The following is a 115,343-nucleotide window of genomic DNA, read 5'->3' as shown; positions in this document are numbered from 1 at the left end:
GGCGTCGAGGTCGCGGGTGTAGAGGCGGCTGTAATAGGCTTCGATATCGGGGGTCGTGCGCCCGCCCAGGAGCATAAACACGGGCTGGTTCGTCACCTTGCCTTTGATATCCCAAAGGGCAATGTCGATGGCGCTGATGGCCGCGATAACGGTGCCTTTCCGACCGAATGCGACCGTGGAGCGGTACATTTTTTCGAAAAGGTATTCGGTATTCAAAGGGTTTTCGCCCAGCAGGATCGGCGTCAGTTTGCTATCGATCACGGCCTTGGTTACATCCGGGCTCAGGCCTGCATTGCCGTAGCCGATATGCCCCTCGTCGGTTTCGACCTCCACTACCAGCCAACTGAAAAACCGGAAGGCCGCCTGAGAATCGCTTTGAAAATGAATAGGGCTGAGCGGGGTTGCGAACACGGTGTTGGTCGTTAGCACCGGACCTGTCCACCTGTATAGTTTTGCAGTTACTCTTTTGATCTTCATTGAAATACATTTAAAAAACAATATCATATCTTTCGAATCACCACTTGAAATGGAGCAGCGAAACACCCTGGCGCGGAAGCTGCATTTCGATGGTGGCATTGCCGTTTTTGGGTTCCATCCATTGCGGCGAAGTGAACAATGCGAGCTGTCCGGCCTTTTCGAGCCGACGGATTTGTTCGGCAGTCGGCTGTTTAGGCGAGCCCATGGCTTTCCAGACCTCGTAGGAATTGCTGTTCTCCTTGTCGATACGGTAATGGTAAAGCATCATTTTCTGCCGCGGCAACCCTTGTACCGACACTTTTACGGTCGCATCCGGCGACGGCACATTGTCGTCGTGGTAGTTCCATACCATCACCGCCGCCGAGTTGGCGCTTTTGGAAGCGATACCATTGATATCCGCCTCTTTGCGGACGCTCTCGTCCCGTACCCGTTTGAAATCGTAAGCGAGGTTCTGCTTCACCTCCACGCGGTTGCCTTCCATCATGCCAAACATCCTGAATACGTTCAGCACCGGCTTGTCGACACCATTGGTAGCCAGGTCGCGAAACCCGCGGAACCAGGCCTGGTCCTCAAACTCGAACGACCAGCTCACCGCACCCAGCAAATTCACGCTCCGCGCCTCGGCCAGTTCGTACTTGCGGGCAAATGAAGCCGCCGTGTAGCTCGAATACATGGTGCCGTTGCGGTAGGCATTCTGCGGGCTCACATCCTCGGAGCAGGCCGCACACCCCTCCGGGTCGGATTCGCCGATGATGATCGGCAGCTTTTTGAGCGCCGGGTACGAGGCCACGATCTCGAAACCTTTATCCAGGTCGCGTAGCTGTGTACCCATATTCATCTGCACATGCCCGTCCACGATTTTAGGCGCACCTTTGGCATGGTAAGTAATGAAGTCGATCGGCGAACCGGTTTTACCGGTGACGTAGTTCTTGCCGCTGGTCACGTGGTCGAGGAACTTCCGCATGAACGCCTCCGACTTCTCCCAAGCCGGGCCGGTCACTTCCGGGCCGCCTATTTTGGCGGTGGGCAATGCCCGTTTCACCGCGTCGGCCGTGTAGTCGTACAATTTGATGTATTCATCCACAGTGCCTTTCCAGTAGCTGATATTGGGTTCGTTCCAAAGCTCCCAGTACCAGCTTTCGACTTCTTTCTTGCCGTAGCGCTCCACCGAATGCTTCACCCATTGATACACCAGCTCCGCCCATTTGTTGTAGTCGTTGGGCGGGTAGGCCCAGCCGAGGTAAATGTCGTTGTAATTATCGCCCGGTTTCCAGTGGTGGCGGTAAGGTTCGGGTTTGGAAGACAATGCCTGGGGCATAAAGCCGATCTGGGCAATGGGTTTCATGCCCCTTTCTATGTAGGTATCGAAGATTTTATCGACGATCTTCCAGTCGTACACCGGTTTGCCCTGCGCGTCTTCGGTGTAGGCATTGGTGGAGCCCCATTTGAGGGCCGCCTCGCCGTCGCCGGTCACCAGCAGGCTGTGCGCCCGCACGTACACCGGGACTTTACTGAGCTGCGAAATTTCCGTGAGCAGCTTTTTCCCGTCCTTCATATAGGTATAGTTCGGCTCGTCGTAGCCAAAAAATGCCCAGATCGGCTGCATTGGGGCTTTTACCTTGCTCAGGTTGACCTCGATACTAACGGGTTGCTGCTGACTAAAAACAGGCGTGGCCAATGCCGCGCCCAGGGCGGCGGCATGGAGCAGGGCAAGCTTGGTTTTCTTGAAAAACATGTGACTCTGGTTAAGCTTAAAAAATTAATATCCGGGATTCTGTTTGAGTTGACTGTTCCTGCTGATCTGCTGGGTGGGTATCGGAAAAAGGTTATGCTTGTCAGCGGCGGCCGTAACGCCATTCGCCTGTGCGGTAACGATCAGGCGGTTATGCCGGATCAGGTCCCAGCGGTAATGTCCCTCGCCCACAAACTCCTGCGCCCGTTCTTTGAGCACCGCATTGCGGAGTTCCTCTTTCGACAACCCTTTCAAATCGGGGTACAGGGTTGCCGGCTGCTCGAATGCGGTTCCAACGGCCCTGGCACGTCGCCTTACCTGATTGAGCGCCTCCAGGGCCGCGGGTGTAGGGCCTTCCGTTTCGTTGGTGGCCTCGGCATAGGTGAGCAGCATATCGGCGTACCGGATCAGCGGGTAGTTTACGCCTTCTTTAAGGTAGCCGGTGGCGAAATCTATCCGGTGGAACTTGGTCAAAAATGGAGCGTACATGGTAACGGTATCCCTCACCAGCTCTTTAACGCCGTTTTTGTAATAATAGGGCATCTTGTGCCGCACCGATTGCCATTTGCGGTAGGTGTCGGGCGTTTCGGTGAAAAACGGTTTCCGCACCTGGAAAATGACCAGGTCTTTCAGGGTATGGAACTGCACATTCACGCCATTGATCGTCTGCGCGGGCGGACCGAAGAGATAGATCATCCGTGTCTGGTACAGCTGCGAGGTATTGTTGGCATTACCCCCGTGCTGAATGGAGAAAATATGCTCCTTGCCGTTCTGGAAATCGGGGTTATTGATGTTTTCATAATCCTCGAAAAGGCCGAATACGCCCGCGTCCATTACCTTTTTTGCTTCCGCCGCCGCTTCTTTCCATTTCCGCTGCTGCAAATACACTTTCGAAAGCAAGGCCGTGGCCGACATAGTCGTGGCCCTGCCGGCGGTGAGGTCGGTCCTGTTGAGCGGGCTGAGCAGTTCTACCGATGCATTGAGATCGCTTACAATCTGTGCGTACACCTCGTCCTCCGGACTCCTGGGCTTGTCGACCTCGCTCAGATCGGTGGTAGCCTTTACATGCAGGGGCACGCCCCCGAATATGCGTACGAGGTTGAAGTAAAAGAATGCACGCAGGAACTTTGCTTCGCCCAGCACCTTGTCTTTCCCCTGGAATTCAGCCACTTCCATCTTATCGATGAGCGTATTGGCCCGGTTGATCACCTGGTAAAAATAATCCCATGCCGTCACCAGTTCGACGGCGTCGGGCGTCCATGAATAGGTATTCCACTCGTTCTGAATGCCAGAACGATCGCCCGAGCCATTGGCCGAACCGCCTCCGATGAGCGTGAATGCGGTAACATCGCCCAAGGTAACCCATTGCCCGTCGCGGTAGTTGTCGTTCCAGAGGTAGTTATAAACCCCGTTCAATGCGAGTTGCGCCTGGTCGAGGGTTTTGTAAAAATCATCGGTGGCGACCTGGCTGTACACTTTTTCCTGAAGAGCGTTTTCGCAGCCGCTACCTACCGGCAGGGCCAATGCCATGACAGCAACGGCCAAGGCCTTGTATTTCGTTGTTTTAATAGATCGGATCATATCAATTCAATGTTAAAACCCAAGCTTGATTTCCACCCGGTAGGTCCGCGACGATGGGTAACCGAACCGGTCCATTCCCTTGGTGGTATTGCTGCTGCCGAAAGAATTCACTTCCGGATCATACCCGGAGTATTCCGTGATCAGGGCCAGGTTATCGACGCCGATGCCGATCCTCGCATTCTTGACAAAGCTTGCAAAACCGGGGATTTTATAGCTCAGCGACACATTCTGGATGCGCAAAAACGAGCCGTCCTCGACCAGGAAAGAGCTCACGCGCTGCGGGTGCGAGGCGCTCGCGGCGGGAATGGCGGCGGCGGGATTTTCCGGCGTCCAGCGGTCGAGGCGCCTGGCCGATACGCCGATGCCATCCAGCACATATTGCTGCGCGGCCAGGTTGAGCACCTTGTTGCCCTGCATTCCGTACACGAACACATGCACGCTGAGCGGGCCGAACGACAGGTCGTTGGTGAGGCCGTAACTGAATTTGGGAAGCGGGCTGCCAAGGAACACGTCGTCCAGTTCGGTATCGTAGGTGCCGTCTCCGTTCACGTCCTTGTACCGGATATCGCCCGGCTTGGCCGCGGGCATGGTACCCACCTGCTGAATCTCTTCTTTCGAGCGCCAGATACCATCATACACCGAGCCATAAAACTCGCCGACGCTATGACCCGGTTGGAGCCGTACCGTGTTTTTCGCGTGCGGGTTCACATTAGCCCCTCCCACCCAGCCCGAATACAGGTACTCGGCACCTCCGAGCGACAGGATTTCGTTCCGGTTAAAAGAGATGTTGAAATTTGTGGTCCAGTTGAGCTTGCCGCTGGTATTCACGCTATTGATACCGAACTCCCAGCCTTTGTTCAGCATCGCACCCGTGTTTTTCAGTACGCTGCCGTAGCCGGTTTGCGAAGGGATCGGCACGTCGAGCAGCAGGTCGGTGGTCTTCTTGTGATAATAATCCACCGTGAAACTAAGCCGGCCATTCAGTATCGCGGCATCCAGCCCAACGTTGAATTCGCCGGTCTTCTCCCAGCTCAGATCGGGGTTCGCGATGTTGGAAGGGAACGCGATCGGCACGCGGGCACCCCCGAAAATGTACGAACTGCGCGTCCCGAAGGAAGTGCCGAGCAAAGAAAGCGACCGGACCGAGGCCGTGAACAGGTATTTGTCCTTCAGGGAGTAGTTCAACCGCCCCAGGTACGAAATGAGCGTCCATTCATTCATATTGCTGCCCGGCGCCTGCGGACTGCTCCCCAGGCCAAGGTTATAATATTCGAAAATATCACTTGGGAAGCCGAACGACGACGCGTCGACCGTTTCGTTTTTCTCTTTCTGGTAGGTAAAACCGGCCAGGATTTTCAGGTTATGGATGTCGTTGAAAGTTTTGGAATAGGTCAGCGTGTTCGCATTGGTAAAATTGAGGTTCCGGACTCCGATCTGCCGGGCCTTGCCATTTGCCCCGGCGGCGGCTTCGGAGCCGATCGGGAAATACTGGTGAAACTTCCAGTCGCGGATGTCTGCACCGAAGCGGATATTCAGGTCGAGGCCGGGGATGATGCTGTAATCGGCATAAATATTGCCCAGGATGCGCATGGTATTACTGAGCTGCCGGTACTTTTCGGTCATGGTCAGCGGGTTCTCGAGCCCTCCGCCCATCGGGAAATTCCGCAGGTTGGCAGGCTGACCGGACTCGTCGCGGGCGGGTATGGTCGGCGGGGCTTCGTACACGGCGTCCACCACGTTGGAAATGCCTTCATAACCTTTGGTGTCGGTAGGCACCACGTTCTCGTCGGTCAACGTAAATAGCAGACTCTGCCCCACGCGCAGTTTTTTGCTGATATCCGCATCGATATTGATGGTTGTTCCGTACCGCCTGAAATTCGAGCCGGGAATGATGCCGTCCTGCAAGGTGACATTTTCCGCCAGCATATACCGGACACTCTGGCCGCCGCCGGAAAACGACAGCTTGAAATTCTGCCTGGGCGCGGAATTGTAAATTTCACTCTGCCAGTCGGTGCCTTGGCCGAACCCGGCGATCTGGTCGGGTGTGTACACCTGCGACTGCCCGAGCAACGCCGCCCGCTCGTTCACCTGGGTGGCCCATTGGGTGGCATTCATGAAGTCGAGCTTTTTGCGGATAGTCTGCAAGCCGAACGCATATTCGAAATCCACCCGCTGCTGGCCGGTCTTGCCTCTTCGGGTGGTGATCAGCACCACGCCGTTGGCCGCGCGGGAACCGTAAATGGCGGAAGCGGAAGCGTCTTTCAGGATTTGGACCGACTCGATATCGGACGGATCGATGGAGTTCATCGGGTTGGCATTCCCGCCAAACGAACCCGCGTCGCTGCTGGCGCCCGTTTGAAAGCCATTGCTGATGGGCACGCCGTCGATCACGTACAAAGGCGAACCGCTCGCCGAAAGCGAAGCCGTGCCGCGTACCTGCACGGAAATGCCGCCGCCCGGTGCGTGGGAGTTGGTATTCACCTGCACACCTGCGATTTTCCCCTGCAACGCCTTGTCGGGCGTGTTGATCGAGCCCTGTTCGATGTCTTTGCCGGCGATGGTCGCGATAGCACCTGTGAGGTCCTTTTTCTGAACGGTACCGTAGCCTACGACCACCACTTCGCTGAGCTGCTCGGCATTGGGCACCAGCTGCACGTCGATCGTCGTCTGGCTGCGCACTGCTATTTCCTGCTGGACATAGCCAATGAAAGAGAACACAAGCACCTGGTTTTCAGAAAGGTTATTCAACTCAAACCGGCCATCCGCATCGGATGTCGTCCCTATGGAAGTACCTTTCACCACGATATTGACACCCACCAGCGGCTGGCTTTTTTCGTCCGTAATTCTGCCCTTAACAAGCTTGTCGACAAACAAGATTCGGCGAGGCTCGGGCCGGGACCCGTTCCTGCCGACGGCCACCGTGCTGATCAGGAGGCAGGCCGCGATCCAAAAGGAAAAGCGCAGCCGTTTACCCCCGGAAGGGTATGGTAAAGCATTTCTCATGATTTTGTTAAAGCTAAGGTGCAGGCAGTATCATACCTGGTCCTCGACTACCGGAAAGTCGGGACAAAGCATGCTCCGCCAGGTTAAACACTGTTCGGAATAAAATTCTGAAAAACAATACATTCCTGATAACCCTATGGCGTAGGGGCAGGCAACGTTGCCGACAAGCCGGCGGACAAACACAGGCAATAGTCCCTACCGCTTTCCGCGGGGAAAGCGCATCGATATAGTGTGCGGATCAGGCACCGGGCTGAACGATGGTGCTTATACGAAAATATCCAGATATTTCACTTCGTCCGAAACCGGCATGATACCGTGCTTTTGAAGGCAATTGAAATACATGCTGTCGCCTGCCTTTAAAAGGTATTCGGCATCGCCCAGCGTCATTTTCATTTCTCCTTCGATCACATAAATGAATTCCTCGCCTTCATGCGAGAGCTCATGCTGCTTGACCTCGCCTTTTTTTGCGACGAAAAGCATCGGCTGCATTTTTTTCTGATGGTACTCAGTTCCGAACGGATAGATAAAATAGCCCTTATCCGTCTTCGTCAGATTTTGTTCCGCCGTAAGTCTCGCCGTGAAAATGGCGTTGAGCCACTCCTCCGTTTCCAGCAAACTGGAAATATTGGTCCCCAGCACCTGCGCGATTTTCACCAATGCGGCAACCGACGGGACGGTCTTGTTATTCTCGATTTTGGAGATCATGCTTTTGGACAAATCGCTTCCATCGGCTACCTCCTGCAATGTTCTTTTCTGGCTCGTTCTTAATATCCTGATCCGGTCTCCGATATTAAGCGTATTCCCTTCGGCTGTCAGCATAATTTCAACCCTGTTTACTTATTTGGCACTTTGTTTCATATCATTCAACAAGGTTGAATGCAAATATAGATGGAAAATACGACTACGCAAGGAAAACTCTAAATATTTTATGTTTTTGTGCAATTCCCACTGCTGCTATCGCATTACCTGGAACATCCGGCAAACTTACGGAACGTTAAAAGAAAGTCAAGCAAGCTGGCGGCACCGGCGAATGCTGCCTCCCGTCTTTGAAAGTGACGTGTTAATTACGAAGGGCTGTTGATCGGGAACCGGGCCAAAGCGCGGGGGCCGACCGTCGCCCGGGATCGAAAGGCGCTGGAACGGCATTTGAATGCGGAACGGCAAGGTGTTTACACCAGGCAAACGGACAAATAACGTATGGAGCGACATCAGATATTCATGGGCACGAGCGGGTTGGTTTTACCGTATAAAAACCGGCAGGCTTATCCGGCGGCCTTCGAAGGGCGGAGCAGGCTCGGCGTTTACGGCGCATTGTTTAATTCAATAGAGATCAATTCGATTTTTTATAAGCTTCCCAAACCCTCGACGGTAGCGCAATGGAGTGCGTCCGTCGGTGACGAATTCCGGTTTACATTTAAGCTCTGGAAGCAAATCACGCACAACAAAGGGCTGGATTTTGAAAGGACCGACATCGAAAAGTTTTTCGGGACAATAGCCGGGGCCGGGGATAAAAAAGGATGCGTTCTGGTCCAATTTCCAGCTTCTATCAAAGTTTCATCATTTGAAAAACTCGAACGGATGCTTTCCTGCATTCAGGACTATAATAAAGGCCAATGGCCTTTGGCGCTGGAATTCCGAAGCGATTCCTGGTATACGGCCCCGGTTTATCAGCTATTGAATGTGTATGGTGCGACCATGGTTTATCACGACAAAGCCGGAAGCAATTCGCCGCAACCGGAGCTTGACGCCGGCCACATCTACCTCCGCTTTCACGGGCCGGACGGAAATTACAAAGGCAGCTACGACCAGGGCCTGCTTTACGAATATGCCGGCTATATTGCCGAATGGGCCGGTGCCGGTAAAATTGTGTATGTCTATTTCAACAACACCATGGGCAATGCCGTAGATAACCTCAGGACACTGGATAAATTTCTGAAAGACGACTACCCGGCCCTTTAAAAGGCACAATTAACCCTGGTATATGCCAGCGCCGGGCATATACCGGGGTTGTTAAGTTACACCAGTCCTTGTGCCAGCATCGCATCGGCCACCCGCACAAAGCCTCCGATATTGGCCCCTTGCAGGTAGCTCATGCGCCCGTCCGGCCTACGCCCGTAGCGCAGGCATGTCGAATGGATGTTTAACATTATCTCCTGTAATTTCTGATCTACCTCCTGCCGCGACCATGACAAGCGCAGCGAATTTTGTGACATTTCAAGACCTGAAACCGCCACGCCACCCGCATTCGCCGCCTTTCCGGGAGCGTACAGGATATCGTTGTTTTCGAATACCTCGATTGCTTCGGGTGTGCAAGGCATGTTCGCGCCCTCCGCCACGCATATGCAACCGTTTTTGATCAGCAGGCGCGCATCGTCAACGTTCAATTCGTTTTGTGTAGCGTTCGGCAGGGCAATGTCGCACGGGACCTCCCACGGTGTTTTTCCGGCAATAAATTCACACCCGAACTTATCGGCATATGCATTGATCCGGCCGCGTTCTTCATTTTTCAAATGCATGATGTAGGCAAACTTCTCCGCGTCGATGCCTTTCTCATCGTAGATATAACCCGATGAGTCGGAGAGCGTCACCACCTTCGCGCCCAGCTCGATACACTTTTCGAGCGTGTATTGCGCCACATTACCGGACCCTGAAATGACCACCCGCTTCCCTTTTATGCTGTCGTGCCGCTGGCCCAGCATTTGCTCCACAAAATAGACGACCCCGTAGCCCGTCGCTTCCGGACGGATCAGGCTTCCGCCGTAGCTTGCGCCTTTGCCCGTCAACACGCCGGTAAATTCGTTTTTGAGCCGTTTGTATTGACCAAACAAAAAACCGATTTCCCGGGCCCCTACCCCGATATCTCCCGCCGGCACGTCGTTGTCCGAGCTGATGTGACGAAACAGTTCCGTCATGAAACTCTGGCAAAAAAACATCACTTCCCGATCCGAACGCCCCTTCGGGTCGAAATCGGCACCTCCCTTGCCACCGCCCATCGGTAGCTGGGTCAGGCTGTTTTTAAAAATCTGCTCGAATGCAAGGAATTTCAACGTGCTCAGGTTCACGGAGGGATGAAAACGGAGTCCTCCCTTGTAAGGACCAATGGCGCTGTTCATTTGAACCCGGTAACCGCGGTTGATCTCCACTTCACCCCGGTCGTTCATCCAGGGCACCCTGAAAATAATGACGCGCTCCGGCTCCGCGATCCGTTCAAGGATTTTGGCTTTCTGATAATGCGGTTTATCGTGAATAAAGGGGATAATTGTTTCGGCAACCTCGTGGACGGCTTGATGGAATTCTTTTTCGCCCGGATTCCGATCGATGATCCGGGTCATGAAGGATTGTACTGATGTCACTGTTAAAGTGGTTAGTAATCTGGAATTTGACTTTTCTTTATTGTACCATCGGCTAATATAGTTTATAACGACCGAAAAATGGTCATATCCATCGCCGGGGTTGTGCCCGTATAACATCATATCGCCCCACGCATGTGCCGATGACAACGCGGTATGATTTCAGCGACACCACGCTCCGGCGTAATGTCTCAACCCTCAAATCGGGCCATCCAAGCTGCACCGCCTGTAATTTGTGCTACCGATCTGATTTTGCAAACGAACAGAACAGGGCCTGAAAGCGCTCGAAACACGCATCCAGGCCCTGAAACCTACAATTGAATACTTAGCAGTGAATACTTAACGCTTAAAGACCGGCAACTCAACGCCCTGCTACCCTGACCGTCGCAGTCGTTCCGTCCTCGTACCGGACCGTCAGCACGTTTAACCCCTTAACCAATGCGGGAAGTGAGAGGATTGCCGATTGAAGGCGCCCCGTTTCGAACAGTTTCCGGCCGCTTGCATCGAATGCCCAAACGGATCTGACCTTTTGCCAGCCGGTAATCTTCACTTGTACCGGTCCCTCCGACGGATTCGGGTAGGCAACGATCATTTCGTTCCGGTCCGTCAGGGTATTCCGGATACCGCTGTACGCGAAGGTTCCGTCCCGGTCTACCATTTTCAACCGATAAAAGTTTTCGCCCGCAGCCGGTTGCCGGTCGTCATAAAAATAGGTTTGTGTTGCGGCGCTCTCGCCGTTTGCCTGCACGGCGCCCAGCTTCGACCAGTTTTTCCCATCCACACTGTGCTGGACTTCGAAATAGTCGCTGTTGGTTTCGGATGACGTCTTCCAGGTCAGATGCACATTATTCTCTGTTTTCGAAAGCAAAAACGAAATCAGCGTTACAGGCATAGGGTCTTCCGCCGAAATGACAAAATTGTTATCCAGATAGCCGACATCCGCGGTCGTACGGGCATTCTCGCGCGAAATACCGTTGCAATCCGCGGTAAAACCGATAGCTCCGTCGACCCGGCCATCACCGGCACCGTCGCCCGACACTACCGCCGCGCCTTCACGAATGGCGAAGTACCCCGTCGGCATTTCGCTGGTTACAGATCCGGCCGGGTTTGACCCTAAAACCAGTTTATAGGTTCCCGCCTGCATATCGGAAAACAGGAAAGTACCTGCCGCATCCACGGGCGCCACCGCCAGTACCGGGTTGCCCGGGGCTGCTGTGACGAGGCTTACATACAGGCCCAAAGCCGTCCCGTTCGCCGCCGGCCCTCCGACGCCGTCGGCGATCCCGGTCGAATCGTCATAGATTGTACCGCCGATGTCCATCAGGCAGCCGGTAACTGTCAGCACCGCATCCCGCTGTTCGGCAATGCAGACATTGTCCGGATGCGTCACCAATACCCGGTAAGTCGCGCCGTTTTTAGCGAGGGGCACCCCGGTCAGCGTCAGCGACGCAGTTGTGGCCCCGCTGTAAATGCCTCCGTCGGTAATGTCGGTAAAACCCGAGCCGGTGTTTTCCTGCCATCGATAGCGGATCGTTCCTGAAACATCCGTTGCGCCGGCATCCGAATAATTCGGCACGGAGCCCGTGTAAGCGGCCGTAGAAGTCGCATTTGCCGATACCGTGAAAGTTGCGCTCCCGCCACTTTCGGTGGATTGATCGCCCGGTGCCGCGCTGATAAGCATCCGTGTCGCATTTTTCACGTTTTGAGAGCTGCCGGCATACCCTCCCTGACCGGTTACCCTCCCGTTTTCATCCACCTGAACCGGCGAAATGCCCAGGATTCCGTCCCCGTCGGGATCGGTCCCTCCGGCTTCCACCGCGTCGGGACAGCCGTCGTTATCGCTGTCGGTATCAAAATTGTTGGCGATTCCATCGCCGTCGAAATCGCCGCAGTTTGTATTGGTCAACGTAATGTCGTCAATAGAAAAATCGTTGCCGCCGGCCTGGGTGGACGTATTTACAAGCGTTGCTCTGAATGCTCCGCTGCTTGGCGCGGTGAAGTCGACACTCAGACTTCTCCATAAGGCATCGCTGATGCGCCCGGTGGCCGCCGAGGCAATAAGCACATTGTCGGAAATCCGTCTGATTTCGATTCTCAGGTTATAGGCACCTCCGGTCCCCTGGTTCCAGCCCCCCTTGTGCCACATCTGGTAGCGATATCCGTTCGCCGCGGTCAGCGTGATGTCCTCCCTGAAAAAAGTTCCGACGCTTGTACTACCATTTACAAGTAAAAAACAGTCGGTGTCCGAGCCGTCCGTATGCCCCGGATACTCCCAGATTGCCGCGGGATGGTTTAAAATTGCCCCTTGCCGGTTTGTTACTGTGTATTTCCCCGCAGCATTGTTGCCGTTTGTGCCGGGGCCGTATGAGTAGCCGGTGCCTGGCGGCGTCTCTAAATCCCTGTAAAAAGGACTGGCGTCGGGAGAAACCCCGAACGTGCCTTTAAATTCGCTGCTAAACAATGTCTCACAGCCCTCGTCCGAATCGAGTATGCCGTCGTTGTCGTCGTCGACGTCGCAGTCGTTCCCTACGCCGTCATTGTCGGAATCCACAAATGAAGGGTCCAGCGGATCGCAGGAATCCATCATCATGCCGGCAACCGGCCGCGGCATTTTGTGCGATGAGGTAAATGCCAGTGAGCAAATCAGAAATGCACCACAAATCAGCCTGAAACTAGGTAATATTCTTCCCATAGAAATAATGTTTGATAAATACAATGAATGAAGTGGGCGCCGGATGAAATGAAACCCCATGTTTGTTACGGGATTTCATTTTCAACTTTTGCACATACAGGATAGTCGGGGAGGGTTTACAGGGCCTGAAATCATCCCCCCGGCAAAACCGGGAGATGATCAAATCGTTTACGTTATGAAATCACTATCGTAGTCCTTCTGGTATGGTCTACTACCTCAAAATCCAAGTATATAATACCGGATCGGAGACAAGACAAAAGTAAGGCGCCGGCCCTGTCGGCTTTTTAGAAATAATTTAAACGTTGATTAAAAAATGTTGTTTATTCTATTTAAAAAATTTAGTATCGCACCGAAGTAATACTATCGAAGCCTTTCCTTAAAAGTGTCGACGCAGACCTCCGGTCCCTATTTTTTTCCTGATTTAAATGAATATTCAGATCATTATCGCCGAAGATCACCCGCTCGTACTGGCGGGAATTCAGTTTTTATTGATGGAACATAAGCCCGAGGCGACCGTGACCTGTACAACCGACTTTTTCAAGACGATCGCCATACTCGAAAAGCGCAGATTTGACCTGCTGATCATGGACATCAACCTTCCCGGCGGCGACAAAGTAAGCATGATCCATTCGGTCAGGTTAAAGCAGCCGGATATCCCGATACTGGTCTGTTCGAGCTACGACGAGCAGCTATATGCATTACCGTTCCTCAAAGCCGGTGCGAATGGTTATATCTCCAAAACGGCGATCAACAGCGACTTTATCACGGCCGTAAACCAGGTGCTGAGCGGTCGTACCTACACGAGCCCCGAGGTAACGCAGCACGCTTTCCGCCAGCTGTTCAATGCGAGGGACGATCAGGAATCGCTCATCGAAAAGCTTTCGGAGCGGGAACTGGAAGTCGCCCAGCTGCTGGTAAAGGGGGCATCGACCAAGTCGATTAGCCAGCATCTGAACCTTTCGCCTTCGTCCATAAGCATCTACAAGGCTAAAATTTTTGAAAAACTGGGCGTTGGGAATGTAATCGAGCTGACTACCTATTTTCAGCTAAACAGATAGCCCCCAGTATACGGCATCTGATTGTTCCCGAAATGCCTTTCGAGCACGACCGAATGAAATCCAGCCCCATCGTTCCGCTTATCTTGTGTATCGTCTGGCTGCTGTCGTCGACGCACAGCTACGGACAGCAAAAGCCGCCGGGTTACTGGTTCCGGCAATTCACAGACGAGAGCGGCCTCCCGCAGAATAGCGTCAAAGCCATCATGCAGGACCGGAACGGCTTCGTCTGGCTGACGACCGAAGCGGGCCTGACGCGCTTCGACGGCCACCGTTTTATGACTTTTGAAAAATCGGTCATTCCTATTTCCACCAACCGCATCCGTGGTTTCGTGCCGGCATTGGGGGATACCGCACGAAGGCGCTACGAATTTTACGCCTTATCGGAAAAAAACGAGTATATAGGTATCCGCCGCGACGGGCTGGTTTCGGTGGACCCGACATTTTATACCCGCTACCAGCGGTACAATCCGTTCTCCCGGAACGAAACGAGACACAACAGCATACTGGCCAGTCTGCCGGCGCAATACCATATCGACCCGGCCAGCGAGCACTATTTCGCCATCGCAAATGACGGGAGCCATTTCGTCTGGATAAAAGACCAGGTGATTTGTTTTCGAAAAGGCAAGCGCGTTTTTACTTCGAAAGGGCATTTCCGGCATCTTATTCTGGTCGACTCCCATCCTTATGGCATCGATGATCAGGGGAACTTACTGGCGCTCGGCAACATCCCGCGCAAGGCGGCTCTCAGCGGGGATATTCTGGCCAACCGCCGTTACGTCGCAAATAGGAACCACCACCGCCTTTTCTGGAACAATACTTCCCATCAGGCATTTTTATATCTGGATCGCGCGCTCTATCTCCTGAAACCTTCGGAGTCGGGCAACCTGACCACCCAGTTGCTATTGGAAGGTTTCGATTTCGACAACCTGGATATCATTGCCACATTCTTCGATGCGCAGAGCGGCTGCCTGTTTCTGGGGAGTCGGACGAAAGGGTTATTGCTGTTTAAAAAAGAGGATTTCCACACGCACAAGTTGCAGGCGGCTAATGCCGACAACGTATATTATGCCCAGGTAGCGGGGCGTGGCTCTGTTCTGACTGCCCAGGGTTATCTTTTTTCCATGGGCGCCGGCGCTTCCGGGCCGGTAATCACCCGGGTTTCTCCTTTTCTCGAAAAGATCAGCAGCAAATTCTGCATGGCCCGTTGCCCCGACGGCACCTTCTGGGTCCAGTTTGGATTCGATGTTTACAAAATGGACGCGGCCGGGCGAAAAGTACTCGCCCATATTACGCTGCCCGAAAAAGCCCAGTCGCTCTTTCTGGAACCCGGCGGCAGGCTATGGGTCGGATGTGAAACCAACGGGATATATTCGATCGAAGAGAAAAATGATAAGCACACGGCACGGCTGATGTTCAGGCTCGGCGTGAAGGCTGTTACGATTTTAGGGCAGGAAAATAGTAAAACCCTGTTTTTAGCTACCGAGAATGCCCTTTACAGACTGAATTCCGGCACCGGCGCGCTCCGGCAAGTCAAACCCTTTGAAAACATCACAGTCCGAAGCTGTTATACCACACCGGACGGAACCTGGATCACCTCCTACGGCAATGGTTTTTTCCTTTTAAAGGGAAACCGGGTAGTCAGGTTTCCGCTGGACAGCGACCGCTTCCTGGCCACGGCCCATTGCATTGTCGGGGACCGAAAGGGTTTCTTTTGGATAACCACCAACCGCGGACTTTTTCAGGTTGCCAAAAAACAACTGCTGGATTACGCAGCCGACAACGGCAATCCGGTGTATTATCTTTTTTACGATAAAAGCAATGGATTCACAACCAATGAGTTCAACGGCGGATGCCAGCCCTGCGCGTCGACATTGGCGGACGGCACCGTATCGCTTCCTTCGATGGACGGCCTGGTATGGTACAAACCCGAGGAGATCAAGCCGGAGCTTCCCGACAAGGGTATATTCATCAATTCCGTCCGGGAAGACAACGAGGAACTCGACGTCGCGGACACGCTGGAGGTATCCCGCGATTTCGAACAGTTGCGTGTAGCGATCGCGACACCTTATTTCGGTAATGTCCGAAATGTCCAGATTCAATATTCGCTTACCGGAGAAGGACGTCCGGAGCATTGGGTACCGGTCAATGCGGATCTGGTGATAGCCGTTTCGAATGTCCCCTATGGCGAATACCTGCTGAAAATCAAAAAAAAGAACGGGTTCGGATTAAATGATTTCAGTTACAAAACCGTGCATTTGCGTGTTCCGCGCGCCTGGTATGAGACCTGGTGGTTCCGCTCTCTGGTGCTGGCCATGATGGCGGGATTATTCTTCGTATCTGTAAAATGGAGAACTGCCCACCTGGCCAAAAAGGAACGCGAGGCCAGCCTGATACGCCATTACCGGGTGATCAGCCAAATTACGGCGGCCGTAAACCACGATATTCAGACACCGCTGTACTACATCGATTACGCACTCAAGCTATTTAATGATTACCTGCACAAGCAGGGGCCCGTCGATCCGCTTATGCTCCGGCTGAGCGACGAAACACTCAACACTTCTCAACGATTGAATGCCCGGACTAAAAACATCCTGGATTATATCAAGCTGCAAAGCAAGTCGGCGGCCGCACGTACTGACATGGCCACAGTTGATGTTTATGAGCTGGTTTCGACTGTTTCCGACCTGTTTGCCGCGATCGCAGCTTACAGGGAAGTGCTGATCCAAAGTACCGTTGCTCCCGGCTTCACCGTGCACAGCGACCGCAACCTGCTTTCCATCGTCATACACAATCTGGTCGATAATGCCCTGAAAGTCTGTCAATCCGAAATAAGCGTGTCCTCCGTTGCAGAAAACGGGCAAAAGCAAATCCTTATCGGGAATGACGGAAAGGCGCTTCCGGAAGAATTAGCCGGTTGGCTCAACAGGAATTACAGGTCATACGAAGAATGGGTGTACGCCTCCCGGCATCCCGGCCGGAAAGGCATTGGCCTGGTGATCGTCAAGGACTTGTGTGTCTTGCTTGGCATCGGCATTACGGCGACCTCGCCGCGCGAAAACTGCACGCTGATCCGCCTGACTTTTGGCAGCGATGACCAGGCAAGTGCTCCCAGTAAGCGGTAGCCTGGCCTAGGCGGCGTCTTCTCTCGTCGCATACGTGCTATGCGCGCCGCGTTTCGAACCCATCGGCCTCTTCCGCTCAAAGGGCAATATGCATTTAAAAAACATTTGTAATGAGTCTAAATAAACTATCTTTGCGGGAATTTTAATTATCCCCATATCGATGCTACCTCGAATTATACTTGTTTTTACATTGTCCCTCTGCGCCTTATCCGGACAGAACCTCTTTGCCCAGACGGAAAAAGGGACCGTGAAAGGAACCGTTAAAAACTCATTTAACCAGCCGGTCCCGTCGGCCCATGTACTTATCAAAGGAAGCGGCAAAGGCGTTCATACCGATGAAAACGGGGCGTTCGCCATTGCCGATATCGCGCCGGGCGCGGCAACCCTTCGCATATCGTCCCTGGGCTTCGCGTCACAGGAGCAAAAAATCCGTATCGACGCCGGGGCAACCACCGTTGTGGAAGTTAAACTGGAAGAAAATACCTCGCAACTCGACGAAGTGATCGTCTCGGCCAGCCGCAGGGTAGAATCGCTCGCGGAAACGCCCTCTTCGGTCACCGTAATCAGCCCGAAAGAGATCGATGCGCTGTCAACTATCAGTCCCAATATTGCGAACATCGTGGGGTACGCGGTTCCCGGGTTGGGCTCCTCCACCAATCAGACCGGGAATTACGGCCAGACCCTTCGCGGCAGAAACCTGCTCGTGCTGATCGACGGCATTCCGCAATCCACACCGCTTCGGGCAGGTGGCCGCGATATCCGCTCCATCGACCCTTCGGTGATCGAGCGCGTAGAGGTAATCAAAGGCGCGACGGCCATATACGGCAACGGGGCCGATGGCGGGTTGATCAACTACATTACCAAGGTTCCCAGAGGTGCCCGCAAAATCGGCGGCTATTCGCAGGCAGGCCTGACCGGCAATACCAAAGGCGACAGCACGATCGGTTACCGGTTCTCCCAGCAGCTTTTCGGCAAGCTCAATAAATTCGATTACGTCGTCAGCGGCATGTACGAGAAAACCGGGGTTTACCGCGATGCCGAAGGACAGGTGATTTCGCCGGAATATGGCCTGGGCGAAACCAAAATATACAATGCTTTTACAAAAATGGGGTATGATTTTACCGAAAGCCAAAGGCTTGAACTAATGTACAATTATTACAGTTCGAACCAGCATTCCGCCTTCGTTCTGAAAAACGGGGTATTTGGAAAAAGCCCCGCCATCGGGGTCCTGGGAAAGCGGGTGGGGATCGATGAGGGGACGAGACATAACCATAACCTCAATCTCCAGTATACCAACAAGGAGATCGTCGGCCGGACAAGCCTGACGGCCAATGTCTACTTGCAGGACTTCTGGACGGTATATTCCAATTCCGCTTCGTTTTACGGCAGCGGGCAATCCGAAATCGTGTCCAACAAAAAGGGTTTAAGGGTTAATTTGAATACCCCGTTGCAGTTTTCCAGCAAAATTTCGGGAGACATTACCTACGGTTTCGACCTGCTGAACGATCAAACCGCTCAGAGCCTTGTCGACGGACGGGTGTGGGTCCCCAACATCGATATGCGCAACCTGGCGCCTTACGCACAGATTTCGACGCAGTGGTTTAACCACCTGAATGTGAAGGCCGGGGCAAGGGCCGAAAACATAAGGATTCAAATCGATGACTACAATACGCTGGCTACGGGACCCGACGGTGCGGGCAGTATCGCCGTGAAAGGCGGGATCCTCGACTACAATGCCCTTGTGTTCAATGCCGGTGCCCGGTACTCCAAATTCCGCTATTTTAACCCGTTTGTAAGCTATTCGCAGTCCTTCTCCATTTTTGATCTGGGCAGGGTACTCCGCGCCGCCCGGGAAAGCACGATATCCAAGCTGGAAACGAAGCCTATTATCGTCGACAATTACGAAGGCGGTTTCAGCAGCCAGTTGGGCAAGCTCAGCTTTACCGCCGCCTACTATTACAGCACGTCGAAACTCGGCTCCAATCTCCTGGAAGTCGACGGCGTGTATATCGCCGAGCGGATGCCCGAGCGTGTTTGGGGATACGAGATACAGATGGATTACCGTGTGTATGGCGGGCTGACCGTCGGCGGGAACTACGCGTATGTGGAAGGGAAAGGAGATAAGGACCAGGACGGAAATTTCAGCGGACCGAAAGACACCTATCTGAACTCCAACCGGATCACGCCTCCCAAGATCACAGCGTATGCGAAATTTAATCACAAAGGTCTGAATGTTGACCTCAACTGGATGTACGTGGGAAGCCGCGACCGGTTCAAACCCAACGAAAAGGGCGTTTATGCGCTTGGAGAGGCCCCTATTGAGTCGTTCAACCTCTGGAACCTCGCAGCCGCCTATAAAGTCACCCGGCAGTTCAGACTAAGCCTGGGCATCGAAAACCTGCTCAACACGGCCTACTACCCCACCATCGCACAGTTTTACGGCAACGATGCCAATTACACACGCGGGAACGGACGCCGGTTTAACCTGGTTCTCGGTTACGCGTTTTAAGTCGTCCTTTCTGTTTGGCAGCACCCCGCATTCCGGCAAGCATTCAGCCGGAATGCGGGGTTTTTTAGTGCCCGTACGGCAAGCCCCAGGCCGATTGGCCCCGTGCCGGGTAGCTATATCGGCTACAAATGCTTCGCTTCGAATGCGCTGGCAACAACTGCGACCGAGTAGAAATCCCGCTCTCCGGACTTCGTTTGGGCAAGCCAAACCTTATCGCAGCTCGAATGAACAAGCCCACACCCGTCCCCGCGGATGAGCCGCTTTTAGGCGATCTGTGGTACCGCAGGCCGCCCCTCACCGACACCTCCTACGTCACGGTATATCTGATATGCGCATTGCGCAACAATCTTCTCAGAAAACTGAAAATAAATACGCGCCTGGATAACTCCTCCGACATTGCTGGGGCACTTACCGGCACGTACACTTACAATCCTAAACCGGTGGACGGCATTCCCTGCGTTTTTCAGGAAAAAATGTATTTCATGCCGATCCCGCAGCGCGAGATAGAAAAAAAACAGAACCTGAAACAAAATAGTGGCCGGTAGCCCAAATCTGCCGTTACCGCATTAGCCTATCCCATATGAAACCTATACTTCAGCATATTCTTGCCGTTATCGTCTTCCTCTCGGTCGCTTTTGTAAAACCGTCCATCGGGCAGGCGCCTAATCCCGGATTCGCGCCGAAGACAGGCGACCGTATCATTTTGCTCGGTAATACATTCGCCGACCGGATGCGCCATTATGGCTATTTCGAAACATTACTTCAAAAAAATTTCCCCGGCAGCCAGCTCACGCTTCGGAATATGGGTTGGAGTGCGGACGAGGTCGGTTTACAGCCCCGGCCGCTGAACTTCCCGGGTTTCGGAGAAAAAACAAAGCGGCTTACTGAAGGGCAGAAAGAAGTAAAATTTCAAGGCTTCACGCACGAAGGCGAGCGGATCGTTATGCCGGTCGCGCTGAATTTCGCGGGATTGAACCAGGACCTGTACGATCAGAAAGCCGACATTATTTTCCTGTGTTTTGGAATGAATGAGGCATTTAAAGGGGTAGCGGGCTTGCCCCAATTCGAAAAAGACCTCGATGTATTTATCCAAAACCTGCAAAAGCATCGGTATAACGGCCGCTCCGCGCCTACCCTGGTGCTGGTGTCCCCGATCGCGCACGAGGAAATGGGCGAACATTTCCCCGATCCGGCGGAGCACAATAAAAACCTGGAATTGTATACCCGCGCAATGCAAAAAACAGCTTCGGAAAAAGGGCTCTACTTTATAGACCTTTTTACGCCTTCCCTCACCAAAATGAAGCAGAAAGGCCAGCCTCGGCTGACGATCAACGGCATTCACCTCACAGGCGCAGGCTATAAACGGGCCGCCGAATGGATGGCGCAATCGCTGGGTTTCGGAAAACTGCCGGATATGACCACGGAGAACAGCAAAAAGCTGCTGGCAGTCATCAAGATGAAGGACGACCATTTCTTCTACCGCTGGCGTGCGGTAAACGGCGAATATATTTACGGCCGCAGAAGAGAGCCTTTTGGCGTAATCGCGTTTCCGCCGGAGCTCCGAAAACTAAACCAGATGACGGCCTCGCTCGACTCGGTGATCTGGGAAATGGCGAAAAGCGACGATGCCGCAGCATATAAAAAGGCCGTCGAAATTGTGGACAGACGCGGAAAACCGGTTGACCCGATGCTCATACCGGATATCCCGATGACAGGCCGGCAAGGCGAGGCCGCCAAAGCCGTCGCGCATGCGCATCACGACAAAATGTGGCCGGCGACAACCGACAAATTCAAACTGCCCGAAGGTTATCAGATCAACCTGTTCGCTTCGGAAAAGGATTTCCCGATCGAAAAACCCGTGGCGATGAACTTCGACGCGCGCGGAAGGCTGTGGGTGGCGACCATGCCGACCTACCCGCAGTACTTTCCCGGAATTCCGGTTCACGATAAAATCGTGATCCTGGAAGACACCGATGCCGACGGAAAGGCCGACAAACATACCGTCTTTGCCGACGACCTCTACCTTCCGCTGGGCTTCGAATTCGGCGACGGCGGTGTGTATGTTTCCCAGGAGCCGGATATTTTGTTTTTAAAAGACACCGACGGGGACGACAAAGCCGACCTGCGCGAAGTGGTCCTAACCGGTTTCGGGTCCGAAGACAGCCATCACGCCACGCATGCGTTTACATTCGGACAGGACGGCGCATTGTATTTCAATGAGGGAACGTTCCTGAATTCGCAGGTGGAAACCCCTTACGGCCCCATACGGTCGTATGCCGGCGCGACCTACCGCTACGAGCCGCGCACGGCTAAGCTGACCCATTACATTTCATACCCTTACTATAATCCCTGGGGAAGTGTTTTCGATAAATGGGGCACGCACCTGATCGGCGATGCGTCCGACGGTTCGAATTATTTTGCCCCGCCGATGACCGGTAATGTGACCTACCCCGACAAGCACCCGCGCATCGAAACGTTTACGGAAACACGGGTAAGGCCAACTGCGGGTATCGAGATTGTTTCGAGCAGACAATTTCCCGACGAAGTACAGGGTAATTTTCTGGTCAATAACAATATCGGCTTCCAGGGTACCAAACAACACCGGATCGTCCCCCGTGGCTCGGGCATCGGCAGCAAGGAAGTGGAGGCCATCCTGCAATCGGAAGACCCCAATTTCAGGCCGATCGACATTGAATTCGGCCCCGATGGCGGGCTGTATATTGTCGACTGGTACAACCCGCTGATCTCGCACGGTGAAAATCCGCCGCGCGATCCCGCCCGCGACAAATCCCACGGCCGCGTATGGCGGATCACTTACAAAAACAGGCCGGTGCTGAAAGTAACCGACGTGTCCGGGCAAACCGTACCCCAGCTGCTTGAAAACCTGAAAGCCTACGAAGACCGTTTCAGGTACCGCTCGCGTGCGCAAATCCGCGAAAAGAAGGCGACGGAGGTCTCGCCGGAACTGAGAAAATGGGTAGCCGCACTGGATAAAAACGATCCGCAATACGAGCATAACCTGCTGGAAGGGCTGTGGCTCTTTCAGGATTTCGATGTGGTGGAACCCCATCTTTTGCACACGCTCCTGAATGCGAAAGAGCCGCAGGCACGCGCAGCGGCCACCAAAATACTGTTACACTGGCGCGACCGCATTCCAGGTTCGCTGGAACTGATGCGCGCCCGGCTGAACGACGAATCGCCGCGCGTGCGGATCGAGGCGATGGTCGCATTGAGTTTTTTCGATTCGGAACGGGCCGTAACCGCCGCTACGGATATTTTCAAATACCCGAGCGACTATTATATGGACTACGCGATGCACGAGACGTTCCGCTTCCTGAAACCGGTCTGGCTGGCTGGCATGAAGCAGGGTAAGCGCTTCGGAAGCAACCCGAAACAAGTCCATGGCTATCTGTTGAAACTGGCCAATGCGGAGGAGCTCTCCTCATTGCCACAAACTCCGGAAGTGCTGACGGCCACGCTTACAAGGCCCGACATCGACGCTGCTCTAAAAACCGAGGCCTTGAATCGTCTTGCCAAAAATCAGAAAACCGGAAAAGTGAAGGTATTGCTGGATGCTATTTACGGGGAAGAAAAAAACAGAAAACCCAACCAGCAAAGCCCTGCCCAGCAGGAGCTTATTAAGCTTCTGCTCGCTTCGGAGCCGTCGGAATTAAAACAAAACAGAACCGAACTGACCCGGTTTGTCACGACCGACACCAGCCAGGTGATGCAGGCGACCGGCTTCGCGGCGTTAATTTCGGCGGGCGAACCGGAGCAATCCCTGCAAAAGGCCATTCAGGACAAAACAGCTGCCTATTTAACAGGAATCTCGATGTTGCCGGATGCCGGTCTTAAAGCTTCCTTTTTTCAGAAAGTAAAAGAACTGGCCCCACGCACGCCAGCGGCGGCCTATCCTTTACTCATGAAAATGACCATTGAAAGCGAGGCTAAAACGCAGCCGACGAAGGATTGGGTAGCATCATTGAAAGATACACCCGAGTCCATTCAGAATTCGGAGGCGTTTGCGATGGCGATCAGGACAATGAAAAGCATGGTTAATGCCGTGCCGGAAAAAGACAGAAAGGAAGTGCTTTCCGCATTGGAAAATTTGGGAACAATCGAAATAAAGCTGGTTGCGGTGGAAGCAAAAATGGCTTTCGACAAAAAGACGCTCACGGTTCCGGCGGGAAGAGCCGTAACCCTGGTATTCGAAAATCCGGACCTGATGCCACATAACGTAGTCATCGTCCGGCCTGGCACCGTCGAAAAAGTAGGTGAGGCGGCCGATGCCATGGCGAGTTTGAAGGACGGATTTGAGAAGAACTTTGTGCCTTCGACAGCGGACGTATTGTTTGCAACCCCGCTGGTGAATGCAGGCAAAAGCTTCCGGCTGGATTTTAAGGCCCCCGCGCAGCCCGGCGAATATCCATTCATCTGCTCGTTCCCGGGACATTGGCGTGTCATGCAGGGAATACTCACTGTAACCGATCCCAAAATACCTTGAAATGCCACGATTAGCACCTTATTTGCTCGCAGCGGGAATGCTTCTGCCGGGCCTCCTGCCGGGCACGGCAAGCGTCGCGCAAAGCTATATGCGGCTTTACCCCGGAGCCATCCCCAATTCCATTGCCGGGCCCGACCGGGAAACATCGACAGCCAATGAAACGGTCGATTCGCTCACCTCGCACGTTTCCATTCCCGGCCTGACGATTTTTCTGCCCCGCTAAACACCCGCCAACGGGACGGCCGTCATCATTTGCCCCGGTGGCGGCTATGGCATGCTGTTGACGAAGCGCGAAGGGAGCGACGTGGCACGCGCATTCAACAGATTGGGCGTGACTGCATTTGTCCTGAAATACCGCCTGCCCGACGCCCGCATTATGGATTCCCCCAGCCTCGGACCGATCCAGGATGCGCAGCAGGCGATCAAAACCGTAAGGGAACGTGCGAAGGAGTTCGGTGTCCGTCCCGACCGCATTGGTATAATGGGCTTTTCGGCGGGAGGCCATCTTGCTTCCACCGCCGGAACGCATTTCGAAACACGCTATATCGACGAAACCGGAAAAACCAGTCTACGGCCCGATTTTATGATCCTGATAAACCCCGTAATCAGCTTCAACGACAGCACCGGGCATATCGGCTCGCGCGACAATCTGCTTGGGAAAAACTCGAGCCCGGAAACCATCCGCTTATTTTCAAACGAACTTCGGGTTACCTGGGCCACGCCTCCCGCGTTTCTTGTACATTCCGGCGCAGACATAGTCGTTCCGGCTTCGAACAGCATCGGTTTTTACAATGCCCTGAAGAAAAATGGCGTAGATGGCGCGCTGCATATCTATTCCAAAGGCGAACATGGCTTCCTCTCCTACCCGCCGTTCGATATATGGTTCAGGGACGTTGTCGAATGGATGCGGGTGGAAGGGCTTTTCACAAACAAGAAATGAAGGTTATAACTGTATGCCGCTACCCGGTCACCTGCCGGATCACACGCAGCCAGTTTAGTCCGAGTATCTTCTTGATCCGCTGATCGCTGTACCCCAGCTTCTGCATGGCGATGGTAATCTGCGGATAATCGCTGATATCCCTGATTTCACGGGGCAGTTCTGGGCCGCCGTCGAGATCGGAACCCAGCGCGATATGGTCCTCGCCAACCAGGTTTACCCCATAGTCGATTACCCGGGCGAGCTGGTCGACATGCATCCAGTATTCGTCCGGAATGGTTTCATTGTAAGTGAATGGAAGCTCGCGCGCAAACTCCCGGTCCACATCCTCGATGGTCTGGGTGGTAACCTGAGTGCTAAGGATCCGTGGTATTTTAGGCTGGGGATTCGGTTGCACCTTGATCGGGTTTTTCGGTTTCTGCCATGCCCAGTACTTCGGATTGTTGAAGAGGCTTCCAAAATGGACGCCGATAACGCCGCCTTTCGAGGCAATCGCTTTGGCGGCTTCGTCGGTAATGCACCGCGGATGGTCCACTATCTTATAAAAACCACCGTGACTATAAATCACCGGATGGCGGCTCGCGGCCACCGACTGGATGATGGCGTCGTTGGACGCATGCGCGACGTTGATTACCATGCCGAGATTATTCATTTCCCTGATCACCGCCCGGCCGTGGTCGTTAATGCCGCCCCAGGTGTAGACGTCGTTACAAGCATCGATAAACGCGTTGGTGGTACTGTGGGCAGTCAGCTGCATGGATCGAAGGCCGAGCTTGTACAGCGCCCGCAGCAGGTCCAGGTCGCCGTAAAGATCATAGCCGCCTTCCAGGTCCAAAAAAGCCGCCATTTTGCCTTTTTTACTGATACGTTCGATATCGGAGGCCGTCAGCGCCAGCTCGATCATCGAGTTATTCTTCCTGATCTGGTCCAATGCAAGGTTTATCACGCGAAAAGTATTCTTGGTTTCGAACCTTCCGGGATAATAATTTTCAGGCGTATAAACCGAGAAGAACATCGCGTCCAACCCGCCTTCTTTGGCCCTGGGGAGATCGACCGTCCCGTCCGGGTAACGCTGGCCGATATCGGTTTTCAGCACCAGCTCGCGGCTCATCACATGGGTATGACCGTCCATTACAAATGCCTCGCGATGCAGATCGGGCATCGGCCCGGAAGAAGGAAGTCTATTTTCCGCAACCGGGGCGGATAATGCGGGATTAATCCGGAGAATATTACCTGTTACCGGCAAAAGTGCCAGGCTCTTGATGGCGTTTCGGCGTTTCATGCGCGCTGAATTAATGATTGAATGATTTGAATGATTGAATGAGCCCATTCACCCATACACTATTCCGCAAACCCCCGCATATATGGCACGTTGGGTGGTCTTTCGCCGGTACTGAATTGCGCAGTCCGTGTGGAGCGGTAGGTCATATTCATGTAGGGCGTCTCGATCCGGCGTCCGATGGCGGAGTAACGGCCGTTCTCCCAGTTCGATTCCATATTATAGGCTACAATCCCGGTGGAAAGGAGCAGTCGCTCGGCGTTGAATGGCTCCCTTCCGGTTACCATCATCTCGGTGATCCAATGCGGCTGCGAGTTGGAGGCGTGATACTGCGAAAACGGGCCCGGCCAGCCAAGCATGGAAATAACCACCGGCTCCCCGCGCCCTTCGATTTCTCCGGCATAGGTCCACCCGACACCCTGGCCCGAAAATACCGCCGCTTTGGTGCCGTCGTTGTACTCTACAATGCAGACGTTGGGTTTGGCGATCTCCTGAAAATGCCCTGGTTTCAATTCAAAATTAACACGTATGGATTCAAGCAGCCTGGCCGCCCAGGGATTACGTTCGGTCCATTTCCAGGTTTCGGACCCGCGGATACATTGCACAGCCTTGACGCCCGTCTCACCGCCCCGCCGACGCTCCACAAACGCTTGCAGCACATCGACGCAGTGAAAAAGGGCACCCTCGTCGGCAGCGCCTCCCACCACGACCGACGTCTGGACGGGCGTATCGATATCGAGCTCGATCTCGGGCTTGCGGAAGTAGGTCGGTATGGAAGAGCCGCCGGTCAGGGGAAAATCCAGCTCGCGGGACTTATCAAACATCCATTTGGCTTCATCCCAGCTAATGGAAAGGTGCTTGTCGTTAAAAATAGGTACCGAGCGCTTGCTTTGCTCGAAAACCTTGATTACCTGCTGGTAAATCCACCAGCGCGGCAGCATCCATTGCCCTTTGAGATTGGTAGGGTATTCGCCATGCTCCCCGACTATGACGACGCCGTCCACGGCAAGTTCTTTCCCTCCGAGCGAAACCGCCTCACCGACAGTCCTGAAAATCGGGATGTTCCTGGCCTTGCAGATTTTCTGTCCGAGCAAACTGGTTTCAAACTGATGAATGTAAACGGACACCACATCCACCCGCGAAGGAGTGTGCGCGCCCTGCCACCAATAGCCGTCGAGCAGTTTGGTGATGATCCAGTCGGCATGCGACCGGGTAGCGCCCCAATAAGTAACGAGACAGGCAATGCGCGGCCTTTGTTGCGCGGTTTGCGGGACAGCGCCGGTTGCGCTGCCCGCCAAAGCGGCCAGGCCGGCCATCCCGGTCATTCCGAGCATTTCACGGCGTGTCAGGAACGCGCCCGAATCCCCGGCTCGGGCCGCTGGACGTGGACCCGCCGCCCTTTTTGCTCCTTCGGTTTGTTGCTTTACGTTCATTTTGAAGCTCAGTGATTAGGAATAGTTCGTTGCGCCGCCGGATAATTCCTCCGGCTGTTTTCGGTTGTTTTAACTCCTATTAGTAAGCATAGGAGTTTTGCCAGATACTTGCCTTGCATTTGTTTTTTGCAATTAAATCTAAAGAGCTCCAATCCCTGCGCATCATTGTTCACTGCTTGTCCCTCTGAACCCTCGTCCTGAAATCGTCGGTGCCATGGCGTACGACGCGGCATTGTAATTGGCGGCGTTCAATACGGTTTGTCCTTGCGTAGAATGGCCGAGAAAAACTGCCTGATGTCTTCAACCAGCAAATCGGGGACTTCCATGGCCGGAAAATGGCATCCGCTGTCATAAAAAGACCATCTGTCGGGTTCGCCCATCAGCGAAGCCAGTTTTTTCAACAGGGTTTCATCTTCTTTTTTACCAAAACAGGCGATTGCCGAGGGGACTTTCGGACCTGCCCATTGATTGGCTTCCTGTGCATTGCCGCCGCCCCAGTCGAATGCCATGCTCATATTTTCGGAGAGGATTGCTGCGCTGGATGCTCCCAGTTGGTTGAACCAGTATAACGATACATTCGTCAGCATTTGGTCCATACCGATGGCGTCTTCCGGCAGCTCTTTGGCCTCGTCGGTCCATTCTTTATATTTTTCAGCCATCCACGCCAGTTGTCCCACCGGGCTGTCCGACAAGGCGGTTCCGATCGTTTGCGGCCTGGTCGCCTGTATTTCCAAATAGGCCGTTCCGTCTTTTTGATACCGCTTCATCCGTTCCAGTCCGAGATTTTCCTCGTCGGTGAAAGATGAACGGTCGGAGGGGAACATGCCTAGCCCGGCGACCGCGAAAAAATCCGAATTGATATGGGTACCTATTAATCTATGCGCAGCGATTCCCGACATGATGCCCGCTACACCGGCGCCCATGTCGCCTCCGTGTACGGCGAATCGCTCGTAGCCCAGCCTGTCCATCAGGGTCGCGAATGTGGCGGCAATTCTGAACATATTATACCCTTTCTCCTTAACGGGCACCGAAAACCCAAAGCCCGGAATGGAAGGGATAACCAGGTCGAACGCCACCTGGCCGGATTCCTGCGGGTTAGAAAGCGGCCCGATAACCCGGGTGAAATCCGCAAACGATCCCGGCCAGCCGTGAATCAGCATCAGCGGGACTGCATTTGCCCTGGGCGATCGGATATGCAGAAAGTGGATGTCCTGCCCATCAATCCCCGTAATAAAATGCGGATATCGGTTTAGGTCCGCCTCCTGTTTTTTCCAGTCGAACTGATTGAGCCAATAGTCGGCGGTATTCTTCAGATAACCGACCGGAACGCCCTTTTCCCATCCGCTTTGCGTTGGGTTCCAGCGGGCATTGGCAAGCCTTTGTCTGAGATAATCGATATCACTGTCGGGAATTTCAATCCGGAATGGTCGCATGGTTATCAAATGTTTGAATGTGAACATTACAAAATTCGGTACCATGCCTCCGGCGGGCGATAACAATTGTTAATAAATGCTACCTCCTGTTCCTGATCCTGCTCAAAGAAACGGAAGTAACTCCGAGGAAAGATGCAATATAATGCTGGGGTACCCTTTGAAGGATCTCCGGGCGCTGTTCGAGCAACTCCCTGTACCTTTCCTCGGGGCTGTTTTTGATCCTTGAAAGAAACAGCTTTTCGACGTACAGCAAGCGTTGGAGGGTTTGCTCTTCCAGCGCCTCCCGGATCAATGGCGAAGCCTCCATGATCCCGAAATAATCCTTTTTGGTGAGTGTGTGCACGACGCAGGGTTCAAGGCTCTCGATCGCGTAAAGGCTAGGCTGGTTGTAACGGAAACTTTCGGCCGAGGAAACGCCTTCTCCTTCAAAGAAAAACTGGAAGGTAATATCCTTGCCATCCTTGTTGAAAGAAAGCCTGAGACACCCTTTTTCGATAAAGTAAACTTTTCGGGCAATCTCCCCTTCCCCAAGCAGTACCGTTTTCGCAGGAATTTCCTCCCGCATGAACAGGTGGCTGAATTTCCCCCATTCAGCCTGTATGTGTGGGTCTGCCATGAATTTTTGAGAATATTAGTATTAGCCGCCTCGCCTGCCTCCGGCAATTTCCGATACTACCGGAATTATTCGGGTAGCGTCGGTGAAAAATACATCTTTTTTCCCTGAATGTGGCCCGCAAATTCAGAGTGCTTGATTGACATACAAATTAATTATACATTATCGTCCATATCCCTGTCAGGAAAAATTTTACACCCGTTTGTCAGCAGTACTTGCAACACGGGAACCGCCTTACCGGGCACTTTGTCTCCAATCAACCGTTCTTGTTATGATTCTCTCTAAGAACCTGACACTTTTCCTGTTATCCATCCTGGCGCTAGCCTGTTCCGCCGACCGGGACAAGCTTGGAAGGCCGGTCGAAGGTACCGGCAATGCGCTGGCAGACTTTCCGCATTGGTGGAACTACCATTCCAAAAACATCAAATTTTACAAACATTTCACGCCGTTCGATACGGACGCACGTGTGATCCCGCTCGACTCTTTCATGCAAAAATACAGCACGGGCGAATATGCCGTTTTGAAGTACACCCTGGGTGATACGGCCATTCAATACAAGCTCAAAAAGATCGACAGCAATATGAATGAAACTATCCGGAACCAGCTTCGCGCAACCGCTTACAGCGATTACAGAGATTTTCTCAGAGTCGGGAAGCCCCTCAGCGGGTTTGGATACAAATCTATCGACGGCCGGGTTTTCGACACCGCGACCACCAAAGGCAAATTCGTGGTCATGAAGTTCTGGTTTATCGGATGCCTGCCCTGTATTGCGGAAATGCCCGGGCTGAATGCGATCGTGGCAAGCAACCGGGCGCGAAAAGATGTGCTGTTCGTGAGCGTCGCGATGGACCCGCAGGGCGCGTTGGAGAAATTTCTTCAAAAAAGAAAATTCGATTATGCGGTGGTAGCCGATAAAAAGAGTTACCTGAACGATACCTTGAACATCAACAGCTACCCGACACACATGCTTATCGACAAAAGTGGCCGTGTGGCCGGGGTGTGCAACCACGTGGACGATCTGAAAGAAATATTAGCCGCACATTCCATCGCGAACTGACGGCCTGCCAGGCGAAAACCGACGGCATTCAGTCTTCGGCACCTGGCCTGTGTTGTTCTTGTACCGTCAATGGTTTTTATGGGCCGGGTTGACCGGCTTGCCGAGCACATCCAGCGCGGCCCTGAACCCCTGGGCTAGCGTTGTTGCCGCACCTTTGCCATAGTAATGCAGGAAAATCATCCGTGGGGAATCGCCCAGCATATGGTTATGCAATGCTACCACTTCCAGGCCATGTCCGCGGAGCACCTTAATTACGCTATTCACTTCCCCTTCAAGCATGGCAATGTCCCCGGCAATGTGGGCCTTGTCGATCGTGCCGGCAAAACTCGCCCAGGAATTCAACCCTATCGCGGCGGTCATTTCTGCGCCCATCGCCATAACCGTCAGGTCGTCGCGTCCCACGGTATATTTGTAGGCCGGGCCGTTTACCGTGCCGGTATATTTGACAATCGCATCCAGCTCTGAAAGGTTAAACAGCTCCTTCGCCGTTACGGCAGGTGGGGCGGAAACGACTGGCTGGTTAGCAGGCGAAATCCTGGCATTGCGGATCGTTTCCGCAAATTTTCGAGCCAATTGCTCCGGTGTCCCCATCCCGTGCAGGTGCATGTAAAATATACGTGGCTGCTCGTAGAAGAAATGGTTATGGATCGCCCCTATTTCAAGCCCATTTTCATGTGCGGCTGAAATAAGCGGGTTTACTTCTTCCTCCAAAAGTACCGTATCGCTCATCAAAACGGCCGACTTGCCATCCACCGTTTTCTTAACGGACGCCCAGCCGCCAAAACCGAACGGAATCGGCACGGCCTCTCCTTTAATCGTGACTTTCAGATCGTTCCTTGGAAGCGGCGTGGTATGGACGGCCTGACCTTCATTGTAGGTTCCCTTCCTGCCCATTGCGCTTTCGATGGCGGCGATTTCCTCAGGGGTCAACGGCGGGGTTTGGGCCGGGGCATTGGCTGCAGGGGAAACGGCAACCCCTGCCCATTCCGCAGCTGCAAAAGCGGAGCTTGTTTTCAGCCAGCTCCTTCTGGAAAAAAGTGTATCGGTCATCATCGGTCGGTTGGGTCTGGTTCGTCAAAGGTAAGTTGCAATCTACCACATACCGTACTAAAAAAATAGAATGAAAATTACGATTTGTACGGATTTTACTTTCGGAAGAATACTTGCAGAACACAGCACTCAAAGCGGCCGCATAACAGCCGATGGTTTACGTTCGGGAATGCTGATTGCAATCCCGATTTCGCCACCCGCCTTGCCGCCGTGCCGGGAAGTTGCCATTTTGGGCCGCAAGCATAAATGCCGCCGAACTGCCTATCCAGACCGAATAGTCCAGGGGTGCTTTTATTCCCAGCGAAATACTCATCGCCAATGCAAAAATCAGTAAGAGGATTCCCGTGGCAATCGCCGCTATTTTCGTCTTGAAACCTGAAATCAGCATCACAGACAATATAATTTCCAGGGAAGTAGCAGCGTATGCGGAGAATTTGCTCAAAATTTCAGGGAGGAAAAAGGTGAGCTGCGCCGTATATTTTTCAAAATTCTGCCAGTTGCCCCAGCTCGCGTTATCGCCCCAGAGGCCAAGCCTGTCGGCTACCGCCGAAAGCATCGTCGCCGCGATGGCAATCCTTGAAAAAAGCTGAGGGGAGTACGCCATTTTACCGGTCATCGTTTTATCGGATGTTAACAGCGCAAAATAGCGGGCGAAAGATGTGAAAAAACTTAAACCAGTTTAAGAAACTGCACATTTATAGTCCGGCCGCCAGCTGTGAGCGGGCCTCCGTAGCCAGGGGGGGCGAAGTTTGGAAAATCGGTGAACCCGGTTTCGCCATTCCTGGTGTAATAGACCGAACGGTCTGCCACCGTCAAAGGCCAATTGTTCCTGAGCCGGGCAACCAGATCGGGATTACCTATAAAAGGACGCCCGAAGGCGATCAGGTCCACCATGCCGGTAGCCAATGCACGCTCAGCCGTTTCCTTGTCAAAACTGCCGCACCAGATAATTGCTCCACGGAATTCATCGCGAACCTTTTTGACAAAATAGTCGGGAAGGTTCGTCTCTTCGAATTTGGTTACTTCTTCCATATTTCCGGCCGGCATAAGCTGGTAAAGAAGATGGAGGTATGCAATGCCTCGGCGGTCCAATTCCCCGGACAAGTAGAAGAACGTTTCCCCGGCGTGCGGGTCCGCCGGGATGCTGTTATAATGCCCGAAAGGCGAAAGTCTGACCCCGATTTTGTCCGCACCCAATATCTCGCCCGCGATGTCGACGACTTCAAGCAGAAAACGGGTTCGGTTTTCCAGGGTCTGCCCGCCGTAGCGGTCGGTACGTGTATTAAGCGTCGAATTCATGAATTGCTCGAACAGATAGCCGTTGGCCGCGTGCAGTTCGATTCCGTCGAATCCAGCCTCGGCGGCATTCTGAAACGCCCATCTGAAATCTTCCAGCAATGCAGGTATCTCGTCCGTCCCGATTTGCCGGGGCTTACTGGCTGGCACAAACGTTAACCTGCCGTCGCTGCCGTGCGCGAACACGTCGGAGCCGGTAGCCTGTTCCCCGGTAACACCCCAGGGCTGCTGGCCATCCGGCATCAGCGAAACATGTGACATTCGTCCCACATGCCATATTTGTAAAAAAGATCTTACCGCCATTCCGGTGAACGGCATCCGTCACCAATTTCCATCCCTGAACCTGCTCGTCCGTATAAACGCCCGGCGTCCATAAATAGCCCTTGCTATGGGGGGGCGACGTCGGTGGCTTCCGCGATAATCAGCCCGGCGCTGGCGCGCTGCCCGTAATATTTCGCCATTAGCTCATTCGGCACATCCCCGGGCGAGGTACGGGTCCTCGTCATTGGTGCCATCACAATCCGGTTTGATAATTGTTGTCCGCCCAGGTCGAAGGGAGCGAATAAAGATGTACTTTTCATTGTAATTCGTTATTTAAACCCGTGGTTTTTCGAACAAATTACAGACCTATTTTATCTATGCTACAAGAACTTACCTCGATGTTCGCAACTGCATTGAAGGTTTGCATTGTTCAGTATCACCGGTTTACCGAATGAAAAAAAATTGATTAAATTTTACCGGTATTAGCATATCCACCTCGAAACAGTAGAAATTGGCATATAACAGAACAACCCGGAAAGAATGGGAAAAAGCGCCGGCCGCCTGCTCGATTGAATTGGCCCTGGCCACCATCAGCGGCAAGTGGATAATGAGGATATACGGCCTCCTCCGCGATCGCGAATCGGTACGATATTGTGACATTAACAACCAGCTGGAGAATATTTCGGAGAAGACGCTCACCGCTCAGCTACGTAAAATGGAACAGGACGGAATCGTCACGCGGATGGTTTATCCCGAGGTACCGCCTCGTGTAGAATACCGGTTAACCCCGCTGGGCCAATCGCTTCACGCCGTTTACGACGCATTGATCAATTGGGGCGAGCATTATGCAGAAAGTAAAAAAGCAAAAAAAGCTGGCTGAAAACCTCCAGGGAATGATGCCAGGCGAAACTCACCGCGTTGGTTAACTTAACAATTCATTAATTTACGAATTGATTTTTACCGGTTGTGAAAAGCTACATTTGAACGGTTGTAAATTCCTTTGCCGCATCGAGCCATCCGGGATTTCCTGCTACCGATTATTCCTTATCCTCTGCGCAACCATGATAAAAAATTTGAGTTTCGGGCTCTGCCTGCTGCTGAGCTGTATTTTTGGTTTCGGCTGTAAGAAAAATGCCGGTTCCCCGCGGCAGTCGGAGGAGGCGGCCGTTTATAAGGAACTTTCCTCGAAACGCATCGGCCTGCCCAATGGCTGGTCGCTGACGCCCGTGGGGAGAAGCCTGGATCTGGATGATCTGCCCCTGAACCTGGTGGTTTCTCCATCAAAAAAATACCTGGCTGTAACCAACAACGGACAAAGCACGCAGAGCATTACCCTGATCGACGCGGCGACGGAAAAAGTGCTGGATACGGCCACAGTTGCCAAATCATACCTGGGCCTTGCATTCAGCCAGGATGAACGAACGTTGTATGCGTCCGGCGGAAACGACAACAAAATTTTGGTATTCAAAATTGAAAGCGGGCAGCTTGTACCCTCCGAGCCGATCGTGTTGGGGAAACCGTGGCCCGTTAAAATTTCCCCCGCCGGAATAGCCGTGGACGACGCGCAGCACAGGATTTATGTGGTGACCAAGGAAGACTGCTCGCTTTATGTTTGTGATATCCGGACGAAAAAAGCGACTTCAAAGCTCAATTTGGGTGCCGCCGCTTACACCTGCCTGCTTTCGCGCGACGGCAAGGAGCTGTATGTTTCGCTCTGGGGCGGTTCCCGGGTGGCGGTTGTGAATACCGAAACATTGAAAATTTCAGCCGAAATTGCCACCAACAAAAACCCCAACGACCTGCTGCTGACCAGGGACGGCAAGTTTTTATATGTCGCAAATGGCAACGATAACACCGTAGCGCTCATCGACCTGGACAAAAGGCAGGTTTCCGAGACATTAACCGCGTCGCTTTTCCCGAATGCGCCGGTAGGCACGACGCCCAACGGGTTGGCGCTCAGCGAAGATGAAAAAACGCTGTACATCGCCAACGCCGATAATAACTGCCTGGCGGTATTTGATGTAGAAACCAAAGGACGCAGCCATTCCGTCGGATTTATCCCGACAGGCTGGTACCCGACGGCGGTAAAAACGATCGGCCCTAAGATATTCGTTACCAACGGAAAAGGCTTTTCGTCCAGGGCGAACCCCAAAGGCCCGAACCCGAATCTTTCGAAGGTTCCGCAGCAGGTGGGGCCGAACCCGCAGGCCTATACGGGCAGGGAACAGTACATTGGCGGGTTGTTCAAAGGCACATTGTCGATTATCGATGTACCGTCGGCCCAAATGCTGTCGGCATATTCCCGGGTCGTTTACGCCAATACACCTTATACCAAAAATAAGGAGCTTCATGCTGAAGGCGAGGCCGGGAATCCCATCCCAATGAAAGTAGGCGACAAGTCACCGATCAAATATGTGTTCTACATCATCAAGGAAAACCGTACTTATGACCAGGTACTCGGGGATATGAAGGAAGGGAACGGCGACAGTTCGCTTTGTTTGTTTCCCGAAAAAATCACGCCGAATCAGCACGCGCTCGCCCGTGAATTTGTGTTGCTAGATAACTTTTATGTCGACGCCGAAGTGAGCGCCGACGGACATAACTGGTCGTCGGCGGCCTATGCCAACGATTACGTGGAAAAGAACTGGGTCACCAGCTACGGAGGCCGCGGAGGTACTTACGACTATGAAGGCCAAAAAGAAATAGCCCACCCCCGCGATGGATTCATATGGGACCACGCATTGCGCGCAGGCGTGACGTTCCGTAGCTATGGATGGTTCGCCGATGAAGGAAAAGCAAATATCAAAACCCTGGAAGGCAAGTACTGTCCGACATTCAAAGGTTACGACCTCGGCTACAAGGACATCGACAGGGAAGCCGCCTGGGAGAAGGATTTCGATCGGCTGGTGGCATCGGGCACTCTCCCGAGACTGAACACGATTCGTTTTGGCAACGATCATACCTCGGGCGCCAGCGTCGGAAAAGCGACGCCATTTGCCGCGGTTGCCGATAACGACCTGGCCGTGGGACGCTTTGTGGAGCACCTTTCCAAAAGCAAGGTATGGAACGAATCAGTGGTGTTTATCCTGGAAGACGACGCTCAGAATGGCCCGGACCATGTAGATGCACACCGCTCCATTGCATTCGTTGCCGGCGGTTTCGTAAAACGCGGCTTTGCCGACCACACAATGTACTCCACCTCGGGAATGCTCCGTACCATCGAACTGATATTGGGGCTGAAACCGATGAGCCAGTACGATGCGGCTGCCACGCCGATGTGGAGATGTTTCAACAATAAGCCTAATCCTGCCGCATTTACCTCCCGGAAACCGGGTGTAGACCTTGATCAGAAGAATATGGCCGTCAATACAAATTCCCGCCGCTCCGATCAGTTCGATCTTTCCGTACCCGACGCGATCGACGATCTGGTTTTCAGCGAAATCGTATGGCAAACCGTGCGCGGGGAGAAAAGCGTAATGCCCGCTCCCCGGCGTGGCGCTTTCGTCAGGCTTGAAAAAGGAGAAGAAGAGGATGAGGAATTCGATCAGGATTGAAATGCCTTTCGCTCCCGCTTGCCAAAGGCGAAACTAGTCAGGCCGACGGAACAGATCCGGAACTGGCCACTACCGGTTTTTGCCCGTGCCGGAAAGCGACGGCAGGCCGGCGCATGCACATAAGCAGCCGGCAGTGTCAGTTGCACTCCGACGGCTTTCGTTTAGGCCTCAACGTAATTATACCTACGTCCGGCTACGCTATTCCCTGTTGCTCAATTTCTTCCGGCGGACGGCATATGGCCAAGGTATTTTCGAAAAGCGCGCTTTCAAATTTCCGTAATCCCGACCCGACAATAGCCCAAGTGGCCGGTTACCGAGTATATGTTCTGTCATCTACTGAACGCGAGCTTTTTATGCCTCGAAGCATTTACCGGTAGACAGGACAATTAACCGTTACCCAATCAATCATATGTGTTCTTTTTTCAAATTTCGCGAGGTGGCATTATTCAAATGGATAGTCTTTATTTCGGCTATCAGCCTCGCCAGCTCGGCGACAGCCCAGGTTGTACGAGGAAAAGTTACCTCAAAAGAGGATGGTACAGCGATGCCCGGTGTCAATATCCTTATCAAAGGAACGCAAACGGGGACGTCGTCGGACGCCTCGGGCGCGTATTCGATCGAGGTAGGACCGGGAAATCCGACGCTGGTTTTCTCGTTCGTAGGTTATCAGCAGCAGGAAGTTCAGGTGGACAACCGGAGCGTCATCGACGTAGCGATTGTCCCCAGCGCGGAGAACCTGAAAGAGGTGGTTGTGACAGCTCTTGGCATCAGCCGGGACTCGAAACAATTGGCTTATTCGGTGAGTAACATCAAAAACGACGATATTGTACGTGCCGGCAACCCGAACCTGATGAAATCCCTCGACGGGAAAGTTTCAGGGGTGAACCTCACCAGCCTGAGCAGCGACCCGACCTCTTCGGTGCTCGTCAATATCCGTGGAACGACGGCCATGCCGACTACCGGCGACGGCGGGGCCAATGTGGCTATCAAAGGGCAGCCGTTGTACGTGATCGACGGGATACCGGTAGGAAACCAGACGTTCACAGCCAAAGACGGCGTCGATTTCGGTAACATCCTTTCGCAACTGAACCCCAACGACATTGCCTCGATTACGATCCTGAAAGGCGGCAGCGCCGGTGCACTCTATGGTGCCGAAGGTGGTAACGGTGTGGTGATGATTACGACCAAATCGGGCAAAGGTGCCAAAAAAGGCCTCGGCGTTTCTTTCTCGACGATGGCGACGGTGGAAAAACCTTATCAGTTTATCGACAGCCAGATGGAGTTCGGGCAGGGTGAGCGCGCCTATGAATGGCAGTACGACAACACCGATACCTGGGGACCGAAACTGGACGGCAGTTTCGTCTCCGATTACTGGGATGTGAAATCCAAAAGCTGGAAGAACGGGCCGATGGTTTCCTCGCGCGAAAACCGCGTAAAGGCGTACCTGCGCTCGGGCAGCACCTTCTCCAACAACGTGGCCGTGACGGGCAACTACGACAAAGGCTCATTCCGCCTGTCGCTGTCCAATATGACCAATCATGGCGTAATGCCCAATACGAAGACCCAGCAGAAATCGGTGGATTTCAACTCGCAATACAATATCACCAACCGCCTGTCGGTAACAGTAAGTGCCCGGTATATCAACACATTCAACCCGAACAAGGCCAATACCACCGGCTCGAACAGCGTACTCAACAGCCTCCTGTTCAATATGCCGAGCAACCTCCAACCGCTGTCGGACATGAAAAGCTACTGGCTCGATGGCTTCGAAGGGTCGTTACAAAACGGCGCCATCATGAAGGACGACGGCATTTCCGTAGCTGAAAACAACCCGTGGTGGACGACCTATGAGAAGATCCACCGTTTCGGCCGTGATAACTACTTCGGGAAATTGCAGCTGAACTGGCAATTCAATGATCACCTTTCGCTATTGCTGCGTACCGGCATGGAGAATGTCAAAGAGAATTACGAGCTACGCAAATCATGGGGCGAGAAAGGCGACCCTTACGGTCAATATGTACAGGGGACCAACAGCAGCGTGGAGGCCAACACCGATGCGATCCTGACTTACACCAGGGATTTTGGAAAGCTGTCGCTAACCCTGGCAGGCGGCGGAAATTACCGCTATACCAATTCCAGCAACATGGAAATCACGGGCAACGACCTGAACTCGCCCTCGCTGTTCACCCTGGCCAATATCAAGGCTGGAACGATGACCGTTGCCGGCGATCCGTTCCTGACCAGCAAGTCGATCAGCGCTTACGGGACCGCCACCTTCGGCTGGGATGAAAAACTGTTCCTCGACGTAACCGGCCGCAACGACTGGAAAGGAATCCTGGCGGAAGAAAAGATCCATTACTTCTATCCGTCGGCTTCGTTGAGCTGGCTGGCTTCGGAGACATTCAAATTGCCAGAGTCATTCAACCTGCTCAAATTCCGCCTCGGTCTGGCCGATGTAGGTAACGGTCTGACCAGGCAGCGTTCGATCGACACCTATTCCTACGACCCCAGTCCATGGGGCGCGATCAACACCGTCAGCCTGAAAGCAAGCATCGTCGACCCGAATATCAAAGCACAGCACTCCGTTACCCAGGAAGCCGGGATCGACCTCTGGTTGCTGCAAAACAAGATCAAATTCGACTTCACTTATTTTGTCAAAACCCAAAAGAACCAGATCGACAACATCCCGCTGGTGCAGGGAACCGGGTATACCGGCCTTTTGACCAATATCGGCGACGTGCAGAGCAAAGGTTTCGAATGGGGATTGAACCTGACGCCCGTCCGGACGAAAGACTTCACATGGGATGTTTCTGCCAGCTTCACCCATTACAAGGCCACGATCACGCGCCTGTCGGACAACTTCGCACCCAATGGCTACGTATTCGCCAGTTATGACGGTAAAACCAAAGTAAAAATCGCGAAAGGCGAGACGATCGGTAACATTTACGAAGAAAACCCGGTACTACGGGTGAAAACGGGCAAATATGCGGGAATGCCTTTGCTGGACAGCGAGCAGGGAAAAATCCAGGCGTCGTCCGACGAACGCGACCGGGGGCAGCTCGGCAACTTCAATCCCGACTTCATCCTTGGTTTGAACACGACCCTTCGCTACAAACAATTTACACTGAATATGGTGGGTAGCCTTCGCAAAGGTGGAAAATATGTGTCGGTGAACCAGCAGTACCTCGAATCGAACGGCCGGGCGACCTCGACCCTGGGCTCGGGCGACAATAATCCTTGGTGGGTAGGTGGCCGCGATGCCGAGCATGGCGGTTTGGTATGGCCTGCGGCGGGTGCCAGCCAATACGAGGCGATCAATGCAAACAACGACGGCAAACGCTCCGATTTTCAGGATGCCAGCTACGTGAAAGGCGTTTTTCTGAACCCGGCCTATGAAGGCGACCCGAAAGATGCGAAGGACTCGGACTACATCGTCAACGGCGCGGACCCGAACAATACATTCTACGACTTTCCCTACAACGGCTACGGCGACATTATCTGGAATTTCAGCGCGACCCGCACTTACGATGCCACCAACTTCAAAATGAGAGAGATCTCGCTGGCGTACACATTGCCGCCTGCGTTGACCCGCGCCTACAAGCTCAACAATGTAACGCTGGCCCTGGTGGGCAGGAACCTGTTTCAGTGGAACAAATCCGGCCGGCACGAAGACCCCGAGTCGGCATTTTCCGGTGTGGGGACCAGCCAGGGAATCCTTCGGGCAACATTGCCGAGCATCCGGTCCTACGGCTTCAAGCTGTCTCTTGATTTTTAACTACCCAATTCATTCAGAACTCCCATGAAATCGATTAAAATATTGGCAATAGCTGCCATCGCAGGACTTTTTGCTTGTTCGGATGACGAATTGCGGACTTATGATTCCATCCAGAAAAAGGACGCCGTGGAGTCGGTGAACGACCCCTACCTTTTGGCTTCCATTATCAAGAAAACCACGTTGTTTTACCAGAAAATGGGCTATGACACCCGCATTCTGCCGGGTGCCGTACAGCATATGGAAAGCAACTACCAGAGCGGCGATAACTTTTACAACGCGTTCCGGGCGCCCATGACCGACATGTATACAGCCATGGATATCCTGAAACTCGTCGACGGATCGATCGGGTTGGCCGAAACGCGCAACTCGAAAACGCACCAGGGTATTTTCCGGGTGTTCAGGGTGCTGTTGTTTTCGTTTATGACCGATTTTTACGGCGACATATATTATTCGCAAGCGCTCAAAGCGCGGGAGGGTATTCTTTACCCGAAATATGACAAGCAGGCGGATATTTACGCCGGCCTGCTCAAAGAACTGGATGATGCCAATGCACTGATGGATGCCGGCACGGAGCCCGTTTCGGAAAGCTATGACCTGATGTTCGGCGGCAATAAGGAAAAGTGGAAGAAATTTTCCAATTCCCTCAAACTGCGACTGACAATGCGCGCTTCGGCCAAGCTGCCCGACGCAGGTGCGCGTTTGTCGGCACTTGCGGCCGCGCCGTTGTTGTCCGACCCGACTGAAAACGCCTCTATTTCCTATATCGGCACGCTGGGCGGCGACAATGGGAATTCGTGGACGGGCGGACCGCTGAACTGGGGCACTATCGACAACTTCGACACCCGCAGGCCATGTAAAACATTGATAGACAAGCTCACCGAGCTAAACGATCCGCGGATGCAGATATGGTTCGCGCCGGTAGAAAAGCCCTGGACCAGCGACCCCGCCAGGAACGGCCAGAGCTTTACCACTACCGACCCGAACGGTTACACCTATACCTCTACCTGGGAATACATCGACCGCAAGAACAAGGACATCGCAGCGTACGCGACCAAGGATATATTGCTGGATTCCAATAAAGTATATGTAGGCTTTGTAGCCGGAATGCTGGCAGACTGGAAGAACGGAAACGGGCATTACGACGTAGCCGCCGGTGGTACGGTCGGAAATTTCAAGGTGTCGAAATTCTCGAAGCTGTTCCGTGAAAACAAGCACCCGCTGCTGAAAGCGCAGATCATGAACAGCGACGAAGTCCAGTTCATTCTCGCGGAAGCGGCGGCAAAAGGCCTGATCTCCGGAAGTGCCGACACCTATTACCGTAAAGGAATTTCCAACTCGCTGCTTCGCTGGGGGGTGAGCCAGGAAGCGGTGAACAAATACCTGGCGCAGCCGGGCGTTGCATTGCCTTCCGACAAGGCAGGACAGCTCGCCAAAATTGCCGATCAGAAATGGATAAGCCTGTTCCTGGTATCATCCGAAGCATACCTCGACCTGCGGCGGACGCGTTTGCCCGACATCTTCAAGAATGGCCGTCTTGGAGGCTTTCAGTTCCCTGAACGTTACCGTTATCCGGGCAACGAACTGGGCCAGAACAAGGAGGCTTACGACCTGGGCGTGGGGGGACTTTCACCCGCCGTCGACGACCAATATTCGAAAATGTGGCTGCTCATGTAGGGCGCCGGCAATATCCGGCGGACGGCATTTTTCCCGCAAACATACCGACCCGGACGCATCACAAAAAGACCGCCTCGAACCAGTTTTCGGGCGGTCTTTTTTGTGTGTCGAATCGCCCATCAGAAAACGAAGCCAGATTAATTCTTTTCGAATCACGAGGCAGTTTCGGCGAAGCATTTCAGAAAAACACGCCGTTCCGTTCATAAAATAATGGTTGACAGTGACATGTTTCAAAAGTATTTTGCTTAAAAATCCCGACATGTATGGAAAAGCAAAAGCGCTTTAAATTCTGGATCAAACTGGCAACTTTTTCGCTCGACATAATCAGCTTGATACGCATGGCATTATTCTGATCCGGGAGCATGCGATACGGCCTTTTATTGCCTTCACATTCGTCCAAACAGCCGTTTGGGATCGATCCGCACGAATCCGGCTTAATCAGGCCGCATTGTAACGGCGTGCATCAGAATTAATATCACCGGATTTGTCTTTCTTTTTCAAAAGGCATTTCTTTGTTGCCAAAGCCGGATTCTCCCGGCGATTTGCGAACGCCATTTATTTAGCAAGCATAAGTACAGCGCAATTACAGTTCCGGCATTTGACTAACCTAAACATTTCGTATGCTTTCAAATAAAGATTACTCTAAAATGACACTTGAAGAACTGGTGTCGGAAGAGAAAAAACTGAAAACGCAAAAAATTACAATCGCGGTGCTTATAGGCGTGGTAGTCGGTATTGCCGTTTACGCTGCAACACATAAAAGCTTTATCCTGCCTGTTATTTTGTTTATCGTTTCTTTTATGATTGGTCGCAGGAATTCGGAACATCTAAGAAATATTCAAGCGGAAATAAGCCGTAGGGATATCGGGTAACCGGACCCGGCAATTTCTCGAAAGAAATGTCTATTCGAAGTGCCTGAAAATCTGGTCCCCGATTAACCGGGTGAGTTCCGGGTCGGCCCGATCGAGTTTCCAGCCGCTTTTGGCGCAGCGAATAATGCCCAGGTTTTCATCGTTCAGCGTGACATCGGCTTCATAGCAAATACCCTCCGCACAAGTGGCGGCAATGGGCACGGCCTCTCCCTTGTAGGTTTTCCCATTAAATTCAAATTGAAGGGGAATCGGTTCCTTTTCCAGTTGATCGATAATGTCCCGGAGAAATTGTATCAGGTGTTTTCGCTGGGTCGGCGCTTTTGCACTCCATTTGTCCTTGTCGGCCCGTTTATGCGCCAGTTTGAATTTCAGGCCCGTCAGATCTGTCGAATAGGCGTTTGCGTCCAGTTTTACAACTTTTTGATGTGCAAGAATGTACCACTGGTATGCGGTACCAACCGGTACGCCGGAGTTCTTCGGGGCCTTTCCTACCCTGCGTTTGGTGACAGCGTAAGATATCTCCCACAAATCGGGCGTAATCTTCGTTTCCTTCCAGTCCCCTTCGTCGTAATGCCAGTGGTGGCCACGCCCGATTTGCATTCCGGTGTATTCCTTGCCATGATAGCTCTTGAACCGGTTATAACTTGCGGACAGGTCCTTCGACTTTCCATTTTTTGCCTTGTCCTCGGGAAGAACGGTAATTTCGTCTTCGTTCTCGCTGCTGATTTTCTTTGTCCTTGCCATGCTGTTTCAGTTTGGGATGAACATGCTTTGTGAAAAATCATCAGCCACAATAAACATACCAGCCCCGGGCAACTGTACATAATGCACACCAAGTCCTTCTCCTACCTGCAGGCGCGGGATTCGTACACGAAAAGCCTAGTTCCCGGGTAGCGCCATCGTTTTCGACCAAAAGTACGACAGGTTTTCAAAGTAAAACGACCATTTGCTAAAATCCTGAGGTTTGACCAGATAACCGTTCGCCTGTTTTGCAAACGACGCGGCCAGATCTTCCCGATGATCGGAATAACTGAAAACAATAATCGGGACACGCGCCAGACGATTAATGACGATAAACTTCCGGATTTCCTCCAATACGCTCAGCCCGTCTTCGCGGGTCGGCAGGTACAAATCAAGTAGGATCATGGCCGGCAACGGTTTCAGGCCTTTATATTGGTTATGCAGAAATTGTATTGTCTCATATTTGTCGGAAAGCCTTATAGCCTCTACATTGGGCATACGCTGTTTCAGGGCAAAATGTATCAGCCTGGAATGATCGTCGTTGTCCTCGATGATAAGGATACTCCTGGCTACCGGTGGCTTAAAGGAAGTAAGGAAGTGATCGGCGGAAAAGGTATTTAAAAAACAGATGTTGATTGCCCTGGCCATTGCCTGGTAATCCGTAGTTGTAACCGGTTTGACCATAAATGCATTCGCTCCCATCTCATACGCCTGGCTGATCAGACTGCTATTGGAGGTCGTTGAAAGGATCACGACGGGAATTGCCTGGTGGACCGGATCTTTTTTCATGGTATGAAGAACTTCCAGGCCACTTACCCTGGGCATGTTCATGTCCATCAGGACAAGGTCCGGCATGATGATATTCTTCCGAAGCATGTCCAGCAATCCACAACCGTCTTCGAGCAATACGATTTCCACATATGGTTCAAAATCCCGAAAGGCCTCCGTAATCAGCAAGCGATCGTCCTCGTCATCGTCGACAATAAAAATGGTCTTGCCTGTCGTCATTCTGTACACATGTTTTAAGTTCGATACTTCTTCTTTTGCCTGTTTTCAACTTTAAGAATCCGGGAACTTTACAGCTTCCCCTGGGTTTCACAAAAGCAGCCGAAAATTGAAAAAAAATGCATGCCAATTATCAAGGTCTACAATTCCCATTCAAATGGTTCCGGACAATGAACCGCTCATTAACGCGCTTTTCATGTCTATGCTGTTTTTACATCCAGGCATTTGTGATTTCCAGCCACGAATACCGATAAAACCGGAATAAGCTGCCTGGTCTTTGAAGCATATACCCTTCCCGAAAGCAAGTCGTTTTTCGAAGACCTTCTTCGATAAATACGACTACAAATTACCTGGTTACCAGAGCGATCCGGCATGCAGGCTATTTGATCGCCCGCCGATCCTGAAAGGGACTTAAACTCGACAGATATCCCGTCGGACTGCCGGCCGGCTAACAGTATAAACAGCGGTTTCCCGCTTTTCTAATAATATTAAACACAGATTTTCGCCGTGGAATTAATACCCCGGCATCCGGCGCACTTCACTTGTTGTAACGGCGAATTGTACGGATCGCGTCGTTGCTGTATACTGCGTGTGAGAAGATACCACCCTTTTTAATGTACTGCTGTGGGCGGCACAGACTTTGCAGAAATAGCTGCATTGCGGCAAATACTATCCTAAAAGGCTACATTTGTGACCTTACTTTGATTTCAACGGTAATTTAGTTACCCCCAATGAATATGTCCGATCAGGAAAATTCACACAATAAAAACCTGGATCCCGGCCACCTGCCGGTGCCAGTCGTCGCCATCGGTGGTTCGGCAGGCGGTCAAAAAGCGGTTATCGAGCTTTTGAAACATCTTCCCGCCGACACCGGTCTGGCTTATGTTTACATTCAGCACCTTGCGCCGGACCGGGAGAGCAAGCTCGACGAAATTCTCGCCCGGGTCACCTCGATGACCGTCATGCAGGCCAGCCCGCTGCTACCTGTCAAGCCCAATCATCTTTACATCATCCCGCCCAACAAGAGTATGGAGATCGTCGACGGTGTGCTGGTGCTGACGCAGCGAAAGCCGCGCCCTGATATCCATTTGCCCATCGACCAGTTTTTTATCTCCCTGGCCGAACGTCAGAAAGACGGCGCCATCGGGATCGTGTTGTCGGGCATGTCTTCGGACGGGACCATGGGCCTTAAAGCTATAAAGGTCGCGGGCGGAATTACCCTTGTGCAGGACGACAGCGCCGAATATCCCGCTATGCCCCAGTCGGCGATCAGCGAAAATGTGGTGGACATGGTCCTCTCACCGAAAGAAATGGCTGCGGAACTGGTCAAGCTCAGTCAGCGGGCGGCGGTTTTCCACCTGACTTCGGAAACGCGGGATATCGCCCAGAATGATTTTTCGGACGAAGACCTGGATAAAATCCTGGGATTTGTCAAAACGGCCGTCGGGGTTGACTTCCGTCATTACAAGAAGAACACTATCCGCAGGCGCATCATCCGCAGAATGCTCCTTTACAAACTCGACACGCTCGCCGACTATACCTATTATCTCAAAAAACATCCCGAGGAGGCAACGACCCTTTACAAAGACCTGCTTATCAATGTAACCAGTTTTTTCCGCGACGAAAAGACGATGGAACATCTGAAAAAACAGGTTTTGCCCTCGATCATCAGAAGCAAAGCCGCCAATGAGCCGATCCGGTTCTGGGTTGCCGGATGTTCTACCGGGCAGGAGGCTTATTCGTTGGCCATCCTGTTGATCGAGGTCCTGGGCGACCGCGCCTCCAGTGTCCCGGTACAGATATTTGCCACCGACCTCAGCGAACCGGCCATTGCGCGGGCGCGCCTGGGTATTTACACGAAAAGCGAAGTCAAGGAAGTGTCCGCACAGCGCCTCGAACGGTTTTTCACAGCAACAGAAGACCAGTTCAGGGTCAATAAGCCGATCCGGGACCTTTGCGTTTTTGCCCCGCACGATTTGTTGAGCGATCCGCCATTCTCGCGCCTTGACATGATCAGTTGCCGGAACCTGCTGATTTACCTGGACGACAGCCTGCAAAAAAGGGCTCTGGCGACATTTCACTATGCGCTGAACCCGGACGGAATACTCCTGTTGGGCAAATCGGAAGCCGTTGGCAGCTCCCCATCTCATTTTTCACAAATCGAAAAGGAATTCAAGGTATTTGTCCGGAAGAATACAACGTATGCCAGAATTCCGATGGATGTAAGCATCAAAAGGAGCAATCCGATTTTTGGTGCAAAAGCCACACAGAGTAAAGAACAAAACGTGCTCCAAACTACCGATATCGACAAGCTCGTAGACAGCTGGCTGTTGAATAACCACTTTCCGGCATGCGTGGTGGTGGACCAGGACCTTGAGATTCTGCATTTTCGGGGAGCTACGGGCATGTTCTTGGAGCCTTCACCCGGAAAGGCGAGCCTCAACCTTACCAAAATGGCGCGGGCGCCGCTGGTCTTCGAGCTGCGGAATACCATCCACAAAGCCCGGAAAAGTGATGCGCCTGTCACGAAGAACGGACTGGAATTGCCCGTCAACGGGACCATGCATTATGTTTCGATAAAAGCGGTCCCGCTGATAAAATCGGAAAAACAGCAGCTTTTTCTGATCCTTTTCGAAGAGATCGAAGAAAGCCAGTGGTTAAAAGCAGGTACGGTAGCGGATGTCGACAGGCGCAACCTGTTACTGGAAGCGGAGCTTACCGCGCTTAAACAGGATCTGCATTCGATCATCGAGGAGCAGGAGGCCAGCAACGAGGAACTTCAGTCGGCCAACGAGGAGATCATCAGCAGCAATGAGGAACTGCAAAGCATCAACGAAGAACTCGAAACCAGCAAGGAAGAAATCGAGTCGGCCAACGAGGAGCTGCAAACCATCAACCAGGAATTGCAGGTACGCAACGATCAGCTCACGGAGTCCTATGAGTATTCGGAGGCTATTCTTTCCACGATCAATGAGGCTACCCTGGTGCTCGACAACCAGCTTCGCGTCAAAAACGCGAACCGCGCATTCTACCGGATCTTCCAGTCCCCTTTCCAGGATGTCGAGGGCTCGTCGGTTTATGAACTGGCCGACCGCCAGCTGGACTTTACCGGTTTCCGCGAAATCATGCACGAAGTACTCAGCCGTGGAAATTCCATTAAGGGGTTTGAAGTGAAATTGCGGTTGGCCGCACAGGAGGAGCATTTCATGCTGGTCCATGCCCGGAAAATCTTACTCCACCGAAAGGAGACTGTCCTGCTTGTTTTCGAGGACATTACCGAGCATCGGCGGGCTCAGGACCTGTTCCGCGAGCGTCAGCAATGGTTTGAAGAGCTCGTCGACAATGCCAATGCATTCATATGGGTATCGTCAGCGGACGGTACGGTCAACTTTCTCAATAAGGCCTGGCTGGATTTTACCGGCCAATCGTTCGACAGAGGAAAAGGGCATAAGATTACCGAAAATATCCACACCGACGACCGGGAGCCTTATGATCGGATAAAGTCGGATAACGTTTCCGAAAAGAAATCTTACCAGGCGGAATACCGCCTTCGGCGTCGTGACGGGGAATACCGCTGGGTACTCGAAAGCGCCAAACCCATGTTTTCGCCAGATGGTGCTTTTACAGGCTACATCGGCACGTGTACCGACATCCATTTACAGAAGACGCTCACCGAACAGCTCAACAAGAATGTCGAAGAGCGGACCAGGCAATTGAAACAGGTGAACGCGAACCTGCAAGCGGTACTGGACAGTTCGCCGGCTTCAATCGGCTTTTTCAAACCGGTTCCGGCCTCGCATAACGCCCCGCAGGATTATATGCTCGCAGTCTGCAATCAAAAATTCAGCGACGCGTTCGGTATCCAGGTCGATCAGATCACCGGTCAGCTGATGTCCGGCCTTTATCAGAAACCGAATCAGCAGTGGATATTGGCCGCCGCGCTGGAAAAGCGTTCACAGTACAAGGAAATTTTTGACGAAGCCAGTCAGAGCTGGCTCGGTGTCTCGGTGAGCCATCACCCCGACGGCGTCGCTGTAACAGAGCTGGACACGACGGCGCTGAAAGAGGCCCTCCACCAGCAAAAGTCACTTGTCGAACAGCTCAAAGAATCATTTCAGATGATCGAATCGCTTTCGGTGTTGAAGGAATACATCAGGCACCGTGGCACCTTCCTGAGATCGGCATTCCACGATCTGAGGGGCAGTTTCGGGATCATTTCAGGGGCCGCTACCCTGCTGCAGGTAATGGACACTGAGGAAGACCGTGCCCAATCGCTTGCAATGATCCAGCGCAACCTGCAGAATATTACCTCCATGATGAACCAGCTATTGGATTATTCACGTCTGGAAGCGGGTGAAGAAAAGCTGGAAATTGATCAGTTCGATGTGTCCGTCCTGCTGAGCGAGCTATGCCAGGGGTCCGCCAAGATTGCCGCCGACAAGAAGCTCGGGTTTCATTTCGACGGACCTCGCCAGATCATCGTTCAGGGAGATATGGTGAAAGTAAGGCGCATCGCCCAGAATCTGATACTGAACGCGATCAAATACACCGGCGCGGGAGAAGTAAAGGTGACCTGGGGGCCGGTTGAGGCGTCGGTCGGCGGGCGCGATATGTGGAAACTGACTGTACAGGACACCGGCCCGGGCATTCCGGATATGCTCGTCGAAAACCTGTTTACAGACAGCAATGCAATGCCCGCTGACGCAGAGGCGCCCGGTCGGCCCGCAGGTGCTGTGCATACCAGTCAGAAGGGAGAAGGAATAGGCTTGTTTATTGTCAAGCGGCTGGTGGAGCTTTTGGAAGGGACGATCGAAGTGAAGACAGGAAATGGCGGCGGGACAAGGTTTGAAGTCTGGCTTCCCGCTTCCTACTAGCGACACGCTGGCATAGTTTTTCTGGTGTCTGCCAAAGTTCTAAAAATCAACAAATGACTCAGCAGGGCACCTCAGTTCACAAGCGTAAAGTTATCGTCATCGGATCTTCGGCGGGCGGTGTAAATGCCGTAAGGGAGCTTGCGGCCATGCTTCCGCGAAATTTTGAAGCAGCCATATTTGTAGTGCAGCATGTGCAATCGGAAACAAAAAGCTTTTTGCCGAAAATACTGTCGGACGCCGGACCGCTGAAAGCGACACACGCGATCAACGGCGAGCTGATTACCGATGGCCATATTTACGTTGCCCCGCCGGATCACCATATGCTGCTGGACGGATCGTGGATTATTATCAGCAAAGGCCCGAAAGAAAACAATTTCAGGCCTTCTATCGATGCGACAATGCGCTCGGCAGCCTACTGGTACGGACCCGATGTGATAGGCGTCATCCTGACCGGCAGGCTCAGCGACGGCACTTCCGGTCTATGGACCATCAAAGAAATGGGTGGTATTGCAATTGTGCAGGATCCGGCCGATGCGTCGTTTGCAAGTATGCCTGAAAGTGTATTGGCCGCAATGGAGGTGGATTATCAGGTCAAGCTCAGGGACCTGGGAGCGTTGCTGACTAATCTGGTACAATCGGATCGCGCCGGCAAGACCAGGGTATTCCCCGACAAGGACCGCCTTAAAACCGAAATAGCTATCGCAGCTCAAAAAAGCGCATTCGAAAACGGCATCATTCAAATGGGAGACGCAACAAACCTTACCTGTCCCGAGTGCGGTGGCTCGCTTGTGAGCATCCGGGAAGGCAGGTCGGTCAGATACCGCTGCCATACCGGACATAGTTTCTCGCGGTCGTCGCTGTGGCAGTCGATCGTTGAAATGACCGAAGCAGCGCTATGGCAGGCGGTTCGAAGGCTGGAAGAGGGTATCATCCTTGCCGAACAGGCAGCCTCTCAAATAGAGCACCAGGGCCAGCACCCCGAAGCGGAAGAGTACCACAGGAAAGCGAGGGAGCTCAGCGACAAGTCCAGGCGGCTCCTGGAACTGATCTATAATTGACCTTTACCGACGTAGAAACGGAACAACCGGTCGGCGTATATATCGCCAATATGATCAAAAACCTCTGTTATCCTCTATTTAAGCCGCTATTGGTATGACAAGCAAGGAACTCAATTCGCGTTTCAATATTTTGGTCGTGGACGACAACCGGGATATGCTGCTGATAACCAGTTCACTTTTGAAGATCTCGGGATTTCGAACCCAAACCTGCGAATCGGGGCCGCGGTGCATCGCCATGACGGAAGCGGAAGTTTTCGATGCGGTCATTCTTGATATTGAAATGTCCGATATGGATGGTTTTGCCGTTTGCGAACACATTCGGGCACAACCATGGGGAAAACTGCTTCCGATAATAGCCTACACCGGACATAAAGAAGATATATTTCAGAAGTATCCCGGCAAATCGGCTTTTACCAGGTTCCTTGCCAAGCCTGCCACCATCGAAGAACTTTCCAAAGCCATTCACGACGCCATTTCAGCTATGAAATAGGCAAGACTATGCCTGTCGACCCGCCAACCGGTCGGCGATTAAACAGGCGATCCGGACATAATGGTTTTGAGTTCGTACCGGCAACGCTGCCGTAGACGATCAAGTGCACTCCATGTGCATTTTGCTACGCTTCATTCCTGAAATCAGTCGGCTTATTAAAAAAAGTTTGGCCTGACGCCGCTGAGGGCCAACATTTGCATCGAAGCCGAGCGCACCAAGCGGTGGAACGGGGCCTGTTGCGCCCCAAGGAATTCGCCATTAATAACCTTTTATGAAGACCGTTGCAATTATCGGGGCAGGACCGGCCGGCTTGACTGCCGCCTACGAGCTCACAAAACGCAATTATAAAGTCGAAATATTCGAAGCCCAGGACCAGGTCGGCGGCATGTGCCGAACAATTACGCTTTGGGGATGCCTGGCAGACCTTGGCCCCCACCGGTTTTTCAGCAGCGATAGGCAAATCAACGAACTTTGGCTGGAAGTCGCCGGTAATGACTACCGCATGGTGAACCGGCAAACCAGGATATTTTACAAAAACCGCTTCTTCTATTACCCGCTTAAACCTGTGAATGCCCTGAAAAACCTGGGGTTGTGGGAAGCATTCCGTTGTATGTTCAGCTATTGTGTGCAGAAGGTTTTACCTGTTCGGTTGAAGGGCGATTTCGAAAGCTGGGTCGTCAGAAGGTTTGGAAGAAGGCTTTTCTCTATTTTCTTTAAAAATTATTCCGAAAAGCTCTGGGGAATCAAATGCAGCGAGCTCGACGCCGACTTCGCTACCCAACGGATTAAAAAACTATCGCTGTTCGAAGCAATCAAAAGCAGCATTACGGGCAACAGCGGCCGGCATAAAACCCTGGTCGACCAGTTCGCATATCCAACGGGCGGGACAGGGATGATCTACGAACGTATGGGCGATTACGTTCAACGTAACGGCGGACTTATTTTTCTGAATACAAAAGTAAAACGGGTGCTGGTTGAAAATAACACCGCCCGCGGTATCGAGCTGGAAAATGGCACGGTCAGACTTTACGATGCGGTTGTCAGCACAATGCCGCTGACGAGCCTTGCGGCCAATCTTGAAAACGTGCCCGGCGAAGTGCGGCAGAACCTCCGCATGCTTACGTTCCGGAATACGGTGCTGGTGTACCTTTTGATCGACGGCAAGGATTTATTCGAGGACCAGTGGCTTTATATACACTCCCCCGGATTGAGTGTTGGAAGAATTACCAATTTCCGTAACTGGTTGCCAGAGTTGTACAATAATTCCGATAAGACGATCCTGGCCCTGGAGCTCTGGTGCAACTCGGACGATCCGATGTGGCATTCCCCCGACGAAAAGCTGATTGAAATTGCCAAATCCGATTTGGCCGAAACGGGTCTGGCCAGGTCCATGCCGGTTATCGATGCCGCCGTTTACCGCATTCCCAAATGCTACCCGGTGTATGCGAAAGGATATTTCAGCGCCCTGCTGCCCGTTCAACAGTTCTTTTCAGGCATCTCGAACCTGTATCCGATCGGGCGGTACGGTTCATTTAAATACAATAACCAGGACCACAGCATTTTAATGGGCATGCTGGCTGCACGGAAAATCGACGGGGACGAAAGCATCGACCTCTGGGGAATCAATACCGATTACGAGAATTATCAGGAAAGCGCATCGATCACCGAAACCGGACTGAAAACCGCAGCGGATACCGGCATGCTGGTTTGAGGCCTTTCAACTGGCTTTTTATGCTCACTTTTGACAATTGGCTCACGAATTATACCTGGATCGGCTTTGGTCTCGTATGGGTAGCAGCCGCATTCTACTATAATGCAGCATTAACGGGCCCGGATAGCCGGCTGCCGGTAAATGGTTATTGGGTGGTCGTGTTCTGCGGGCTCCTGCTTTTTATGCGGCTGCCCTTCATAACGTATAACCATGAGCTGGATATCGATGAAAGCCAAATGCTGGCGCAAGCCATGGGCCTGAAACGGTTTTGGGTACACTGGAAGTTCGTCGATGGCCTGACCCAGGGGCCGCTCACGAGCTACGCCCTGATTGTACCGTCCTGGCTGGGTCTGCCTTTCGACTATACAGCAGGCCGGTCGCTGGGAGTTGTAATGCTGTTTTTTACGCTGTCGGCCACCTTCCTGGGGCTGAGGGACCTGTTCCGAAAAACAGTGGCATTGGCGGCATTCACGCCCGTCGCCTTTTTTTACCTGCTCAGTCAGGGAGCTTTTTCGACGCTATACAACGAGTATCTGGTATTGTTCCTGCTTGCGCTATGTTTCCGGCTTTTTTCAACACTTTATCGCCGGCCCCGGCCGCAAATCAGGGAGGTGTCGTTACTCGGGTTCCTGGCCGGAATGGTCCCGTTCGCCAAATTGCAGGGTGCTCCCACGGCGCTGGTGATCGTCGTTTTCGCGGCCGTAATTATTTACCACAGGAGCCCCGACAAGGTTAAAATGCTGGCCTGCTTTGTGGCGGCGGGCATGCTTTTTCCAATGCTCGTGCTCGGCTTTACTATCCGCTACGGGGTGCTGGACAATTTCTGGCAATTCTACATCATTGGCAATATGGAATATTCAAGCGGGGGATCGATATGGGTTAAGGCAATGCGGTACCCCCGGTTTCTGCGTCAGTCGGGACAGTTCCTTTATTTTTTCGCCTGCAACCTGGCATTGACATTGTGCGCAGTCGTGCAATCGATACGGACCCGAACCCCGCTCCGGTCGCCCGGCTTGCTTTTCTGGTTCGGGTTATGCCATGTAGCGACTGCGTTTTATGTGGTCGTAAAATCCGGTTACCTGTTCCCGCACTACCAGCAATTCCTGATTATCCCATTGTCCATATTTGCCGGTAGCCTGGCAGAGATCGCATTGGGCCCGCTTTCCCCGGACCGGCGGCTGCCCAATACAGCCTTACCGGCGTGGATGCTAGTATGCTTCCTCCCCCACCTCGTTTCGAAATGGGCAACCGTAACTGCCCGGGGCTCCGTTTCAGGAACCCGAATCAGCGTGGCGGATCTTGGAAAGCCAATATCCGTATCCCCGGTAGCCAGAACCGTTCTCCGCTTCGCACGGCCAGGTGATCTGCTCACCGTATGGGGATGGCACCCGGCATATCACCTGGAAACACGGCTATCGCAGGGCACAGCCGACGTAATTCCGTTTCGGGTCCTGACGGAAGGCCCCCCGACAGGAGAATCACCGTCGAAGATATTTGCAGGATATGCAAAAGAACGTCCCGGCCGTTATCGTCGACCAGATCACCAGTCGGTCCTTCTGGTTCGATAATCCGGCCCGGTATGGTCATGAGCATATCCCGGGTATTTCCCGCTTTATTTCGGAACGCTATCAGCACGTCGGGACAATCAACGGAGAGAGAGTGTTTGTTTTGAAAGACCGTCTTCCGCGCCGCTTTCCGTGATTACCAAATGACAACAGCCACCGTATTCTCCCCACAAAGTTCAGGCCTCTTCGATAGGTTTAAGTTTGAAAATAATAAATTGATGGCCCGCAGCCTTTAACAGGTATGCCGGCGGGTTCGAACTATCCAAAGTTGTCTCAAAGCCCCGAGAGAATACCATGAAAATTAAAATTGTAAAAAAAGGCGACCGGAATCTGCTGGTTTGTACACGCGTTGACGGTAGCGTCGAAATGGCCGACCTCGGTCCCCAACTGCCATTTCACGACATTGCCCATTTTTTGATAGAGCGGCATTTGATGCTCAAACATGGTTTTTACGGCAATATTTACCACGGGTACAGCGTGAGGGAATTGTCGAGCAAAGAGGTAATTATGACTTTGAATGCCGAATCGACCATCGCTGAAATCCTGACAAGGGCGTTACAGGCGGTCGGTTCCGGCGCCGGCAGCGCCGATCAGTTTATGGCAATGGTATCCGACGAATTGAGCCGGTATTCGATCGACTACCGGCCTGCCCTCGACCGCACCGATGTAGCCCGGCTGGCCGTTCAATACCGCGAACTGACAGAAAACTGGAAGGCGCTGCAACAAAGTGAAAGCATCGAGCTGGATTTCCCCATTGAAAACTGGACTTAATAGAACAGGACTTTCAACCCATTAAAATAAATAGCGTAAGTTTGAAGGGCGATGATCCCGGCCCGGCGAATGGGTATTATCGCTTTGACAAAAACTCCGAAAACCTGGTTTTCCGTAATTATCGACAATATGCGATTTCGGTTTTTCAAAACATTTACCTTAACCACCGTTGCCGCTTTTCTGGCATCGTATGCTTGTGCGCAGCAAGATTTCAGTACCAGGTATTTCAAAATCCGCATCGATGCCAGGGGATGGATCACAAGTATGAAGAACGTGACGGGAAAAACGCACCAGCGCGAATTCAGCCCCGCCGACAAGCCGTCACCGCTGCTATCGCTGTACGACAGTAAAAAGCAGCGATATTACCAGCCGACCAGGGCCACTTACAATAAAGGCAAACACACATTTACGCTGCGGTACCCCAACGGATCGGTGGCTACGGTTTCACTAACCAGTTATCCGAAATACTTTAAGTTGAAGTTATTGTCGTTAAAACCCCGCAACGGCATCGACAATATCCAATGGGGAGCCTACCATACCAATATCACCAATCTTCTCGGCGAAATCATCGGTGTGGCCCGCGACACCAGCGAGGCGGTTAATTATGCCATTGGTATGCTGGCGCTCAACGACAACACCCTTGGCGGCACCTCCGAAACCGTTGGCGATGCGGCCCCTTTCCAGTACATGATCCATACGCCCGATAAGCAACGCTTTCCCCTTCCGCCGCACCTGCGCGAAGGGCAGGTTTTTTCGATCGGTGGCGACGGCATCCACGATGTCGCTTTTTACGCACACAAAGAACCTTATTATCGAATAATGTACGGCAATGCGGCTCAGATCGACGATCAGGGCAGGATATCCATCGCGTATAATTCGAGGGACCGGGCCCCGAAGCGCACGGTCCTTTTTTCCCTGATACCCCATATGGAGGTCAACAGCCCCAACCACCTGGAAGTACAGCCGCTGCCGGGCATCGGCTACGAGGGCTCTGCGGTGGCGCTTTGGGGCAGTCCCGACAGCACCGCGCTGCTGGACGTGATCCGGAGTATCGTGCAGGCGGAAGGGCTCCCGTACCCCACTTTCAACGGCAAATGGGTTAAGGACCCGGCCGCCTATATGCCCGACGCATTCGCGGTTGGCGGCGTGTACGACAGCATCGTGTCCTATACGCACCAGCTCGGTTTCAAGGCGATCAGCCTGTACGATCAGGGGTTCATCCGCGCCGACCGGCGTAACGGAGGGTATATCGACGGGAGGAATTTCGAGAAAAAGCCTTTAAAAATGGCTTCCGGTAACAAATCGCACAAGGAGCTGGCCGAAATGGCAGCGCGGCTGGGCATTATCATCGGCCGGCCGACCATCACTACCGCGCTCGCGCCCGGCACCCAGGATGCGAGCCCGATGCCGAGCGATAGCCTTTGTTACCAGCAAAAACGCATCCTGACAAAAAGCATAGGCCCCACCGACACCCTGATATTTGTGAATGACCCGCAGTACCTGGATGAGATAGCAAGCTGGGAAGGACATTGCAAGAACCTGAATATGATCAAGATCGGTAAGGAGCTTATTCATTACCTGGGGGTGTCGAAAAAGGCGCCCTACCGCCTGCTGAACGTCAGGCGTGGCTATTGGAAAACGGCGACGGCTGCCCATGCCGCCGGGGACACCATTTACAAGCTGCAGGTGACCATCAACTACGGTTACGACGGGCTGATCCCCAACATGCAGTTGCAGGACGAGATCGCCGGGTATTATGCGTCCGTTTGCAAGATCAATGGCCTGGCATACTACGACTTCGACGGCCAGGAATTTCTGTTCAACAACGGCCATGGCTATTATGCGGTCAAACGCTTTTTCCGCAAAATGTTTGAAAAAGCCGGGGAGCTCGGTGTCCCGTACATCCGCTTCACCGGATCGACGCTCTCGGAAGGCTCCTGGCATTACCAGAGCGTCTGGAACGTGGGCGGCGGCGGCAACCTGTACGATATCGCAAGACGGGAATGGGGCAGCACTACAAGCCAAGGCAAGGACCTCAGGGACGTAACCTACGCCAACTTCTTCCCATCCGGGATGGGCAACAACTTTCCCATCCGGGCAGGCTCGACGGTGGCCCAATACGAACATGTCCAGGCCATTTCGGTAGGTACGGGCACTACTTACAGCCTTCAACTCAATCAAAAACAGGTGGAGGCCTGCACGGAGAAATATGCGATTTTCAAAGCCATCAGGACGTGGGAAAATGCCCGGGCAGCCGATGCATTCCCCAGGTGGGTGAAAAAACTGCTCGCCGATCCGAAAAACCAGTTTCACCTGGAAGAGCTCGACAAGGATACCTGGCAACTTTACAAAACCGACCCGCACGGCAAAAACGGCAAGACGTTTTGTGTACTTAAACGAGCCGCGGCTTTAAAATAAACCAGCTCACCCAATCATTCACCGAACGGGACGGCAGGTCAGGAGAACCGGAGAGTTTTTTCTGACGTTGCCGTCCCGTTTTTGGGGAAACACTTTTCCGCATCTCCATTTAAATGGGGTTTGTCGTGCCGCGTATATCCGCTGAACTTTTCAACAAAGCATATTGAGCTTTCCGACAAAACGGCGGGCCCGCCAACCAGCGAAATTTGTACTTCCGATCGAAGAAAAAGGCTGTCGGACATTCGCCTTCGATGATATCCCGCACCTCTCCTTAGCCAGAAAAGGCACTCGGGAAGCGCGCCGGCAAAAGGCAGGCCTATTTGCCATTACGATTGATTAATTAAAACAAAAACCAAAAATGGATTTACAATTGAAAGGGAAACGCGCCCTGGTGACGGGCGCCAGTTCCGGATTGGGTGAGGTAATCGCCCGGATGCTTGCATCGGAAGGGGCTGAGGTGATTGTGCATGGCCGGAATGCGGAACGGGCCCAACAGGTAGCGGAGGCAATCAGGGAAGCGGGCGGGCAGGCCGAAGTAGCGCTCGGCGACCTTGCCAGCGATGCCGGCGCTGATGCCGTAACTGCGGCCGCGCTGGCAGGCGGTGCAATCGATATTCTGGTAAATAATGCCGGTGCGACGAGCCATAAAAACTGGTCGGATGCGGCAGCCGACGACTGGATGGAACTGTATAACGCCAATGTCGTCTCCTATGTGCGGATGATCCGGCGCATTGTGCCCCAAATGAAGGAACTGGGCTGGGGCCGGGTCATCAACATCGGTGGCGGGCTTGCCATACAGCCGATTAAGGAACAACCCCATTATAATGCGACACTGGCTGCACGCCATAACTTGTCCGTGTCCCTCGCCAGGCAACTCCGGGAGACCGGCATCACATGCAATGTCGTTTCTCCCGGCGCGATTATAAATCCGATGGTAGAGGAATGGCTCGTCGGCGCCGCACCGAAGTTTGGGTGGGGTAACGATCTGGAAGAAATTAAGCGAAAGGCGGTAAAAGACCTGATACCGAATGATACCGGCAGGTTTGGCCGGCCCGAAGAGATCGCCGGAGCGGTTGCCTATCTAACCAGCCCGTTAGCGGATTACATTAGCGGAGCGATCATCCGTGTGGATGGCGGAACGATGAGGAGCCTGTAAACAGCGATTCCATTGATAGGCCCCGCGAAGGACATTATTCGCTCCGCAACGATTTCACCGGGTTCGTCATTGCCGCTTTAACGCTCTGATAGCTCACCGTTGCTAACGCGGCGATGACCGTGGTGAGGCATGCCAACAGGAAAATGGACGGGCTGAGCGATATTTTGTATTCAAAATTCCGCAGCCACCCGCTCATCACCCACCAGGCTACTGGCGTCGACAACACGAATGCAATGCCGATTAACTGGATGAACTCCCTGCTGAACAGCCACAAAATACTGCCCACGCTCGCGCCGAGTACCTTTCGAACGCCCACTTCTTTCGTCCGCCGTACCACCATGAACAACACGAGCCCGTACAGCCCCATGCAGCCGATTAGCAGGGCTATCCCGGTGAAAAAGTTGATCAGCCTGCCCATAGTTTGCTCCTGCTGGTAGGCCATCTGAATCTGGTCGTCCACAAATTCGGGGTCGAAGATATCATCGGCATATACCTGGTTATAGGCTTTTTCCAACTGTTTCAGCGCCCGGCCGTAGTTGGAGGAAGCAAGCTGGATGTTGGCCGAGTAGTATCCGCTGGCGACCGTCGACAGGAACATCGGCCGGATTTTCTGCCGGAGGTCCAGCTGGTTGTAATCCTTTAAAACACCTACGATTTCCATAGACACCGTTCGCTTGTGCAGGAACTTGCCGAGCACTTCCTCGGGCCGGTTGAAGCCAAGCTGGCGCATGAAGGTCTCGTTGATGAGCGCCTCGCGGGCGGTATCCGACGGTTGGAGGTTACGCCCCGCAACCAGTTTCAGGCCATACAAGCCCACATAACCGGCGTCGACCCAGGCCTGCTGCGGTGAATAGGGTTCCTCGTCCGTTCGGGTATCGAACCTGACCTTGGTCTGGCTGGTAGAGCCGGATTGGGGAGGCCCGCTCATAGAGTAGCTGAACTTGCTAATATCCGGCACGGCGGTAGCCAGGTTACGGAAGGTCCGCATTTTACTAAGGTCCTGCGAGGGCAGATTCGGCAAGCGCACGGTCAGAATGGCGTCCTTGCGGAAACCCAGGTCCTTGGTACGGACATAAGAAAGCTGGTTGGAGATTACTATCAGCCCGATAATCAGGGTTTGCGAAATTGCGAATTGCGCCACAACCAGCCCCCGCCTGAGGGAAAAGCCGCCGGCCTGCTGTGTAGTGAGCCGCCCCGCCAGCGCCACCACCGGCCGGAAACCCGCCACGATCAACGCCGGGTACAGGCCCGCCAGCAGGATTACCGCCATTACCAGCAAAGCCAGCCACGCCACCACCGACGGCGAAAAGTAGAATGTAAAACGGAAAGTACCGTGCAGGTAGATGTGCGCCAGGGTTTCGCCATATCGGAATATCCCTATTGCCAAAGCCAGGGCCGCGAATACGATGAGCGTCGTTTCGCCCATAAATTGCCAGAATAGCTGCGTTTTGGTACTGCCCAGCACCTTCCTTACCCCTACCTCCCGCGCCCTGTTGAGCGCCTGGGCCGTGGCCAGGTTCACAAAATTAATGCTCGCCGTGCCGATCAGCAGCACGCCGATCAATATCAGCGATAGCAGTAGCCCCCGGCTGACACCCCCATATTCGGGCGACAGATGCATATTGCCGAAGGGAATAGCCGGATAGGATGTTTCCCTGATTTTTTCGGGATTGTATTTCTTTACGAACGATGGCAGCTGCCTCTTCCAGTCCGCGGCCGTGAAGCGGTCGCCGAACAGCGCGTAGCAGTGCGTGCTGCCATTGGTATTTTCAAAAGATTCGTCTTCCGGACGCGTATTAAGCTGGTCTTTTAATGAAGCCCATGAGGCCATGATCGAATAGTCGAGATCGGTATCGTCACGGTAATCGGCGAAGACGCCTACGACACGGGCGGGAATGCGGGCATCTAGCCTGATCACCCGGCCGATCACATTGGTTGTTGTACCGAAACATTTCCGGGCCATTTCGGCGCTCATAACGACGGTACCGGGCTGATTGAGACCATCCGGCCCGCCGGAAAGCCAGGTGTAATCGAAAATGCGGAAAAAGGCCGGTTCTACAAACGCACCCTCGTGGCTTTTATCCTTGATCTTCTTATCTGCCTGGTTGGGAACGGGCACTGCTACCAGCGGCGAATACCATTCGTCCAGCATGGCCACAACTTCAATTTCGGGGTGGTCGGTGCGCACCGCCTGGCCGAACGCGTAGGGAACGCCCGTAAAATTGAATTCGTCGGCCGGCGAGGTGAACCTGGAAGCGAACTGGTATATCCGCTCATAGTTCCGGTGATGTCGATCCGTCTGATAATGAAAGCGGACAAGCGCGAAAATCAGCAATGCACAGCCGATTCCAAGTGCCAGTCCGGTTATGTTGATGGCTGCATATGCCCGGTTTTTGCGCAGGTTGCGCCAGGCGATTTTAAGGTAGTTTAACAGCATATTTTGTCGATTATCATGCTCTGAGTAATCCGCTCGGACGTTGCATGTCACCTGGCGGCACAATTATCATACCATAAACCCGAAAACCCCTCTGCAAGCGGTATGGGGCTGTTTGGTCTTCTGCGATGTACGATTCCGGACAGTTTGTGTCCGCTGAGGCGCATTCTTGTCGGCACAAATGGAGTAATTGAACGTAAAGTAAAATGCCGCTAACGGTAGATATGAAGTCACTGGATTCCGTCAATACCCCGTCCCGGAAAGAAGAGATCACCGACCGTTATTTTCTCTTGCTGGACCAGCACCTGACCGATCTGGTCACCGGGAAAGCGACCGAGATGCTGGAACTGAACGACATCGCCCGGGAATTATGCGTATCGCACAAACACCTTATCGCCATCATCCAACAGACCAAGGGTGAGCATCCCTGTCATTTCTATATCGATAAGATCATCAAAAAAAGTCAGCAATTACTGACTGAAACCGCATTGCCGGTCGCTGAAATCGCCAGAATGCTCACTTACGACCCGTCGAATTTTAACAAATTCTTTAAGAAATACGTAGGACAAACGCCCGGGAAATACCGGGAAAACCATAATCAGGCGATATAGAATCCGAAAAGTTCACCATGATGCCCATTTCGGGTCAGGATACCTTTGTGACCTATCAATAAACAAAACATTACCTGATATGTCACGAAATGATCTTAAAGGAAAAGTTGTCCTGATTGCCGGAGGAGCTAAAAATCTGGGCGGATTGCTCAGCCGCGACCTCGCTGCGAAGGGGGCCAGAATTGCTATTCATTATAATAGTGAATCCACCAGGGCCGATGCCGAACAAACATTGGCTGATGTGCTGGCATCCGGCGCCGAAGCCTTTCTGTTTCAAGCCGATCTGACCGATGTTAAAAACATTACCAAACTGTTCGATAAAACCATCGCGACGTTTGGAGGCATCGACATTGCCATTAATACGGTTGGCAAAGTGCTGAAAAAGCAGTTCGCCGATACAACGGAGGAAGAATACGACAGTATGAGCGATATCAACTCCAAAGTTGCGTATTTCTTTATTCAGGAAGCCGGCAAAAAACTAAACGACAGGGGTAAAATCTGCACCATCGTCACGTCGCTGCTAGCTGCCTATACCGGTTTGTATTCGACTTACGAAGGCTTGAAAGCTCCTGTGGAACATTTCACCCGCGCGGCTTCGAAAGAGTTTGGCGAACGTGGCATTTCCGTAACGGCGGTGGCACCGGGACCGATGGATACACCGTTCTTCTACGGACAGGAAAGCCCCGAAGCGGTAGCGTATCATAAGTCGGCGGCGGCACTGGGTGGTCTGACCGACATCAAGGACATCGCTCCGTTGGTTGAGTTCCTTATCACCGATGGCTGGTGGATTACCGGGCAAACCATTTTTGCCAACGGCGGTTACACCACCCGTTAAGGACTCATTTTATCGCCCCACCCGGGTTGGCGACCAATCCGGGTGGGGCTGTTTTAAATCTCTCTCCCCGCTCGGCGTGCCTGGCTTCACTCCTTCACCTGCTTATTTTCATAGATTTTTATCTGACGCTCAACGTACGGGTCCTGAATCGGCAATCCATGAAGATAGTTGTAAGCTTTTCGGGCGACGAAGCCATTCTGTTTGGCGAGCAATGAAGCCGCATGGCGGGCGACGTCGATATTTCCGATGCGATGCAAAGCAAACAGGTCAAGGACATTGCCGGTTAGTTCCGGATTTGTCCCGTTCAAGACGGATACCAGGCCGGTAACTGTTCGGGAATGCAGACCTGGCGCATGTGCCAGCTTTCCGATAATCAGCTTTTTTATTGCATAGCTTCCCTCCGAAAGTCTGGCGGTCAACAGGTCCTGGACTGAATCGGCCGCCAGCTCGGTGGTGTCCAGGGAATGAATGGCCCGCTCCGCCAGATTATATTGATCGTCGCCGATAAAAGACAGCACGCGTTGGCGAAGCGGGGGGCTAGGCCTCACAAATCCGCGGATGTGGTTCAATGCCCATATTTTATCGCCGGGATCGGGGCTATCGAGAATTTTCAGGATCAGATCGGGGGGAAAGTGATTCGACGGTGAGATTACGTACCTCGTCCTGGGTAGGTCCGTTCACGACATGCCACATTTTATAGGTCGTGTAGGCAGCGCCTGCCACCACTTCGTCGAGGATGCTCGCGGCGGTGGCGGAAGTTACGGCGTCGACCCCGTTTTTTGCGTTCGCTATCCCGGGCCGGGGCGCCAGTTCACCGTACGATAATCCGGAGAGGCGGGAAAAAGGGTCGGACAGTATCTCATGCAAGCGGGCATACTCCTTCCTTTTGAATGGCTTATGCCTGGCTTTGCTCAAATATTCCCCTTTTTCCAGTTCGAAACCCAGGTAACGGCCTGTGACATTCCAGTAAAGCGTGCATTTCAGCAACCTGCATTTGTTGTCGAAACACACGCTCGTCCTGATTTTTTTGTAATAATGGAGCGGATAACCCTCTTTGGACCAAACCTGAAAGATGGTGTCGCTGGCAATAGAATCCACAACGGCCGAGGGAATGGACCTGACATCCCCTTGCATTCCCTGTACGGTTGCGGGCCAGAAATAGCGGATCTGGGCGGCACACGGCGATGCGCCGTGCACAATCGCGCAGAAAGCCAGAAAGCGCCAGGCACTTCTCCACCAGTTGATGTCCGGTACTTTCATCGATCAGCCTTTTTGGCCTCTGCCGGGCACAATTCCACCATGTTCCTCAATCAGTTTCCGCAGCTCGTCCAAGCTGACTTCCAAAGGCGATTTATTCTGCATATTGGCTAGCACAGCCGCTGCACCTGCCGCCTGTCCCATACCCATGCAGGATGCCTGGACCCTGAGGGCCGAGTTAGCCAAACGGTCGCTGCTGACGCACCTGCCCGCGACCAGGAAGTTGCGACTGTTCCTGGGTACCAATGCCCGCAGGGGCACCGTCGGGACTACACCTTCCTTAAGGTGGTCGGGCACAACGCCGTTTTCGTCATGAACGTCGATCGGATAATAGGAATAGGAAACCGCATCATCGAACACTTTACCGGTTACGTAGTCGGTTTTGGTGATCTGGTAATGGCCGTCGATGCGGTACGTTTCGCGTACGGCGGTTTCGTTTTGCATATCCACCAGTTTGATCTTCTCGCATCCGGGCAGCGTCCGCAGGAACCGCAGAGTTTGCAACAATGAGCTGCGGCCTTTCAGGTTAGCCACCGTGTGCGTTTCGGAGGTGGTCGAATCGGCACCGAGCACGTGCTGGATATTGTCGCCACCGCTGCGGAGCAGGCCAACGATGTTGTTGCGGAAATCGGTTTTGACCAGGTTCCCTTTCGCAATTTCTTCCTGATAGCGCGCCTCGATCGTTTTCAGGTCAAGCGATTTGAAGTCGTAGCCCCCAAGCTGAAACTGCAACGTACCCGGCTGGATCACGGCTTCGCGCAAAACATTAAATCCCGCAATGGAAGTGACATAGGCATTGCCTGTGCAATCGATCAGTTGGTTGCAGACAATGCGGGTGCTGGTGCCTTTTCCGATGGTATCGACCGTCCAGTTGCCTTTTTCAAAAGAAGCGCTGACCGGCGTTTCATAAAACCGGATTTTCACGCCGGCCTCCACACATTTCTCTTCGATCAGCAGGGCGTACAGCTGTCCGTTCAGCCGTACCTGATGTTTGGGATGGTGCCTTCCGTGGGGAATGGAGAAGTCGGGCAGCGTGTCGTCGTTCATCGCGACGGCCTCCTGCACCATTTCCCAGCCAATCCCGCTGATTACCTGTTTACCCCAGGCAAAAAAATCCCCGGGAAGGCCACACCGCCCGTAGTAGTGGTGCCGCCCAGCTGGCTTCCATTTTCGACGAGTATCACTTTGCGGCCGGCCCTTCCTGCCTGAATGGCTGCAACTACGCCCGCAGTGCCGCCGCCGACGACCAGTATGTCGGTGGTGATCGTTTGCTGCTTTACCGAGTAAGGCTTAGCCAGCACATCGCCCTTTGAGAGAGAAGGCGTCAGCATTCCGAAAGAAAGCGCTCCAAGGCCCGTCAGTGCGGACCGTCTTTTCAATTTTTCCATTAGCAGATACCTTTTTAATGTTCAATAACCCGGATTTTGATCTTTCGCCGGGTCGAGGCCTTTATTGTAGTTCATTTCGGAAACCGGTATGGGCCACAGGTAATGTTTCTGGGCGATTGTCTTGCCGGTGGCAGCCAGCACCGCTTTCGCTGCTTTGCCCGTTCTTTTCAGGTCGAGCCAGCGTTTTCCGCCCAATTGAAATTCATAGCTGCGTTCGGTCAACACCCGGTCCAGGAATGTGTCGGCGTTGTAGTCCGCCAGTTCGAGGTCGATTGCGGAAGCTTCCGTAGACGGCTTTGCGTATGCCCTCCTGCGCACGGTGTTGAGCGCTTCCAAACCCGCGGCGGTAGGGCCGTTGCCCGCGCGTGCAGAGGCTTCGGCATAAATCAGCAGTACGTCGGAATAGCCGTAAACGGGGTCGTCGTTGCCTGCGCCATTCTGGCTTACGGCCTGCTGGTCTGTGAATTTCGAGCTCACGAGCGTGTTAGTGCCCAGCCCGAAATTGATTTTATCCCAAAGGGCCTTACGCAGGTCGCCGGCATCCCAGGATGTGTAGTAATCGCTTGTAACATCCAGGTAAAGCACATAGGCGCCCCCGAAATTGAACAACTTCGTATCGGGATGGTTGCTGACCCAGAGCATATAGTTACCCTGATCGGGCTGCCGCGTATATTTCAGGTAAAAAATCTCCTCCGATGTAGATACCAGTTCCGGCCCCCAGACTTTTAACTGAAAATCCGTCTTCGTGGTGATCGGCACGAGGGAAAACTTACGCGATTCAATTACCTCCTCTGCCTTGTCGCGGGCCTCCGCGAATTTACCGAGCGTCAGGTAAACGTCCGCGAGCATGGTTTTCGCAGCCCAGCGTGTTGGCCTGCCCGCCACCGATGGGTTATCCGGCAAACTTGCCTCGGCTGCCAGCAGATCGGAGATGATCAGGTTGTAGACCTCTTCCTGCGTACTTTTCTTCAAATCTGTTTCATTCATGTTGGTCTCCGTTCGCAACGGCACGCCGCTCCAGTTCCGCACGAGCTGGAAATAGTTGAAAGCCCGCATGAACTTCGCTTCGGCGACATAGCGGCTGACATCTGCAGCGCTGATCGATGTTCCCAGGGGGGGCATTCCGGATCACCAGGTTCGCGTTACGGATGCTCAGGTAAAATGCATTCCAAAGACCGCCGACGCGGGTAATGTTGGCGTCGTCGAGCCCCTGAAAACCGTGGAGCGGCGCCCAGCTTCCCCGACCGTTGACAAAGTCCGACTGGCATTCCAGGGACGTTTCATACACGGCATAGTTGTTGCTGCGCAACGGACTGAAAATTCCGTTCACTGCTGTTTCCACCTCGGCCGCGGTGTTGAAGAATGTTTCGACGGCTACCGAACGCGGCTCTTCTTTCAGCATATCCTCGCAGGAAGCGAGCAGACCGCCCGAAAGGATCGCCATTGCAGAAAATCCGGCGATGGCCAGTAAGTTATGATATGTTTTTGGTAAACTCTTCATGGTAAATGATATCTGGATGAAAGCGGCTAAAATGATTCCGGCAGGCCATTAAAAACCGACCCGTAAACCGAATGTGACCGATTTGGCGATGGGATAACTGTAAAAGTCGATACCCTGCTGGGTGGAGTTGCTGCCTCCCCGCGAGTTCACTTCCGGATCCCACCAGGAGTATTTGGTGAGCGTCAGGATGTTCTGCGCGCTTGCGTACAGTTGTGCGTTGCTGATCCATTTGGCGCCCCATTTTTGCAGCGGGAAGTTGTAAGCCAGCTGGATGTTTTTCAGGCGCAGGTAGGATCCGTCCTCGATATAGCGGTCGGACACCTTCGCGTTCACGTTATTGCTGATCAGCGGATATTCGGCGCTGGTATTGGAAGGCGTCCAGTGGTTGCGGTAAACGTCTTTGGGCATATTCAGGCCGAAACCGTAATCGATGGTGCTGCTCATTCCGCTTGCATTGAACAAATCGTTGCCGCTCACGCCCTGGATAAAGAACGTCAGGTCGAAGTTCTTGTAGGACATATTGGAATTAATCCCGTAAATGAAATCCGGATTGGGATTGCCAATATAGGTCTTATCCCTGATGGTAATACTGCCGTCGCCGTCGGTATCCTGGTATTTGATCTTTCCTTTCTCGTCGTAACCGTCTTCCACGTATCCCCAGAACTGCCCGATAGGCCTTCCTTCCCGAAGTATGCTGGTCACATCATTGATTACCACCACATTAACGGCTCCACCGAGGACGTCCTGCCCGTCGTTGAGTTTCACCACTTTGTTACGGTTCATCGAAATGTTGGCATTCATGTCCCATTTGAATGCGCCGGTCAGAATGCGGCCGTCCACACCCAGCTCGAAACCTTTGTTCTGCACCTCGCCCACATTGCGGATCGTCGTGGTGTAGCCCAGCGAGGCAGGAAGCGTGACGGTGTTAAGCAGGTCGCGGGTGTTTTTGATATAGTAATCGGCCGTTACGATGAGCCGGTTCTTAAATAACCCGAGGTCGATGCCGAAGTCTTTTTGCTCGGTAGTCTCCCATTTCAAGTTGCCCGGCAGCTTCGTACCCGGCGTATAAGTATTGTAAAGTGCGTCGCCAAACGCGGTTTTCCCGGCACTGAGTTGATTCAAAGTCGCATAGGCGCTGATAGCCTGGCTTCCGGTAAGCCCCCAGCTTGCGCGTGCTTTCAGATCGGAGATTACCGGGCTGTTTTTCAGGAATTCTTCATTGGAAACCCGCCAGGCGAGGGCGGCAGAGGGGAAATAGCCCCATTTATCGCCTTCGGTGTATTTGGAAGACCCGTCCCGGCGCATGCTGACGGTCGCCAGGTATTTGCTGCCGAACGCGTAGTTCAACCGCGCCAGGTAGGACAGCAGGACGGATTTCGAATACGCGGATGTGGGAATCCCGGGCGTGGTGGCCGACTCCAGGTCGTAGGTCTGGGTGGTATTGCTTAGAAATCCGACCCCTCTACCCGACAGGGATGTTTTGGTAAAGTCCTGATAGGTGAACCCGGCCACAGCTGAAACGCTGTGCCTGTCGGCGATCGTTTTGTTGTAGCTGACCGTGTTTTCGCTGAGGTAACTGGTAAACTGACCGGTGCTCACAGCCGCAACCCCGCTGGAACGGACAAATTTTGTAGTGGTATATTCATCTGTGCGGTCGTCGCGGTTTTCCATACCACCGGCAATTTTAATGGTAATGTCCTCGATAGGCTTGAAAATCAGGGCCGCATTCAGGAGGGCTACATTGGCCCTGGTCTTCTTATTTTGTTCATTGATGAAGTTGATCGGGTTGATCAGGTCGGTTGCCACGAAGGGATAGGCAGTGGCCAGGACCCTGTAACTTCCGTCTTCATTGTAGGGTGTCAACGACGGGGGCGCGCCCAGAGCCGAAGAAATCATCGAAGTACCGCGGCCTCCACCTTCACTGTCCTTGCGGGCAGTAACGAGCCGGCTCAAAGTCCCGCTGAAATTGAGACTGAACTTTTTACTGATTGCGTGGCTGATGTTGGCGCGCAGGGAGTAGCGGTTATAATCGCTCCCCTTGACGATCCCATCCTGGTTGAAGGCGCTTCCCGACAAGGAAAAATTTGTCTTTTCGTTACCCCCGCTGACATTCAGCGAGGTCGATTTCATCGCGGCCTGCCTGAATATCAGGTTCTGCCAGTCGTAGCCTTCGCCCATAGCATCTATTTGCGCCTGGGTGAAGTACGGATTCAGCTTGTCGTTGGCGGCCTGCTCGTTGTAGAATGTGGCATATTCGGCCGCATTCATCATGTCCAGCTTTTTGCGCAGCTTCTGAATGCTGTAACTGGTCTCGAAGTCGACGCGGGTCCTGCCCGCCTTTCCTTGTTTGGTGGTGATCAGAATCACACCATTCGCGCCGCGTGAACCGTAGATTGCAGTGGCCGACGCATCTTTGAGGATTTCCATACTCTCGATGTCGGCATTGTTCAGAATCGTAGGGTTACCGTCGTTGATCGGGAAGCCATCCACCACGTAAAGCGGTTCGTTACCGCCATTCAGCGAGTTTGTTCCCCGGATGCGAACGCTGATGCCACCACCTGGCGAACCGTTGTTTTGCAATACCTGCACGCCAGCGGCACGCCCCGAAAGCGCCTGCAATACATTCGTAGCCGGATATGCATTCAGTTCTTTGGCTTTGACCTGCGATAGCGAGCCCGTCAGGTCGCTTTTCTTAACCGTGCCGTAGCCGACCACCACCACTTCTTCCAGACTTCGGTTGTCAATTTGAAGAGTTACGGCCAGCGACGACTGCGAAGCAACAACCACCTCTTTGGAAACATATCCTACAAAACTGAAAATAAGCATGGAACCGTTGTCCGGCACATCGATTTGAAACGAACCGTCGACGTCGGTGGTAGTCCCCCGCTGGGAGCCTTTCAGGATGACGCTCACACCCGGCAAACCATCACCTTTTTCGTCGGTTACCTTGCCGGTTATGTTCAGGTCGGCCTTCCGGGACTCATCCGGGGCCCGCAGCAGCGCTTCCAGGTTTTTGTCCAAAAGCGTGCCCTGATTTGTGCCGCCTGTCCTCGTTTCCACTTTCTCGGCATTGCTTTCCAGCCTGGGATCGCCGCCTGTTTCCGCTTTCCGTTTGATCACGACCGTCTTGTCGATGATGCTGTAAGTAAGCGGTTGTCCCTTCATCACAGCGTCCATTACGTCAACAATCGACCCCGAACGGATATCGACCGTCACATTATTGCCTTTCTTGACGATCTTGTTGTCGTAGAAGAACTGGTAGCCGGTTTGCTTTTGTATGTCGGAGAAGACAGCCGCCAGCGGTTTGTTTCTTACCGCCATACTGATTTTCTGCGAAAAACCGGCTGCTGATACATGAAGGCATACCATGGTTAGTATTAAAGCCGTCAATTTCATCACCAATAATATTTTCGGAAAATAACGTATACATATAAACGCAGTTTTCCCATGTACAAAAATTTGCATATTTTTGACCAGGTTTGGAATTGAAAAAATGTTTTAGCTAACAAATGCAACCCTCCTGGCGCTCTTGGCCCAGGCTGGTTGGGGATTCCGGACACCAGCCGTTTCAGGTCGCATCTGAAACGGCTTTCTTTTGATGAAATCCCCGTGGGGTCTGATTCACTCGGTATTCATAGCGGCAGGGTTTAAGTGGTCGGATAAGTCATACAGGGCTATTCGGTCACGATGATCGTCTTGCCTTCCACGCGGAAATGCACATCGCCCATTTCAAGTATTTTCAAAACTTTCGACAGCGGAGCGCTCCTTTCGATCTGCCCCACAAACTCATGATCCCCGATGGGCGCGTGGTAAACGACGTCCATGTCGTACCAGCGCGAAAGTTGCCGCATCAGTTCGGGTAGGCCCACATTGTCGAAACGGAAGAAACCGTCCTTCCAGGCCACCGCGGCACCTGCGTCGACCGTCCTCACGTCAAATTCGCTTTTGCTACCCTTATTTGCCTTTCCGGTCGCCACCAGTTCTGACTGCTGCCCGGGACGGAGCAACACGCCGCCACCGGCATGGTCCGACTCGCGTACCTTGATGCTCCCTTCGAGCAATGTCGTTTTGATTTTGCCTTCGTCCTGATAACTGTTGATATTGAATCGCGTGCCCAACACTTCAACCAACTGCTTGCCTGCGAGCACTTTGAACGGAACTTTGCGCGAACCTGCTTTCTTTTGGGTGACCTCAAAATACACCTCGCCCATGATTTCGACCACGCGCTCGCGCCCGGAGAAGACGGTCGGGAACCGGATAGACGACTGCGCATTAAGCCACACTTTGGTACCGTCGGGAAGCCTCACCTGAAACTGCCCGGCTTTGGGTGTTGCGATGGTGTTGTAGGTCAATGTATGGTCCTCGCCTGCATTTTCGGCGGACGGCTTGTAAACGATTTCGCCGGGGTTCGTCTTTACAATGCTCGTGTTCCCTTCTTTTGCCAGCTGGCCGTTCAGGACGCTGTCCAGTACAATTTCGGCGCCGTCGGCCAGGGTTAGAACGGCTTTGCTCACGCCGGGAGCGACGTCGGCAGGAGCAATGGCATCCGTAACCGGGGCAGTGCCGGGGCCGGTATAGAAGAAGTATGCGCCAATACCCACCAGGAAGATGACCGACGCCGCAACTGCGAGTCGCCGGAAAACCGGCATTACTCTTCCCGGCTTCGCTTCCGGCTTCTTACCGATCGGCAATGCGTTCCAGACCTCGTCGAGATGCGATTCCAGGTATTCGGCGTCGATAGGCTCGGTATCTGCTTTACCCAGATCCAGGTACCAGCTTTCCAGAACTGCTTTCTCGGCCGGCGTCAATGTGCCGTCCCTGTATTTTTGAATTAACTCCCTGGCTTTCGAGAACTCCATTTCCGCTGATTGGCTGGTTATGGAGTAAAGACGGACAAGTCAGCCGTTGGTAGTAGAAGAATATCAAAAAAATCAAAAAAAATTTACAGGAAGAACAAACAGGCGATGGAAGTGAAGGCAGTATCGAGCTTTTCGCGAAGAATGTGGAGCGCGTTATTGACCTGCTTTTTAACGGTCTTGTCAGAAACATGAAGCTGTTCTGCGATCTCTTTGTAGGACAGGTTCTCCTTGCGGCTCAGTTCGAAAACTTCACGCATTTTGGGCGGCAGCAATGTGATCTCCTTTTCGATCAACTCTTTCAGTTCCTGTTCCAGCAGCTGCTGGTCGGTAACGTATTCGCCTTTCTCTATGAAGGCGGCCAGCGAAGCGATGTACTTTTCCTCGATTTTCCGGTGTGCGATAATGTCGAATATCCTGTTGCGGACGGAGGCATACAGGTAAGCTGACAGACTGGTCGTGAAACGGAGCGAATTTCGTTTGATCCAGAGCGTGGTAAAAAGTTCTTGCAGGACGTCCTTTGCCTCTTCCTCGTTGCCGAGAATGCGCCGGGCGTGCAGGAAAAGAACGCCCTTGTAGCGGCGATACACCTCCGCGAATGCCAGATCGTCATCCTCCGCGATAAGTGCCAGCAAAGCCGGGTCGGTATATCCCTGATAATTATTCATAATCATAAAAAGACAAATATATGATAAAATAATTATAAAGGAGTTACCGACCCGGCCCGGCAATGTTCTTCGCTATCGGGACAAGAACAGGCGATTTCGGACGAACTGATCCCTTAAAACGATTCCAAGTTCTAAACGATCGGCAAAGCCGATGGCAATACAGCCCCGCGGCCGGAGAAGATTACCGGGAACAATTTACATTAGAAAGAACGAGAAGATTATGGTATGACCACCAGGCGATTACCACCTGGTATGTCAAGCTGCCACAAGTCTGCAATGTCGGATAGTTTTGCCGTGGTAGTTTCCAACTTTAATTTCCCTTCGGCCGCGAGCCGGAACGCTTCCGGCAGGATTTCCGTGAAAGCCTTCTGCACATGTTCCCTGGGCCATGAGCCCATCCCCGATCCTGTCAGCTGCAAATCCACGCTGCGCATGATAGCAGCCGAAAGCTGTATGAGGTCCCCCGACATGCTGCCTGCCGACACGTATCTCACCGGGTTGGTGAACATGCCGTTGCCTTTCAGGACGGAAAGGATCAGTTCAGCCGTACGGCCCCACAGGTAATCGATCACAATGTTGACCGGCGTCGTTTCGTGCAATACTTCCAGCTGCGCCTTGAACCGGGCATCATCCCCTGTGATCGCAATCGTTTCGTCGGCACCCAGGGCGAGCAGTTCGGAAAGCGATTGTTGATTTCTTCCGGTGCCGATTACCTTTTTTGCACCGTAATATCTGGCCAACTGAATGGCCACCCGTCCTGTAACACCCGTCGCCCCGTTGATCAGCACTGTATCACCGGCCTGGATTTCCGCTTTGAATTTCAGCCCCATAGCCGCTCCCACGACCGCATTGGGCAACGCTGCTGCGGTAGCATCGTCCAGGCCATCCGGTATACCGACAATGCGGTCCTTATGGATGGTAGCCTTTTCGGCCATCATTCCGCTGACGCCCATCCCGTAAACACGGGTGCCATCCGAAAGGAGGCAAACACCGTCGCTACCGGGGATCCGGGCGGTTTCGGGCAAGCGGGCACTGCTATAATGTTTGCCCGAAGCGATCCCTTTGTCCAGGTGCTTCACAGCCACGGCCTTTACTGTGGCCAGTATTTCGTTATCATGTTGAATCCGCGGTTCGTCGACCTCGGTGTATTGGGGTAATCCACCCCCGGGATACATCACTGCTGCTTTCATTTTCTGTTTGTTTTAGCTTAGGCCAAAACTAGGATGAGCATCAGAGGCGCGACGATAACATATGTTACTAAATTCAAAAATGTGCCTTGCCCTTTGCCAGTTTGCTTTTGATCCGGCTCAAATGCACCGCGCTGACCCCGAGATAAGAGGCAATGTAATGCTGTGCAACCCGCCTGACGATGTGCGGACGTTCGGCCAGCAGGCGCTGGTATCGTTCCTCGGGCGTGTCGCGGATGAAGGAAACAAGTTCGTCACTATAACGTTTATGCCGGGCAGCCGATATGCCCAGGATGATGTGGACAAAGCTGGGCTCATGGCTCAGCTCCCCGATCAATTGAAGCACATATACCCTGGAAAGCAGATAAATAACGGATGGCTCTATGGTTTCAATGGTAAACAAACTTGGCACTTCGTTGACAAAGCTGTCAAAAGATGAGAAGCCGGAATTTTCAAAAAAGAACTGGACTGTTTTTTCACTGCCATCCTTATCGAAATACGCCCGGACACAACCTTTCTCGACGAAAATATAACTCTGCGACACCTGCCCCTCTTTCAGCAGGGTGGTTTTTGCCGGCACTTCACGCCGTTGCATATATGGAAGATATTTCTCCCAATAGACATTGAGCTGCGGGAATTGTTCCCTGAAATGGAAAACCATAAGCGACGGGATTAGCAATAGGATTTAAGAATATTCGCGCTCCGATGTTAAGCAAAGATATTGGTTTGCCACTACCGATCCGGTTCATCATGTAATTTTACCTAAAACAATATAAAGAAGATTAATATTCGATTACAACTTGGGTACAAGCTATTTTCATCCTTGACTTCGATGTACGCGGGAGCGAACGAGGCGATCGCCCGCGGCCAGTTGCAAACGGAAAAAATTGAACTTCCTTCAAAGGGCTATCCCTCGGGGATTTACCTCATCAAAGTCCTCACCGCTACCCGGGAAAAGGTTTTCAAGGTCGCCAAACAACGTTAATACATCATTTCAAGCCGATTAACACCTGGAACCACGGAAAACTCGAAATAAACGAAATCATCGTTCACAAACAGCGTCGTAATCTGAGCGGCTCGCCAGCGGGCAGCAGCCACAGAAATAAGCCAGCCAACGCGGGCAATGCGATATTCGTAAACGGTAGCAACGCGATAAGCCCAGATATAGTACGCCGCATCCGGCAGTGGTCAAATCCGGCTTCCCTCTGCCGCAAGTTTCTTTTAGCGCGTTCCGTCTCCTGATGCGCAGTAGAGCCGGAATTGTTTACCGCGCGGCGGCGAGCTGCGGCGCACGGAGATATTGCCAGTTGAGGTAATGGCAAAGGCCGGTCAGTTCGGGAAACATTGTCTGCGCGTTAAAACCCAGCATATTCAGATCTTCTATCAGTCTGGCCTTGATACCGGCTTTGATGACAAATTCGGTTACGCTCGATCTGATTTCCTCGTCCTGGTCCATCGGTATGAACTTTTTGCGCGCCTCGTCGTAAGGATGAACGGTAAACCAGCCTGATTGGGCGATGATGCGCTCGTTATTCATCGACGGCCGGAGTACTTTCAGCTCGTCGATTTCAAACGGAGATCTGTTGGCCTGCCCGGCCAGGCTATTTTCTTTGTCGAAGACCTGCCTGTCGCTTCCCCGGAATGCATATACATACGACGGGTTCTGAGAATCGTCGATATCCCGAATGGCAAAAAACAATGCTACCAGCGGATTGCTCGACCAGTCCAGAAGCCGGGTCTTCAATCCGTAATGCTGCGCAAGGATCAGCAGCTCCCAATCGTCGGAAACCGCGCTACCGATCAGCATCTTTCCCATTCGCCTCAAGTCGGCAAGCATTCTTTGTTCGATCGAAGGAATACGCTCGGCGTTATCGTATCGGGCAATCGATGGGGTCAGCGGCGCTTTTACCCGCTGCCCCCGAAAGATGCAAAAATCGGAAGTATCCCTGTCCAATCCGAGTATTTCACGGATATATTGGTCAACGCTATGTACTTCGATCGATTTCATTCTGTTTCTGATTCAGTATTCTCCGATGCGGCCGGTTACCATAGCCATTCCTTCAAGCGGATGGCCTCATCCAGATGGTGATGAAGGACGGGAAGTTTGCTTTCTGCAAACGACTTGACGTCCGGGTCTTGGCCCAACGTAGTTTCCAACTTAAACTGATCGATCGTTTCTACATGTGAGATCACCATCATCGCCATATACACCGAGTCGAAAGTCATGCCAGTAAGCATAGCCAGGCTATCAAGTTTCATTTGTTTGGCTGGCGGAAGGGTTTCGGGCAGCGTGAGCATCTTCATCTGCGCAAGGTTTTTCAGCTCCGTCGTGGCCATGCCGTGGTCCACGACCATATGGTGACCATAATGCCGGACTGAGTCCGCAGCAGCCTTACCTGAGGCTATTTCTCCCGCCTTGATCTCGAACAGGTTGCTCTCCGCAGCCTTCATCATAAAATCACGGTCTGTTTGCGCGAGCATTCCGTCACCGTTATGGTCGGTGCAGGAGGTCACAACGAAAAACATGCTTGTAAAGCCCAATGGAAGTAACAGCTTTTTCATAATACGATTGGTTTGGTTTGATTGAACAATAGCCACATCGTGCAAAGACCGCCTCGCGGCAGCTTCGCGATGGTGACGACATGGGGGTTGAAATAACCGCGGTGTGCTTATAAAAAGCGTGCCTGCATTCGCTGCTGGAACACTTTTTTACAAGGCGCCGCCAATTTTTATCCACATCAAACCGGTTCATCATATTCAAAAACCTCAATTCAAAACTTTATGAAAATCGCTACCTATACACTGATCACGATCATCTGCTTGTCATCGCTTTCATGCACGCTAAATGAGCCGCCTGTTCCGCCGGAGATCGATAAACAATTCGTGCGCTCTGCGTCCGATCTGAACCTGCTTTGTATGCGCGCCGGAGAAACCGCCCTCAACCGCTCTACCGCGCCCGATCTGCGCCGGTACGCGGGAGAATCCGTTGCATTTGCGAATGCCATGAACCGCGAGTTGATAGCGCTCGGGTGGCAAAAGAGGATCCCTGTAAAAGAACTATCCGATGCAGGTACCGGGAAAATCGACAGCCTGCGTGCCGAACCCGGCGAGTCTTTCGACGCGGCCTTCATGGAAATGGTGGTTACGGCGCACTATGACCTGGTTGCAGTTTACGAAATGGAGGTTGCCTCGGGCCAGGATATGAGCATCAGAGCATGGGCGAGAACGAAACTGCCGATCATTCGCGAAAATCTGGAAAAGGCCATACTGGTGAAGGACTCTATCTGATTCAAGCTGTCAGGCTATCTGTATGAACTCAATGATAATCAAGCAAATTAGCGGTATTAACAGTGCTAACAGTACAAATAGTGATTTCAATTCCATTTAGGCTCACTATACATGATCATTCTTCCAACGCCATAGCAATGTGGGAGCGGGTAATTTACGAAAAAGCGTTAATAAGGTAAGCAAGATCGAAGTGGATTAATACAAAATAAAAACTAGGTGGCATTGAATAACACCTGTCCATCCCGTTGCAAATACCATGCAGTGACGGGGTTGAAATGGTAGCCCATATTTCCGCCGCGCGCTGTCAGCAATTGTTTCAAGAACGGTTGCACATAGCCGGTTTCATCCACCGCCCGGCTCATGATCTCGGTAGGATGACCATCCCAATTCCACAAATAACGGAAAGCCGTAATAGCCTTGTCGAGCACAGGTTGCTGCAATGTGGCATGCTGCCAGGTTTTGCCCGCGTCGGTGCTCACTTCTACGTGGGTTACCTTACCCCTCCCACTCCAGGCAATACCCCGGATTTCTATCCAGCCCTTTTCGACTTTGGCAGGATACGACGGATAGGTAATGATGGACCGGGCGTCCATTGTGAAACTAAACTGCCGGATTTTACCGCCGCCGATAGCTTCGGTGTATTTGGAAGTTTCTTCCCGGGTCATAAATGGTGCGTCGGCCAGTTCGATCCGACGGAGCCATTTGACGTTCGCATTGCCCTCCCACCCCGGCAGAAAGAGGCGTACCGGGTACCCTTGTTCGGGACGGACCGCCTCACCGTTCTGCCCATACGCGATGATCGCGTCATCCCAGCCTTTGTGGACGGGAATGCTGCGCGTCATAACTGCCGCGTCCCCGCCTTCGGCCAGAAACCAGGATGCCTTGGGATCCACACCTACTTCGCGGAAAATCGTCGATAGTGCCACGCCTGTCCATTCACTCTGACTGGTAAGCCCGCAAATCTCCTGCGGCGTGATCTTGCCGTCACCGGCACCCCGGTAATTGCCGGAACACTCGAGAAACGCGATGCGTGATACGGAGGGAAAACGTTTAAGGTCGGCCAGCGTGAATACCATCGGTTTATCCACCATGCCGTGGATCGCCAGCTCATATCTGGCCGGATCAATAGCGGGCACCCCGCCATGGTGACGCTCGTAATGCAGGTCCGAAGGCGTAAGCATGCCGTGCAAGTCCTGCAAAGGCGTCCGCGAAGAAGTCTCGGAATAGATTTTCACGGGCTTTTCAAAAGGCGAACGCGTCCCCAGCGCCCCCCGGTGGTACGCCCGGCACTTTGGTAGGATCTTCGCCAGCCAGCTCAGAGGCGGTCAATGCGGCCTGAAATGCCTTACCGCTGGCAGTTTGCACCAGCACAACGGAAGCCGCAGCCGCACCTGCCAGCAAACTTCGCCGGCTGATCGCGCCGGAAATGATAGATTTTCTGTCGTCGGGTCGCTGCATGGTTATCTGATTTCCGGACCCTCGCCGCGATCATCGGGCACGAATCTGTCCCTAGCGGGCATTTGGACTTTGGGAAGGTTCTGGGCATTCAAAGCAGCTTTTTCGTCCCATAAGCCATTGGCATGAAGCAAATAGGCGGTAAGGCTGTACACTTCCCGATCGTCCAGCGAGCCGGGTCGGTTGAATGGCATTGCCCGTCGTATGTAGTCGAAAATGGTGGTGGCGTAAGGCCAGTAGTTGCCAATGGCCCGGATGCGCCGCGCGCCGGCCCGGGCCGTATCGCCTGTCACAAGCCTGTCGTTGGGGCCTTCGGTGCCGGTAACGCCATGGCAACCCGCGCATTTGAGCGCGTAAATAGCCTTGCCTTCCGCGACATTCCCCTCGCCTTTCGGCAAGCCTTCGCCGTCGGGACGGACGTCGATGTCCAGTACAGCAATTTCAGCGGTCGTGGCCGGTCGGCCAAAACCGAAACGGACGGGCTGGGAAAGCGTGTCGGCCAGCAACGCGTTGTGGTGTTGCCGGCCCGCCTGGAGACTCATCCCGATCAGCGAGATAGCAGCCAGCGCGGCCGCATGGCCCAAGTATCTAATCGTATTTCCCTGCATTGAGCGTGCTTTTAGCCAGGACGTAGGGCCTTTCCACCCGGTCGAGTACCACATAAATGGAATCTTTTTTCTCATCAATTCCTTTCAAAATCACACGCGAGCCGTCGGTAGTCGAGTAGTTCAGGACCATGCGGTTGCGCTTGCCCGGGCGTGGTTTGGCAGCAAACTCCCGGTCGCGGCGTGCCGATCGGCCGAGCGGGTGGATCATCTTATTCTCGTCCCCGATTCGTGCCAACGCCGCCGGGCTGATCCAGTTGGGGTCGCCGTCCCTGTTGCTGCCCCTGCCTTCTCCTCGTTCGCCCCGTCCATTCCGACCGCCGTGCCCAGGTTCTGATCGCCTGGCTTCTCTTGGATTCAGCTGGCCAACGCCATCACGCGGGCCTCCCCGTGCATATTTGTCCTGCAAATACAAGGTATGCTCCAAGGTATCGGCCAGATAATGGAACACCCGCTGCCCGCCTGCCGTGCCGGTGAGCTCAAAGGTGCGGCCGAGGTCGCGCATCGGCGCTCCGCCGCCATTGGAAAGATCCAGCGGGGTGGGTTTGTTCACTTTGAAAGTCAACGTAGTCCAATTCTCAAATGTCGCCCACTGCCATCTGACAGTATCTGTCGGCGAGTACGGGATTTCCCGGTTATTGATCCTGAACTCAGTTACGTTATAGTTGCCGCGAAGCTCCCTGATGCCCGCGGTGGAGGGCTGTTTATATGGATCGTATTTGAAATTCACATATTGCAGCCAGAACAAATAGAATACGAATAAGCCGAAAACGAATGCTTTAAGGCCATAGCGCACATATTGCTGCCACTTTCGGGAAAATGCGGGATAGTAGCTATCAGGAACGGTGAAACGTTCGAGAATGAGCAGGTTCCAGAATTTTGGGATATCCCTGACGAGCAAGAACGCGGCCAGCAATACGAAATACGAGCTGTAAACATGCACACCGCCGTCGTAGGCAAAGTTGACATACACGATATCACCTAAGGCGCCAAACAGCAGAATCGCGCCAAGGGTGGTAGTGCTGCGAAAAAACAGCAAAATACCAGCCGTAAGCTCCACTACGCCAGCAAATACCTGGTACCAGGGTACAATCCCGACTGAAAGCCAGTAGATTTTCTGCAAGGTAAAATCGCCGAAATTCGTGTTCAGCAGCCCGTACGACGGGTATGGCATCTGGGTAGGCATCAGTTTGGTATACCCAAAACCGATGATCCCGATGCCTGCTCGGTAGCGGACGATCACGCGTATCCAGTAGTAAAGCAGGTTATATTTCTTCGGCTCGCGCCTGATTGCCTTGACAATCACGGTCCATATCAGCCCGACGACAATAGACGCCATTAAGGTGATGATCCAGGTCGCGTAGCCTTCCAGCGGACTGCCGAAAATAGTGCGGCCGAAGAAATCGAGGCCGGAGCCAAAACGGGCGATATCATACACATCGCGGTAATGCAGGCGCGTCCAGTCGAAGGTGACAAGGTCGGTGTACCAGCCGGCGCTGTTGGGGATGGACATCGCCAGGAAAAATACGAAGGCGATACGGAAAAGGACTTTCTGCCATTCGGGCCAGCTGCTGCCCGTTGCCTGCCCGGCGGTATCCGCAGCGACCTGCTTTGTCGCGGCGGGTGTCGGACCTTCCTGGGTTGTTCTGATCGTAGACATAGTTAATATTTTGATTTACAGTTTAAAATCACCTCCCGGACCGGATGGGCGCCGGCCTACTTTTTTCACTTCCTCGAACAGATACTTCTTGTTGATTTTCTTCAAAACGACCTGTAACGAATCCCCACCATTGGCGATGCCCGAAAGCTGGATCGTGGTGCTGTCGGGACGGGAATAGTGCAATATCAGCTGGTCGACCGCATTGACCTTATTGATCAGTTTCAGGGTTTTGGAAGATTCGTCCAAATCATAGCCGTAGTAATGTCGCCCGCCGGAGCCGGCGAATTCGAAATTCCGCCTGGCATCGTCGAAGTGGATTTGCTCCACATTGGTCGAGTCGACCACCAGCGGGCGCGAGGAGCGGATGCTGAGCGTCGCCCATTTCTCGAAAACCACATCTTTCCAGCGAACCGGGTCCAGCGGCGAATAAAGGAGCGTGTCGCCATTGATGACGAATTGCTCTACATTATAAAGCCCCGCAGCGCCGGGCAAACCCGCTTTGGCAGGATATTGATAAGGGTTGGAATGGTAACCCGCATAAGTTTTGGAACCGTAAACGACCACAAAAAACGCTACGAACGCAGCCTTCAACGCCACGCGACCGAACTTCAACCGGGTATCGCTGAACTCCGGCGTGAACCGGTTGGGCTGGGTGGGTTTTTCCAATGCAAAAAGGCGGTAGAGCCGGGCCGCATCGAATGCGAAAAGGAATACTGCCAGCACGATCAGATACAAACTGTACACGTATTCGCCGCCTTCGTAGGCCAGGTTAGAGAAAAACACATTACCGGTAAATGGGATGACAATGAGCGTAGCGATAGTGGTAGTTTTCCTGTGGAGTAGCAGCAGACCGCCCACCAGTTCCACCAGTCCCAGGAACGACTCATAATCGGGCACTACCCCGAGGCTTAATGCGAACAGCTTCCACGCACTGAAATCGCCGTAGGCCGTATTCAGATTACTGATTGACGGCAGCGGTGCCTGTAAGGGATAAAATTTGATAAAACCATAGGCGATAAGCCCGGCCGCCAGGCGGTAGCGGACAACCACGCGCAGCCAGTAATAAAGCAGGTTGTAATCGCGGCGGTTCTTCTCGCGCGTGCCCCAGTAAACGGCCCCGGCCACGGCGATAGCCAGTACGAGGAGCCAGTTGAGGAACGTGTCCTGATCCTCGAAAAACCGCGGCTGGTAACGTGCCAGATCGAAAATATCGCCGTAGGTCAGGTTCAGCCAGTCAATCTGAAAAACACGACGGTAATATTTCCAGTCGAGCGGGATGCATTGAAGGGTGAAGTAGATGAATGCAACGCGGAACAACGCTTTTTCAGACGGCGTCCATGCCCCCGAAGCAGCGGGCCGGGAAGCAGCAGGTAATGCGTCGGTGGCGTGAAGGCGCCGGTAAGCCGTGTTTTGTGCCATAGGTTCAGGATTAGTAGCCGGGATTTTGTTTTAAAGCCTTATCGATCAGCAGCTGCTCGGCCGGAATGGGTAACAGCAGGCGGTTGGCGTCCGTCACGTTGAGCACCGCCGCGGCACGACCGGTGCGAACAAGGTCGAACCAGCGATGTGGTTCCAGAGCAAATTCGATGCGGCGCTCGTTTTCGATCGCGAGCAATAGCTGCTCGGCAGTCGACGCGGTACTTTTGGCGATGCCCGCACGTTCGCGGATCGCATTCAGGTCCGCTTGCGCGCCTGCGAGGGCACCCGTATAAGCGCGCGCTTCCGCACGGATAAGGTAGAGCTCTGCAATGCGGATCACGAAAGTCGGATCCGTAGCGGGGCTGCGGTAGTACATATTGCCGTACCAGCGCCCCTGATTGTCCTTGGCCACAAGCGCGTTACGGTTACCGCCTATGTCCGGGTCATTGACCAATGCCACAAGAGCGTCGTTAGGCGCCCATTGACGGGTACCGCCTTTTTCCTGCGGCTGCCACTGCCCCCTGTGCCCGTTCGTCTCATTGACACTATAAAATATCTCGAAAACCGACTCGCTGGTCCCCCGGGCGTCGTTGGCAAAGAAAGCATTGTAGGGCTTTACCAACTGATAATTGGCTGCATCCGCAATCACTTTGGAAGCATATTCGTCCGCTTTCGCATAGTCTTTCCGATACAGAAAATACCGCGCTTTCAATGCCCAGACCGTCTTTTGCGTCGCGCGGAAGCGGTCGGTGGTCGCAGGCAACAGCGACTCGGCGACATTCAGGTCGGCCAGTACCTGCGCATATACCTGTTCCTGCGTGGAGCGCTCGATGCCCCGGTTGTCGGCGGGCGTGGCGGTCGGCTTGGTGATAATGGGCACGCCCCCCCCAGATGCGTGCAAGATCGAAATAGGCCAATGCGCGCAAGAAGTGCGCTTCGCCGGTGAGCTTGTTTTTCTGAGATTCGGTGAAAAGCGGATCCTGAACTTTCGGCACCTTGTCAATCACGTGGTTGACGCGGTTGAGCATGGTGTAAATGCCGGTCCAGACGGCCGAAATTGTTGAGTTTTCCGCATTTACCCGGTGGTTGATAAACTCCTGGACCTGCGACTGCGAGCCCGTCCACTGGATATTATCGCCCGACAGATACCCTACCGACTGGAAATCAACGCTATAATAGCTGCGGAGCGCGCTATAAGCCCCATTGATCGCCGTTTCGGCAGAAGCCCTGTCTGTGATCGTTTGTGCATCGGAAATGGACGCCCTTGGTTGTACGTCAAGGAAACTGTTGCAGGAATCCAGCCCGACCAGCAAGGAAAGCGGCAGTAAATATTTAAATGCTTTCATGTTTTCAATCATTAAAATGTCAGGTTAACGCCGAGCTGGAAACTGCGGGGCTGCGGCGGTGTACCCAGGTCAATCCCCTGCTCATTCTGCGCGCTCGATGCGCTTGATTCAGGATCGAGGCCGGTGTATTTGGTAATAGTGAATAAATTGCTGCCCGTGGCGTAGATGCGGAGCGAGCTAATGTGCCTTACCGGAATGGTATAACCGATGGTCAGGTTGCGTAGGCGTACGAACGAACCGTCTTCGAGCCAACGGCTTCCGCCGTCGCGGTAATTGTTCACATTCACGCCATCGGGACGCGGCACGTCGGTAATGTCGCCCGGTTTCTGCCAGCGTGCATTGTTGCTCGCGAAGATCACACGCGCCGCATCGCGGGCACCGCCGCCCTCGCCGAAGAACTTGTTGTGGTTATACACCTTGTTCCCGTAGCTGAATGCGAGAAATGCATTCACGTCGAAACCTTTGTAGGTGACCGTGTTGGTGAGCCCGCCGAAGAACTTGGGCCAGATGCTGCCGTCGATCTGCCGGTCGGCCACGGTGATCTTGCCGTCCTTGCTTACGTCTTCATAAACCGTGTTACCCGTTTGCGGATCTACATAAAGCTGTTTGTAAACCCAGAACGAATAGAGCGGATGGCCCTGTTGCAGCAGGATCAGGCTGCGGCTGCCATATTCCAGCGGGTTTTCCAGTTTTTCAATTTTATTGACATTACGCGCCACATTAAAAGTAGTAATCCATGAAAACGCGCTGTTCTGGAAATTCACCGAGCGGATCGCAAGCTCGAAACCTTTGTTGCTGATTTCGGCCGTGTTGCTGCGGTAGCTGGCAAAACCGGTAGTGGCGGGCAGCGAAAGCGAAAGCAGGCCATTGCTGGTGTACTTGCGGTACACATTCAACTCGATACCCAGGCGGTCTCCGAAGAATGCGATATCCGCACCGGCGTTCAGCTGGTTGGTGCGCTCCCATTGCAAATCCGGGTTGGCCAGTTGCTGAGGTGCGATACCGGGATTACCCTGGTACGATGAGCCGCTATTCCAAAGGCCCAACGCCGCGAAACTGCCAAGGCCGTTCTGATTGCCCGTTACGCCATAGCTCGCGCGGATTTTTAGGTCGCTGACCGTGGAAGAATTTTTGAGGAAATCTTCCTGCTTCACCCGCCATGCACCCCCTACCGACGGGAAATAGCCCCATTTGCGATCAGCCCCGAAGCTCGACGAGCCATCAGCCCGGATGCTGAAATCGATCAGGTATTTGCCCCCCATAGTTGTAATCGACGCGGGAGAAAAACGAAGCGAGGTTTTTCTTCGACCAGTTGCTGGAACCCGTCGTGGTAGCAGCAGAAGATATCAGTTTAAATGAATTATTGGCAAAGCCGCGCCCCGTGGCCGTGGTACCGGTGTTCAGGTCGCTCTGAATGGTGTTGCCGAGCAAAATGCCGAAGGTATGCCTGGTGCCGATTTTCTGGCGGTAGGAAAGTGTCTGCTCATTGAGCCATGTCGTAGCCTGACCATTATTTGCGGATGCAAAACCGTTCGGGCTGCCGGTAATCAGAAAGGTGTTCCAGTATTCGTTTTCATCGTAATTATTGAAATCCAAACCCCAGCTTGTGCGGAATTTGAGGTTAGGTAAAATGTCGGCTTCGGCATACAGGTTACCGATATAGCGCAGGCTCACAGCCTTTACATCATAGTTTTGCAACAGTAAAGTCACATTGTCGAAACCCGCGCGGCCTACCAGCTCGCCATTCTCGTTGGTAGGCGAAAGGTAGGTAGGCGTATGCAATGCCGCCTGCAACAGACCACCTGCCGGCCCATCGCCCGCACGCGCCTGGTTACGGAACGTGCGCGCGAAGCTGTTGCTTACGCCCACCTGGATTTTGTCCGAAATCTTCTGGTCGAGATTTACTTTGAAGCTCGCCCGGTTGAATGTAATCGGCTTCAAAATCGATTCCTGGCTGGTATAACCGGCGCCGATGTAATACTTGGTAGAAGCCGTTCCGCCGGAAACCGACAGATCGTAATTCTGCAAGGGGGCGGTCTGGAAAATCTCGCCGAGGCGGTCGTACGTCTTCTGCTCCTCCGGCAAGCCGCGGCCGCCTTCCGAAACCGGTCGGAACGGGCGATTGGCCTCCGTTCTATTCAGCGAAGGTGTGTCCTTACCGGTGTTGATCCACCATTCGTTTACCAATTGGGCATGCTCAGGACCGGTCGTCAGATCCCAAAGCTTCGCCGCTTTTGCCCAGCCGTAGGAAGCATTCAGGCTTACTTTGGCTTTTTGGTTATACTTCCCTCTTTTGGTGGTAATGATAATGACCCCGTTCGCGCCGCGGGAGCCGTACAAGGCCGTAGCTTCGGCGTCTTTGAGCACTTCCAGGCTCTCGATGTCGTTGGGGTTAATGTCTGCAATAGGCGATGTCGCCTTGCCACCGGTGTTGGTGGTTTGCATGCTGTTGCTGTTCATAAACACGCCGTCGATCACGTAGAGCGGGTCGTTATCGGCATTGATAGAAGTGGCGCCCCGCACGCGCACGGTCACCGCCTCGCCGGGCACGCCGGTATTGGAGGTAATCTGCACGCCGGGGACTTTTCCTTGTAACTGGGCATCGAAACTGCCGGCCGGGATACTTTTCACGTCGGCGGGATCCACCTTGGCAATGGAACCGATCACATTTCTGCGCTCCTGCGTGCCGTAGCCTACCACAACCACCTCATTCAACTGCCGCTGATCTGTTTCCAGCTTCACAGTAAGGCTGCTCTGCCTGCCGGGCCGGATTTGCTGGCTGACGTAACCGATAAACGACACCACCAGTTCCTGCCCTTCCGCTACATCGATATGAAAGTTGCCCTCGGCGTCGGTTACAGTACCCTGCGTGGTACCTTTGATCTGGATATTAACCCCGGGCAAAGCAGCTCCATCCGTATCCGTCACTTTGCCCGTCAGTTCCCCAGGCCCGGCAAAGGCTGTCGCGCCCAGCACCAGCCCAAGCAACACTCCCAGAAAATACCGCGCCCGACTCACCACAAGGGCCTTATTTATAAAATGCATACATATCGGATTTAATAATGAATATTTCACTCCATCCTCCCTTCTTCCTACCTCCCTTTGCTACCCAAAACAGTCTCCCGTTCTCTTGGCGCTTCGATCACCTTCCGCTCCTTCAAATCATACTTCTGCCCTTCATACAAAAAGAAGAATGGTCCATTGCTCGCCGTCGACACCTCGCGGTTGCCCTGTACGTGCTTTGCCCCCGCACCGATGATGGTGTTATAGTCGTATATGGAAGCATAGGATCGCCCAACCACTTCGAGCGTATCGCGCTGCACTACTACCGACGTAGCTTCGTCGAGCCCGATACCGATCAGTTCCGGCGCGTTTTTGACAAATTCCACCAGATCAAACTGCCGGTTGCGGCGAAACAAATGCTGGTCGATCACCGAGTTTTTCAGGAAACCCAAGCCCTGTGTATGGTCGCCTACCAGGATATGCGCCCCTTTGGTATCGCCCCGCCAGAGGAACGAGCCCTGAATACTGGCCCCGGCAGATGTACCGGAAATCACCCCGCCACGATCAAGCAGTTCCTGGAATGCCTGGTGGGTTAATGTGTTCAGGTAAGAATCGGCAATGCGCCACTGACGGCCTCCCACGATATACACACCCGTAGCTGCGCGGATGGGCGCGACAAACTTTTCGCTGTTGGCTTCTTTGAGGTCGTTGGTATGCAGCAATGTCACGTCGGCAATGCCGGTTTCGCGTTTCACCAGATCGACGGATTTGGTATCATAAGCCGCCGAATCGCCGCCTGCCGCGGTAATCACCACGATTTTGGCTTTTTCTTTTCCACCAGCCAGCTGCACGAAACGCTTCCAGATTTCGGGTGTCGCCCCACCCCCGCCGATGATGATCAGCGCACCTTTTTCAGGGCCATGACGGGTGGTAGTATTCTTTTTAACGGTCACGGGCGTCTGCGCAAGGGAAGCTGTCAGTGTCGCCGCTGTGAATAATGCCGTGAGAATCAATTCGGTTTTCATATTTTGACAGAATGAATGTTAATAGCCGGGGTTCTGAACAAGGTCCGCGTCGGTCTGAATGGCTGTGAGCGGAATGGGCAGGATATTGAATTGCTGGTTCTTCCGGTTGGCATTAATGGCCCCGAAAATGCTAGCCGAACGGCCGGTACGCACCACATCCACGAACCGGTGGCCTTCGAAGGGCAGTTCGAGGCGGCGCTCTTCAAGGATCCCCAGGTTGAATGCCTCCTTGCCCGACGTAGGCGTGAGTGTAGATGCGGGCAGATCCGAACGTGTGCGTATGGCGTTCAGGTCAGTGAGCGCGCCGGTGAAATCGGGTGTGGCTTTGTTAGCCCGGGCTTCGGCGCGGATGAGATATTGCTCGGCAATGCGCAGAACGAACACCGAACTCGAACCGTCAGGCTTGCCATATTGAATGAGGTCCCAGGAGCCTTCGGCGGTTTGTTTGAGCAAACTTTTGCGCGCGCCGCCCTTGGCCGGGTCGAGTAACAGGCTGACGAACTCGCGTGCCGGAATATAGTCGTGGCGGCCGCCATCGGCCGGTGAAAGCCAGTTGGTATAAAATGAATTTCGGTCAGAAGTACTGTAAACGAGCTCCAAAATCGATTCTTCGGTCGTTTTACCGGTGAAGAATGCCGAGTACGGTTTGACCAGTTTGAATCCGGCATTGGCAATTACTTTCGAAGCATAATTTTCGGCCTGCTCCCAGTTTTGCAAATAGGTATAATACCTGGCTTTCAATGCATACGCGGAAAGACGGGTTGCGCGGGTGCGGTTTACGGTTTCTTTCAAAAGCTGCTCGGCTTGGTCAAGGTCCGCGCCGATTTGCGCGTAGGTTTCGGCGGCCGTGCTCCGCTTCGTTCCCTTGTGCGTGTCCGGGCCGGTTGCGGGAGTGAGCACCAGTTGCACGCCGCCATAGGTCTTTACCAAATCCAGGTAACCCAACGCACGCAAAAAATAGGCCTCTCCCAGCACCTGGTTCCGCTCTTCCTGCGTAAAAAAGCCATCCTGTGCGCCCGGCACAAGGGCGATCACGAAATTCGCCTGGTTAATCATCTTGTAAATCGCCGAAAAGCCGCCGCCGGCGTTATTGGGCGTCAGGTCGGGTACCAGGTTGTTCTGGTTGTTGTAATTCACGACGTTGTCCGAAGCCAGGTCCAGGCCGATAATGTTCGAAGTGGCGTAGCCCTGCAGTGCGTCGTACACGCCCACCAGGGCCGTATTGGCTGATTTCTTATCCACAATCACCGCTTCGTCAGAGATATTCTGCTCTGGTTCGGTATTCAGCAGGTCGGAGCACGACGAAAGCCATAGTACGGCCAGTGTCAATGCGATATTCAGTTTTTTCATCATCATGCGGTTAAAAACTCAGATTAACCCCCAAGACCACCGATTTCGGCTGCGGTGGCGTGCCGAAATCCAGGCCCTGCACAAGCCCGTTGCGGCTGTCGGCTGCCACATTCACCTCGGGATCGGGACCCGAGTAGCTGGTGAGCGTCCACAGGTTGGAGGCCGTCAGGTACAACCTCGCGCCTGTCGCGCGAAGGGCGGAAACGATGCTTTTCGGCAGGTGATAACTGATCGTCACATCGCGCAGGCGCAGGTAAGAAGCATCTTCCAGGTAGCGGCTGTTGCCGGTACGGAAATAATTCAGGCTGCCGTCGGGATTGGTAAGGTTGGTGGGCCGGGGCAGCACGCCGGTATCGCCAGGTTTCTTCCAGTAGCTGAGCGAGCTTTTCTGGATGGAGCGCGTTACGCCCCGGGTACCGGCCGTTTCGAGGAAATAGGCGGTATAGTTGTAAACCGAGTTGCCGTATTTGTAATAAAAATTCAGGTTCAAATCCAGACCTTTGAAGGACAACGTATTACGAAATGCCCCTTCGAACTTTGGCCAGACGTTACCGACAATGCGCTGGTCGTCGACGGTGATCTTGCCGTCCTTGTTTACGTCCTCATAAATCGCATTGCCATTCTCGAAATTGAGTCCGATCTCTTTGTAGGCATAAACCGAATAGAGCGGCTGACCTTCCACTACCCGGAACATGTCGTAGCTTGCCGTGATAGGCGTCAATAGCTTTTGCACCCGGTTCACATTGCGCGACACGGTGAGCACGGTCTTCCATTCCAGTTCTTTGGTCCGCACATTCACCGAATTAAGCAGGAGCTCCACGCCCCGGTTGCTGATCTCGCCTACATTGCGGACAACGGACGAAAAACCGGTATTCGGGGCCACGGGCTGGTCGAGCAGCAGGTCGTAAGTGAACTTATCGTAATAGTTGAACTCAAAATTCAGCCGCTGTTTCAGTAATGCACCCGAGAGCCCCAAGTTGTACTGCCGCGTTGTCTCCCATTTCAAATCGGGGTTGGCCAGCTGGCTTGGCGCGATGCCCGGTTGGTCGCCGTAGTTGGCGCCCCCCGCCCAAAGGCCGCGGGAAGCGAAATCGTCGATATCCTGGTTGCCGGTTAGACCCAGGCTGGCCTTGAAGCGCAGGTCGGTAAGGGCATTATTATCGGGAAAAAATGCTTCTTTGGAGATGTTCCAGCCCAGACCTACCGACGGGAAATAACCCCAGCGGTGATCGGCCCCGAATCGCGACGACGCATCCGCACGGATGTTACCGTCTATGCTGTACCGATTGTCGTAACTATAATTAAAACCCGTAAAAAACGAAAGTAGCCCATAGGAAGAGCCGGTGGATGAGGCCGTTTGCACTGCGGCCGAGGCGATCCGCTTGAATTGGTTGCTCGGAAAGCCGGTACCGGTCAGCGTGGCTCGCTCGGTGGTCGTTTTTTGAATGGTATTCCCAGCAAAAACCGAAAATTCGCTTTTGGCAGACGAGAGATTATAGCTCAAAAGCTGCTCGGCAATAAGCGATTGCTTGATCGTCGTCACATCATTCGCTTCGCCAGCGGGTTGGCCGTACACCAGGTTGGTGTTGTAGTAGGCCTTTTCGTGGTAATTGTTGTAATCGTTGCTCCAAGAGGATTTTAAAGACAAATTCGGCAGGATATTCCAAAGCGCGTACACATTGTTAATGCTCCGCAAGCTCACCGAATGCGTGTCGGAGTTTTCGAGAATGGCCAGGTGGCTGTCGAAAACAGTCGGTTTCGCATAGGTGCCATCTTCATTATAAAACGGGTAAAAAGTAGGCGTGTGCAATGCGGCCTGGAACAAGCCTGCCGGACCGTCCCCTACCCGCACGAGCCGGCGCGGCACGCTGGAAAGCGTATTGCTGGTCCCTATTTTCAGGTTCGGCAAAATCGAATGGTCGATATTGAAGCGGAAGGAATACCGCTTAAAGTCCTGCGTTTTGAGCGTCGATTGCTGGTTCTGGTATTCGCCGCCGAGGTAAAAATTAGTCCGGGAATCACCGCCGGAAACGGATAGGGTGTATTTGCTCAATGAAGCCGTGCGGAAAATGTCGCTCACACGGTCGTAAGTACCCTGCTCCTCCGGGCTACCGAACGCCGGAAAACCGGCAATCGCCTCCGAAACCGGCCGGAAAGGGCGCGTCGCATAGCTTTTCCCGTCGTTGATATGCACCAGGTTGACAAGCTCGGCGTGCTCCGGACCGGTTACCAGCTGCCAAAGGTTGGTCGCTTTGGCAAAACCCTGCTCCATATTGATACTCACCTTCGTACGCGAGTTGCGCGCGCCCCGCTTGGTGGTAATCAGGATCACGCCATTCGCCCCGCGGGCTCCGTACAAGGCCGTCGCATTCGCGTCTTTGAGCACGGACACCGACTCGATATCGTCCGGATTCAGGTCCGACAGCGGGTTGGGTGTTTGCCCGCCCATGCCTCGCGAAAGGCCCTGCAAATTTTCATTATTGATAAAAACCCCATCCACCACATACAAGGGATCGTTGCCTGCCTTGATGGACGTGGCGCCGCGCAATCGCACGAGCACCGAAGTCCCTGGCACGCCCGAATTGCTCGAAATCTGCAAACCGGGCACGGTACCCTGCAATTTTTCAATCACGCTGTTGTAGGAAACCTGTGAAAAGTCCTTGGAATCGATGGTGGTCACAGCGCCGGTCTGGGCGCTGCGCTTGGTTTGGGTGTAACCGGTCACCACCACCTCACTGAGCTGTCCTTCGTCGGGTTTCAGGGCAATGTCCAGGCTCGTGGAGCCGCTGACCGGCTGTTCGAAAGTCACATAGCCGATGTAGGAGAAAACGAGTACATCGTCACCACCAGCCGAGATCGTAAACGCGCCATTGGCGTCGGTAAGCGTGCCTTTGTTGCTGCCCTTGACACGGATCGTCACGCCCGGCAGCCCATCGCCTTTCTCGTCCTTCACTACGCCATTAATGGCCTGGTCGGTAGCATCACCCCAACCGGTGGCTTGGCCGGCCTGTTTCGGTGCTTCCCGGATAATCACTTTTTCTTTCTGCTGCGCATAGTCCAGACTGCGCTGGCGGAGCAGCCGGTTCAATACCTGTTCAACTGCTTCGTTATGGGCTTCAAAAGTGAGGTTAGTATATGGATTTACTAGTCTATTCTGATAAATAAAAACGAAGCCGCTTTTCTCTTCGATTTGTTTTAAAATCGTCTTCAAAGACTGCTTTTCAGCCCGGATCGAAATTCTCACATCTTTAATCGTTTTTTCGCTTTCGGCCAAAGCCGGCTGGAAAAGCGCGGCAAGGAGGAATATCATCATCCGGAGCCTGGTTAAATGAGGGCGTAGAAAGCACCTGTTCGTTCGGATAAGTTCCGTCATAATTTCTTCATTTTTTAATGCTTGTTCATTGAAATCAGGACCCGGCCCATCGTATGGCGATAACTGAAATTACCAGCCATGGCCAGCGTTCCGAGAATATCGTCCAACGTCTCTTCCGCCCGGAAGCGGGCCGTGAGCCGCTGGTCGGCCAGCGCCGTACCGTCGACTTCTACGTTCACATTGAATTTCCTTTCCAGCAGCAATGCGATCGTTTTCAGGTCTTCATTGTTGAAATCCAACGCGCCGCGGATCCACCCGGCCAGCGACCGCGCATTCACGTGTTCCTTTTGCACCCGCCCGCTCTGCTTATCGACCACCAGTTGCTCGTCCGCCAGCAGGAAATACGTCCGTGTTTCGGGGTAAGCCGCTCCATTACGCACACCTACTTTTCCGCTTGCCACCGTTACCCGCACGTCGTTCAGGTCTCCGTAGGCCCGTACCGAGAACACCGTGCCGAGCACCTGGGTACGCGTCCGGCCAGCCTCAACGATGAATGGACGCGAGGCGTCGTGTTTCACATCGAAATAGGCCTCGCCGTCGGTCAGTCTGATATTCCGTACCTTGCCGAATATCTCCGGATAGCTGATGCTGCTGCCTCCGTTGAGCGTCACCAGCGAACTATCTGGCAGCCGGTAAGTTTTCACTTCACCGGGCAATGCACTGACGATAAGCAGCTTTCCGGGGATGACGTTGCCTTTCGGCGATAAACCGCCCCTCAACCAGAAAAAGCCAATGCAAAGCACTGCGGCCACGGCTGCCGCAACGTAAAATGCACGCAGTGGACGTATTCGCGCCTTCGTGCCGTCTTCAAATGTATGCAAGTGTTGAACCGCCATCAGGATACGCGTCCAAGATTCATCCCGGGCCGTTTCCGGATCGGGATTTCCGGGAAACCCCGACCTTTCCCGCGCCAGCTGCGCATACCATTGCGCGATCAGCACTTTTTCGGCCTCGGTACATCGCCCGGCCCGGTATTTCGCCAACAAATCCCTCGCCTGCTGCTGGTCCATCGTAACGGTGTTTTGAATTGCAATTCACAACTATGACAGACGATGCGCCATTTGGTAGTAGAAATTTTTCAAAAAAATATTACGACCAGCTGCGATTTCCATTGCATTAACCTGTCTTTCAATATCTTAATAGCATTACTGATTTGTTTTTTTACGGTATGATCCGACAAGGAAAGCTTCTCCGCGATTTCGGCATAGGATAATTCCCCCTGACGCCGCAATTCGAACACCTCCTTCATCTTCCGGGGTAACTTGTCGATTTCCGCTTCGAAAAGGGTGAACAGCAACTCTTCGTCCGCCACCTCACCTGCCGGTACGTGGTTGTCGCTTAGAAATGTTGCCAGGCTGTCGAGGTGGCCCCTGTATGTTTTGCTGTGTTCGATCAGGTTCAGCACGCGGTTGCGCACGGCCGTGAACAGGTAACCCGCCAAACCGCTATGCAGCTGGATAGCCCTTCCCTTTGTCCAGAGTGTAATAAAAACCTCCTGCACCACATCCTGCGCATCCTCTGCCTCACCAAGCATTTTGAACGCATGCGTATACAGCCTTCCGAAATAGCGCTGGTGGATTTCCTCAAACGCCGTCAGGGAGCCTTCCTGGAATGCTTTCAGCAGTTGCTGATCCGATAAATCACCTATTTCATCCACTTTCGGAGACGTTTTAAAATATAATTGACCGAAAAGGCTTATTGGTGGTTAATAAGACTAATACTCTACAAAATCAGTAGACAAATAAAATTCAAATTACTTTACCATGCAAGTAACGCATCCGGAAAGTGCCGTTCTATTTTTTTGCGAAGCACAACCGGACATGAATATACGCAACAGGACTTTCAGCAGATAACCGGAGATTTCACTATCGCCGCGGCGGTTGACCCGCACAGTTTCCCGCAGCTAGGGAACAGCCAATTCCAGGCTACCCGCCCACACCGCCTGATGATCGGATTCGCGGCGGTAGGAGGTTAACATGAACGCTTCATCCATGGCGACACGGCCGTCAAAAACCAGTGTACCGTTGATACGGACTTGCAGGTTCTTCCCAAAATCGATCATTTCCGGGGACAGAAACAGTTTCACCTTTTCAACACGCGAGGTGGTCAGTTCGAAACGGTTTCCCGCATAAGTACCCTGTACCGCCCCCGAGCGCCGGGGGAATTGGAATGCGTAGGAAGTACTATCGGTCATCACCGCCGGATTCATGACCTCGCGCCAGCCGGTTACGCGGACGTTAACCGGCCTTTGCCAGTTTTTCGCGTCGGCAAGCGTATCGAGCCGGGTGATTTCGAGCCAGTCGCAGCGGCCGTTTTTAATATCGTCGCATTCCCAGTACAACCGGTCGCGAAAAGGGTTACGCTTTTGGGAGGCCATATACGCAAACAATTGCGCGTACACCTGCAGGGCCTCGTTGCCCTGGTCGTTGATCAGATAGCCATGCGACCGGTTGCCCCGGATTTCCTGGTTTTGCCAGTCGATCCCCCATTGTGCCGCCAACCGCGCTACTTCCCGGTGCCCCCCCGAAAGGAAAATAGTAATCGTAATCGGTAGCGACATTATAAAAAGAGCGGTTCGATGCGTTCCTGAAAAACGTGCCGCCGGTACGGACCTGCGGCCGGTTGTTGATGCCCGAAAAACCGGCAAAAAGGGAAGGCTGTTTCATCAGGTACGAAAACGCGCCCGTGGCTCCATTGGAATGGCCGGTAACATAAATGCGGCTGTCATCAACCGGAAACAGGCGTTTTACCTGCCGCACCACTTCCGGTACCAGTCCGAAACCATCGTCCGGCATCATCCAGTTATAGGTTTTGGTACCATATGGAAATACCGCGATGAATCCCGACTCGCCGGCCATTCGCATATAAAATCGCCCGAAAAACGTGTCGGTGCTATCGGGGACGTCTCTGGATTCCGGCTGGTATGCCACGGCTCCGTGCAGCACTACTACCAGCGGATATGACTTGCCGCCATCGAAACCGGGAGGTAACTGGACCAGATATGGCAGCTCTATCCTGCCGTCGAAATTAGTCCAGCCATATACGAAATTCCGGCCCTGCGGATATTGCCGCGCCGGCCTGCCTTGCCGGATCGCCTTGTAGAGGCCTTCCGCCGAACTGATCTGTGACAGCGTTTCCGTGAACCGGTCGGTCTGGGTTTGCATTGCTGTTTGTTCATCACGAAATATCCGGGCCGATTGAATTTTCGCCTGCCGTTCATGCTCTTTCCGATCGGCTATCTTGCGCATCAACCGCTGCCATTCCGGATCATCCTTCAACCACCCGAACGACTCTCCGAAACGGGCCTTCACGGCGATATCCGAATCGACGACCAGCGCTGCATAATAGAGTGTCAGCGCCCGGTCCCGGTCGCGACTGGCGAAATCTGCTGCATTCAGGTATCGCCAGTATTTTTCCGACGGATTAGCTTCCCCGGCTTTCAGGGCCCAGTGAATGGCCGCCTTCCAGTTCCCCCGGCCCATGTTGGCCCCCATGCTGTCCAAAGCAGGATGACGGGCCTGGCCGTTGCAAACGAATACAAACAGATTAAGCCAGGTAAATACCAGTAGAGCGCGACCGGTCAATTTCGTAAAGCAATCAGCCATATCGATAATATTTTATGGTGCAGTTGGATTTTTCACGAAAAGACGGCTGACCAGGCGGTATGTTGCAGCGATCGGTAATTAATGTTACCAGTTGCTTACATTTAAAGTACCCGGTCCATTATGGCTACCTATTTTCGGGTTACAAAACTATTTAATCTACCAATTTAATAGTTTAAAACTTCAAAATAACTTTACTTTGCCGATCAAATAAGTATAGTTATAAAAGCATCACCTATGATTCAATTTCTCCGTTCAAATCACATCCGGCTGATTTGGGCTTTGCTGGGCGGCATAATGGCCATGCAGGGCCATGCCCAATCCGTTTCCATACAGGGAAAAGTTACTTCGGCCACTGACCAGTCGGCCTTGCCGGGCATTAATGTACTGGTCAAAAACAGCACCACAGGTACCACCACCAATGCCGACGGCAAGTTTGAGATTACCGCGGGTCGCGACGCGGTGCTGGTCTTTTCGGCGATTGGCTACATTACACAGGAGGTGGAAGTGAAAGGGCGTACACAGATCAACGTGCAGCTCAGCGACGATACCCGGCAGCTCAACGAGCTGGTAGTGGTGGGGTACGGCACCCAGAAAAAGCGCGACCTGACCGGCTCTGTAAACTCTCTGGACAGCAGGGACTTTAACAAAGGGGTACAAACGTCTGTCGACCAGCTCATTGCCGGTCGCTCGGCGGGTGTGCAGGTGACGCAATCCAGCTCTGAGCCGGGCGGTGGCGTGACGATCCGCATCCGCGGGGCCAATTCTATCAATGCCAATAACGAGCCGCTTTATGTGATCGACGGGTTGCCGGTGAACAACGCGGCGGTGGTGCCGGGCTCGACGCTGGTGAACGAGCAGGCCCCCCGCAACCCGCTGAATGCGCTGAACCCGAACGACATCGAGTCGGTAGAAATATTGAAGGATGCTTCGGCGACAGCCATCTACGGCTCGCGCGGGGCGAACGGGGTTATTCTGATCACCACCAAAAAAGGCTTGAAAGGAAAGCTGAACGTCAATTATGCTTTGTCAAGTGCCGTTTCGGAAGTGACCAGACGCGTGCCGATGCTCAATGCGCAGCAATACATGGCCCTGCTCAACGACCTGCGCGCCGACCAGAAGCAGGCCCCCGAATTCTCCACCGAACAGATCGCCGCCGTAGGCAAAGGCACGTACTGGCAGGACGAGATTTTCAGAAAGGGTTATTTGCAAAACCATCAGCTCTCATTCTCGGGCGGGCAGGATAAATTCACCTATTATGCTTCGCTCAACTACCTGGATCAAAAGGGCGTCGTGATCAGCTCCGGCATTAAGAAGTATGTCGGCCGGGTGAACCTGAATTACACCGGCGACAAATTCAAATTTGGGTTAAACCTCAATTCCAGCCAGGTAAAGGATGATTTCGTACCCAACGGCGTAAGCGTGAATGAGGGTGCCGGCGTGATCAACACCGCCATTTTCCAGGACCCTACCCTTAGCATTAAAAACCCCAACGGCACCTGGACGCAGACACAAATCGTGAACCTGGAAAACCCGGTGGGCCTGGCCAACGAAGTGAGTGACTTTGCCACCACCAACCGCACTTTTGCCAGCGTTTTTGCCGAATACTACTTTTTGCCCGAGCTTTCGGCCAAGATCAATTTCGGTACCGACCGCCAGGATTCGCGGCGCGATATTTTCACCTCCCGACTCACCAAACGGGCCGAAGGTACCAAAGGCATTGCCAGCGTGCTGACGAGCAACGCTTCCAACAACCTCGTCGAATTTACGGCCCGGTACAGCAAGGCGCTCAATAAGGATAATCAGCTCGAAGTCCTCGGCGGTTATACCTACCAGGAATTCATGGTAAGCTCCCTTTCGGCAGGTGCGCAGAACTTCCCGCTCGACGCATTGGGTACCGATAACCTCGCCGCAGGCGCGCAGAGCACATTTTCTCTGGGCTCCGGCCGGACGAAGAACCAGCTGCTCTCCTACCTTGGGCGTGTAAACTACAATCTGCTCGACAAATACCTGCTCACCGCCTCCATCCGTGCCGACGGCTCGTCGCGCTTCGGCGACAACAAGAAATATGGCATTTTCCCTTCGGTAGCCCTTGGCTGGCGGATCAAGGACGAGCTTTTCCTGAAAAACGTGAATGAGATCACCGACCTGAAACTCCGCGCCAGCTACGGCGTAACCGGTAACCAGGACATCGGCAGCTACAAATCACTGGTTCTGCTCGGGCCGCAGGGACAGGCCATTTTCGACGGCGCGCCGTACGTGGGTATTTCCACCACGCAACTTCCTAACCCGGATTTGAAATGGGAAACCACCAGCCAGCTCGATATTGGCGTAGATTTCAGCTTGTTTGCCAACCGCTTGTCGGGTAGCATTGATTATTTCCATAAACAAACCAAAGACCTGCTCCTGCAACTGCCCATTCCGCGCACCAGCGGCTTTACCACCACTTTCAAAAACGTGGGCGAGCTGAAAAATACCGGTTTCGACTTTGCACTGACTTCCGTAAACGTCACCGCGCCATTCACCTGGCGGTCGAGCCTGAATTTCTCGGTCGTGAAAAACGAAGTGACCGACCTCGGCACATTGCCTTACATTCTGGGCGGCTCAGCAGGTTTTACCAACGACTTCACCATTATCCGCAAGGGCGACCCGCTGAATGCCTACTATGGCTACATTGTCGACGGCGTGTTCCAGCGGGGCGAGGACATTGCCCAATCCGCACAACCGCTCTCGCGCCCGGGCGAGTACAAATACCGCGACGTGAACAAGGACGGCTCCATCAATTCCGCCGATCGCACGATCCTGGGCTCACCATTCCCGGATTTCACCTACGGCCTGAACAACGATTTTACTTACGGCGCATTCAACCTGTCGTTTTTCTTCCAGGGCGTGCAGGGCAACAAGCTGTTCAACCTGAACCGCACCGAATCCGAAAACCCGATCTCGTTCCGCCGCAACCGCCTGGCCGAAAGCTATACCGATCGCTGGACGCCCGCTAACCCGACCAACGCCAATTCTTCCGGTATACCCGTGGCCGTTTCCTACACGAGCAATGTGAACAGCCGGGCCGTGGAGAATGCCTCCTACCTGCGGTTGAAATCCGTGCAGCTGACTTACAACTTCCCGTCGGCCAAATGGCGGCATATCAAGGGCTTGCAAGTGTATGTGACCGGCCAGAATTTGTTCACCATCACTAAATACACCGGCTACGACCCCGAGGTGAGCGCATTCGGAACCTCCAACGTGCGTGCCGATTACAATGCATTCCCGCTTTCCCGCACCTACACCGCGGGCGTGAGCATCAATTTCTAATTTCCTGCGAGACAATGAAAAAGTTACTATATATCCTGTTGCTGCTCAGCGCCGCCGCGTGCGACAAACCGCTCGAAGAGGAAGTGTATTCTTCTTTTGGTCCCAATAATTTCTTCAAAACCGCCGACGACGCCGAAGCTTTGCTCAACGCGGCCTACGCCCTCGAACAGAAACAAGGTACCGACGGCTTCCGCAACATCCTCGTCATGGCTGAGGTTACTACCGACCTCCTCATTATCCGCGAGGGCGGGCTCCGCGGGCTCGCGCAACCGCTCGAAGATTTCACCTGGAACGCCTCTCACGAATTTTTCGACGTGGCGTGGACCCGCTATTACAGCGCCATTTACCGGGCGAACCTCGTGATCGACAACGTGCCCAATATCGATTTCGACGAAGAACGGAAAAGACAGATCATCGCCGAGGCGCGCTTCCTGCGGGCGAGCGGCTACATTTCGTTGTATGATCTTTTCGGCCCTACCCCACTCATTACCAACAGCATAAGCAGCAGCGAGGATCGTCCGGCCCGCGCCACCAGGGAAGAGTTCGTCAAATTCGTAACCGACGAGCTGAATGCCGTGGCCGATATTCTGCCCGTAACCGCCAGACAATACGGCCGGGCCACCAAAGGTGCCGCACTCGCATTCCTGACCAAATTTTACCTGAACAACAAGGACTGGCAGAAAACGAACGAAACCGCCCAAAAGGTAATCGACCTGAACGTGTACAGCCTTTTCGACTCGGCCAACCGCACGGACCTTTTCAAGCTCGCCAACGAGAAAAACAGCGAGTTCATTTACGTGCGCCCGCATGTGGCGCAGCCGGGCCTGGGCACCAATTACCTGCCCCACGCCGCTCCCCCCGAACTATAAATACAAAGGCGCCGCCAAGGCCAACTACGCCACCCAGCTCAAAACACTATCGGCCTTTTACGACTCTTTCGACCCGAAAGACCAGCGCCGCCAGGCATTCCTGACTGAATACGACGACCTCAACGGCAAACATATCGTACTCGGCCAGGACGATAAACGCAGCTTCAAATTCGAAGAAGACCTTCCCGCTACCGGCGCCGATCTCGGCAACGACTTCCCGGTGGTGCGCTACGCCGACATCCTGCTGAGCAAAGCCGAGGCTTTGAACGAGCTCGAAGGCCCGACCCAAGCGACCGTGGACCTGATTAACCAGGTACGCACCAAAGCCGGCCTTGCCGCGTTATCCGTTTCAGCATTCGCCTCCAAAGACGCATTGCGGGCGCATATTCTCAAGGAGCGCGGCTGGGAATTTTTCACCGAGGAGCTCCGCCGGCAGGACCTGATCCGTCATGGCAAATTCATTGAACTGGCCAAAGGCCGCGGGAAAACAGCTTTTGATCACCAGGTACTGTTCCCATTGCCGCAGAGCGAGATCGACCGGAATCCTAATTTGAAGCAGAATGAAGGGTATAAGTAGGGTTTGATTTAATAAGTGTATCCGCAAAATAAAGCCGGGCTATCAGTTCGATGGCCGGGCTTTTATCTTCATGTTAAAGTTGGTTACGGGAATTGCCAGCGCCGATTTACACGCTGCCGCTACATGCCTACGGCATTCGGGGTGATCGATCCTGCGCCTTTCTACCGATATTACATCGTTAACGCGATCGAACGTCGTGACGGGATAGTGCCGTCAGGCACGTAACATCGATAGAAAAACGGTGCCTTTCCGCTGATCCCCTGGCTTTTGTATACTGGGAGGGTCACCATGTCGCGTAAAATTTGGTAATTGCACCAGCATTTTTCAACTTGCCATGGTTTAACGAACGCTACATGATCTCCCAAGAAGAAATTGCATTACTCCTGCCTGCATTAGAATCCGACCGGATAGAAAAAACGGTATCAAAAACTAATTCTGACAAATTTGGTGAGGCGATATGCGCTTTTTGTAATGACATGCCAGGTCATGGACTGCCGGGATATTTGATCATCGGAGCGAATGACGACGGAAGTTTGAATGGCACCAAGGTAGATGAGCAACTAATGCAAACACTACTTAACTTTCGAACTGACGGTCGTATTGTGCCACCTCCTGCAATGACAGTGACAAAGTTTTCTTTTGAAGACGGAGATATTGCAGTGGTAGAGGTCCAACCATCTAAGGTGCCGCCTGCAAGGTACAAAGGGCGGGTTTGTGTTCGGGTAGGTCAAAGAAGGGGGTTAGCGATTTTGACTTTGAACACCGGTTTGAGGGCGACCTGACCACGCAAATGCGTGTAATGAAAGAATTTATCAAATCGCAAATTGAAAAGCGGGTACAGCTGGGGCTCGGCGAGTCGTACGATCTGGCATATCCGGCATCGGCAATAGAAGAATTGCTATATAATGCGATCATACACCGCGACTACGAGTCCAATGCACCGATCAAATTCTACGAGTTCAGCGATCGGATTGAAATTACAAATCCTGGTGGTCTGTATGGCGATGCAAGGCCTGAGAATTTCCCCAATAAAAACGATTACAGAAATCCAACATTGGCAGAAGCAGCGAAAAATTTAGGGTTTATCAACGCATTCAATGTTGGTGTCAAACGCGCCAAGGCCGCTCTTTCGAAGAACGGCTCACCGGAGCCTTTATTCATCCTCGATCAGCCAACCGGCTTCGGGGTTGTAATCTATAAAAAACGATAATGAAGACTATTGCATTTTTTAATAATAAAGGTGGTGTTGGAAAAACGACATTAGTATATCATTTCACCTACATGTTGGCGGAGTTAGGCTATCGATGCCTAGCTGTCGACCTTGATCCTCAAACGAACTTGACTTCAATGTTTTTGAGTGACGATCGATTGCAGGAAATATATGATAGCGATGAGCGCAGACCTACGATTCTGGAAATTATAAAGCCATTGAATCGGGGATAGATGATATATCCCCTGCTCATATCGAGGAAATAAAAAGCAATATCGGGCTTCTTGCCGGCGACTTGGAATTGTCGCTTTTCGAAGACAAACTTAGCGGCGGTTGGGGAGCCTGCCTGAACCGTGACGAAGCGGCGTTCCGCGTCGTGTCGTCGTTCTATCGGGTAATTATGGAAGCAGGTCAACGATGGAATGCCGACTTTAATATTATCGATATAGGGCCCAATTTTGGGGCGATTAGTAGAGCTACGTTGATTGCAGCTGATTACGTGGTTGTCCCTATGGCAGCCGACTTGTTTTCATTACAGGGTTTGAGAAACCTCGGAAATCGACTCACACAACCTGGCAAGGAGAATGGGAAGACCGCCTCAGTAGAAACCCCGAGCCGTCACTTCAATTACCTCGCGGCTCGATAATCCCTTTAGGTTATGTGGTTATGCAGCATGGAGTTAAAGAAAGCAGACCTGTGAAATCGTATCTCAAATGGGCGAATCGGATCCCTAACGTTTTTAGAGAGTCCGTTTTAAACAACGCGCCGGAAACAGACCTGAGCGTACCTGACGATCCATATTGCCTGGCACTTTTGAAACATTATCATAGCCTGATACCAATGGCAATGGAAGCAAGAAAACCGATTTTTCTTTTGAAGCCTTCCGATGGTGCTATCGGCGCACATCTGGGAGCCGTAAAAAGTAGTTATGCTGATTTCTTTTCATTTACCAATAAAATCGTGAATAGAATAATCGGCTAGAAAATTGCTTCATTCCATCCCCAAAAACCCGCCCCCCCCCCCGACCCTACGCCGCGCTCCGGTTGACCCAACCATCCCTCCCGAAAGAAATCACACACACCGAATCGCCTGAACGGATCGTGGAACCCGAACGTATATGCAGGGAAAATCGACCGGAAACTGGTATAAATGTCGTCCTGATGCCCGATTTTACGGCTATCAATGTGACACAATTTCGCCGCTTAAGGGCTCGCCGGCGGGCAGCAGCCACAGGAGGAAGCCAACCAACGCGAGCAATGCAATATTCGTAAGCGTAGCGATGCGATAAGCGCGAATGTAGTCCGCTACATCCGGCTGCGGGCCGAGATGGGAAAAGAAAACCCCTCCGATTACCCCGATACCCAGCGCTATCGCCGTTTGCTGAAAGGTCGAAAATGTACCGGAAGCGGCTCCTGCGAGTTCAATGGGCATGTTTTTGAGTCCGACCGCCAGCAGCGAAGGCAGTACCGAGCCGCAGCCGGTGCCGTAGGCGAAAAGAATCGGGTACAGCCATTGGCGATCCACTTCCGGGCCGTTCAGGACAATGATGTGCATAGCCAACGTAACAATCATGATGAGTATACCGGCCTGTAGTACCTTTTTGCCAAACAACGGGACCAGCCGCAGGGAAATGAGCGACGCGATGACGTAGCCGACGCCCTGGAATACAAAGAGTATTCCCGTCTCGGCGGAACTGAACCGGAGGCCCGTTTCGAGGAGCATGACGTTGATCAGGAAATAGGAGTCCTGGACCATAAAGTAAAACAGGACGATCGCCATGCCGACATTGAAATCGCGGAAGCTGAACAGGCGCACATCCAGGAGCGGCAGCCTTTCGGTCGAAAGTTTTTGCTTCTGGTTTCTCACAAACATCGCCAGCAAAATACCACCAGTGCCGAGCATTGCGAAGCACCACAACGGCCAACCCACCTCATGCCCGTGTATGAGCGGGTAAATCACACACGCGAGTGCGCCCGTAAGCAGGAGTACGCCCTCATAATCGAAACCGGCATTGCGGCCGTCGCTCCGCCGGTCGGCGGGCAAAAACAGCAGCGCCATGGGCACCATAAGCAAACCAATGGGCAGGTTAATGAGAAAAATCAGTCGCCAACCTTCGGGAAAGCCGTTCATTTCGGGTAACAGTCCCCCCCAGAAACTGCCCGATTACCGAGGCGCTTCCGGCGACGCTGCCATAAATCCCCAACGCTTTGACCCGCTCTTTACTGCCCGGAAACAGCTCCTGAATATAGGTAATGCCCTGCGGGATCATCCACGCGGCACCGACACCCTGGAAAAACCGGGCGGCGTTCAGTTGCCAGGGCGTTTGCGCGAAGCCACATACCGCCGAGATCGATACAAAGAGCAGCATGGCCGTTACAAAGACTTTCTTTTTACCGTAATAATCCCCTGCCCGACCGGCGGTGATCAGAAAAACCGCGTAGCCCAGCAGGTACAGGGCTATCACGAGCTGGATATCGCTGTCGGTACCGCGAATGCCTGTTTTTATGGCCGGGATGGCTACGTTCACGATGAAAATATCCATCACGGACAGAAATACCGAGGATGAAATAATGGCCAGCAACAGCCATTTTGAAATTTGTGTATTCATTGCGTTGTTAATTGATCAGGGCGTGCCGGAATGTCCGGTCCGTTATCTTTTTCGGCCAAAAATCAGGCGGCAAGTGCTCGTAATCAAGTAGTTTATAAGACAATACCAGGTATGACAAACGATACTATTATTGTAGATCAATCCATTACGAATGAAGATTCTGAGCCATTTTCAGAAAAAAATAATACGATGAATATCGCGCTCGACATTATCGGGGGGAAATGGAAGCTGATGCTCCTGAACAAGATCCGGGAAGAGTGCCCGATGCGTTTCGGGGTACTGCGCCGTAAGCTTCCCCACATTACGCAGGCTACGCTCACGGCACAATTGAAACAGCTGGAACGCGACGGAGTGCTCCTACGCGAAGCATACGCGGAGTCGCCGCCCCGGGTGGAGTATAAACTGACGGAGATCGGCAAAAGCCTGATCCCCATTATGGATTCGCTTTGCGCGTGGGGCGAGGATTATCAACGGCGGGTCCGGCACGGCCAGGAAAAGGCGGCAGAGCGGTAGTTGTTTTTCAATAGATTATATTGCATCCATGAAAAGCTACACCTACTACGTACTCGACGTATTTTCTGCTGTGAGGTACCAGGGTAACCCGCTGGCCGTCGTGCTGACGGATTCGGATCTGGATGTTGAAAGCTACTCGGATATCGCCCGTGAATTCGGCGGGCATCGGGATCGACGAGGACCCCGCAACCGGTAGCGCCGCAGGACCGTTGGCGGGCTATTTATTGCAAAAGGGCTACATAAAACCGGGAACGGATTACAGAATTTTACAAGGAGCCCGGATGGGGCGCCCCTCGGTAATTCACTTCAATGCCAGGCCCGACGGCATTTGGATCAGCGGCTCGGCCGTCATCGTCATGGAAGGTAAAATTCACATTTGAAGATCATGGTGCTACCACCAGACGATTGTCCCTCTTTCAGCGGGAAGGCCTTTGCCGGTACTCCTCGTCGTTGCATCTTGGAAGATATTTCTCCCCAACACCCATTTAGCCACGGGAATTGTTCCCGGAAATGGAAAACCACGATTACGGTGAGACTAGCGACACGACTTGCGACCGCCGGATGCAAAGGAGGGTTTCTAAGACCTCTTCTCCGGCTTTTCGATCCCGGCAAAATGCTACCGCTCAATTCATCAGTCGTAAATCCTTTGAGCGTCGGCGGGGAGCTGCCTGACATGCAGTAAATAGGATGTCAGATGCTCGTCCCAGTTTGCCGGATATTCGTAGCCCAACTCCGCTGCGACAGCCTTTGCCGAGCACCGGAACAAATCCATCGAAGCAAACGTGGCGTCCCAAATGTGAGGAACGCTCGCTACCGGGTAAGTCGCGAGAAGCTTTTCGTATAAGCCGGGCTCCAAAAAGCGGCCGTAAAACTTTCCCCATTTGCCGGGGTTGACCTGAAAGTCGTGCCGGCATCCGATATACCAATCCAGCATTTGCAGCAAGGCACCCCGGATCACCTGGTTCAATAATTCCTGAACGTAAATCACCTGGCCGCGCCAAAGCGCCTTACCAACGCTACCGCTGGTGAACCAGAATTCGTTACAGCAATCGGTAAATGAGCGGGCTGAGGGCTTTTGAATATGGTAGCCGGCGTCGCTTACCGCACGCAGCGGACTGGCGCTGAAAATACCGGCCTTGTCCAGCAGCACCTTGCAAAGGCTATCGCCGGTGAATTGGTCGAGCTTTTCCAGGGGAGTCATCACCAGATCGATCCGGTTCCCGTCGGTGAACAGCATTAAATATGAGAAAGCCCCCGCGAGTTCGGCCGAAGGCGGGTACAACTCCATGTCTTCCGGCATTTGCATAATCATCCTTTCGCCAAAAACGTCTGTCCAGCTATGATCCCGCAGAAAGGGAGCCAGATCTTCCACCACGTAGATAATGTCGAAATCCTGAAAAATGTCGGGAACTATATTCGGATTGGACCGGGACCCGTCCTGCAACACCGCCAGAATACGGCTGTCATTGCGTGCAACCTCCAATATCAGTTCCATCATCCGGAATGTGCTTCTGCTCGTCATGTGTTTTGTTGAAAGCTGAATATTCGTAATTTTCCTGTGGTCGGCATAAATCCGCCCGTGTAGTTGGAATTTAATGCCCAATATAGGGGTAAGCGATGATTTACTTGTCTTGTTAATAATAACAAAAGTCACCAGTCTGGCACGATATGAAAAACCTGACTATCTATTTGCTGTTGGCACCAGTTCTCTTCGCTGGCTGCGAGGAAGACAAAGTTGTCGGCGAAGCGGCCTTACCGGCAGCGGAAAAGCAGTACCTGGATACTCATTTCCCCAATGTCGCTATCTCAAGAGTTGTGCGCCATCGTAACGATAACATGACAACTTATGACGTTTGGCTCCAAAACCGCATCGAAGTCGAGTTTGACGCACATGGCCGGGTCGCCGGCATCGACGGCCAGGCAACGGAACGGCTGCCGGATTCCGTGCTACCGACCCCCATACTGGAGTACGTTAACACCCGGTATGAAGGCCAATATGTGGTCGAATGGGAAAGAGAAAGGAACGATCAGGAGATCCGGCTTTTCAATGGTACCGAACTGGTTTTCGATTTGAACGGTGCTTTCGTCAGGATTGACGACTGATGCGATTTCTTCAATCCTTCGAGCTTAACGATACAAGGTAATATAATTCATGTTCCGGTATCAGCTACGAGAAATCGGAATACCTATTGGGTACCACTTGGCGGCACGAGGACCTTTTCCATCCGATAATTGCGGATTTCGATACCGTCTATCACGTTTATATTCTCCCTGATGACGACAAATCCCAGGTGCTTGAAAAACGGGGCCGCGGTTTTGCTGACATCCGACGTAAGGGTTCCCGTACCGGCTTCAACCGCCCTGGATTCCAGTCGTGCGTAAATCTGCTTTGCGACTCCTTTTCCAAGAAAGTCGCTCGCCGTATACATAAAATCAATATGTACTGCATTCAATAGCGATCCGAAACCCGCTATTTCACCATCGATTTCCGCCACCTGGAAGTACTGCCCATTGATTGCGTCGATCCAACGCTGGCCGTTTTCGGCTGTACGCTTCCAGGCGGTCCGCTGGCTCTCGTCGTAATCGGCCCGGCATGCGCTGTCTATCGTTTGACGGTAAATCTGTTGCAAAATTCTAATGTCGTCAACCAGGGCTGATCTTAATTGTATCTTTTTCATGTGGGATGGTGAAGTCCAATGATCGGTCAAAACTACTCGGATTGAAGCATCCTCGGCGTACCGGGTACCATACTTTTTTGACGCACCGGCACACATATCCGGCGACACGCAGGATATTTCATAAGACCGCCGAGGTGGCTTACCCGAACCTTAACCCATACCCTTCCAGAATCGATTGCAGCACTTCGTCGCGCTCTTTTTCCGTCGGGAACCGCCACCGGTCGACTTCCGTCAGCCCTGCCTGGCTTCCATTCGGAAGGGCCCGCTCGAAGACAATTTCGAAGCCGCCCGCATTGTCCTTCCGGATGCTATCGATATTGTCCAAATTGATGGCCCGTTGCTGTTTTAGATTATAAATGAAGGCTGCCATAAGTCCAATTGAGTTAATTTACTTAAAATAAATACCGGCCTGCCCGCCCGCGCCGGAAGGAATATGCCGGCACATTCTTCGGCACCGGCCGTTGCGGAACAGCTTTACTTGCCCAACATAGCCCGGCGCAAAACCATATCCTAACAATTCTTATTCAGAGAGAAAGGTAACGGATAAATGTCCGGAATCCGGTGATAACCGGCGCGAGCAAGATCTTTTTCCGCAGGTATTCGTGCATCCCGAAAGCAGCTTGTTCAAGCGGGCCGACGAGCGCACAATCCTTCAATTAAGTCCCGGCAAAGCAAAATACCCGGAAGAAAACAAAGCGGAGACTTGTCCGGAATGCGTCGGCGGACAACTCGCGCTGGTATGATTTTAACCGGGACCTGCTACAACCGTTACGATCGTCAGCCACTTTTCAAAAGTGCTATTGGTATGCTGCTACTGCAAATGTTTCTTCCCCTATATGATAACGCCGGAAAGCAATTTCCTGAGGCTAATTTTCTGGACCTTCGGCAGGAATTGACCACCCGATTTGGCGGGGTGACCATTTACAGCAGGTCTCCGGTTAAGGGACTGTGGAAGCAGGACGAATCGTCGGTAACGGAAGACGAGATGGTTATTTACGAAGTACTGGTCGACAAATTAGACACCTCCTACTGGACCCGGTTAAAGCTGCGGCTGCAACATACCTTCCGTCAGGAGGAGATTATGATGCGGTATTACGAGGTTACCAGGTTATGATCGCGAACACTGCATCGCGACTGTCCCCAGCCATGACTTACAATAAACAGATCGATGCGCTGGCATTGGCACCGTCGATTTTGTGATCCCTATGGTTCCCGATATTTCGCCGGCTTTCATGGGAGAATACTACCATGCGTGTTAATCCAGGTTAATGGATTTTCTTATCATAGGTGATTGGAAACTGTACATCCAACCCGCAAAATTTGCATTTGAGAGCGCTGTTCCTCGCTTTTTCAACGGTTCTGTTTCCGCATGGAAGCTGTCGGCTGGTTCCTGAGCGTTGTCAGGAGGTTGCGCATTTGTCGGCTGTTTCAGCGCGCCGGACCAGTCGTTAAATGATTTGTAAAGAGGAATTGATAAGGTTTAAAATTAAATGTAGCCATGGATACATTCACGAGAATCGCCCTGATTGTACTCGCATTACCACTGATACTGACCGGTTGTAACAATCGCTCGGTTGAAGAAAAGAATCGGGAAATCATCGAACGGTATTTCAACGAAGCCTGGAACGAGGGGAAAGTTGATGCGCTGGACGAATTGCTTACGCCGGATTACATTAACCATACACCGTCGGTCCCCAACCCGCCCCGAGGCCCCGCCGGCCTGAAACCCATTTTACAGGCAATCCGCCGCGGCTTTCCGGATTTGCATTACCAGATCAGGGATGTGATCGCAACCCGCGACAAAGTGGTGGCACGCGTGGTGATGACCGGTACGCATACAGATACCCTTTTTAATATTCCACCTACCGGCAGGCACATCGAAGTCAACCAGATCAACATTGAAAGGATCGTGAACGGCCGCATAGCCGAGCACTGGCGCGTCACCGACGAATTAAACATGATGCAGCAACTCGGCGTTGTTGCGTTGCCTTAAACGGATATCGCCGGTTTGCAGTTGTCGATTGTGGTAAATGCCGGCCGAAGCCATTCCATTGTGCAATCCCGATAGGAATCGCGCCTTGTTCGCCAGTTTAAAATTTGCTACCGCCCGAAAGTTTTTCGTCAGCTTTACTTTCTGTCAAAAATGCTTTGTAGTCCTTGATATTCAGCATATCGTGCACCGCTTTTTTCTTGTCAGCGGCCCGATCAAAATAGGCCTTGCAGATTTGGTACCCTACCCAATACCCAAGGTCGGCAGGACGGTCGGCGGTCTCCTGGCTGCTGTTGGCAATCCAGTTGTGATACCGGTTCAGATACATTTCTTTTTTAAATTCTTCCCAAACCTTGCGCTCATTTCCGGCAGCCCAAACATGCAGGCGGTGATTGGCCGTTTTACCGCTGATCAACTCCCCTAGAAAATCGGCCATACCTTCCTTGATCGCATGGCACAGCAAGGTGGTGTCGCCAGCCATGTTTTCTTGTTGTACATGCACCAGCTCGTGCGCTACCACATGCTTCAGATTGTTAAAGGGCAGCATATTTTTCTTCTGCCATAAATTCAATTCATGAGTCGGCGTATCATCGCCAGCCGCCTGCATATCGACCCCCATGATTGAGCCATAATTCGTGACAGTTCCCCCGGAGCTCCATCCGCCGATTACGAAAGTTACATTAGGAAAAGTGGCGGGTTTGTACCAGTGTTTCAGATTCCGGAATATTACGCGGATAGTATCTTCCAGCGTGCCGACCCGCTCTGTGTTAGCCCTGATACCGGCGTAATATTCAGGCATGGTTTCAATGTTATGAACAAAACCTTTAATGCCGCCGATGTTCGGAGTTTTAATTCTATAATATTCCTGCAAATCAGGAGTGCCTTTCTCAAAATATTCGGTGAGAAATAACTTCTGGGCATTGGAAGAGTCTTTTTTTATACTGGTCGTAAACCTTCCAAAACAGGCCTATATCGCTCGTGATCACCGCCGCCCGATCAGGATCAAGCTGCGCGTCTTGTTTGTCGGACATGAACCTTAGCAGGTCCGAATATGCCTTATATTTCCGGACCGCAGCCAAAGCAGCCTCGGAATCCATCCAGTTTCGGTTTGTAAATCCATACTGTTTCACAGCTTTCCGCAGACTGGCCAGCGCACTGTCGGGCATTTGGGCCATGGCATAGAAATAGGCGGCATTTACGGCTGGTTGCCTTTTGTATGCCAGCATTTTGCGGGCCGCCCCCTCCGCATTATAATATCGGGCAGCTGCTTTGTACTGCTTCGCTTCGCCCAGGCTATCCGCCAGCTTTCCATATCGGTCTGCTTCCGGATTAAAATCCTGCGAAAAAGCACTCGTACTCACTGCCAGTACGCATAACTGGATGGCCATTAATAGAATTGAATTCCTCATTTTTAAGGGTTGTGAATTGAATTTCGAATAGACTTAAATTGAGTCGGCTGCAACAAGTGAAGCAAGTTACAAAACCGGACACGATTATACATCTTCGACATACTTCGTCACAACATAACCCTTGCTGACAGGCCACTCCGAAACTCGCCAATCAGCGGGCGCCCACAGCTTATCGCCAAGGTCAGAAAACCCGAGGCGAATCATGTATTTTGCCGTATCCTACCGGTTGAAAGCCAACTCCGCCCGACCCTTTCAATGATACGGCAATTTGAAGTTGGTGAGCATCCATGAGATTTTATTGTTTATGTTATTGGGGCACGTTCGCCACCATTTCAAGCTTGGTTTTCACCAGCTCGGTAATCTTGCAGGTTGCTTTCGGGAATACTTTGCGCAAATCGATATCCTGATTGTACGTCAGTTCGCTTTTCAGGGAAGCCATGAAAATGTTCTTGATTTCCGTCGCCAGGTTTACTTTACAAATGCCGTTTGAGATGGCCTGCCTCACCTGATCGTGCGGAACGCCCGAGCTGCCGTGCAAAACAAGGGTTGCAGCCGTTTTTTCGGCGATCCTGCGGAGAAGGCCGATATCTAGTTTCGGTTCCTGTTTGTAAAAGCCGTGCGCGGTACCGATGGCCACCGCCAATGCGTCCACGCCCGTTTCGTCTACGAATGCGGCAGCTTCATCCGGTTGCGTAAACCCGGAACCATCGTGCGACTGGCCGAGTTTGGCGACGTAGCCCAGTTCCGCCTCCACATGTACGTCGTACCGTTTCGCCCGTTCCACCACCTCTTTAGTCAAACGCACATTCTCTTCAAAGGGCAATTCGCTGCCGTCGATCATTACCGAGTCGAAACCGGCATCGAGGCAGCGCTGTACCAGTTCCACTGAACCGCCGTGGTCGAGGTGTATCCAGCCTTCCACGCCGAACTCTTCCAGGCCGTTGCGGCCCAGGTTCACGGCCGTTTTCAGGCCCATGTATTCGATGGAGCTCTGAGTAAGTTGCAGGATAAGGGGCTGTCGGGTTTCCGCGGCTGCCTGCAATACGCCGTGAAGCGTTTCCAGATCGTAGTAGTTGGTGGCGAGCAGGCCTTTTTTAAGCTTTGTAAATTCCCTTAATTTTTCTTTCAGTTTCATATCGGGTTTAGTTCCAGTCCCAGGAAGGCCTGTATGGTTTCATGGAGTTTTTGGCGGTCGGAAAATGCGCCGGTGCCCCCGGCGGCGGTTGTATTCACGGCTCCCATAAGGTTGCCTTCGCGGAGGCATTCTTCCAGTCCGGCACCGGCCATGTATTTCCGGATAAACCCCGCATTGAAAGAATCGCCGGCGCCGATGGCGTCCACAAACTGCTTTCCCTCGAAGGCAGGTACCGTCACCTGCCGGTCGCCGCGAATGCCCATGCTCCCGCTTTTGCCCATTTTCAGGGCGAGCGTGTTCAAGTAAGGTCCGATTATTTCAATGGCGCCGCCGACGGAGCCGGCCCGCGTAAGTGCCAGCAGTTCGGATTCGTTCGGCATAAACACGTCCACATAAGGCAGGCAGCGCGCATAGTCGAAGGCCCACTGCCCGGCAGGGTCCCATTGCAGGTCCAGCGAGGTGGTCATCCCCGCCGCTTTGGCCTTTTTCAATATCAGCTCAATGTCTTTTTGAATGCCTTTTTGCAAGAACAGGCTCGACAGGTGCAAATGCTGGTATACGGCCGGCTCCTCGAACGGTATTTCACTTAACGTCAAGGCGTTCATAGCGCCTGGAAAGGTCACATTGGCGCGGTCCTGCCCGTAGCTCATAACCAGCGTACAGCCGGTTTGCCGGGCTGCCAGTTTACGAACATGCGCGCAGTCTACCGATTTACTTTGCAGTTCGCGCAGGATGAAATCGCCGAATTGGTCGTCCCCGACCACACCGCAAAACGTGGTATCCACGCCCAGTGCGGCGCTGTTGGCCGCCATAATGGCCGAAGAGCTGCCAAGGCAGATATGCATTTCGTCGGCAATCGTCTCTTTGCCCAGTTGCGGGAAAGCATGGATATCATTCAGGATCAGATCGACGTTGAGCTCGCCTACGACCAGTAATTTCGCGTTTGACATAGTTATTCGTGATAAATATTAACGCCCTGTACCACTCTGCTGATCGCTCCCGACAAGGACGGGTTATCCGGACTAATGCCTGCGTGCACGGCGCTGTAATAGCCGAGCAACTGCCCTGCAAGCGTCGCGGCGATCATCTGGTACTCATTTTCCGGGTCGATGTGCAGGGTAATCCGGTTGCTGTTTGGCAATCCGGGCTGGTCCACGCCGCCGATTTGCAGCGACGGGATGCCGCGCGCGTCGCGTGCGATATCCCCCGCCAGATCGCGCTCGTAGCGCATAATGTGCGGGTTTCGCGAAAAGAGGTACACCATTAATGTATTTGCATTCACGAATGCCCGCGGCCCGTGCCTGAAACCCAGGAAAGAATCCGACATGCACGCTTGCTGCCCATCGGTGAGTTCCAGCAGTTTCAGATGACATTCCCGGGCAATACCGAGCATTTCGCCCGACCCAAGGAATACTACGCGTTCAAAGCCTTTGAGGACCAGGCTTTCCAGGAGAAATTGATTTTCCAGGATCACATTACCCTGTTCGGCGACGCGCCGCACTTTCGGCAGTTCACGGTCGAGCGTTGCCAAATTCCCTACCAGCAACACGCTCAGCAGCATGCAAGTGAAGCTGCTGGTCATGGCCAGGCTTTTGTCGTTGGTCGCTTCCGGCAGTACGATGCAACAGGTATTGCCCGAATGCGCTTTGCCCCGGTTCGCCAGTGCGCCCTCACCGTTACAGGTAATAATAAGATGGTACACCTCGTCGCAGCAGGCGTCGGCCAGCCGGAGCGTTTCCACACTTTCGGGACTATTGCCCGACCGGGCGAAGGAGATCAGCAGCGTGGGTACGGGCCGTAGGAAAACGGATTCCGGCCGGGTAACGATTTCGGTCGTCGGTACTGCCTGCACCGGCTTGCGCCATATTTTTTGCAACGTTCCCTGCGCGGCGTCGCCGATGAAACCCGAGGTACCAGCGCCGGTAAGGATCACCCGCAGCTTATCTTTTTGCAAAACAGGGTTCAGGAAATCCGCAATGGCGGCACTTTGCCGGCTAATCAGATGATACACTTCCTCCCACAGCCCGGGCTGCGAGAGTATTTCCCTTCGCGTGTGTACGTCTCCACTGCTTTCGGGCGCTTGGGGCCCATTGTTGATTTTTATCATTCCCGCAATTTCAGAGGGTGGTAGTTTTGAAATGGCTCATCGCATGAATTAATGAGGATTCAAATTAAACATCATAAAACGAAAGTAAAAAATATTACTAAACCTTTCTTTTAATTTATTTAATCTTACCCCTATCTTGCACGAAAAATTTTGGCGTATTTTAAGAAGCCGGCCTGCACGGCGGAATACCGGTCACTTAAAATAAACCGCTCCCTGAACCCGCATTTATGAACCCCACGGAAACAAAAGCCCTGCTACCGGGACTTGTGATTGAGGATTTAAGTAAAATCAGGCAAGTCGGTGCACCGCTGTGGTCGCCGGATCGCCGGCATCTGCTTTACCAACTGGTACTGGCCGATTACCAGGCGGATGACCGGCATGAACTGATTATCCTCTTCTCGCTGGATACTGCCTCGAAAACCACCATCGGGCCGGGCACCGCCCACGCCTGGTCTCCCGACGGCCGCGAATTTCTGTTTGAAACGGGGGACGGGGCGCTCCATATTTACAATGTCGACACAACCGCCAGCCGGTTCCTGACGAGACGACTGGATTCCTCCTACTTTATCAATCATCTCGCGCTCCATAATTGCATTTGGTCGCCGGACGGGCAACACATTGCCTACATTAGCGCCGACGCCCCCATTGCAGGGCCGCAAAAACGTGAGGTAACCGTGATCGACGACCTGCTTTACAAATCCAAAGGCGGCCGGGGCAGGCCCGTTTACGCCGATCACGCAAAAACGCATATTTACCTCGTCCCGGCCACAGGAGGCACGCCCGAACTGCTCACGGATGGACATTACAACGAACATTCCATCACCTGGTCGCCCGACAGCCGGCACATCGCATTCATCAGCAACCGGACCGACCGCCCCGACGATATCCAGCAAAGCGATGTATGGAAGGTGAATACCGGCACAAAAGCAGTTACCCGACTCACCGACCACACGGGGCTTGCCTACCAACCCACCTGGTCGCCGGACGGAAATTACATCGCGTTTCTGGCAACATCGGGAGC

93 protein-coding genes and 2 pseudogenes (2 of these 95 cut by a window edge) are annotated in these 115,343 nt (G+C 53.1%); 40 read left to right on the top strand and 55 right to left on the bottom strand.

Features of this window, described 5'->3' with window-relative positions; translation table 11 throughout:
- The 5 genes from ABV298_RS25570 to ABV298_RS25550 form a co-directional block, all read right to left on the bottom strand.
- Positions 1-477: the beginning of an enolase C-terminal domain-like protein gene (locus ABV298_RS25570; RefSeq protein ID WP_353718967.1), read on the bottom strand. 693 nt of this gene lie to the left of the window's left edge; only the first 477 of its 1,170 coding nucleotides appear in the window; it begins with the start codon at positions 475-477; the stop codon falls past the left edge of the window.
- Between the two features lie 37 nt (positions 478-514).
- Entirely contained in the window at positions 515-2,212 is a 1,698-nt protein-coding gene (locus ABV298_RS25565; RefSeq protein WP_353718966.1) for a beta-xylosidase, read from the bottom strand.
- A 24-nt stretch (positions 2,213-2,236) separates the two neighbouring features.
- A complete protein-coding gene (locus ABV298_RS25560) occupies positions 2,237-3,790 on the bottom strand; it encodes a RagB/SusD family nutrient uptake outer membrane protein (protein WP_353718965.1) in 1,554 nt (517 codons plus the stop codon).
- Between the two features lie 12 nt (positions 3,791-3,802).
- The gene (locus ABV298_RS25555) at positions 3,803-6,793 is read right to left on the bottom strand and encodes a TonB-dependent receptor (RefSeq protein ID WP_353718964.1); all 2,991 of its coding nucleotides are present in this window, start codon (positions 6,791-6,793) and stop codon (positions 3,803-3,805) included.
- A gap of 264 nt (positions 6,794-7,057) precedes the next feature.
- Positions 7,058-7,612, bottom strand: a complete 555-nt coding sequence (locus ABV298_RS25550; RefSeq protein WP_353718963.1) for an XRE family transcriptional regulator — start codon at positions 7,610-7,612, stop codon at positions 7,058-7,060.
- Between the two features lie 378 nt (positions 7,613-7,990).
- Between ABV298_RS25550 and ABV298_RS25545 the strand changes: the two genes are divergently transcribed.
- Positions 7,991-8,752 (top strand): DUF72 domain-containing protein, encoded by a 762-nt coding sequence (locus ABV298_RS25545; protein WP_353718962.1) that lies wholly within the window; start codon positions 7,991-7,993, stop codon positions 8,750-8,752.
- A gap of 56 nt (positions 8,753-8,808) precedes the next feature.
- Here ABV298_RS25545 and gdhA read toward each other — a convergent pair whose 3' ends face one another.
- Positions 8,809-10,146, bottom strand: a complete 1,338-nt coding sequence (gdhA, locus tag ABV298_RS25540) for an NADP-specific glutamate dehydrogenase (protein WP_353718961.1) — start codon at positions 10,144-10,146, stop codon at positions 8,809-8,811.
- 358 nt (positions 10,147-10,504) lie between these two features.
- The gene (locus tag ABV298_RS25535; protein WP_353718960.1) at positions 10,505-12,835 is read right to left on the bottom strand and encodes a hypothetical protein; all 2,331 of its coding nucleotides are present in this window, start codon (positions 12,833-12,835) and stop codon (positions 10,505-10,507) included.
- A 425-nt stretch (positions 12,836-13,260) separates the two neighbouring features.
- On the opposite strand from ABV298_RS25535, the gene ABV298_RS25530 reads away from it, so the two are divergent.
- The 7 genes from ABV298_RS25530 (at position 13,261) to ABV298_RS25500 (ending at position 24,968) form a co-directional block, all read left to right on the top strand.
- Entirely contained in the window at positions 13,261-13,893 is a 633-nt protein-coding gene (locus tag ABV298_RS25530) for a response regulator transcription factor (RefSeq protein ID WP_353718959.1), read from the top strand.
- A gap of 53 nt (positions 13,894-13,946) precedes the next feature.
- A complete protein-coding gene (locus tag ABV298_RS25525; RefSeq protein WP_353718958.1) occupies positions 13,947-17,015 on the top strand; it encodes a two-component regulator propeller domain-containing protein in 3,069 nt (1,022 codons plus the stop codon).
- 160 nt (positions 17,016-17,175) lie between these two features.
- Complete coding sequence (locus ABV298_RS25520; protein ID WP_353718957.1) at positions 17,176-19,524, top strand: TonB-dependent receptor; 2,349 nt, start codon at positions 17,176-17,178, stop codon at positions 19,522-19,524.
- A gap of 224 nt (positions 19,525-19,748) precedes the next feature.
- Entirely contained in the window at positions 19,749-20,069 is a 321-nt protein-coding gene (locus tag ABV298_RS25515; protein ID WP_353718956.1) for a hypothetical protein, read from the top strand.
- 35 nt (positions 20,070-20,104) lie between these two features.
- Positions 20,105-24,028 carry a PVC-type heme-binding CxxCH protein gene (locus ABV298_RS25510; RefSeq protein WP_353718955.1) on the top strand — a complete coding sequence of 1,308 codons (3,924 nt, stop codon included), beginning with the start codon at positions 20,105-20,107 and terminating at the stop codon, positions 24,026-24,028.
- Between the two features lies 1 nt (position 24,029).
- Positions 24,030-24,251, top strand: a complete 222-nt coding sequence (locus ABV298_RS25505; RefSeq protein WP_353718954.1) for a hypothetical protein — start codon at positions 24,030-24,032, stop codon at positions 24,249-24,251.
- A 24-nt stretch (positions 24,252-24,275) separates the two neighbouring features.
- The gene (locus ABV298_RS25500) at positions 24,276-24,968 is read left to right on the top strand and encodes an alpha/beta hydrolase (protein ID WP_353723253.1); all 693 of its coding nucleotides are present in this window, start codon (positions 24,276-24,278) and stop codon (positions 24,966-24,968) included.
- Positions 24,969-24,987: 19 nt separating this feature from the next.
- Here the strand turns inward: ABV298_RS25500 and ABV298_RS25495 are convergent, their stop codons facing one another.
- The 4 genes from ABV298_RS25495 to ABV298_RS25480 all read right to left on the bottom strand — a co-directional run bounded on the left by ABV298_RS25495 (position 24,988) and on the right by ABV298_RS25480 (position 29,726).
- Positions 24,988-26,247, bottom strand: a complete 1,260-nt coding sequence (locus ABV298_RS25495) for a dipeptidase (RefSeq protein ID WP_353718953.1) — start codon at positions 26,245-26,247, stop codon at positions 24,988-24,990.
- 59 nt (positions 26,248-26,306) lie between these two features.
- Positions 26,307-27,677: a hypothetical protein gene (locus ABV298_RS25490; protein ID WP_353718952.1), complete on the bottom strand. Its 1,371-nt coding sequence runs from the start codon at positions 27,675-27,677 to the stop codon at positions 26,307-26,309.
- 248 nt (positions 27,678-27,925) lie between these two features.
- Entirely contained in the window at positions 27,926-29,110 is a 1,185-nt protein-coding gene (locus ABV298_RS25485; RefSeq protein ID WP_353718951.1) for an epoxide hydrolase family protein, read from the bottom strand.
- A gap of 79 nt (positions 29,111-29,189) precedes the next feature.
- Entirely contained in the window at positions 29,190-29,726 is a 537-nt protein-coding gene (locus ABV298_RS25480) for a Crp/Fnr family transcriptional regulator (RefSeq protein WP_353718950.1), read from the bottom strand.
- A gap of 268 nt (positions 29,727-29,994) precedes the next feature.
- Here ABV298_RS25480 and ABV298_RS25475 point away from each other — a divergent pair, with 268 nt between their 5' ends.
- Positions 29,995-30,780, top strand: a complete 786-nt coding sequence (locus ABV298_RS25475; RefSeq protein WP_353718949.1) for a TlpA disulfide reductase family protein — start codon at positions 29,995-29,997, stop codon at positions 30,778-30,780.
- A 66-nt stretch (positions 30,781-30,846) separates the two neighbouring features.
- Here ABV298_RS25475 and ABV298_RS25470 read toward each other — a convergent pair whose 3' ends face one another.
- The 4 genes from ABV298_RS25470 to ABV298_RS25455 form a co-directional block, all read right to left on the bottom strand.
- A complete protein-coding gene (locus tag ABV298_RS25470; RefSeq protein ID WP_353718948.1) occupies positions 30,847-31,830 on the bottom strand; it encodes a DUF1259 domain-containing protein in 984 nt (327 codons plus the stop codon).
- A gap of 157 nt (positions 31,831-31,987) precedes the next feature.
- Entirely contained in the window at positions 31,988-32,434 is a 447-nt protein-coding gene (locus tag ABV298_RS25465; RefSeq protein ID WP_353718947.1) for a DoxX family membrane protein, read from the bottom strand.
- Positions 32,435-32,499: 65 nt separating this feature from the next.
- Entirely contained in the window at positions 32,500-33,429 is a 930-nt protein-coding gene (locus ABV298_RS25460) for an alkene reductase (RefSeq protein WP_353718946.1), read from the bottom strand.
- Between the two features lie 83 nt (positions 33,430-33,512).
- Positions 33,513-33,707: a hypothetical protein gene (locus ABV298_RS25455; protein ID WP_353718945.1), complete on the bottom strand. Its 195-nt coding sequence runs from the start codon at positions 33,705-33,707 to the stop codon at positions 33,513-33,515.
- Positions 33,708-33,898: 191 nt separating this feature from the next.
- Here ABV298_RS25455 and ABV298_RS25450 point away from each other — a divergent pair, with 191 nt between their 5' ends.
- The 5 genes from ABV298_RS25450 to ABV298_RS25430 all read left to right on the top strand — a co-directional run bounded on the left by ABV298_RS25450 (position 33,899) and on the right by ABV298_RS25430 (position 43,262).
- Positions 33,899-34,267 (top strand): helix-turn-helix domain-containing protein, encoded by a 369-nt coding sequence (locus ABV298_RS25450; protein WP_353718944.1) that lies wholly within the window; start codon positions 33,899-33,901, stop codon positions 34,265-34,267.
- Positions 34,268-34,448: 181 nt separating this feature from the next.
- Positions 34,449-36,941, top strand: coding sequence for a beta-propeller fold lactonase family protein (locus ABV298_RS25445; RefSeq protein ID WP_353718943.1), 2,493 nt, complete (start codon positions 34,449-34,451; stop codon positions 36,939-36,941).
- Positions 36,942-37,377: 436 nt separating this feature from the next.
- Positions 37,378-40,716, top strand: a complete 3,339-nt coding sequence (locus ABV298_RS25440; protein WP_353718942.1) for a SusC/RagA family TonB-linked outer membrane protein — start codon at positions 37,378-37,380, stop codon at positions 40,714-40,716.
- A 24-nt stretch (positions 40,717-40,740) separates the two neighbouring features.
- On the top strand, positions 40,741-42,390 hold the full coding sequence (locus tag ABV298_RS25435) for a SusD/RagB family nutrient-binding outer membrane lipoprotein (RefSeq protein ID WP_353718941.1): 1,650 nt from the start codon (positions 40,741-40,743) through the stop codon (positions 42,388-42,390).
- Between the two features lie 620 nt (positions 42,391-43,010).
- Entirely contained in the window at positions 43,011-43,262 is a 252-nt protein-coding gene (locus tag ABV298_RS25430) for a hypothetical protein (protein WP_353718940.1), read from the top strand.
- A 30-nt stretch (positions 43,263-43,292) separates the two neighbouring features.
- Here the strand turns inward: ABV298_RS25430 and ABV298_RS25425 are convergent, their stop codons facing one another.
- Both ABV298_RS25425 and ABV298_RS25420 read right to left on the bottom strand, forming a co-directional pair.
- Positions 43,293-44,006 (bottom strand): hypothetical protein, encoded by a 714-nt coding sequence (locus ABV298_RS25425; RefSeq protein ID WP_353718939.1) that lies wholly within the window; start codon positions 44,004-44,006, stop codon positions 43,293-43,295.
- Positions 44,007-44,141: 135 nt separating this feature from the next.
- A complete protein-coding gene (locus ABV298_RS25420) occupies positions 44,142-45,011 on the bottom strand; it encodes a response regulator (protein ID WP_353718938.1) in 870 nt (289 codons plus the stop codon).
- A 734-nt stretch (positions 45,012-45,745) separates the two neighbouring features.
- On the opposite strand from ABV298_RS25420, the gene ABV298_RS25415 reads away from it, so the two are divergent.
- The 8 genes from ABV298_RS25415 (at position 45,746) to ABV298_RS25380 (ending at position 59,051) form a co-directional block, all read left to right on the top strand.
- Positions 45,746-49,882, top strand: coding sequence for a CheR family methyltransferase (locus ABV298_RS25415; protein ID WP_353718937.1), 4,137 nt, complete (start codon positions 45,746-45,748; stop codon positions 49,880-49,882).
- Positions 49,883-49,935: 53 nt separating this feature from the next.
- A complete protein-coding gene (locus ABV298_RS25410) occupies positions 49,936-50,940 on the top strand; it encodes a chemotaxis protein CheB (protein ID WP_353718936.1) in 1,005 nt (334 codons plus the stop codon).
- A gap of 94 nt (positions 50,941-51,034) precedes the next feature.
- Positions 51,035-51,430 (top strand): response regulator, encoded by a 396-nt coding sequence (locus tag ABV298_RS25405; RefSeq protein WP_353718935.1) that lies wholly within the window; start codon positions 51,035-51,037, stop codon positions 51,428-51,430.
- A 271-nt stretch (positions 51,431-51,701) separates the two neighbouring features.
- Entirely contained in the window at positions 51,702-53,141 is a 1,440-nt protein-coding gene (locus ABV298_RS25400) for an FAD-dependent oxidoreductase (protein ID WP_353718934.1), read from the top strand.
- Positions 53,142-53,161: 20 nt separating this feature from the next.
- A complete protein-coding gene (locus ABV298_RS25395; RefSeq protein WP_353718933.1) occupies positions 53,162-54,709 on the top strand; it encodes a hypothetical protein in 1,548 nt (515 codons plus the stop codon).
- Between the two features lie 291 nt (positions 54,710-55,000).
- Positions 55,001-55,477 (top strand): hypothetical protein, encoded by a 477-nt coding sequence (locus tag ABV298_RS25390; protein ID WP_353718932.1) that lies wholly within the window; start codon positions 55,001-55,003, stop codon positions 55,475-55,477.
- Positions 55,478-55,606: 129 nt separating this feature from the next.
- A complete protein-coding gene (locus ABV298_RS25385; RefSeq protein ID WP_353718931.1) occupies positions 55,607-57,895 on the top strand; it encodes a hypothetical protein in 2,289 nt (762 codons plus the stop codon).
- A gap of 358 nt (positions 57,896-58,253) precedes the next feature.
- Positions 58,254-59,051, top strand: a complete 798-nt coding sequence (locus ABV298_RS25380) for an SDR family NAD(P)-dependent oxidoreductase (protein ID WP_353718930.1) — start codon at positions 58,254-58,256, stop codon at positions 59,049-59,051.
- A gap of 34 nt (positions 59,052-59,085) precedes the next feature.
- Here the strand turns inward: ABV298_RS25380 and ABV298_RS25375 are convergent, their stop codons facing one another.
- Positions 59,086-61,488 (bottom strand): ABC transporter permease, encoded by a 2,403-nt coding sequence (locus tag ABV298_RS25375; RefSeq protein ID WP_353718929.1) that lies wholly within the window; start codon positions 61,486-61,488, stop codon positions 59,086-59,088.
- Between the two features lie 221 nt (positions 61,489-61,709).
- Between ABV298_RS25375 and ABV298_RS25370 the strand changes: the two genes are divergently transcribed.
- On the top strand, positions 61,710-62,096 hold the full coding sequence (locus ABV298_RS25370; RefSeq protein WP_353718928.1) for a helix-turn-helix transcriptional regulator: 387 nt from the start codon (positions 61,710-61,712) through the stop codon (positions 62,094-62,096).
- 79 nt (positions 62,097-62,175) lie between these two features.
- Complete coding sequence (locus tag ABV298_RS25365; protein WP_353718927.1) at positions 62,176-62,931, top strand: SDR family oxidoreductase; 756 nt, start codon at positions 62,176-62,178, stop codon at positions 62,929-62,931.
- A gap of 86 nt (positions 62,932-63,017) precedes the next feature.
- Here ABV298_RS25365 and ABV298_RS25360 read toward each other — a convergent pair whose 3' ends face one another.
- The 11 genes from ABV298_RS25360 to ABV298_RS25310 form a co-directional block, all read right to left on the bottom strand.
- On the bottom strand, positions 63,018-63,479 hold the full coding sequence (locus tag ABV298_RS25360; RefSeq protein WP_353718926.1) for a hypothetical protein: 462 nt from the start codon (positions 63,477-63,479) through the stop codon (positions 63,018-63,020).
- Between the two features lie 49 nt (positions 63,480-63,528).
- Positions 63,529-64,191, bottom strand: a complete 663-nt coding sequence (locus ABV298_RS25355) for a hypothetical protein (RefSeq protein WP_353718925.1) — start codon at positions 64,189-64,191, stop codon at positions 63,529-63,531.
- 3 nt (positions 64,192-64,194) lie between these two features.
- A complete protein-coding gene (locus tag ABV298_RS25350; protein ID WP_353718924.1) occupies positions 64,195-65,256 on the bottom strand; it encodes an FAD-dependent oxidoreductase in 1,062 nt (353 codons plus the stop codon).
- 20 nt (positions 65,257-65,276) lie between these two features.
- On the bottom strand, positions 65,277-65,576 hold the full coding sequence (locus ABV298_RS25345; RefSeq protein WP_353718923.1) for an FAD-dependent oxidoreductase: 300 nt from the start codon (positions 65,574-65,576) through the stop codon (positions 65,277-65,279).
- A 21-nt stretch (positions 65,577-65,597) separates the two neighbouring features.
- Complete coding sequence (locus ABV298_RS25340; protein WP_353718922.1) at positions 65,598-66,632, bottom strand: RagB/SusD family nutrient uptake outer membrane protein; 1,035 nt, start codon at positions 66,630-66,632, stop codon at positions 65,598-65,600.
- Positions 66,556-67,077, bottom strand: coding sequence for a hypothetical protein (locus ABV298_RS25335; protein WP_353718921.1), 522 nt, complete (start codon positions 67,075-67,077; stop codon positions 66,556-66,558). Before ABV298_RS25335 ends, ABV298_RS25340 begins: the two co-directional genes overlap by 77 nt.
- Before the next feature lie 48 nt (positions 67,078-67,125).
- Positions 67,126-70,398, bottom strand: a complete 3,273-nt coding sequence (locus ABV298_RS25330) for a TonB-dependent receptor (protein ID WP_353718920.1) — start codon at positions 70,396-70,398, stop codon at positions 67,126-67,128.
- Between the two features lie 353 nt (positions 70,399-70,751).
- Positions 70,752-71,936, bottom strand: a complete 1,185-nt coding sequence (locus tag ABV298_RS25325) for a FecR domain-containing protein (protein WP_353718919.1) — start codon at positions 71,934-71,936, stop codon at positions 70,752-70,754.
- Positions 71,937-72,019: 83 nt separating this feature from the next.
- The gene (locus ABV298_RS25320; protein WP_353718918.1) at positions 72,020-72,601 is read right to left on the bottom strand and encodes an RNA polymerase sigma-70 factor; all 582 of its coding nucleotides are present in this window, start codon (positions 72,599-72,601) and stop codon (positions 72,020-72,022) included.
- A 218-nt stretch (positions 72,602-72,819) separates the two neighbouring features.
- Positions 72,820-73,791 (bottom strand): zinc-binding alcohol dehydrogenase family protein, encoded by a 972-nt coding sequence (locus ABV298_RS25315; protein ID WP_353718917.1) that lies wholly within the window; start codon positions 73,789-73,791, stop codon positions 72,820-72,822.
- A gap of 73 nt (positions 73,792-73,864) precedes the next feature.
- Positions 73,865-74,449, bottom strand: coding sequence for a Crp/Fnr family transcriptional regulator (locus tag ABV298_RS25310; protein ID WP_353718916.1), 585 nt, complete (start codon positions 74,447-74,449; stop codon positions 73,865-73,867).
- Positions 74,450-74,620: 171 nt separating this feature from the next.
- On the opposite strand from ABV298_RS25310, the gene ABV298_RS25305 reads away from it, so the two are divergent.
- Entirely contained in the window at positions 74,621-74,773 is a 153-nt protein-coding gene (locus tag ABV298_RS25305) for a hypothetical protein (RefSeq protein WP_353718915.1), read from the top strand.
- A 279-nt stretch (positions 74,774-75,052) separates the two neighbouring features.
- On the opposite strand, the gene ABV298_RS25300 is transcribed toward ABV298_RS25305, so the two are convergent.
- The gene (locus ABV298_RS25300; protein ID WP_353718914.1) at positions 75,053-75,796 is read right to left on the bottom strand and encodes an FRG domain-containing protein; all 744 of its coding nucleotides are present in this window, start codon (positions 75,794-75,796) and stop codon (positions 75,053-75,055) included.
- 35 nt (positions 75,797-75,831) lie between these two features.
- Entirely contained in the window at positions 75,832-76,350 is a 519-nt protein-coding gene (locus ABV298_RS25295) for a DUF4142 domain-containing protein (RefSeq protein WP_353718913.1), read from the bottom strand.
- Positions 76,351-76,569: 219 nt separating this feature from the next.
- On the opposite strand from ABV298_RS25295, the gene ABV298_RS25290 reads away from it, so the two are divergent.
- Complete coding sequence (locus ABV298_RS25290; RefSeq protein ID WP_353718912.1) at positions 76,570-77,076, top strand: DUF4142 domain-containing protein; 507 nt, start codon at positions 76,570-76,572, stop codon at positions 77,074-77,076.
- A gap of 212 nt (positions 77,077-77,288) precedes the next feature.
- Here the strand turns inward: ABV298_RS25290 and soxC are convergent.
- From soxC to ABV298_RS25220, 14 genes and pseudogenes are all read right to left on the bottom strand, one after another.
- Positions 77,289-78,534, bottom strand: a pseudogene (gene soxC, locus ABV298_RS25285) (sulfite dehydrogenase).
- 2 nt (positions 78,535-78,536) lie between these two features.
- Entirely contained in the window at positions 78,537-79,139 is a 603-nt protein-coding gene (locus ABV298_RS25280) for a cytochrome c (RefSeq protein ID WP_353718911.1), read from the bottom strand.
- Positions 79,120-80,796: a hypothetical protein gene (locus ABV298_RS25275; protein ID WP_353718910.1), complete on the bottom strand. Its 1,677-nt coding sequence runs from the start codon at positions 80,794-80,796 to the stop codon at positions 79,120-79,122. The genes ABV298_RS25280 and ABV298_RS25275 overlap by 20 nt, the downstream gene beginning before the upstream one ends.
- 15 nt (positions 80,797-80,811) lie before the next feature.
- Positions 80,812-82,215 (bottom strand): DoxX family protein, encoded by a 1,404-nt coding sequence (locus ABV298_RS25270; protein WP_353718909.1) that lies wholly within the window; start codon positions 82,213-82,215, stop codon positions 80,812-80,814.
- 10 nt (positions 82,216-82,225) lie between these two features.
- Positions 82,226-83,573, bottom strand: a pseudogene (locus ABV298_RS25265) (RagB/SusD family nutrient uptake outer membrane protein).
- The gene (locus ABV298_RS25260) at positions 83,573-84,823 is read right to left on the bottom strand and encodes a SusC/RagA family TonB-linked outer membrane protein (RefSeq protein WP_353718908.1); all 1,251 of its coding nucleotides are present in this window, start codon (positions 84,821-84,823) and stop codon (positions 83,573-83,575) included. Before ABV298_RS25260 ends, ABV298_RS25265 begins: the two are co-directional and overlap by 1 nt.
- A complete protein-coding gene (locus ABV298_RS25255) occupies positions 84,783-86,606 on the bottom strand; it encodes a SusC/RagA family TonB-linked outer membrane protein (RefSeq protein WP_353718907.1) in 1,824 nt (607 codons plus the stop codon). Before ABV298_RS25255 ends, ABV298_RS25260 begins: the two co-directional genes overlap by 41 nt.
- Before the next feature lie 47 nt (positions 86,607-86,653).
- Positions 86,654-87,589, bottom strand: a complete 936-nt coding sequence (locus ABV298_RS25250) for a cyanophycinase (protein WP_353718906.1) — start codon at positions 87,587-87,589, stop codon at positions 86,654-86,656.
- A gap of 18 nt (positions 87,590-87,607) precedes the next feature.
- Positions 87,608-88,939 carry a RagB/SusD family nutrient uptake outer membrane protein gene (locus ABV298_RS25245; RefSeq protein ID WP_353718905.1) on the bottom strand — a complete coding sequence of 444 codons (1,332 nt, stop codon included), beginning with the start codon at positions 88,937-88,939 and terminating at the stop codon, positions 87,608-87,610.
- A 10-nt stretch (positions 88,940-88,949) separates the two neighbouring features.
- Positions 88,950-92,252: a TonB-dependent receptor gene (locus ABV298_RS25240; protein WP_353718904.1), complete on the bottom strand. Its 3,303-nt coding sequence runs from the start codon at positions 92,250-92,252 to the stop codon at positions 88,950-88,952.
- Between the two features lie 74 nt (positions 92,253-92,326).
- Positions 92,327-93,322, bottom strand: coding sequence for a FecR domain-containing protein (locus ABV298_RS25235; protein WP_353718903.1), 996 nt, complete (start codon positions 93,320-93,322; stop codon positions 92,327-92,329).
- A 68-nt stretch (positions 93,323-93,390) separates the two neighbouring features.
- Entirely contained in the window at positions 93,391-93,969 is a 579-nt protein-coding gene (locus ABV298_RS25230; RefSeq protein WP_353718902.1) for an RNA polymerase sigma-70 factor, read from the bottom strand.
- Between the two features lie 246 nt (positions 93,970-94,215).
- Positions 94,216-94,689, bottom strand: a complete 474-nt coding sequence (locus ABV298_RS25225; RefSeq protein WP_353718901.1) for a hypothetical protein — start codon at positions 94,687-94,689, stop codon at positions 94,216-94,218.
- Positions 94,670-95,917: a hypothetical protein gene (locus tag ABV298_RS25220; RefSeq protein WP_353718900.1), complete on the bottom strand. Its 1,248-nt coding sequence runs from the start codon at positions 95,915-95,917 to the stop codon at positions 94,670-94,672. Before ABV298_RS25220 ends, ABV298_RS25225 begins: the two co-directional genes overlap by 20 nt.
- Positions 95,918-96,151: 234 nt before the next feature.
- On the opposite strand from ABV298_RS25220, the gene ABV298_RS25215 reads away from it, so the two are divergent.
- From ABV298_RS25215 to ABV298_RS25180, 8 genes are all read left to right on the top strand, one after another.
- On the top strand, positions 96,152-99,226 hold the full coding sequence (locus tag ABV298_RS25215; RefSeq protein WP_353718899.1) for a TonB-dependent receptor: 3,075 nt from the start codon (positions 96,152-96,154) through the stop codon (positions 99,224-99,226).
- Positions 99,227-99,240: 14 nt separating this feature from the next.
- Complete coding sequence (locus ABV298_RS25210; protein ID WP_353718898.1) at positions 99,241-100,095, top strand: RagB/SusD family nutrient uptake outer membrane protein; 855 nt, start codon at positions 99,241-99,243, stop codon at positions 100,093-100,095.
- Positions 100,034-100,672, top strand: coding sequence for a RagB/SusD family nutrient uptake outer membrane protein (locus tag ABV298_RS25205; RefSeq protein ID WP_353718897.1), 639 nt, complete (start codon positions 100,034-100,036; stop codon positions 100,670-100,672). Before ABV298_RS25210 ends, ABV298_RS25205 begins: the two co-directional genes overlap by 62 nt.
- 353 nt (positions 100,673-101,025) lie before the next feature.
- Entirely contained in the window at positions 101,026-101,454 is a 429-nt protein-coding gene (locus ABV298_RS25200; protein ID WP_353718896.1) for an ATP-binding protein, read from the top strand.
- A 17-nt stretch (positions 101,455-101,471) separates the two neighbouring features.
- Positions 101,472-101,882 carry an ATP-binding protein gene (locus tag ABV298_RS25195; RefSeq protein ID WP_353718895.1) on the top strand — a complete coding sequence of 137 codons (411 nt, stop codon included), beginning with the start codon at positions 101,472-101,474 and terminating at the stop codon, positions 101,880-101,882.
- Entirely contained in the window at positions 101,882-102,115 is a 234-nt protein-coding gene (locus ABV298_RS25190; RefSeq protein ID WP_353718894.1) for a ParA family protein, read from the top strand. Before ABV298_RS25195 ends, ABV298_RS25190 begins: the two co-directional genes overlap by 1 nt.
- 62 nt (positions 102,116-102,177) lie before the next feature.
- The gene (locus ABV298_RS25185) at positions 102,178-102,528 is read left to right on the top strand and encodes a ParA family protein (RefSeq protein WP_353718893.1); all 351 of its coding nucleotides are present in this window, start codon (positions 102,178-102,180) and stop codon (positions 102,526-102,528) included.
- A gap of 50 nt (positions 102,529-102,578) precedes the next feature.
- Complete coding sequence (locus ABV298_RS25180) at positions 102,579-102,863, top strand: hypothetical protein (RefSeq protein ID WP_353718892.1); 285 nt, start codon at positions 102,579-102,581, stop codon at positions 102,861-102,863.
- Between the two features lie 198 nt (positions 102,864-103,061).
- Here ABV298_RS25180 and ABV298_RS25175 read toward each other — a convergent pair whose 3' ends face one another.
- On the bottom strand, positions 103,062-104,012 hold the full coding sequence (locus ABV298_RS25175; RefSeq protein WP_353718891.1) for an MFS transporter: 951 nt from the start codon (positions 104,010-104,012) through the stop codon (positions 103,062-103,064).
- The gene (locus ABV298_RS25170; RefSeq protein ID WP_353718890.1) at positions 103,969-104,490 is read right to left on the bottom strand and encodes an MFS transporter; all 522 of its coding nucleotides are present in this window, start codon (positions 104,488-104,490) and stop codon (positions 103,969-103,971) included. The genes ABV298_RS25175 and ABV298_RS25170 overlap by 44 nt, the downstream gene beginning before the upstream one ends.
- Positions 104,491-104,679: 189 nt before the next feature.
- Between ABV298_RS25170 and ABV298_RS25165 the strand changes: the two genes are divergently transcribed.
- Positions 104,680-105,003, top strand: coding sequence for a helix-turn-helix domain-containing protein (locus ABV298_RS25165; RefSeq protein WP_353718889.1), 324 nt, complete (start codon positions 104,680-104,682; stop codon positions 105,001-105,003).
- A 122-nt stretch (positions 105,004-105,125) separates the two neighbouring features.
- Positions 105,126-105,383 (top strand): PhzF family phenazine biosynthesis protein, encoded by a 258-nt coding sequence (locus tag ABV298_RS25160; RefSeq protein ID WP_353718888.1) that lies wholly within the window; start codon positions 105,126-105,128, stop codon positions 105,381-105,383.
- A 251-nt stretch (positions 105,384-105,634) separates the two neighbouring features.
- Here the strand turns inward: ABV298_RS25160 and ABV298_RS25155 are convergent, their stop codons facing one another.
- Entirely contained in the window at positions 105,635-106,525 is an 891-nt protein-coding gene (locus ABV298_RS25155; protein ID WP_353718887.1) for an aminoglycoside 6-adenylyltransferase, read from the bottom strand.
- 146 nt (positions 106,526-106,671) lie between these two features.
- On the opposite strand from ABV298_RS25155, the gene ABV298_RS25150 reads away from it, so the two are divergent.
- Positions 106,672-107,106, top strand: coding sequence for a PepSY-like domain-containing protein (locus tag ABV298_RS25150; protein WP_353718886.1), 435 nt, complete (start codon positions 106,672-106,674; stop codon positions 107,104-107,106).
- Positions 107,107-107,189: 83 nt separating this feature from the next.
- Here the strand turns inward: ABV298_RS25150 and ABV298_RS25145 are convergent, their stop codons facing one another.
- Together ABV298_RS25145 and ABV298_RS25140 are read right to left on the bottom strand one after the other, a co-directional pair.
- Positions 107,190-107,681 (bottom strand): GNAT family N-acetyltransferase, encoded by a 492-nt coding sequence (locus tag ABV298_RS25145; protein WP_353718885.1) that lies wholly within the window; start codon positions 107,679-107,681, stop codon positions 107,190-107,192.
- Between the two features lie 139 nt (positions 107,682-107,820).
- A complete protein-coding gene (locus tag ABV298_RS25140) occupies positions 107,821-108,051 on the bottom strand; it encodes a hypothetical protein (RefSeq protein ID WP_353718884.1) in 231 nt (76 codons plus the stop codon).
- Positions 108,052-108,420: 369 nt separating this feature from the next.
- On the opposite strand from ABV298_RS25140, the gene ABV298_RS25135 reads away from it, so the two are divergent.
- Complete coding sequence (locus tag ABV298_RS25135) at positions 108,421-108,795, top strand: hypothetical protein (RefSeq protein ID WP_353718883.1); 375 nt, start codon at positions 108,421-108,423, stop codon at positions 108,793-108,795.
- Positions 108,796-109,179: 384 nt separating this feature from the next.
- Positions 109,180-109,674 carry an ester cyclase gene (locus ABV298_RS25130; RefSeq protein WP_353718882.1) on the top strand — a complete coding sequence of 165 codons (495 nt, stop codon included), beginning with the start codon at positions 109,180-109,182 and terminating at the stop codon, positions 109,672-109,674.
- A 97-nt stretch (positions 109,675-109,771) separates the two neighbouring features.
- On the opposite strand, the gene ABV298_RS25125 is transcribed toward ABV298_RS25130, so the two are convergent.
- The 5 genes from ABV298_RS25125 to ABV298_RS25105 form a co-directional block, all read right to left on the bottom strand.
- Positions 109,772-110,290 carry a DUF2268 domain-containing putative Zn-dependent protease gene (locus ABV298_RS25125; protein ID WP_353718881.1) on the bottom strand — a complete coding sequence of 173 codons (519 nt, stop codon included), beginning with the start codon at positions 110,288-110,290 and terminating at the stop codon, positions 109,772-109,774.
- 268 nt (positions 110,291-110,558) lie between these two features.
- Positions 110,559-111,080, bottom strand: a complete 522-nt coding sequence (locus ABV298_RS25120) for a hypothetical protein (protein WP_353718880.1) — start codon at positions 111,078-111,080, stop codon at positions 110,559-110,561.
- A gap of 307 nt (positions 111,081-111,387) precedes the next feature.
- Positions 111,388-112,215, bottom strand: coding sequence for a class II fructose-bisphosphate aldolase (locus ABV298_RS25115; protein WP_353718879.1), 828 nt, complete (start codon positions 112,213-112,215; stop codon positions 111,388-111,390).
- Positions 112,212-113,165 (bottom strand): carbohydrate kinase family protein, encoded by a 954-nt coding sequence (locus ABV298_RS25110; protein WP_353718878.1) that lies wholly within the window; start codon positions 113,163-113,165, stop codon positions 112,212-112,214. The genes ABV298_RS25115 and ABV298_RS25110 overlap by 4 nt, the downstream gene beginning before the upstream one ends.
- Positions 113,166-113,167: 2 nt before the next feature.
- Positions 113,168-114,322, bottom strand: coding sequence for an SIS domain-containing protein (locus ABV298_RS25105; protein ID WP_353718877.1), 1,155 nt, complete (start codon positions 114,320-114,322; stop codon positions 113,168-113,170).
- Positions 114,323-114,549: 227 nt separating this feature from the next.
- Here ABV298_RS25105 and ABV298_RS25100 point away from each other — a divergent pair, with 227 nt between their 5' ends.
- On the top strand, positions 114,550-115,343 hold the 5' end (the start) of the coding sequence (locus ABV298_RS25100; protein ID WP_353718876.1) for a S9 family peptidase. It continues 1,252 nt past the right edge of the window; the window shows 794 of its 2,046 coding nt (coding positions 1-794); its start codon is at positions 114,550-114,552; its stop codon lies beyond the right edge, outside the window.

Origin of the sequence: Dyadobacter sp. 676, from assembly GCF_040448675.1 — a bacterium.
GTDB lineage: Bacteria > Bacteroidota > Bacteroidia > Cytophagales > Spirosomataceae > Dyadobacter.
This window is presented reverse-complemented; position numbering and strand designations above follow the sequence as displayed.

Excerpts from the sequence above, each read along its gene's own strand:
- ABV298_RS25565 (WP_353718966.1), bottom strand. The coding sequence starts at position 2,212 with ATGTTTTTCAAGAAAACCAAGCTTGCCCTGCTCCATGCCGCCGCCCTG.
- ABV298_RS25560 (WP_353718965.1), bottom strand. The coding sequence starts at position 3,790 with ATGATCCGATCTATTAAAACAACGAAATACAAGGCCTTGGCCGTTGCT.
- ABV298_RS25555 (WP_353718964.1), bottom strand. The coding sequence starts at position 6,793 with ATGAGAAATGCTTTACCATACCCTTCCGGGGGTAAACGGCTGCGCTTT.
- ABV298_RS25550 (WP_353718963.1), bottom strand. The coding sequence starts at position 7,612 with ATGCTGACAGCCGAAGGGAATACGCTTAATATCGGAGACCGGATCAGG.
- ABV298_RS25545 (WP_353718962.1), top strand. The coding sequence starts at position 7,991 with ATGGAGCGACATCAGATATTCATGGGCACGAGCGGGTTGGTTTTACCG.
- ABV298_RS25535 (WP_353718960.1), bottom strand. The coding sequence starts at position 12,835 with ATGGGAAGAATATTACCTAGTTTCAGGCTGATTTGTGGTGCATTTCTG.
- ABV298_RS25530 (WP_353718959.1), top strand. The coding sequence starts at position 13,261 with ATGAATATTCAGATCATTATCGCCGAAGATCACCCGCTCGTACTGGCG.
- ABV298_RS25525 (WP_353718958.1), top strand. The coding sequence starts at position 13,947 with ATGAAATCCAGCCCCATCGTTCCGCTTATCTTGTGTATCGTCTGGCTG.
- ABV298_RS25520 (WP_353718957.1), top strand. The coding sequence starts at position 17,176 with ATGCTACCTCGAATTATACTTGTTTTTACATTGTCCCTCTGCGCCTTA.
- ABV298_RS25515 (WP_353718956.1), top strand. The coding sequence starts at position 19,749 with ATGAACAAGCCCACACCCGTCCCCGCGGATGAGCCGCTTTTAGGCGAT.
- ABV298_RS25510 (WP_353718955.1), top strand. The coding sequence starts at position 20,105 with ATGAAACCTATACTTCAGCATATTCTTGCCGTTATCGTCTTCCTCTCG.
- ABV298_RS25505 (WP_353718954.1), top strand. The coding sequence starts at position 24,030 with ATGCCACGATTAGCACCTTATTTGCTCGCAGCGGGAATGCTTCTGCCG.
- ABV298_RS25495 (WP_353718953.1), bottom strand. The coding sequence starts at position 26,247 with ATGAAACGCCGAAACGCCATCAAGAGCCTGGCACTTTTGCCGGTAACA.
- ABV298_RS25490 (WP_353718952.1), bottom strand. The coding sequence starts at position 27,677 with ATGAACGTAAAGCAACAAACCGAAGGAGCAAAAAGGGCGGCGGGTCCA.
- ABV298_RS25485 (WP_353718951.1), bottom strand. The coding sequence starts at position 29,110 with ATGCGACCATTCCGGATTGAAATTCCCGACAGTGATATCGATTATCTC.
- ABV298_RS25480 (WP_353718950.1), bottom strand. The coding sequence starts at position 29,726 with ATGGCAGACCCACACATACAGGCTGAATGGGGGAAATTCAGCCACCTG.
- ABV298_RS25475 (WP_353718949.1), top strand. The coding sequence starts at position 29,995 with ATGATTCTCTCTAAGAACCTGACACTTTTCCTGTTATCCATCCTGGCG.
- ABV298_RS25470 (WP_353718948.1), bottom strand. The coding sequence starts at position 31,830 with ATGACCGATACACTTTTTTCCAGAAGGAGCTGGCTGAAAACAAGCTCC.
- ABV298_RS25465 (WP_353718947.1), bottom strand. The coding sequence starts at position 32,434 with ATGGCGTACTCCCCTCAGCTTTTTTCAAGGATTGCCATCGCGGCGACG.
- ABV298_RS25460 (WP_353718946.1), bottom strand. The coding sequence starts at position 33,429 with ATGGCGGTAAGATCTTTTTTACAAATATGGCATGTGGGACGAATGTCA.
- ABV298_RS25455 (WP_353718945.1), bottom strand. The coding sequence starts at position 33,707 with ATGAAAAGTACATCTTTATTCGCTCCCTTCGACCTGGGCGGACAACAA.
- ABV298_RS25445 (WP_353718943.1), top strand. The coding sequence starts at position 34,449 with ATGATAAAAAATTTGAGTTTCGGGCTCTGCCTGCTGCTGAGCTGTATT.
- ABV298_RS25435 (WP_353718941.1), top strand. The coding sequence starts at position 40,741 with ATGAAATCGATTAAAATATTGGCAATAGCTGCCATCGCAGGACTTTTT.
- ABV298_RS25430 (WP_353718940.1), top strand. The coding sequence starts at position 43,011 with ATGCTTTCAAATAAAGATTACTCTAAAATGACACTTGAAGAACTGGTG.
- ABV298_RS25425 (WP_353718939.1), bottom strand. The coding sequence starts at position 44,006 with ATGGCAAGGACAAAGAAAATCAGCAGCGAGAACGAAGACGAAATTACC.
- ABV298_RS25420 (WP_353718938.1), bottom strand. The coding sequence starts at position 45,011 with ATGACGACAGGCAAGACCATTTTTATTGTCGACGATGACGAGGACGAT.
- ABV298_RS25415 (WP_353718937.1), top strand. The coding sequence starts at position 45,746 with ATGTCCGATCAGGAAAATTCACACAATAAAAACCTGGATCCCGGCCAC.
- ABV298_RS25410 (WP_353718936.1), top strand. The coding sequence starts at position 49,936 with ATGACTCAGCAGGGCACCTCAGTTCACAAGCGTAAAGTTATCGTCATC.
- ABV298_RS25405 (WP_353718935.1), top strand. The coding sequence starts at position 51,035 with ATGACAAGCAAGGAACTCAATTCGCGTTTCAATATTTTGGTCGTGGAC.
- ABV298_RS25400 (WP_353718934.1), top strand. The coding sequence starts at position 51,702 with ATGAAGACCGTTGCAATTATCGGGGCAGGACCGGCCGGCTTGACTGCC.
- ABV298_RS25395 (WP_353718933.1), top strand. The coding sequence starts at position 53,162 with ATGCTCACTTTTGACAATTGGCTCACGAATTATACCTGGATCGGCTTT.
- ABV298_RS25390 (WP_353718932.1), top strand. The coding sequence starts at position 55,001 with ATGAAAATTAAAATTGTAAAAAAAGGCGACCGGAATCTGCTGGTTTGT.
- ABV298_RS25385 (WP_353718931.1), top strand. The coding sequence starts at position 55,607 with ATGCGATTTCGGTTTTTCAAAACATTTACCTTAACCACCGTTGCCGCT.
- ABV298_RS25380 (WP_353718930.1), top strand. The coding sequence starts at position 58,254 with ATGGATTTACAATTGAAAGGGAAACGCGCCCTGGTGACGGGCGCCAGT.
- ABV298_RS25375 (WP_353718929.1), bottom strand. The coding sequence starts at position 61,488 with ATGCTGTTAAACTACCTTAAAATCGCCTGGCGCAACCTGCGCAAAAAC.
- ABV298_RS25370 (WP_353718928.1), top strand. The coding sequence starts at position 61,710 with ATGAAGTCACTGGATTCCGTCAATACCCCGTCCCGGAAAGAAGAGATC.
- ABV298_RS25365 (WP_353718927.1), top strand. The coding sequence starts at position 62,176 with ATGTCACGAAATGATCTTAAAGGAAAAGTTGTCCTGATTGCCGGAGGA.
- ABV298_RS25355 (WP_353718925.1), bottom strand. The coding sequence starts at position 64,191 with ATGAAAGTACCGGACATCAACTGGTGGAGAAGTGCCTGGCGCTTTCTG.
- ABV298_RS25350 (WP_353718924.1), bottom strand. The coding sequence starts at position 65,256 with ATGGTGCAGGAGGCCGTCGCGATGAACGACGACACGCTGCCCGACTTC.
- ABV298_RS25345 (WP_353718923.1), bottom strand. The coding sequence starts at position 65,576 with ATGGAAAAATTGAAAAGACGGTCCGCACTGACGGGCCTTGGAGCGCTT.
- ABV298_RS25340 (WP_353718922.1), bottom strand. The coding sequence starts at position 66,632 with ATGCGGGCTTTCAACTATTTCCAGCTCGTGCGGAACTGGAGCGGCGTG.
- ABV298_RS25335 (WP_353718921.1), bottom strand. The coding sequence starts at position 67,077 with ATGAAGAGTTTACCAAAAACATATCATAACTTACTGGCCATCGCCGGA.
- ABV298_RS25330 (WP_353718920.1), bottom strand. The coding sequence starts at position 70,398 with ATGGCGGTAAGAAACAAACCGCTGGCGGCTGTCTTCTCCGACATACAA.
- ABV298_RS25325 (WP_353718919.1), bottom strand. The coding sequence starts at position 71,936 with ATGGAGTTCTCGAAAGCCAGGGAGTTAATTCAAAAATACAGGGACGGC.
- ABV298_RS25320 (WP_353718918.1), bottom strand. The coding sequence starts at position 72,601 with ATGAATAATTATCAGGGATATACCGACCCGGCTTTGCTGGCACTTATC.
- ABV298_RS25315 (WP_353718917.1), bottom strand. The coding sequence starts at position 73,791 with ATGAAAGCAGCAGTGATGTATCCCGGGGGTGGATTACCCCAATACACC.
- ABV298_RS25310 (WP_353718916.1), bottom strand. The coding sequence starts at position 74,449 with ATGGTTTTCCATTTCAGGGAACAATTCCCGCAGCTCAATGTCTATTGG.
- ABV298_RS25305 (WP_353718915.1), top strand. The coding sequence starts at position 74,621 with ATGTACGCGGGAGCGAACGAGGCGATCGCCCGCGGCCAGTTGCAAACG.
- ABV298_RS25300 (WP_353718914.1), bottom strand. The coding sequence starts at position 75,796 with ATGAAATCGATCGAAGTACATAGCGTTGACCAATATATCCGTGAAATA.
- ABV298_RS25295 (WP_353718913.1), bottom strand. The coding sequence starts at position 76,350 with ATGAAAAAGCTGTTACTTCCATTGGGCTTTACAAGCATGTTTTTCGTT.
- ABV298_RS25290 (WP_353718912.1), top strand. The coding sequence starts at position 76,570 with ATGAAAATCGCTACCTATACACTGATCACGATCATCTGCTTGTCATCG.
- ABV298_RS25280 (WP_353718911.1), bottom strand. The coding sequence starts at position 79,139 with ATGCAGGGAAATACGATTAGATACTTGGGCCATGCGGCCGCGCTGGCT.
- ABV298_RS25275 (WP_353718910.1), bottom strand. The coding sequence starts at position 80,796 with ATGTCTACGATCAGAACAACCCAGGAAGGTCCGACACCCGCCGCGACA.
- ABV298_RS25270 (WP_353718909.1), bottom strand. The coding sequence starts at position 82,215 with ATGGCACAAAACACGGCTTACCGGCGCCTTCACGCCACCGACGCATTA.
- ABV298_RS25260 (WP_353718908.1), bottom strand. The coding sequence starts at position 84,823 with ATGGGGGGCAAATACCTGATCGATTTCAGCATCCGGGCTGATGGCTCG.
- ABV298_RS25255 (WP_353718907.1), bottom strand. The coding sequence starts at position 86,606 with ATGCATTTTATAAATAAGGCCCTTGTGGTGAGTCGGGCGCGGTATTTT.
- ABV298_RS25250 (WP_353718906.1), bottom strand. The coding sequence starts at position 87,589 with ATGAAAACCGAATTGATTCTCACGGCATTATTCACAGCGGCGACACTG.
- ABV298_RS25245 (WP_353718905.1), bottom strand. The coding sequence starts at position 88,939 with ATGAAAAAACTGAATATCGCATTGACACTGGCCGTACTATGGCTTTCG.
- ABV298_RS25240 (WP_353718904.1), bottom strand. The coding sequence starts at position 92,252 with ATGATGATATTCCTCCTTGCCGCGCTTTTCCAGCCGGCTTTGGCCGAA.
- ABV298_RS25235 (WP_353718903.1), bottom strand. The coding sequence starts at position 93,322 with ATGGACCAGCAGCAGGCGAGGGATTTGTTGGCGAAATACCGGGCCGGG.
- ABV298_RS25225 (WP_353718901.1), bottom strand. The coding sequence starts at position 94,689 with ATGGCCTCCCAAAAGCGTAACCCTTTTCGCGACCGGTTGTACTGGGAA.
- ABV298_RS25220 (WP_353718900.1), bottom strand. The coding sequence starts at position 95,917 with ATGGCTGATTGCTTTACGAAATTGACCGGTCGCGCTCTACTGGTATTT.
- ABV298_RS25215 (WP_353718899.1), top strand. The coding sequence starts at position 96,152 with ATGATTCAATTTCTCCGTTCAAATCACATCCGGCTGATTTGGGCTTTG.
- ABV298_RS25210 (WP_353718898.1), top strand. The coding sequence starts at position 99,241 with ATGAAAAAGTTACTATATATCCTGTTGCTGCTCAGCGCCGCCGCGTGC.
- ABV298_RS25205 (WP_353718897.1), top strand. The coding sequence starts at position 100,034 with ATGTGGCGCAGCCGGGCCTGGGCACCAATTACCTGCCCCACGCCGCTC.
- ABV298_RS25200 (WP_353718896.1), top strand. The coding sequence starts at position 101,026 with ATGATCTCCCAAGAAGAAATTGCATTACTCCTGCCTGCATTAGAATCC.
- ABV298_RS25195 (WP_353718895.1), top strand. The coding sequence starts at position 101,472 with ATGAAAGAATTTATCAAATCGCAAATTGAAAAGCGGGTACAGCTGGGG.
- ABV298_RS25190 (WP_353718894.1), top strand. The coding sequence starts at position 101,882 with ATGAAGACTATTGCATTTTTTAATAATAAAGGTGGTGTTGGAAAAACG.
- ABV298_RS25175 (WP_353718891.1), bottom strand. The coding sequence starts at position 104,012 with ATGAACGGCTTTCCCGAAGGTTGGCGACTGATTTTTCTCATTAACCTG.
- ABV298_RS25170 (WP_353718890.1), bottom strand. The coding sequence starts at position 104,490 with ATGAATACACAAATTTCAAAATGGCTGTTGCTGGCCATTATTTCATCC.
- ABV298_RS25165 (WP_353718889.1), top strand. The coding sequence starts at position 104,680 with ATGAATATCGCGCTCGACATTATCGGGGGGAAATGGAAGCTGATGCTC.
- ABV298_RS25160 (WP_353718888.1), top strand. The coding sequence starts at position 105,126 with ATGTTGAAAGCTACTCGGATATCGCCCGTGAATTCGGCGGGCATCGGG.
- ABV298_RS25155 (WP_353718887.1), bottom strand. The coding sequence starts at position 106,525 with ATGACGAGCAGAAGCACATTCCGGATGATGGAACTGATATTGGAGGTT.
- ABV298_RS25150 (WP_353718886.1), top strand. The coding sequence starts at position 106,672 with ATGAAAAACCTGACTATCTATTTGCTGTTGGCACCAGTTCTCTTCGCT.
- ABV298_RS25145 (WP_353718885.1), bottom strand. The coding sequence starts at position 107,681 with ATGAAAAAGATACAATTAAGATCAGCCCTGGTTGACGACATTAGAATT.
- ABV298_RS25140 (WP_353718884.1), bottom strand. The coding sequence starts at position 108,051 with ATGGCAGCCTTCATTTATAATCTAAAACAGCAACGGGCCATCAATTTG.
- ABV298_RS25135 (WP_353718883.1), top strand. The coding sequence starts at position 108,421 with ATGATTTTAACCGGGACCTGCTACAACCGTTACGATCGTCAGCCACTT.
- ABV298_RS25130 (WP_353718882.1), top strand. The coding sequence starts at position 109,180 with ATGGATACATTCACGAGAATCGCCCTGATTGTACTCGCATTACCACTG.
- ABV298_RS25125 (WP_353718881.1), bottom strand. The coding sequence starts at position 110,290 with ATGGGGGTCGATATGCAGGCGGCTGGCGATGATACGCCGACTCATGAA.
- ABV298_RS25120 (WP_353718880.1), bottom strand. The coding sequence starts at position 111,080 with ATGAGGAATTCAATTCTATTAATGGCCATCCAGTTATGCGTACTGGCA.
- ABV298_RS25115 (WP_353718879.1), bottom strand. The coding sequence starts at position 112,215 with ATGAAACTGAAAGAAAAATTAAGGGAATTTACAAAGCTTAAAAAAGGC.
- ABV298_RS25110 (WP_353718878.1), bottom strand. The coding sequence starts at position 113,165 with ATGTCAAACGCGAAATTACTGGTCGTAGGCGAGCTCAACGTCGATCTG.
- ABV298_RS25105 (WP_353718877.1), bottom strand. The coding sequence starts at position 114,322 with ATGATAAAAATCAACAATGGGCCCCAAGCGCCCGAAAGCAGTGGAGAC.